This window comes from Sphaerisporangium sp. TRM90804, assembly GCF_029846175.1.
Lineage (GTDB): Bacteria > Actinomycetota > Actinomycetes > Streptosporangiales > Streptosporangiaceae > Sphaerisporangium.
The window spans coordinates 1-92,520 of record NZ_JARWAC010000033.1; the positions used below are offsets into that span (position 1 = coordinate 1).

A 92,520-nucleotide genomic window follows, 5' to 3' on the forward strand; every position below is an offset into this window, starting at 1 on the left:
GCGACCGCCGTGTTCACGATCGAACCCGCGTCCACATCGGCCTGCGTCGTCACATACGTGCCCGTACACGTCGTCGACGCCTGCGGCACCAACGTCGTCACCGGACACGAGATCACCGGAGCGGGCCCCGAACCCGAGAACACCGTGTCCACCACACCGACCCCGGTGAGGGTCGTCTGGCCGGTGTTCGTGATCCGGTACGAATAGCTGATCGAGCGCCCCGCCGCCGTGGTCGTGGTCGGCGATGCCGTCTTCAGCAACGCCAGCGACGAGACCTGTACGGGAACCACCGTCGACACGGCCCCGGTGCCGGTTCCCTGCTGGGCCGGCGTGTCGGCGCTGGCGTACCTGACGCTCGCGGTGTTGGTCACCGTCGTGCCCGGCGAGGTCGGCCCGAGCGTGACGCGGAACTTCACGGAGGAGGATTGGCCCACGCCCAGCGTGCCCCCGGCGAACGGTCCGGCTCCGGTTCCCAACTGCGCGACGACCTGGTTGTTGACGAACTCGGCCTGGTCGTCGCCGACGGCGTCCGTCTTAGGGCCGGCGTTGGGCCCCGAGGCCACGGAGATGCTTCCCGGGACGTAGATGGCGCCGGCGGGGATGGGGTCGGTGAGCACCACCCCGATGGCGTTGTCGTCGCCCACGTTGGTCGCGGTGACGGTGTACTCGATCACCGATCCGGGCGCGAGGTCCGTGCCGCTCACCACCGTGGCCGACTTGGTCAACTGGACGTTCGCCTGGTGGAGGTCGATCTGCGTGTAGACGGATTGAGGCCAGTAGGCGTCCCCCACGGTGCTGAAGGTGATCGCCGCGGAGGTGTCGTTGTTCCGGAAGGCCGAGGACGCGTCGAGGATGTTGGAGTCGTACCCCAAGGTGTTCGTGTAGGCGGGATTCCGGTTGGTGACCTGGGCACCGAGGGTGGCGATGGTGGAGTTGAAGAAGTTGTTGGCCGGGTGGAGGCTGTCGCTGAGCACCGTCAGCGGCCCGTTGGGGGTTTTGATGCTCATGGAGTCCCCGACGATGGCGTTGTCGCCGTCGTAGGCGATCTCGCCCAGTTGGGCTCGCACGGTTCCGGTGACCGGGGTCTGGAAGCCCGAGACGGTGATCGTGGTGCTCGGCGCGCCGTTCTCCTGCTGCAGGAAGCCGTCGAACAGGGTGATGTTCCGCAACGGCAGCGACGCGTCCCGGTAGGCCACCACGAGCGACCAGCCACCGAACGCGCCGAGGGCGTCGAAGCCCCGGCCCGCTTGCAGGTTCGCCGCCGTGTAGGTGCCGGCGCCCGCCGAGGCCACCAGGGAGGTGACGTCCGCGGAAGCCCCGTAGACGATTCCACCCGTGGTGACCTCGTCCGGGGTGTCACCGATGTCACCGGCCGAAGCGGTAACCGTCACGTAGCCGGCCGCTCCCGGCGCCCTGATGAGTATCCGCCCGCGCAGCCCGATATTAGGAGAAAGCCGGTTACCGGCCGGCAGGCCCGGCGTGTCGGTGGTGGTCTGGCTCCGCGCCCCCCAGTACAGCCGCGCGTAGGCCACCTGCGCTCCGGTCGTCATCACGAGGTTGGCGGTACTGGAGTTGAACGTCGTGGCATCGGCGTCCACGTCGACGAACGTGGCGGCGACGTTGTTGTTCCCCGAGCCGTTCCGACGCGTCGCGCAATCCGGCACGGCCGGCGGGTAACACGTCAGCAGCGTGTTCCCCGCCCGGGTCACCGCCCCCCGGAAATTGTTCACGTACCTCTGGGAGAACGTGATGGGCGCCCTGGCCCCCACCCGTCTCGCACCCGAGATCTCCCCCGCCCGAGGCACGACCGCCTCGGCCTGCCCCCCACCGGAGAACCGCCGACCACGCCCCACCCCGGGACCCGGACTCGCCCGGCCGGAGGCGTCACGACTCAAGCTCGGTCCCGTCGCCTCCGAGGCCGGAGGACTCGGACCTGGACTCGTCCCATCCGAAACCGCAGGACTCGAACCCGGCCTCGTCGCATCCGAAGCCTCATGACCAGGACGCGGACCGTCCGCCGGCGCCGCCTGGTCCCCCGCCACCTCGTCTCCCGCGGCCTGGTCCCCCGCTACCTCGCCTCCCGCCGCCTGGTCCCCCGCCACCTCGTCTCCCGCCGCCGCACCCTCCTCAGCGGCCGGCGCGCCATCACCCTCCGGACGTGCCGCGATATCCCGGCAGGTCTCCCCCGCCGTCGCCTTGATCGTCGAGGTGGACGTCCGCTCGGTGGGGGTCCGAACGGCGTAACGGACGGTGGCGCGTCCACCGGCCGCCAGGTCGCCCGTCCACGTGAGCAGGGGCGCGCGGTAGCTCACCGCGCCGACGGTCGCCCGGCCGTCCACGGTCCCGTCAGCCGGAGCGACGACGTCCTCGGCGAAGCTGGCCGCCTTCGCCGCGAAGCGACTCTTGTTGGCGACGAGGACGGTGACGATCGCACGATCGCCGTCAGGCCACACCGTCCGGGTCAGGCGCAACGAGGGGCCGGTTCGCCCTGGCCCACAGGTGACGACAAACGACTCACCACGACTTCCACCGCGCACCTCAGCGGAAGAGCTGTGCCCCATCGCCCCCACGGCAACCGCACAAGCGACGAATCCCGACAACACGCTTCTGCCGAGGCTTGCACGCTCGAACGCTATGGCCGACAAAACCTACCCCCCGCCAGAGTTCGACAAAGAACGTCGAATCCATCAACGGGGGGTTTACTCCTCTATCCCGCCATGATCTTGACGGACGTCTATGGAGTTACCACTTCCCATGAACGCGAAACATCGTCCCAACACCATCCCCGAACCTATTACCGCCCTCACCGCAACGACTGAATTCTAAGGCTATATCCCCCGTGGTATATGAATCCCGACTTGCACTCGGGGGTTACCACGTCCGGCACTTGGAGCTAGCGAATTCAATAACGCCCTGGCAGTCCACCCCAGCGTCAGACCGGCACACGAGAGTCGCGACGTCGCGGTCGCACGGTGGACGGGACCGGAGCAGGCTCTCACCTCCAGGGCATCGGTCTTCTTCGCGAGTCTCCCCCTGGGTCCCGCGGGAGGATCGCCACGAAGCGCCTGGATGCTGGACGTTCCCGACATCGCTGCGAACAGGTGCTCGATTTTGTGCCGCAGGAGGTGTTTACTGTCTCCCGAGTGACCTGCGCGGTCACAGGTCGCTCGCCGCACCGTCGCATCACCGGGAAGCCAGGGAACAAGCGCCCCTATAGTGACAGGGCTGTAGTTCTCGGGGAGGATGTGTCGATGACTGGGACGATCCGCACGATCGATCTGTTCGCAGGTGCGGGCGGGCTAGCCCAGGGATTCAGACAGTCCGGGCTTGGTTACGAGACCGTGTTCGCAGTCGAGATCGACCCGGCTGCGGCACGCACCTTCAAGCAGAACTTCGGGTGTCCGGTCTACGACGGCCCCATCGAGGAGGTCCTCGACGAGGACTACCCGCAGGCAGAGGTGATCATCGGAGGACCCCCGTGTCAGGGGTTCAGTCCCCTCGGACGCGATCGCGACGACGCCAGTCGAGCCGAGATCAACGAACTCTGGCAGCAGTACCTCAGAGCCGTGCGCCTGGTGCGGCCGAAGGCGTTCGTGATCGAGAACGTGCCGGAGTTCCAGAAGTCGGCCCAGTTCGCACGCCTCCTCGAGCTCATGGAGACCGACGAGGAGCTCAGGGCCTACAGGTTCGGCTATGGCGTGCTCAACGCCGCCGACTACGGGGTTCCGCAGAACAGAAAGCGGGGGATCTTCGTCGCGGTGCGGGGCGTCGACGAGGTTCCCTGGCCGCCCAAGCCGACTCACGGCCCCGACTCGCCTGACGGCAGGCCGTATGTCACCCTGCATGACACCATTGCGGATCTTCCCGAGTTTCCCAAGCACACGGAGATAGCGGTCGACGACGCCGGCAGGCAGGACCTGCACATCCGGCGAACGCCCACACAGCAATCCCTGGATCGTTACCGAGCGATCCCTCCGGGTGGGAATCGCTTCGACCTCCGACGCAATCGCCCAGACCTCGAACCGCGGTGCTGGGCGAACAAGCCCACCGGCACGACGGACGTGATGGGCCGGCTGTGGTGGGATCGACCCAGCGTGACGATCCGCACGGAGTTCTACAAGCCGGAGAAGGGGCGCTACCTACACCCCGTTCACGATCGCCCGATCACCCACCGGGAAGCGGCCAGAATTCAGAGTTTTCCTGACGAGTTCGTCTTCGTAGGCTCGAAGATCGAGGTTGCGCGCCAGATCGGCAACGCGGTGCCACCCCTACTCGGCGAAAAACTCGCTCGCTTCATATACGATCTGGCCTTCGCCTCCGAACACTCCGAGGTGGACTCCGACTCCCTGAGCAGCACGCCTGCGCGTGAAGTGCCAGAATAGGTCAAAAAGCAGAGACCTGTGGCGCGATCATCTCTGATTGACCTCACGAAGCATCTCGACGAAGCCCGCGGCATCACCTCGTCGAGAATTCTCCTTGTAACCCTCGATGATCGAGCGCTTCAGCAGGAAATCCGCGGTCCTGTCCACGACTGCCGGAACCGCACAGATCACACAGACGGCTAGAAGCAACCACACGGATGGCGCGTGCCCATTTAGCAATGCAGTGACAGAGTATCCGGCTCCGGCTCCGACTCCCACTGGAACGGAAGCCGTCCTTTTAGCCACCCGGGCGGCCCCACGCCGCACTCTGGACTGACGGCTTACGTCCGACACAAGATTCTCACGGTCTTTGACACCAGCACTTTCATTGGCCGAGACCTGCAGCGTCTCCCACATCGCCGACCGGGCACGACGAAATGACGACCCTGCGCACGAACTGACGCTTTCGGCTGACGCCATACCAAACATCGTCGTGCGCCCTGTCGGCTCATTCGCCCACTGGTCGAGGTGGAGTGGCATGAGCCTCACCTATAGCGGCATCCCAGCGCAAGGGGGGATCACCAATCTACCCCCGACTCTAGACATGAACGCATAAGATACGGTCTGCGTCATTTGCTGGTTTATGCCTGATTCGTCGGAGTCGTTCTCGAGTTCGGGGAAGAATTTGGCCTCTCTTGACATGTCCACCGATAACGGCCTACCCTCCGGCTAGGTGATCGCTCCTGGGTCGCCTAGCCATTCCCTGCCCGGATGAGCTCTCCAGCCTGAAGGCGGGTCTTACAGCAGAACAGTTACGCCTAACGCGACGACGGGCCTTACCGAGGGATGAAAGCCCAGGTACATGGCTCGGCGTGAGCGTGCCGCGAGCTGTTTTCCGCAGAGCTGTTTCGGCGGTTTCTGCAGTCGTCCTTCAAGCAAGACTTCATCCCGGACGAAGGGTTTGGGTGGGTCAGTGACAACGTCTTCAAGTGGCTATGGTCGGCACGACGTGGAGTTGGCAAAGCTGGAGCAGTCGCTCAAGGATGCTCTCGCAGTTGTGCAGGCCACTCCGCGCGGGAACCTGAAGCCCCAGGACTGGCTGGAGACGGCGGCCCGAGTCGGCACCCACCTCGCCGAATCGCGTGACGCCCTGGCCGAAGTGCGCCAAGACGTCCTCGGAGGCGCCCGAACGGCACTCCTTCTGTACTTCCGCAGCCACCCCGGGGAATCGCTGTCTCCGCATCAGTTGGAGGGGGTCGCCGCCATCCGTGCATGGGCTCGGCGAATCAGGGAGCTGCGTGAGGTCGGTTGGGACATCGACACGCTCGGCGCAGGCGCCGGGTCTCCATACCGCCTCGCGGTGGATCACCTGGATGAGGCCGTCGCCTCGAGCGAGGAGACCCTCGAGTCCATCGGCGGCTCGAGCCCTGTCGAAAGACTGATCGAGTACCTCCTCCACATCAGTCCCTGGCCGGCAAGTCCGCAGCAGCTCGAACGCGTAGCCAAGTCACCCACGTGGCGACAGGACATTCGAGAGCTGATCGACCAGGGGTGGCTGATCCAGTCGCACGACGACGATCCCGAGATTCCGCCCGGCCACTATCGGCTGGCGAACCTCGAAGCCTGACCGCAGCGCCGCATTCCGTTTCTGCGTAATTGTCATACCGCCGACGTAGCCTTCCATCTCGATGAGGGCGCGTAGTCCGTGAGGGAGATCAGGTCTCAGTGGTTGATTCAAGCGGGGCCGGGCACGCCGGCCTCTCCGGATGGGCGGGAGCAGAGAGTGCGGTCTCGCAGGTCGTGCTCGAGCAGTCACAGCGCTGCATCCAGTCCTATCAGGCCAACCCCTCCCTGATCGAAGAGCACGCCAACATCGAGCGTTCGGTCACGGAGGGCGGATACGGCCACCGGCAGTTGTTCGAGCTGATCCAGAACGGCGCCGACGAGATGCAGGGAGCGTCCGACGGACGCATCCACGTGGTTCTGACACCGAACACCCTGTACTGCGCGAACCGTGGAAGGCCCGTCACCCCTCAGGGAGCGGAGACCATCCTGGCCTCACATCTGTCGCGTAAGAGGGGCGCAGAGATCGGCCGCTTCGGCCTCGGCTTCAAGTCCGTTCTGAGCATCTCCGACCGGCCGCAGTTCTTCAGCCACAGCGGTTCTTTCGGATGGTCTGCCGAAGAATCTCGAGTACGCATCCGGGAACGCGTCCCCGGGGAGGGCCCTACTCCTGTGCTGCGTCTCGCCCACCTGCTCGACGCGCAGCGCGAACGGGACTCAGATGAGACGCTCGACGAACTGATGTCGTGGGCCACCACCGTGGTGAAGCTTCCTCTGACCGGCGAAGAGCACAGCATCCGTCTCGCAACGGACCTCCGAAAATTTCCTGCGGTGTTCGTCGTCTTCTCTCCTCACGCGGCTCACGTGACCCTGGAGGAGCGTCGGGAGGAGGTATGGTACAAAGAGATCACCATTCGTGGTAACAGCAACCGGCGATGGCTCCACGTCGTAGAGAACGGCCGCGATGGAACCCCAGAAGAATGGGCGATCTTCGAGACCAGATATCATCCGAGCGACGACGCCTGGAAGGACGCCGGAGAATATCGAAACCGGCTGGAAGTTCCACTCGCGTGGGCGGTCCCGGTCACCGGCAAGCAGGAGATCGGCGAGTTCTGGGCATTCTTCCCGACCACGTACAAGACGACGCTTCGGGGAGTCTTGAACGCTCCATGGAAGACGAATGAGGATCGTCAGCATCTCCTACAGAACAACGCCTTCAACACTGCGTTGATAGAGCAGGCTGCTCGTCTGATCGTGTCAGCCCTTCCAGCCCTGTCCACACCGGACGACCCTGCACATCCCCTTTCCTTGATCACTGCTCGAGGGCGAGAGCCGAGGAACTGGGCGGACGACATGCTCACCGAGCGTGTATACGACGAAGCCGCCCGCAGCCCCTCCCTGCCAGACCAAACCGGGTGTTATCGGAATCCCGACGAACTCAAGATCCACCCCCGGGCGCCTCGGGCGACTGACGACAGGTGGAAGGCGTGGGTAGAGAGGTGGGCCGGATATCCGGGCCGACCGATCGACTGGTGTCATCACTCCGTAGAGGAGACGACTCCTCGATCTCGGGCCGACAGGATCATGGAACTCGCGGGCAGTAGGCCGAGCAGCTTGCGTGAGTGGCTGGAGGCACTGGTATCGGATGGAACGGCCGAGGCCTCTGCGATCGCCCTGTCGATCGTGGCCGAGATGGTCGACGAGGCACATCCGTTCGCATCGGAGGCTGTAGAGGCTGCCGTGCTGCGAACAAGCAACGGACGACTCGTGCCACCGCAAGGGAAGAGCGTCTTCCGGCGGACCTCGATGGACCTGTCGACCGAGGAAACGGTCTATGTCGACCCTGAACTGGAGAACGACCCGGCCACCTCCAGATTCCTCGACATCCTGGGTATCAGGGAGGCCGACGCCTTCGGCCGCCTCGCCGCGGCCGTCGAGGAGGGTTTCGCCTCCTACAGCGACAGGGATTGGGAGCGATTCTGGCTGCTGGCCCGACAGACCGGAGCCACGCGGGCCGTCGAACATCTGACCCGGAGAGGGGTGAAGCCCAACCTCAGGGTGCGTACCCGCAAAGGCTGTTACAAGCCCCTGGAGGAATGTCTGCTCCCCGGCGCCGTCATCCCCTCAGGTAGTCCGGATGACGAGGACTTCGTGGTGGATGACGACTTCCATCTCGGTGATGTGGAGATGCTCCACTCGCTGGGCATGTCGGACGGCCCCCGTCTCGACATGGATCCTCGGTCCGCCCCTTGGTTCGAGGACTACCGGTCGAGGATGATCGACAGGTACTACGCGGTGCTACCGCCGGGTGCCCGACGACCACAGCAGGGCAAGATCGTCGTGGACGGTGCCGAGCCGGCCGGGCCCCTCGGGCTCCTGCGCGACCTGACGCCCTCCGCCCGGTCGCGCTTCATTCAGAACATCCCGGTCGAGGGCTTGGTGACGGAGTGGACCGTACACGCACAGACCCGCCCCGATGATCTGCCACTCTCCGTTCCCTCGCCTTTGGTGTGGGTGCTGGAGCAGACAGGCCGGCTCGCGACCTCGATGGGACTTCGCCCCGTGCGGGAATGCGTCGGGCCGGGCCTCGCGGAGTACTCACGAGTCCTTCCCGTCGCCGACCTCGACCCGAAGCTCACACGCGCTCTGAGGCTTCCCGACACCCTGGAAGCGATCAAGGGGTCCCTGTGGCTCTCGCTCCTCAAGGAGGCCGATGAGAGCGAGAGCCATGTGGAACTGGGCATGCTCTACGCGGTCGCGGCCACGCAGTTGAGTGCTCCGTCGACGATCCGCTGCAGGCGGGGGGAGGACTGGGTCTCCTGCCCGCCGTCGGACGCGGTAGCAACGTCATATCCCGATCAGTACAGACGCCTGCAGGTCAACGATGTTCCCGTGATCCTCGTTCCTGACACCGACGACGCCGCACGTCTCATCTCCGAATGGGGGATGAAGGCGTTCGACGAGGTCTACGTCACCGAGCTCCGAGCGACGTCCCAGGGCCGGCCGACCCCCTTGGAAGACGTGTTTCCTCAGCTCAAATTCGAACCCAGACGCCCCCTGCGTGGTTTGTTCCTCGCGCGATGCGACGCGTTGGAACAACTCGTGCGCACCCCCGCGGGGCAGACCTCGGAACCGATCGACATCGCCCGACGCGACGAGACGGTCTACTGGCACGATCGCGGCGATGACCTGGCTCTGCTGCGGGAGCTGAATCCTCTGCTGAAGCTCGGTCTCTCGGAGGAGCGCTGTCGTGAGGTGCTCCGACACCGGGAGGACGTCCAGCGAGACCGGCAGATCGTGCGGGTTCGCGAGCTGCCGGACGTCTGTGACAAGTTGGTGGCCATGCTCGGGGGCGACGCCCTCCGCGAGAGGCTCCCCTTCGGTCTGGTCGACGCCGTCGAGGCGGAGGAAGGCCCGGTCGACGATCAGACCATCGCGGGACTGGCACTGGCCGTGTACGGCCCCGGTGTCCTGCGGGAGTTCCGGCAAGAGCTGGAGGACCGGGGCTTTCCCGTGCCGACCCAGCTGGCCGGCAGCCATCAGGCGAAGGCATTCGTATCCGATCTCGGTTTCCCGGCCGAATACGCGGGCTTTCGGCAGCCCGGTCTCGAGCCGGTGCTGACGGTCCATGGGCCGGTGGACTTCCCGCCCCTGCACGAGTACCAGGAGCTCATGGTCGGACGGATCTTGGAGGTCCTCCAGAGCCGACCTGCTCAGCGTGGGATGCTCAGCCTGCCCACCGGCGCGGGCAAGACGCGAGTCGCCGTGGACGCGGTCATCCGCCGGCTGAGATCGCTCCCGCCTGATGCGACGTCCACTCCGATTCTCTGGGTGGCGCAGACGGAGGAGCTCTGCGAACAGGCCGTACAGACCTGGCAGCTGGTGTGGCGAAACACCGGCCCGGCTCGACGGCTCACGATCAGCAGGCTGTGGAACGTGAACGAGGCCGACCCGGTGGAGGACGGGTACCACCTCGTCATCACCACCGACGCGAAACTGGAGAGGGTCATCGAGGCCGAGAGCTATGCGTGGCTTCGCGAAGCGCAGGCGGTCGTCATCGACGAAGCGCACGCGTCGATCAGTCCCCGGTACACCCGGGTCCTGGCCGCCCTGGGCCTGACACCTCATCGCTCACGATGCCCGCTCATCGGACTGAGTGCGACGCCCTTTCGAGGGACGAGCACAGAGGAGACGGACCGCCTCGCCGCTCGCTACGGAAGAAACCGGCTCGACCATCACCGCGACGGCAGAGGGATCCTCGGTGAGAACCCATACCGCCACCTGCAGGAACTCGGCGTACTGGCCGAGGTCAGGCATGAGGAGCTTCCCGGCGTCACGCTGGACCTGAACCGCCGGGAGCGGGATGCCCTCGAACAGATGCGCCGCCTGCCCGCGTCAGCCGAGGAGCGTCTGGGCCACGACACCGTCCGTAACCGCATCTTGGTCGACAAGATCCAGGCGTTGCCGGACGACTGGCCGGTGCTGCTCTTCGCCGCCTCGGTCAATCACGCCCAGACCATGGCTGCGCTCCTCACCCGCCGGGGAATCTCCGCAGCCGCGGTGTCGAGCGATTCTGACCTGGGTCAGCGCCGACACGCGATCGAGCAGTTCAGGCAAGGTAAGACTCGCGTTCTGGCAAATTACGGCGTCCTGTCGCAGGGGTTCGACGCGCCCGCCACCCGGGCCGTGATCGTCGCCCGCCCCACGTACAGCCCCAACGTCTACCAGCAGATGATCGGCCGAGGCCTTCGGGGGCCCAGGAACGGCGGCAAAGAGGAGTGCCTCATCGTCAATGTGGCCGACAACATCGCTCAGTACGGCGAGGAGCTCGCGTTCCGTCAGTTCGAGTACCTGTGGAAGAACCGATGACGAACCTGGTCCAGTTGACGGAGGAACAGGAACGGCTCGTCGAAGAGCCGGCGACGGCCCGCCTGTTGGTGACGGCGGCGGCCGGTACCGGAAAGACGCTCTCGTTGATCCGGCGCCTCGTCCATCTCATCGAGGAGGAGGGGCTCGATCCCGCTGACCTACTGGTACTGAGCTTCTCTCGCGCGGCGGTGCGCGAGGTGCGGAACCGACTCCTCGAGCACGGAACCGCCGCCGCACAGGTCGAAGTACGGACGTTCGACTCGTACGCCACGTGGGTCCTGTCCGAGGTCGCACCCGACGGTCCATGGCGACGTCAGAGCTTCGACGGACGGATCCGCGAGGCTACCAGAGCGATCAAGGAGAATCCGGACGCCCAGGAGCTTCTCGGCGAGACACGACATCTCGTCGTGGACGAGGTGCAGGATCTGGTGGGCGACCGCGCCGAACTCGTGAAGGCTCTCCTGGAGACCGACCTCGAGGGGTTCACACTCCTGGGTGATCCCGCTCAAGGCATCTACGGCTTCCAACTGGACGACCCTCGGGAGCGCCTGGCAGGCGCGGCACGACTCTATGAATGGGTGCGTGACCGATTCCGCGACGATCTCGTCGAGGCTTCGTTGTCGGACAACTTCCGTGCCCGCGAGCCCGAAGCGATGGTCGCCCTCTCCTTCGGCACCGCCCTCGGCGCGGTGGACGCCGCCTTCGGCGACATTCAGCGTGACCTGCGCACCACGCTCCTGGCCGGCGACTCCCTCGGCACACTCGACCAGGCCGTACCCGTCTTGTCTCGTCTGGCCGTACCGACCGCGTTGCTGTGCCGAGCGAACGACGAGGCGCTTCTGATCTCTCGGCGGCTTCACGCGCTCGGCGTACGACATCGCCTGCAGCGAGCCGCCCAGGATCGAGTGATTCCCGTATGGGTGGCCGCGCTCTTTCGCGAACTCGACTCCAAACAGCCGACGAAAGCCGCCGTCATGGACGTCCTTTATAGGGCCGGCGCCGACGCCGAGGAAGCCTGGAACCTCCTGCGGCGCATGGACCGGAACCGACGCGGTGAGGTGCTCGACCTCACGGCCGTTCGCAGACGGCTGGTCCGCGCAGACCTCCCCGACGAACTCACGCAGCCGTCTCCGGAGTTGCTGGTCGTCTCGACGATCCACCGCGTCAAGGGGTTGGAGTTCGATCAAGTCGTCGTCGTCGACCCCGGTGACGCGCCGGACGACGATCCCATCGAACGGGCCGAGCGGGCCCGGCTGATGTATGTGGCGATGACCCGACCCCGAGACCTGCTGATCCACGTGAAGTCGGTGGACAGGCTCTCCTCGGGTCATCTCAGGAAGCAGAGTGACGGACGCTGGGCCGAGCTGGGTTTCCAGGCGGGACGTCGATTCGGCGTGGAGGTCCGTGCCGAAGACGTGAACCGGGAAGAACCTGCGGGCACAGCCGGATTTCGGGAGGATCCAGAAAAGGTCCAGCGGTACCTGGCGAGCAAGGTGAGAAGCGGTGATGCGGTCACCCTCACCCGACTTCCGCAATCCTCATCGGCAGAGCCCCTCATGTACGTCGTGCGGCATGAGGGCAACGGCATCGGCGTGACGACCGATTCCTTCGCCGGAGCACTGCGGACGCTTCTGCCCGGTCGCGACCGAAGGTTCCCCCCCGGCATCGGAGACCTTCGGGTCGACTGTGTGGAGACCGTCGTCGGCCGCGAGGCCGCCGGCGTCAACGCCGGTCTCGGCTGGTCGGGCGTGTGGTTGCGACCTCGGGTCATGGGATTAGGCCGTTTCACCTGGGATGGGGAGCTAGCGTGAGTTTCGGTAAGCACTACGCGTTCCGCGACGAACTGGTCGCTCAGCTGGAACGCGACCTGGTCGGTCCCGCGGGCTCGTCCGAAGAGACGATCACCGACCCGCCGATCACGAAGTACGCGGCGGGCATCCTCTTCCCACAGTCCCATGATCGCGTGGCCGACGCCAACGCCCCGGACGAGGAGCCGGAGGACAGACACCCTGGTGATATCCCGGACCCCGCCGTGACCATGGCCAACGTCCGTTATCCCTCCTCCATGGGGATGACCTTCTCCGTCGACCTCACCATTGCAGACGCGATCGTCGTCGAGGTGGAGGCCGCACAGTATCTGCCTGAGGCCGTCACCGAAGGGCGGCGCAGCCGGACCAGCGCGGTCGCCGTCGAGACCTGGCGACGCCAGGCCATCGCGATGGTCCCCATCACCGTCGAGGTCGCAGTACCCGATCAGGATCGGATAGCGCTCACTGACGGCCTGCAGCTGTTCTATCGAGTACGTGCAGCCGACGCCGACGGGATATCGGCCGTCACCCTGGCCCTTCTGAACGAATTCCAGTCATCAGAGGACACCGACCGTGACGCGATGGCGTTCTTCCAGCCACGCATCACGGTCAAGGGTGTGGATGGATCGGCCCCCTTCGTGGAGCGTCCGTCAGTCGGTTCCGCCGATACAGACGAGGAGCTCAACTCCTACCGGCTGCTCTATCGGCACGCGCCCGCCTTCGCCACAGGTCACGGCTGCGCGGTCGAGTGGGAGCCGATCGAGGTAGAGATCAACGACGTGGAGGCGACGCCGTCCGTCAGCTGGATCCGAACGACGTTCGTCCCTACTCATGATCTTCGATTGGCCGACTCCAATCCGGCGATCGACGTAGGCCGACTCGGGATGCATCATCTGGCCACGGCATCCGACGGCGAGATCGTATCGGCGCTCAGGGCACTCACCTCGGGCTACCGGGAGTGGATCGCACTGAGAAGGGAGCAGATTCAGCGCATCATCGTCCCCAGCGCGCGAAGAACCGCAGTCGAACATCTCGCCAGGTGTGATACGGCCTGCGATCGTATGGAGGCGGGAATCGACCTGCTGGCAGACCCCGCCGACCCGGCGCCCATGGAGGCGTTCCGGCTCGCGAATCGAGCCATGGCCATGCAGCGCGCCCGAACCGAGTGGTTGAGATCACCTGATCGAGAATCCACGGTTCCGGATGAGACCGCGGGCGTCTGGCGACCGTTTCAGATCGCCTTCGTGCTCATCTCTCTACGCGGCCTATCCGATCGAGAATCCGACGATCGCGCCGTCGCGGATGTGCTGTGGTTCCCGACCGGCGGCGGCAAGACCGAGGCATATCTCGGCCTGATCGCCTTCTCCACCTTCCTGAGGCGGCTCCGCGACCCGCGCGACGGCGGCGGGGTGACCGTACTCATGCGCTACACGCTCCGCCTGCTGACGGTTCAGCAGTTCGAACGCGCCGCTCTCCTGGTGTGTTGCATGGAGAGACTGCGCCAAGCTCAGGCCGGCGCGCTCGGCCGGACCGAGATCTCCATCGGCATGTGGGTAGGACGTGGATCCACGCCGAACACCCTGGACGAGGCCAAGCGCTCACTACGCAAGCTGGCCAAGGGGGAAGAGGTCCAGGAGGAGAATCCGGTCCAGATCCGGGCCTGCTGCTGGTGCGGAACGGCTCTCGACCACTACAACTACAAGATCCACGGTGACCGACTGGTCATAGCCTGCGAGGCGGCGGCCTGCGACTTCGCAAGCGGGCTTCCCGTCCACGTGGTCGACGAGACCATCTATTCCGTCCGCCCCACCTTGGTCATCGCCACCTCCGACAAGCTCGCCGGGCTTCCCTGGAAACCCGACGTCGGCAAACTCTTCAACTACTTCAGCCCCGAGCCCCCGCCCGAGCTGATCATTCAGGACGAGCTTCACCTCATCTCCGGCCCGTTGGGGACCTTGGCCGGACTCTACGAGACGGCCGTCGATCTGATCGGCGAGCGGCCCAAAGTGGTGGCGTCGACGGCCACCATCCGCAGAGCCGTACACCAGGGACGCGCCCTGTTCGACCGGCGGGTGGAACAGTTCCCACCGCCGGGGTTGGATGCCCGCGACTCCTACTTCTCCATCGAGACGCCGCCGTCCAGGAAGGCCAGCAGACGTTATGTGGGCCTGATGGCACCTGCGATCAGCCAGACGAGCCTCATGGTGCGAACGTACGCGGCACTCCTCCACCATGCCCAGGCGATCGAAGGAGACGACGCGGTCCGCGATGCGTACTGGACTCTGCTGGGGTACTTCAACAGCCTGCGACTCCTCGGCGGCGCCAAACTGCAGGTCCAGGACGACGTCAACGACCGTCTCGACCTCCTGAGCGAGAGCCTGAGGCAGAAGAGACGCGACATCGGCCGCGAGATCGAACTCACCAGCCGCGAACCGTCCAGCGCCATCCCCGGGCACCTTCAGGACATGGCCATCCCTCTCCCGGATGCGCTGGGCGTGATCCTCGCCACGAACATGGTCTCCGTCGGCGTCGACGTGGACCGACTAGGTCTCATGGTCGTGATGGGGCAGCCCCAGTCCACCTCCGAGTACATCCAGGCGACCAGCCGTGTAGGTCGGAAATGGCCGGGGCTCGTGGTCACGTTGTTCAACGCGGCCCGATCCAGAGACCGCTCGCATTACGAGAACTTCACCACCTACCACTCAGCTCTGTACCGGCAGGTGGAGGCCACCAGCGTGACGCCCTTCTCTGCGAGGGCGCGAGATCGCGGGCTGCATGCCGCCATCGTCGGACTTGCTCGGGTGATGATCGACGTGGCTCGTCCGAAAGAGGGCGCCGCGTCAATCGCGGAGTTCGAGAACGAACTCCGTGCCATCTGCGACCAGGTGTTGGCCCGCGTGGAGAGAGTGGCCGGACGGGCTGAACGGGACATGACCGGCAAACAGATCGACGAGATCATCCAACAGTGGCGAGATGCCGCTGAGGCGAATCCGGCACTCGTATACGGCACCTACCGACAGACGGGTCTCCTGGTCGATGCGGGCCGCTACGACGAGTCGGATGATGAGATGAGTAATTCTTTCGCAACTCTATGGAGTCTGCGCGACGTCGACGTGGAGTCCACCATCTACCTGGACAGGGGAGCCCGGTGAAGGGGAAGCCCATCGGTGGCGTAAGGCGCGCCCAGCTCATCACCACATACGGAGTGGGCTCGCTGATCGCCGTCGGCAGCGAATCGTTCATGGTCGCGGGACTTGATCGTTGGTCTGAACTGGGTCCTTACGATCACACCATCCACGAGCGCCGGCTCGAGAAGGAACTCGGCGTTCAGTGCTTCCGCCTCCCGCCCGCTTCCGACAGCGACAAGTACGGAGACATTCCCGTCATCCGCTTCCCGGACGTCCAGTCGTGTCCAGGATGCAACCGCCTCGCGAAAACACGGTTCTTCGGGGCTGCCAGGAGCCCGGCCAAGTGCAGGGAATGCGACCGTGAGCTGGTGCCATCCAGGTTCGTCGTCTGCTGCGCCGCAGGTCACATAGACGACTTCCCTTATTTTCGTTGGCTCCACAAAGGCGGCGACTCCCCCGGATCCGACAAGCACGACTTGAAGCTCAAGGCGACGGGTCGCAGCGCGTCGTTGGGAGACATCGAGATCTCGTGCTCCTGCGGTGTACGACCCGTCACCATGGAGGGTGCCCTTCGCAAGGGGGCTCTGAAGGGCATCAGCTCCTGTACGGGAAGACGTCCCTGGTTGGGCGATGCGTCTGAAGAGTGCGAAGAACCTCCACGAGCGATGCAGCGCGGCGCATCGGGCGTCTGGTTCTCCGACGTGCGTTCCGCCCTCTCCATCCCCCCGTGGTCCGAAGGCGTCCAGAAGCTGGTGGAGCGAGACTGGAGGTCGCTGCGAAAGGCACACGACCTTCGAGGTCGTATCGAGGAGATGGGTCTGGCGAACCGCCAGTTCAGCATCGACGAGATCATCCAAGCCGTCGAGAGACGCCGCCAAGACGAGGCCGGCCATACGGACACCTCAGAGGCGGCGTTGAAGTTCGACGAGTATCAGGCGTTGACCAGACCGACCGAAGAGAGATCACGAGACCAGGACTTCGTCTGTGTTCCCTGGGAGGACGACGCGATCACCTCGGAGCTCGCCATCGATCAGGTGATGCGGGTCAAGCGGCTACGTGAGGTCCGGGTTCTCAAGAGCTTCACCCGCCTTGCGGCGCCCAGCTCGATCAACCCGAACCAGCGGGCCCCGCTATACGCCGCGGAGAAGCCCGACTGGCTCCCCGCGATCGAGGTCATCGGCGAAGGAGTGTTCCTCCGGCTGGATGGTTCTCGGCTGACGGAATGGGAATCAAGGGCAGACGTCCAGGCCCGCGTCGTCCCGATCGACGCCGCCTACCGAGAACGCTTCGCCCGATTCGGTCTGACCCCGGACAGGGATGTCACACCGCGCCTGGTCATGATCCACACCCTGGCTCACGCGATCATCAATGAGTGGAGCCTCGACTCCGGATACCCGGCGGCGTCTTTGCGCGAACGGCTCTACGTGTCGGATGGGATGGCCGGCTTCCTGATCTACACGGCCACCAGCGACTCCGCCGGCAGCCTCGGCGGAATCATCGCCCAAGTGGAATCCGGCAACCTCCTCACATCCATCCATGTGGCCATGGATCGCGTGTCCTGGTGTTCGGCGGACCCTCTGTGTGTCGAGTCGGACATGAGCGGGACCGAGAACCTCAACCGCGCCGCGTGTCACGCCTGTGTCCTGCTGCCCGAGACAAGCTGCGAGGAGTTCAACACCCTCCTCGACAGGGCCCTCCTGATCGGCACACCGGATCAACCTGATCTGGGCTTCTTCGCGCACTTGGCCGGTGGAGTCCGCCCACACGAATCCGTGTCCTAGTACGCGGCCACTCTGGACGGGTGTGGCGAGCTTCGCGCAAGAATGCGCAGATGACGGGCCCATCAGACCTGACCGCCGCGCCCCCTACGCCACCCCTACCGGGTTGAAAACCAGTTGGACCGAAGGGGATCATTCATAGAAGGTGAAACCCTGCTTGATGACTCGGTCATCGCGGAACATGAGCACGACATTCTCTGTCAGCGACCAGCGGCAGGCCACCACACCGCCGCGAAGGAGTTTCCTTATGCCCGTGAATGTCTCGCCCGACACGCTTTCGCGCCTCCGGACTGCGCTCAGTGGCAAGGTGATCGAGCCGCACGACGACGGGTACGACGAGGTTCGCCAGGTCATCTCCGGTGGGTTCGACCTCCGGCCGGCGGCCGTCATCCAGGTCGCCGACGCCGACGACGTGGCGAAGGTCATCGCGTTCGCCCGTGACAACGGAATCGAACTGGCCGTCCGCGGCGGTGGCCACAGCAACGCCGGCCACAGCATCACCGAGGGCGGCATTGTCCTGGACGTCAGGAACCTGTCCGAGATCGAGATCGACGTCGAGGGACGCACCGCGTGGGCCGGCGGCGGCACCACCGCCGGCGCGTACACCGCAGCGGTCGGCGAGCACGGCCTCGCCACCGGCTTCGGCGACACCGGTTCCGTGGGCCTCGGCGGGATCACGCTCGGAGGCGGCATCGGCTTCCTCGTGCGCAAGCACGGCCTCACCATCGACAACCTGCTGGCCGCCGAGATCGTGACCGCGGACGGCGAGCTGCGGCGCGTCGACGCCGACACCTACCCCGACCTGTTCTGGGCCATCCGCGGCGGTGGCGGCAACTTCGGCGTCGTCACCCGGCTGAAGTACAAGCTGCACCCGCTGGAGCAGATCATCGGCGGGCTGCTGGTCCTCCCCGGCACGCCAGAGGTCATCGCCGGCTTCGTCGCCGCGGCCGACGCGGCCCCGGAGGAGCTCTCCACGATCATCAACATCATGCCGGCCCCCCCGATGCCGTTCCTCCCGGAGGAGCAGCACGGCAAGGTCGTCGTCCTGGCCCTCGTCGCCTGGTCGGGCGACATCGAGGCCGGCGAGGAGGCCCTGGCGCCGTTCCGCGCGCTGGCGACGCCCTACGCCGACTTCGTCCAGCCCATGCCCTACTCGGGGATGTTCCCCGAGGAGGACGCCGGCCAGCCGACCGCCGCGGCGGAGACCATGTTCATCGACCACGTCGACCTTGACGTGGCCGCCACGATCGTCCAGCACCTCGAGAACTCCGACGCGTCCCTGCGCGCCGTCCAACTCCGCGTCCTCGGCGGTGCCATGGCCCGCGTCCCCGCCGACGCCACCGCGTTCGCCCACCGCAACAGCAAGATCATGACGAACGTCGCCTGCTTCTGGGACGGCCCGGACGATCGCCCCATCCGCGAAGCGTGGGTGGCCGACCTCGCCGGCGCCCTCCTCCAGAGCGACCAGGGCGCCTACGTCAACTTCCTCGGCAACGAAAGCGAGGAGCGCGTCCGCGCCGCCTACCCCGGCGACACCTGGACCCGCCTGCGCGAGATCAAGTCCGAGTACGACCCGAGCAACCTCTTCCGCCTGAACCAGAACATCCCCCCGGCGGAGTGACCTCCAACGACGAGAACCACCCGAGCTGAGTAGCCGCCATGGGCCCGTGTCGAGCACCTTCCACTGTGGGTGCTGGACACGGGCCCTGCGCTTGGGTGTGACACCGTGCCGGGCGCGGCCCGGTGGTCGGAGCTAGTCGACCCCAGGCGAGTCGTCCCCGCCGTGGAGACACCGGCGATACGCCTCCCGCACTCGCGTCGCGGCTTCGACCGGATCCTCATGTTCCCAGACACGCACGACCTGCCAACCGGCCTCCTGCAGCACGCGGTCGGTCGTTCGATCACGCTCTCGATTCGTCTGGACCTTGGTGGCCCAGTAGTCGGCGTTCCTCTTGGCCACCGTGTGATGTTTCGGGCAGCCGTGCCAGAAGCATCCGTCCATGAACACCGCGAGTCGAGCTCTCGTGAAGACGATGTCCGCGGTCCGCCTCACGGCGGGAAGCGGACGGGTGGAGACCCTGAATCGCAGGCCCAGTGCATGAACCGCCCGCCGAAGAGCCAACTCGGGTCGCGTGTCGCGTCCCTTGTTGGACTGCATGCTGCGTCGCACGCCTTCGTTGGCCGCCCACGAGAGTGGCTCACTCTGAGCTTCCACCACATCGGTCACCTGCGCCCTCGCTTCCAATGGTCCACGGACGGATGGAAGTGGCTCGGATGCCAGACGTCCGCGACGAGACCCGACGATTCTTCCCCATGCATCCACCAAGATCCGTCCGAACTGTATATCGGACGCCCGCCGACACCATTCAAGCCCAAGGGCGCCCGCGCCCTCGCAGCCACCTCGAGACCGGTGACGGCGGCTCAGGTGCATGCGAGCCCCGATAATCCGTCGGGACGTCTTTTCGGGCGGCTCCGAGTGGTCGGTCGCTCCTTTCCAGCCATCGCAGGGTGATCTTTTCTCTGATCGGCGATGGCGTTTGACCGATGAAAGTGATGGTTTTCTACAGACCTGACATGGCTAATGAGTTTCCCCTCGGGCGGAGTTCCGCAAGTATGGAGCGGTGAGCGACGGACGGACTGGAATTTCGGTGCGTGAGGCGTTACGGGCTTCTCGGGTGGTGCGGAGGGCGCCTGGGGGGAAGAAGGCCTATTCCACTGTGCGGCCGCGGGGGCTGAATGGGGTCTGTCGGGCTCGGGCTCCCCTGTGGGTGATTCTCTGGGTTGCCGGGAAGGAAAGCCGGCTGGTCTGGCAGGACGTTGATGGGTTCGCTCTGTTAGAACGGCCGCTCGTGGACAGGGCGCGTGGGGGCGGGGTTCTGATCTCGACGCTGCGTCTGATCGACCGCCGGTGGGAGCTGCTTATGTTGGCGGTGCCGCCCGGGTGCATGTCGCTGGCGGCGCTGACGCTGGCGCTTTCACCTCTCAGGGCGTATCCAGCGGCGATCAGCCTGGGCGTCCTCGCGATGGTCTATGTGACCACCGTGATGGCCGGCGTGGTGCTGCGGCAGGGGTTCAGCCTGGTCAGAAGCTTTCTCGGACGTCAGAGCGCCGAGGAGAACGCAGTGGGGAACCTGCCGTTCGAGCACTGGTGGATGCCGCTCTGCCATCAAGCTCGTCCGGCTCGGGTCGACGGGTTTCCCCAGCAGATCCGGCTCAGGCTGAGCCGGCTCATCCGCCGCGAGGTCGAGGACGCGGCTGCCCTGCGGGGAGGGAGGGCGGATAGGGCGCCGGTCACCGAGGTGCTCGTCTGTCTGCTCGACGGGGCGACCAGCGCGGAGGTGCGCGAGGCCATCGCGAGGTCGACGGAGGTGCCCGCGAGCGAGCGCATCGCCCTGATAGCCAGCTCACCGACGCCGGAGAAGCCGCGGCGGAGGTTCACCGAGTCGGGGGGATTCCTACTGGTCTACGTAGCGGGCATGGTGGCCGTGGTTCTCGCCGAGGCGGCTCTGGTGCCGGGGTGGGAGCGGGCGGCCTGTGGCGCGGTGGCCTGCGCGGGAAGACCCGACGACTACATGTCAGCCGTGCGGTGGCTGCTGCAACGGCTGTTGCTGAGCGATCCGGAGGGACTGAGCCCACAGAGCTACCAGGCCTGGACGCTCGGGTGGCTGACGAGCCTCGTGGGGCTCCTGTTGGTACCGGTGACCGCCTTGTCGATCAGGCAATTGGTCACAGCTCAGAGAAGAGAGAAACTGGAGCGCGACCGGAGGCATGGAGTGACGTCACACACGAGAGTCCTGATCATGGTGGCCACGAGACGCGAGGTCACGGCGGTCATCGCCGCCGCCGCCAAGGACGGCGAAGAGCTGCAGGACTGGCACATGGAACATCACACGGTGCACAAGCTCGGAATCCTCAGCTCGGCAGAGGTCTATGTTCACCGATGTGAGCAGGGTGCCCTGGGTCCCAGCGCCGCCATGCTCACCGCCCAGTCGCTCATCGAACAGATACGGCCCGCCTATGTCATTCTCACCGGCATCGCATACGGCCTCAAGAAGGGTGAGCAGAGTCCCTGCGACATCATGGTCGCCACGCAGGTGCGGATCATGGACCAGAAGAGAGTGCGGGACGGCGAGGAGTTTGTGACGGGGGATCGGGGGGCAACCTCGGTCACCCTGCGGAGCAGGGCGGATGCGACGGCGACGAGCTGGACGGGGCCGCCCGTTCATTTCGGCCCGATGCTCGCGATGAACACCCTGGTTAATGACGAGGAGCTCATCGCCCACCTGCAGCGCACCAACCCGGACGCGATCGGCGGGGATATGGAGGCCGGTGGCGTCTACGCGGCGGCCACCAAGGCCGGCGTCGACTGGATCGCGATCAAGGCGATCTGCGACTGGGGGATGAAGAAGACCGACAAGTACCAGAAGGACGCGGCCAAGTCTTCGGCCGAGTTCGTCATCCGCATGATCAGCAGGGGCGGCTTGGACGAGCCTCCTCGTTGAGCGGCACCGACGCGGCGGGATGAACGACGAACCGGTTCAGCGGAGGATGGCCGGGGTCAGGGTGGTGGCGGGGCCGCGGCGGTAGAGGGCGGCGGGGCGGCCTAGGTCGGGGAGGCGGTGGTCGCCTGTGGGTACGAGGAAGTCCTGGGCGCGGGTGACCTTGCGGTGGAAGTTGCTGGGGTCGAGCTTCGCGCCCCACACGACCTCGTAGATGTGGCGCAGGTCGGCGACGGTGAACGGCTCGGGGCAGAACGCCGCCGCCACCGTCGTGTACTCGAGTTTCGCGCGGGCGCGTTCGACGCCGTCGGCGAGGATGCGCCCGTGGTCGAATGCCAGGTCGGACTCCAGCGCCTCGTCCACGGGGCACCAGCGGGCTTCGGCCGCGTCGGTGCCCGCGACGGGGAGCGGGAGGTTCGGCCCCAGTGCGAGGTAGGCGACGGTGAAGACCCTCCCCCGGGGGTCGCGGTCGGGGTCGCCGTACGTGCGGAGCTGTTCGAGATGGAGGTGGGCGGCGTCGATGGTGGTCTCCTCGAACAGCTCGCGGGCCGCCGCCGCGTCGAGTCCCTCGCCGTCGCGCACGTAGCCCCCGGGGAGCGCCAGGTCCCCCTTGAACGGGATCTTGCCGCGCTGGATGAGCAGCGCCTGCAGCCGGCCGGCCCGGACGGTCAGTATCACCAGGTCAACGGTCACCGAAACAGGTGAAACCCCCGCAGGCCGCCCATCAGACATGTTCACCCAACCATCCTAGTTAATCGTCCTATTGACCAGAAGTTGGCCGATGACTTATAGTCACGGCTACCCGAACTGTCGGACGGTGCCACAGGGGCGGGTCGGCGGTCTCGAACCGCCGACTCCACCGGCGGCACCGTATCTGGAGTCGCCCACGGAAGGGCCGTCTCCCATAAGCGTGCTCAAGCTCGAATGTGAGCGGCTTGAAGAAGAGCAATGTGGTTCGTCATGGACACGCCCGTCTTCTGTGGACCGACGCGATAGCCATTGGAGTCATGTTCATCCACTTAGGTCCGGATATCTTGCACCGTTGGATCCCCGTCACGGAAAGTCATGGGAGTCGGAATTCTCCGCTTTCGTATGACATCCCTGCGAGGCGTGCCGCGCACCGAATCGCGTGCAATCCGAGGTTAAGCGTTTAAGGAAGATCCTCTTCCGCAGCATGCACACCATTTCGGGTGGCAATACGTCTCATTGCTATATGTCGCAGCAAAAGGGCACGAGATGAATGCTGTCATGTTGAGTTCGATCGCCGCTGCCGCAATCGCGGCGGCCGGAACGGCCTTCGCGGTGGTTCTTCGGCTGCGTACCCGCCGGCACCGGCGCACGATCCTCTCCGCCGCCTCCGGCATGAGCGACCGGCTGCGGGCGGAGGCCCTGCCCCAGCGGGTGTTGCTCAGTCAGGTCGCCGCGATGCTGGTCGCCCAGGACGAGGCCGCGGCCGGCCTCGAATCGGACATCCGCCGGCTGCCGCCCGGGCGGGCGGCGGAGATCGAGGGCCTGTTCTCCCGGTTCAACGCGTCCGAGGAGCCCACCGAGCCGCTCGCGCGCTTCCTCGGTGGGCACGCCTGCCATTCCGACCCCGCGGCCCTCGTCGCCTTCACCGGCGACGCCGTACGCCGGGCCGCTCGCGAGGTGATCGGCGACGAGCGGCTGCACGACCTCGCCGCCGAAGGCTCGGCACGGCCGGTCGCGACGGCGATCGTCGTCCACGGCCTCGGCACAGGCGGCGAGGCCGTGGCCGCGAGGCCCGCGCCACGCCTGAACGGGGGTGACATGCAGACGGCGGCCAAGGCCCTGGACGAGCTCACCCGCCGCCAGATCCACCTGGCGACCCTGCTGCACGACCAGGCCGAAGCCCTCCTGAAGGTCCGCCCAGGCATCCTGGCGAAGATCGCCTCCACGCTGCCGATCCCCCGCACCCCTCGCCACGCGATCGACCTGGGGGGCATCCAGGTGGCCCTGGACGCGGCGGGCGAAGTATTGGACATCGCGGGCGACCTGGTCTCGGCGGACGAACCCGTGCGGGCGGTCCGCATCCTGGCCGGGCTTCACCTGCCCGTTCCCGAGGGCTTCCCGGGACGGGTCTTCCACCGGGAACTCCTCGCCCAGGTCCGCCCCCTGACCGAAGCCGGGATCCGCCACCGCCTGTCGGTGGCCCACTGGACGGTCCACATCGGCCGTCACCTCGCCGGGGGAGCCGCGCCGTGACCGTGCCTTGGACCGCTCCACCGCCTGACCCCACCCCGTACCTCCTTCGCGAGCGGATCGGCGACATGTACGCGGGCTGGGTCGACGGTCGCAACGGCGTGCCCATGCTCCCTCCCCCCGCCCCTTCTCCCAAAGGCGCGACCACCGTCGCCTCCGGCGGCGGGAAGGGGGCGGCGCTCCCCGAGCCCTGGGAGCTTCTTCCGGCCGACAGAGCCGACGCCGTCCTCGCCGGTCCTCCCGAGCCGAGCCGCAAGCCTCGGTGGTGGCACCGGAGGCCGTCGGCCCCCGGCCCGCGGGAGGAGGCCGGCGAGTACGAGCGGTACGCGGCCGTCTGGGAGGCGACGTCCGAAGAGACGCTCTCCACACCGCGGATCGAGGCGATCAAGAGCCAGACGCTGGCGGAGATCGCGGACGAGGAGCGGCGGTTGGAGGAGTCGGTGGCCGTCCTGCGCAAGATGGTGGCCAGGGCGAGGGAAGACCGGGACGTCATGCCCCGCGCGATCGACCTGGCCGAGCGGGAGGTCGACGCCGCCTGGACGCCGCCCACCCCGCAGTCGCTCACCTGCCGGCGCACCGCCGAGCAGAACACCGCCCGGCGACCGGACGAGCTCATCCGGCTCCGCCGGACGGGCGACCACCGCAGGCGGGTGAGGAAGGCGGAGAACGCCTACCTGGAGCGGAGCCGGGAGCTGGCGCACGCCATCCGGTCCGAGGAAATGCTGAACGAGATCATCGCGCACCGGACCGCGGTCGCGCGTGCGGCGGCCCACCGGCTCCACCAGCACGGAAACCGGCGGATCGCGACCTATCTGCAGCAGCTCGTCCGCAAGCACAAGCGGGGACCGGAACTCAACCTGGTACTGCTGCGCCATCCCGTCGGGCCCTCGCTGCCCGCATGGGTGACCGAGAGCGAGTGAAGAGTGAGAAAGCTGGTCCTACCGATCCGGGACAAGATGACGCGGCTCCGGGGGTTACGCACACGGCGGCGCGACCGGCGGGTCGCCGCCCTGGGTGGTCTGCCGTACTCGAGCGAGCCGGTGAAGGTCACCGGCTACGTTCCCTCCCTTCGCGAGGAGGAGCGGGTGGCGATGATCGAGCAGTACGTCGCCCGTCTCATGCCCGAGGCGGTGGACGAGGCGACCGGGTACCCGCTCGACAACCTCATCAACGCCATGGCCGACCTCTGGCTGCTGGACGTCGACGAGCAGTACTCCCGGTTCCGGTCCGAGGCGACCCTCCGGCTCGGGGAGGCGCAGGCCGTCTCCGAGCAGTACTCGGTCCTCCACTCCTACGACCGGCGGCGTCTGGACGAGGTGGAGAGGGCGCTGGAGACCGTGCTGAGTCAGGTCACCGAAACGCACGGGGAGCGGGGACGATGAGCGAGGACCGGATGCGTCCGGTGAACCTGGCCCGGATCCTGTCCACCGGGGGCGGCAGGGCGCCCGACTGGAACCACCCCTCCCACGGCGACCCGGCGATGCTCGTGGGCTCCTCCAGGGCGCTCTTCCTGCACTGGCTGGCGCTGCTCGTCGCCGCGGGCGCCGACGTCGGGGCCTTCACGCAGGTGATCGGGCTCGTGATGCGCGACCAGGACGACTGGCTGATCTGGCTGGTGGTCTTCGGCTTCACCGCCGTGGTGCTCTACCTGGCGCACAACACCGGTGTCCTGCTGCGCAACGCCCGGGTGCGGCGCGGTTCCGACGGGGTCCTCAGGCGGGCCGGCGGGTGGGTCTCCCGGCGGGTGGGCGCGTACCTGTGCATGGCCGTGTGGGTGGGGCTGGGCCTGGTCGCGTACTGGGTGCGGCTGACGGTGCCTCCGGTCCAGGAGGTGACGCTCGGCGGCTCGGGCCCGCTGGGCGGCGGATCGGTCTCTCTGGGCGGCGGCGTGCCGCCGTCGCGGGGGACGGGGCGCGACCTGTACGAAGAGCAGGCCGCGGCCCTGTTCCTCGCGCTCTACGCGGCGACCGGGGTCGTGGCCGCGGTCGGCGCCTACCTCACCCACCATCCGCTGCGCCTGCGGTACATGGCGGCCGTCCGAGCGCACCGGAAGGCCGTCGAGCGGGCCGCGGCCTCGGCGTACCAGCTCACCCGCGCCGAGGCGGTGCGCAACAGCCAGGCCGTCGAGATCGGATCGGCCGACCGGCTCCGTGACCAGACCGAACGTGAGCTCTGCGCCCTCGCCGAGCGGCTGAAGCAGACCGCGCGGGTGGCCATGGCCGGCGCGGCCCAGGACCCGGCCGTGACCGACGCGATCTTCCGTGAGGACGACCGGCCCTACGCCGGCGGCGGGCCCTGCGTGGGCCCCCGCCGATCTTCCGGCGCGTCCGGCGACGGTGACGGCGTGGACGGCCGTCCCTCCAACGGCCACGGGCCCGCCACGGGCCCCGGCCGCCCCCCTTTCACCGACACCGATCCTGGAGTCCCCCAGCCATGAGGCGAAACACCTCGGTCTTCCTGGCCGCGTTGACGTTGTTCCCGCTCACCGCCTGCGGCGATGAACGACCACCGCCCGGCATGCCCTGCCTCGTCGCCGGCGAGGCGACGGCCGTCGCCGCCGCCGTCCGGGCCAACGCCCCCGCGGCCGACCTCCCCGAGGACGTCTGGAATGTGATCGGCGCCGCCATCCCCGCGCGGAAGCAGATCACCGTGGTACGCGTGGACGGCGACCCGGTAAAGATCTTCGACCAGCGGTTCAGCCCACCGAGCGGCAGCAGCCAGGCCGAGAAGGAGGCGCGCAACGCCTTCACCAACGCCCTCAACGCCGTGTTCAGCGGCGGCGACGAGGCCACCGGTATCAGCGCGCAGGCTGACGAGGTGAACCTCCTGGAGGCCCTGACGATCGCGGGAAACGCCGCGGGCCCGGGCGGCAACGTGGTGCTCATCGACTCCGGGCTGCAGACCACCAGCCCGCTCGACTTCCGGGACGGCAACCTGCTCACGGTCCCGCCGGACACGATCGTCGAGTACCTGCGGGACAACGACCTCCTGCCGGACCTCAAGGACCGGCACGTCTACCTGGGCGGCCTCGGCTCGACCGCCGCGCCGCAGCAGGACCTGGACAACCGGCTCGACCGGCGGATCATCGACCTCTGGACCAAGATCGTGCAGGTCTCCGGTTCGAGCTGCGTCCACGTCGACACCTCCACCCCCACCAGCCCGGCCCCGGCCGTCCGGGCCACGGTGAGCACGGTGCCGATCCCGCCCCCGCCTCCCCCGCCCGGCGCGTGCGCCGAGACCTCCCTCGGGGAGCGTGACGACGTCGGCTTCCTGGTGAACTCCGCGGAGTTCCGGAACCCGGACGGCGCCAGAGCCACGATCAAGAAGATCGCCGACGTGATGAAGGCGGAGGACCAGACCGCCCGGTTGACCGGCGCGACCTCCTCGGAGGGCCCGACGGGACGCAACCAGGAGCTGTCGGAGCGGCGAGCCGAAGCGGTGAGGGACGTCCTGATCGAGTCGGGGGTTCCGAGGGGGCGCATCACCACGAGCGGAGCCGGGGAGTTCCTGCCCGGGCGCGTCGACGACACCGGGCCGGGCGGCAGGCTGAACCTGGCCAAGGCGGTGCTGAACCGGAAGGTCGTCGTCGAGCTGAGCGGCAAGCGATGTCCGAGGTAGCGCGGGAGGCGATCCCCTACCCCAGGAAGACCAGGTACTACGACTGGTTGCAGGGACGCAGGGACGCGCGTGCCGCGATCCCCGGCAGGACGCGACGCGGCGACCGCAGGCCGGTGACCACTCCGCACCGTGAGGCGCTGATCCGCAAGGCCGAGGACGTCTTCGACGCCGAATTCCTCCACTACCTGGAGGCGGTCGCGGAGCCGCATCGGCGGATCGTCTCCGCGCGCGCGGAGCTCGCCGCGTGCAAGGCGAGCCTGGCCTGGGCCGAGGCGGAGGTCGCGGTGGTGTCGGAGCGGCCCTCCACCGCCGAGTTGCGACGCCGCCGTCTCGGCGAGGAGGGCCACCCGGAGGAGGTGATCGCCGAGCGGCGGCTCCGCGAGCACACCCGCGACCTGTGGAAGGCGCGGGGCGCGGTGACCAGGGCGCAGGTGGCCGTCGAGTCCGCCGAGGCGCGCCTGGCCGCCGCGCTGCTCGAAGCCGAGCAGCACCACATGGCGGCGGCGGCGCGCGTGCGGCGTTTCCACGCCCACACGCACCGCAGGCTCGCGGCCTACCGGCGAAGCCTGGTGCGGTCGCACCCCCAGGGGGCCTGGGTCAACGCGGCGCTCAGCCCCGCGCACCCCGGCCTGCCCTCGTGGGCGCAGGCCGGCGCGTTCGATCCGGAGGAGGCGGTGCCGGTGACGGCGGCGCCGCCGCCTCCGCCCTCCCGGCCGCCGCGTGACGGGAGGGAGATCCCGCTCACCCTCACGACCACGATCTTCGGGTCCAAGGATCACGGGAAGGGGCACGTCGTCCTGGACGCGCCCGTCGCGGCCGTTCACCACTTCGACCTCACCAAGAGCGGCGACGTGCTGGTCCTGCGTTCGAGCCGCCCCGGCCGCGGCCCGTACGTCAACGGCCGGGAGGTGGTGACCGCGCACCTCGGCGCCGGTGACTTCTTCGACTTCGCCGACCGCCGTTACACGGTGATCGGCACCGGCCTTCTGCGGGACAACCCGCTCGGCCGATGCGACCTCGTCGTCGCGGACGCCTACGCCGTCACCGGTGACAAGGCGCGCATGACGGCGATGTCGTTCGTGCAGCGGGAGAAGACGCTGCTCGCGGTGCTCGGCCCGTCCGGGGCGGGCAAGAGCTCCCTGTTCGAGGCGCTGCTCGGGGAGTTGCCGTTGCAGAGCGGGCGGCTGTTCTTCCAGGAGATGCCGCTCGAAGGGCAGGCGTCGCAGATCAGGGAGCTGCTCGGGTTCGTTCCGCAGGAGGTGCTGCTCCACCAGTCGCTCACCGTGCGGAAGGTGCTCGAATACGCCTTCCGGCTGCGCAGCCCGGGAACCGTCGCGACCTTCGAGCGCCAGATCGCGGCGATCTGCGACCGCCTCCAGCTCACCGACCAGTTGCCGCAGATCGTCAGCACGCTGTCGGGCGGGCAGAAACGGCGGGTGTCGCTCGCCATCGAGCTTCTGACCGACCCCAAGCTCCTCATGCTGGACGAGCCGACGACCGGCCTGGACACCGGTCTCGACCGCGAGGTGATGGAGTTCCTGAGGGAGTACGCCCTCGACGGCAACACGGCGATCATCGTCACCCACTCGCTGGAACACCTGCACAACGCCCAGCAGGTGCTCGTCGTGGTGGAGGACGGCAGACCGGTCTACTCCGGCGAGCCGGAGTTCCTGCTCGGCACCCTGGGCCGGCCTGATCACGCGTCCATGATGCTCGCCTTGGCCGAGGACGCCAGCTCCGACGCCGACCGCTACCAGCGCAGCCGCGCCGGAGAGGCGATAGAGCAGGCCGACGAGCTGGAGCGGCGGCGGGGGCGGTCGCCGCGCGGCGGCGGCGCGGTGGCCGGGTGGACGCGCCTGCCGCCCGTCAAGCCGTTCAGACGGCAGCTCACCACGCTCGTCCTGCGACAGTGGTCGCTGCTCATGGCACGCGGCCGGACCCGGAACAGACGCCACCCGAACCCGCTCGACCGGCTCAGGGTGTGGCTGGTCGCCGCGATGCCGCTGCTCATCGCGGCCGTCTCGGCGCTCGTCGCGGCCGCCGTGCCCGAGGCTCCCGGGCTGGGAGAGCCGGGGCCGAACTCCGGGCTCGTCGCGCTGAACCTGCTGACCACGCTCTGCATCCTCAGCGGCCAGGCCCTGACCTACAGTGACCTGATCAGCGAAGGCCCCATCGTTCGCCGCGAGCACCGGACCGGCGTGTCGCCGCTGGCGGTCACGCTGGCCAAGTGGCTGGTGTACGCGGTGGTCGCGGTGGCGCAGGCCGTCGTCATCACCTGGCTGTTCTGCGCCGTCCCCGATCGGGCGCCGAGCCGGGGGCTGCTGTTCACGCCCGTGGTCGACCTCATGATCTCGCTGAGCGCGCTCACCGTCGCCGCGATGAGCCTGGGACTGGTCATCTCCACGCTGGTCAGGAGTCTGGAGCAGGCCGTCCCGATCGTGACGATCGTGACGATCACCCAGATCGCCTTCAACGGCGCCAGCTCCGACCTCTCGCAGAACAACCTGGTCGGCCTGCCGTCCCTCCTCCTGCCGGACCGGTGGGGGCTCGCGGCGGCCGCCGCGGCGACGGACCTGCGCGGCGTCAACGGGCCTCGGATGAACCAGGACGCGCTCTGGCGGCACACCCAGGCCCAGTGGTTCCAGGACCTGGTCTGGCTGGGCGTGCTGTCGCTGGTCTTCTTCGTGCTGGCGACCTACCTGCTCCACCGGCGCCTGCGCCCGCCGCGGCCGTCCCGGCCCACGAGGCTCCGGCTCCCGGGGGTGCGCGGCCGGCGTGGCCGGGCGAGCGTGGGGCCGGGGAGGCGCCGGCGGGTGATCGCGCCTCCGAGGTCTTGAGGGCTCCTGCGGCCCTCCTCGCTCACCTGCTCCAGTGGACCGGGAGGGTCCAGGGGCCGCGGAGGAACATGTCGTCCCGCCAGGTGATCTCGGTCTCCGGGACGGCCAGGTGGAGGCGGGGGTGGCGGGTGGTGATGGCGGTCAGGGCTGTCTGGAGCTCTATGCGCGCCAGGGGGGCGCCCAGGCACATGTGGCGGCCGTGGCCGAAGCCCGTGTGGGGGTTGGGCGTGCGGGCCGGGTCGAAGTGGTCGGGGTCGGGGAAGGCCTTGGGGTCGCGGTTGGCGGCTTCGGGGAGGGGGATGACGGTCTGGCCCTCCTTGATGAGGCCGGCGGTCAGGAGGACGTCCGTGAGGGCTACGTGGGGCTGGCCGCCTGTGTGGCCCAGCCAGGCCCAGCGCAGCAGTTCCTCCACGGCGGGGACGACCTGGGTGGGGTCGGCGTGGAGCCGGTCCGCCAGATCCTGGTCGGTGACCAGGTGGTACAGGCAGAGGGCCAGGTGGACGGCGGTGGTGTCGCCGCCGGCGAGCAGGGTTCCGGCGGCCAGCGTGACGATCTCGTCGGGGGCCAGGGGGTGGCCGTCCAGGGTCAGCAGGTGGGTGAGGACGTCCTCTCCCGGGTTGCCGGCGTCGATGGCCTCCTGGCGTAGCCGCAGGTGGCGGACGAAGTAGTCCTTGATCCTGGCTTGGGCTTCGTCGATCTTCGGGCGGGGGTGGCGACCGGCCGAGTTGAGCACCTCCGCGTACGAGTGCAGGGTCGGCAGGTCGCTCTCCGGCAGGCCGAGCATGTCCAGCACGATGGCGTAGGCGTAAGGGACGCAGAACTCCGCCACCAGGTCCACCGGCGATCCCGCCGCCTCGGCCCGGTCCAGGACGCGTTCAGCGGTCTTCTCCACCATCGCGCGGTCGCGTTCGGCGCGGCGGGAGGTGAAGGGGGCGGTGACCGCTCGGCGGCGGCGGGTGTGGGTCGGGGGGTCGCTGGTCGCCAACGACAGGTTCTTGCTGGAGCGGGCGAACAGGGGGTGCTGGGCGTAGGCCTCGCGGCTGAAGCGCGGGTCGGCGAGCACGGTCCGCACGTCGTCGTACTCGGTGACCAGCAGCGCCTCCCGGCCGTTGGGCAGGGTCACCGGCATGAGGGGCCGGTCGCGGTACTCGCGCAGGCGCTCCTCTGGCACGGCGACGCCGGGCAGGTCGGGGAAGGGGAACGGGGTCGGCTCGCTGTTCGGGGTCACTGTGGCGGTCCTTCCAGGAGGCGGACGGTGCCGGCGCCGCCGTCGATCTCGATCCACGAGCCGTCGGGGATGCGGGTGGCGGCTCCGTCCACCGCGACGACGGTGGGGATGCCCAGCAGCCGGCCGGTGATCGCCGTGTGCGAGAGCATCGTGCCCCGCTCCACCACCAGGCCCTTCGCGATCATCATCAGGTACAGCCAGCCGGGGTCGGTCTCCCGGGCGATGAGAATGGCGTCCCGGCAGGAGGCGGGGTCCACGCCCGGGTCCGCCACGACCCTGGCCCGGCCGCGCACCACTCCACTGGACGACCCGAGCCCGCGCAGCGTGGTGGCCGGGCCCGAGGGGCCGGGGTCCGGGCCGGTGGAGGACGTGGTGAGGCGATCGGGGGCCGGGGCGGTCGGGTGGGCGGCGTTCTGGCCGGTGGCGGGCGACGGCGAGGGGATGGGGGACGGCGAGGGGGTGGGGCCGCCCGGGTCGGGCGTGGTGAGCTGCGGGGGCGTGCCGGTGGGGCCGTCCGGGACGGCGGTCGCCCTGGGGAGCGCGGTGGCGAGGGGGGTGCCGGTCGGGGTGGTCAGGAGGTAGTGGGGGGGTGGGGTGGCGGCGTAGCGGGCGCGTTCGGCGCGGCGGTGGGTGGCCAGGGCGCGCAGGTCGGTGCCGGGGAGCGTGCCGTCGAAGGCGCCGAGCACCTCTTCGACGGTGAGGTCCTGGACGTCGGCGGCGTCGTCCAGCAGGCCCGAGGCGGCGAGCTCGGCGCCGAGCCGCCACATGACCTGGCGGGACAGACCGTAGAGCTGGGTGCGGCAGAAGCGCGTGTCCTCCCTGGCCCGCACCGACGCGCGGGCTCCGGCGGCCAGCAGCCGCAGCACGGCACGGCGCACGGGGTTCGGGCACGTCTCCTTCAGCAGGGCGGCGGCGCGCTTCGCGGCCCGGCGTTCGGCGGCACGGTTCCGCTCGACCGTGAGCCCCTGCTCGACGAACGGCCGGACCACGTCGAGCACCAGCTCAGGGCGCTGGCGAGGGGTGGGCTCCTCCAGCTTGAGGTCGTGCGGGGCGCGGTCGCCGTAGCGGCGCAGGTGCTCGGTCGCGGCGCGGGCCACCGAGCGACCGTACGCGCCGCCCGTGATGTCGTCCCACAGGCGTCCGGTGTCGGCCCCCCTCGCCCGCAGGACGGCCTGCTCCAGGCGGGGCGTCTTCGAGACGCTCTCGGCCAGGGCGACGGCCGAGCGCACCGCCTTGAGGGAGCGGTTCTCCGGGCCGCCGATCAGCAGGCCGGCGAGCAGGCCGTCGCCCGCGCCGGTCCAGCGGCGGGCGAGGGAGGTGGTCAGGCCGCTGAACAGCAGGACGTACACCGTGTTGACCAGCGTGACGCCCCAGCGTTCGCCGACCTGGCTCCACATCATCCGGTAGAAGGTGACCAGTTCCTCGGGGGTGCGGTCGGACAGGTCGCCGGCGTCGTCGTACAGGTCGTCCCACCAGCGCAGGAAACGCCGGACGTCGAGCGGGTGCGGCACCATGCGGGCGAGCAGGCCGGGCAGGGCGAGCGCCGCGCGGGCCCGGCTCCAGACGCGGGGATGCCGCGCCTCGCCGCTGACGCCCATCGACCGTTCCCACTGCGTGCGGACCAGCTCGAACGCCGGGAGCATCCCGTGCAGCGCCTGCCAGGCTTCCAGCCGGTAGTAGACGCGTCCGTCCAGGTACGCCACCATCTGCTCAAGGTGGTGACGGTTGCGGGCCAGGCGCTTCCGGGGGACGCCCATGCGGTGGTACAGGTCGCCGAAGGCGCGCCGGTAGAACTCGCGGGCCTGCGAGAAGGTGAGCGCCGCCGAGACCCCCGGGTAGCTCTCGGTGATGTTGTGGTTGCTCCAGTACCTGCGCTCGCCGGGCGGTTCCGCCACCTCGGGACGAGCTTGGAGCACAAGAGTCTTCCCGGCCGCCGCGGAGCCATGACCGCTCTCGCGGGCCGGCTCGGCGGTCGGGCGGGGGGTGGAGGGGTCCCGCGCGAAGCGGGGCGGGTCGTCGGGGGCTCGGCCGGCGGGTGCGGGGGGCGCGATGACGGCGGGGCGGGCCTGGACGAGGTGGAGGGCGCCGTCGGTGGTGATCACGCCCTCGACGTCCTGGGGGCCGCCGAAGAGGCGCTCCACGCGAGCGGTGAGGCGGGTGATCTCCAGGGCCTCGGGGTCGAGCAGCACCGGGGGCCGGGCCAGCCCGCGTGGGACGGGGACGACGGCGGGGCCGCCGCCGCCGGGTGAGAGGGCGACCATGTGCCGCTTGAACACGGTCTCGGCGCGCACCGTGCCGTCCTGGACGAAGAAGTGGTCCACGTCCGCCTTCTCGGCGACCACCCCCTCGCCGATGCCGTGCGCGGCTGCGATGACCGTGCGGTCGGCGCCGTCCTGCGGGTCGCGGGTGAAGGCGACGAACGACCGCGCGCCCGGCACCATGCGCTGGACGCCGACGGCGATCCGGGCGCGGGTGGGGTCCATGCCGCGCCACAGCCGGTAGCGCACGGCGCGCTCGGTGAACGCCGACGCCCAGCACTCGACGACCCGCCGTAGCACCTGGCCGCGCGGCACGTAGAGGAAGCTGTCGCTCATCCCGGCGAACGGGTCGCCGGCGCCGTCCTCGCCGGTGCCGTCCTCGGCCGGGACGGCGCACGCGCGCACGGCGGCGAGCTGGTTGGCGCCGATCCGTTCGTCGTACGCCGCGAGGATGCGCACCGCGAGCGGCGGCGGTACGGCGGTCCGCCGCAGGGCCTCCTCCGCCCGCTTGCACCAGCGCGCGAGCGCCTCGTCGCCGGTCGGAACGGGCGGCATGTCCCGCCTGATGACGTCCATCGCGGCGTCGAAGCCGGCCACGGTCAGGCAGAAGAAGCTGGGAACGGGCAGGGCGGCCCGGCGCATCGTCTCCAGGCGGGCGAACTTGTTACCCACCTGGGCGGGGTCCGCCAGAGCGGGGCCTTCGACGGACAGGGTGGGCGGGGTGGCGTGCAGCGCGGTTCGCATGGGTATGTCCGCCCCGCGCCTCAGCCGAGCCAGTCCGGCGCCGGTTCCAGCGCCGCGCCGTCGGGCCGGAGGGAGAAGTACTCGTGCCACCGCGCGCACCGGCCGTCGGGCGCGAACCGCAGCACGAGGCTGCCCGCGGTCGTCCGGGGAGTGCCGGTGGCCGGGTCGCGCACCACGCACCAGAACTCGACCGAGGCACGCTCCCCCTGGACCAGCGGCGCGCCGAGCCGGACCTCCGGGGCGGGCCACTTGGACACCACCTCGGTCCAGTGGTCGACGATCTCTCGCGTACCGCGACGGCGGGGTTCGAAGGGGCCCCGGTAGTAGGTGGCGTCGGGGGTGAACAGCGCCCCGATGGCCCGCGGGTCGCCGGCCCGCCAGCCGTCGACGAACCGGGCGAGCCAGTCGCCGACGGCGGTGGTGCCCGGCCCGGGCGCGGCCGCGGGCGGGTGAGCTGACATGGTCGGCATCGCGGGATTCCTCTTCTCGGCGGGGGGCTTGTCGTGCCAGCCGTTCAGGTGCAGGACGGTGTCCAGTTCGTGCCGGGGGGCGGGGGCGAAGGTGTCGCCGAGGGTGTGGGCGGTGGGGATGAGGGCGCCCTGGTGGACGGTGGCGGGCAGGCCGAGCAGCCGGGCCACGTCGGCTTCGGCGTCCAGGTGGACGGTCGTCCACACGGTGCCCAGCCCGCGCGCCCGCGCGGCGAGCATGTAGCTCCAGACGGCGGGCAGCAGGGAGCCCCACACCCCCGCCTGGTTGCCGTCCGGAAGCCGAGGGCCGCTGAGCTCCAGGCAGGGGATGACCAGGACCGGCACTCGGGCCAGGTTCTCGGCGAGATACCGGGCGCCGGCGAGCTGCCGGGCGGTGGCGCCGTTCGCCTGTACGGCCGGCGGGTAGCGGTTCTCGAACGCCCGCCGGTACACCTGGCCGATGTCCCGCCGCAGGCCGGGCTCGGTGACCACCAGCCATCTCCAGCGCTGGCCGTTGGCCCCGTTCGGCGCCTGGAGCGCCACCCGCAGGCACTCGCGCACCAGCTCGACGTCGACCGGGCGCGTCAGGTCGAGCCGGCGGCGGACGGCGCGCGTGGTGACGAGCAGCTCGTCGAGGCCGGTCACCTGGTCGGCGCCCGCGAGGCCGGTCACCAGAGCCCCGTGCACAGCCGGGCCCTGCCTCGGGCGTAGTCGGCGTAGCCGGGCAGTCCGTACAGGACGCCCTCCTCGATCAGGATCCGCCGGACCACGGCCGCGACCAGGGCGATCAGGCAGATCGCGCTCAGCGGGCTCAGGAAGAACGCGGTGAAGCCGATGTGAGCGGTGACCATGCCCGCGTACGCGGGGTGGCGGAGGAAGCGGTAGACGCCGTGGGAGACCACGGAGTGGTCCCGCTGCCTGACCACGTGGTGGGAGTAGAACCGGCCCAGCGTCCAGATCGCCACCTGCCGCAGCGCGATGCCGCCGGCGAACACCGCCATCGGCAGCGCCAGCCAGGGTGACCACTCCGTCCAGACGGGCGGCCACACGGCCGCCGTGGTGACCAGCGCCAGCCGGGCGATCGCGTACATCAGCAGGGTCGCGGACTCGGCGGGCGCGGCGCCGGTGCGGCGGAACGTGACGGGGACCTCCGCCAGCCCCCATGCCAGGTAGCCCCCGAACATGACCGTGGCGGCGAGGTCCAGCGGCCGTTGCAGGTGGGGGGCGTGCCGCCACAGCCCGACCGCCAGGACGACGAGCCAGAGCGCGAACAGCAGCCGGGGGGCCGCCAGGAGCAGCCCCGTGCGCCACGACGTGGTGCGCGGCACGGGAGGCGTGGACGACCGTTGCCGGGCGGACTGCATGTCGGGACCCTCTCTGGTCACGGCCCGAAGGCCACACTCGGCGCCCGGCGCGGACGGCCGTCCGGCCGGGGCCCGCGGGGCCCGCCGTCGCCGGCTGAGGCTCCGGTGGGCGGCGGCGTGCTCGGTCTCCGCGGACGGGCGCTTGGAGGCGGGACTTCCGGGCACCCGGTGTGGGGCGGCGCGCTTGGGACGGCCCGGGTGGGGGTCAGATGCGGCCGGAGTCGCGGAGCTGGGCGTACACCTTCTTCGGCAGGCCGTTGGCGGCCATGGTGACCACGCCGAGGGTCTCGGTGTCGGTGCGGATCTCGGCGGAGAACGAGTACTTGCGCCCGCCGCGCGGCCGGTACCCGCTCCACAGGTGGATCGGCCGCCCAGGCGGCACCGGGGCGCGCATGTCCACGTCGATCGTGGTGAGCAGCAGCAGCCCGTCGAAGGGGAGTCCTTCGAAGACGTGCATGGAGGAGGTGGCGAACTGCCGGCACATCTCCAGCAGGAGTGTGTCGGGGTGCACGGCCAGGTCGTCGTCGTTCGTCGGCGGCAGCACCTCGGCCCGGTAGCCGGGCGGGTCCACGTGGAAGGCGCCGATCAGCACGGCCTCCCGGTCGCGCTTGTGCACCAGGGCCGGGTCGATCGGACGGCCGCCGCCCGGCGGGGAGCAGCCGTGCTCGCCGTCGGTGGCGGGCGTGAGCGAGAGGGTGCCGGCGCAGGGGGTGGCGTCACCCTGCCGCACCACGACCTCGCAGTGCTGGACGCCGCCGTGGACGGGGGCGGGCGCGAGGATCTCCACGTCGACGGGCTGGTCCTTCTCGCACATCTTGGTCATGCGCAGGCGCGCCGAGGAGAGCCGGAAGCCCGGTGGCGACCCGTGACCGGCTACGGCCACGTGCTCGGCGGCCCGCAGGAGCCCTTCGAACAGGAGCATTCCCGGGATGTGGTCGAGGGTGTGGTCGAAGAAGAACGTGTTGCGCTCGTCGACGCGCAGGCGGCCCGCCCAGGCGCCCGACGGCTGGGGGTCGAGCGTGGTCAGGACGTTCTCGCGCGTCAGTATCGGCGCCATGGCCCTAACACTCCGCGCCGCGTGTCGCGCGACTCACCGTCTCGCCGGGTGAATCGGCGCCGTCGTACCGTCTCGTTGCCATGGGGGGTCCTCGCAAACCGTAGGAGTTACCTGTTTCCGTGGCAGAAGCCGTCGGAATTGATATCCATCAATCGGTTTTACGGTGCTATTTCAGTATGGCAGCGGGTGATGACGGTTAACTGACATGGATCTGACGGCCGCCGCGGCGGCCGTCGGCCCGGTGCCCGAGAAGGCCCGCTGGGTACAGCGGCGATCGGGCCGGACGGCTGGGTGCAGCGGTCGGCCGGCCCGGGCACCGGGCACGTTCTACGGGGGCTGTTCCCGGTCAGGCGGCGCGCAGGGTGGCGAGCGCGGTGCTCCAGGACAGGACCTGGTCGAGCACGGTGCCGACGATCTCGGCCTGGTGCGGGCCCGGGGTGAACTCGCTGTAGTTCTTGAAGTCGGTGTGCAGCGACAGCGCGACCTGGGCGCGGACGTCGGCGACCTGCAGCTCGCCCATCACCAGGCGGAGGTGCTCGACGGCGCGGGTGCCGCCGGCGCTGCCGTAGCTGACGAAACCGGCCGCCTTGTTGTTCCACTCGGCGTAGAGGAAGTCGATGGCGTTCTTCAGTGCACCGGAGGTGGAGTGGTTGTACTCCGGAGTCACGAACACGAAGCCGTCGAACGAGCGGATCTTCTCGGCCCATGCCAGCGTGTGCGCGTGGGCGTACTGGCCCAGGCTCGGGGGGATCGCCTCGTCCAGGTGGGGCAGGTTGTAGTCGGCGATGTCGACCAGCTCGTACTCGGCGTCGCCGCGCTGCTTGGCGATGTCGAGGACCCAGTTGGCGACGGCCTCGCCGTTACGGCCCGGGCGGGTGCTGCCGAGGATGATGGCGATCTTGGCCATGGGGTGACTCCTTGTCGTGCGGGGTTCGGCGCCGGCACACCGGCCGGCCTGGTCGGGCCACAGCCGGTGGGCATCCGTCCGCTCCGGCGCGGCTTCCGGCGCCGGGCGGCCAAATGGTTGGCGGTGCAACAACTTACGCGTGGAATGTTGTTGCGTCAAATATTCTGCCACCGAGAACCCCACGGACGTGGTGACTATTCCCGCCCCGCCCACCTGCCCCCACCTGGGCCGTTGCCGCTCGGTGCCCCATGCGCCCCCGCTCGGCCGCGAGAGCGCGCAGCGGGGCGAGCTCCCCGCGCCCTCCGGGCGGCGGCGCCGCGCGGCGTCAGGCGAGGCCCTGGCCGTACAGGACGAGGGACCAGGTGACGCAGGCGCTGGCGGCGATCACCACGAGGGAGCGGACGTCGTTCCAGCGGACCCACTTCCGCTCGAAGTCGCGGCGGGTGGCGGCGTCGTCTCCGGGCTGGGCGGCGTCCAGGCGGTTGTTCAGGGGGACGTTCACCGCGAAGGTGATGATCAACACGGCCACGTACAGGACGAGGGCGGCGCCCGCCCACAGCAGGACGCCGGGGGCTCCCAGGTGGAGCAGCACGGCGAGGGCCGTCCACACCAGGGCTCCGGCGAAGACGGCGGCGAAGCGGCCGTTGAGCATCGCCCTGTTGATGTTGCTCATCGCGGCGACGAAGGCGCGGTCGTCGGTGCGGCGCAGGCCCGGCATGACGGCGTAGGAGAAGGTGGTGAACAACCCGGCCGACAGGCCCATGGTGATCACGGCCAGGACGAGGGAGACGCCTCTCAGCAGGTCCATCAGGGTCGCCTTTCCGGTGGCGGGGGTGGTCGGGTCGTCGCTTCCGTCCAGTGAACCGCCGCGGGCCGGCACCCGCCATGGCCGAGAAGCGCGCGGGCATGCGCCGGCGTCCACCAGAGGCCCCACGGGCGCGGGGGGCGGGGCTTAGGGTGTTGGGCGTGGACGCATTGGCGGGCCTGCTCGACGGTCCGAGGGCTCGGGGCGCGTTCCTGATGCGCTCGATTCTCACCCCGCCGTGGTCGCTGCGCATTCAGGACGAGGCGCCGCTCACCGTGGTCGCCATGCTGCGCGGGGACGCCTGGGTGATACCCGACGGCCGCGAGCCGGCGCGGCTGCGCGTGGGGGACGTCGCGGTGGTCACCGACCCCAACCCGTACACCGTCGCCGACGATCCGGGCACGCCGCCGCAGGTGATCATCCACCCCGGGGGGCGGTGCGCGTCCCCGGAGGGGGAGTCGCTGAAGCAGTCGATGAGCCTGGGAGTGCGCACCTGGGGTGACAGCCTCGACGGGCCGGTGATCGTGCTCACCGGCACCTACCAGATGCGCGGCGAGGTGAGCAGGCGGTTGCTCGCGGCGCTGCCGCCGCTGCTGACGCTCCCGGACGGCGCCCTGGACTCCCCGCTCGTCACGCTGCTCGCGCAGGAGATCGTCAAGGACGACCCCGGCCAGGAGGCCGTGCTCGACCGGCTGCTCGACCTGCTGCTCATCGCCGTGCTGCGCGTCTGGTTCTCCCGGCCCGAGGCCCGGGCGCCCACCTGGTACCGCGCCTACGGCGACCCGGTGGTGGGCAAGGCCCTGCGGTTGATCCACAACAACCCGGCCCACCCCTGGACGGTGGCCGAGCTGGCCGCCGGCACCGGCGTCTCCCGCGCCGCCCTGGCGCGCCGCTTCACCGAGCTGGTCGGCGAGCCGCCCATGGCGTACCTCACCGGCTGGCGGCTGGCCCTGGCCGCCGACCTGCTCCGCGAGACCGACGCCACCGTCGGCGCCGTGGCGCACCAGGCCGGTTACGGCAGCTCGTTCGCCCTCAGCACCGCCTTCAAGCGGGTCTACGGCGTCAGCCCCCAGGAACACCGGACCGGCCGCGCCCCGGCCCGCTGACACCGACCGGCGCGGACGCGGTCTCGGCGGCGTCTGGCGTTCGAGGGCGGCCGGTTCAGGAAGGCGAGTCACCCCGGGCTTCGCCGATGGGGCCGTACCTCATCAGGACGACTCCCGACGCGAACGGCTCGGCCGAGAGCAGGCCCAGCCGGACGGGCCGGCGGTCCCCGGTGAACAGGGCCTTGCCCTGGCGGAGGAACACCGGATGCACCAGGAGGTGGAGCTCGTCGACGAGGTCGAGGTCGACCAGGGACCGGACCACTCCGAGGCTGCCGTAGACCAGGACGTCCCCGCCGGGCCCCTGCTTCAGGTCGTTGATCTCGTCCCGGTCGACGCGTGCCAGACGCCGCGTGTTCGGCCATGGCGCGGTGTCCCCGGAGGCGGAGACGACGATCTTCTCCATGACGTCGACCCGGTGAGCGTAACCGCGTACCACCTCTGGTTCGTCCGGGTTCCGGGCGGTCTTCGGCCAGTAGCCGGCGAAGTCGGCGTGGGTGATGCGACCCAGCAGCAGGCTGCCGGCGCTTTCCACCAGTTCCCGTTCGTAGCGCTGCAGCCGGTCGTCGGCCAGCAGCCAGTCCATCTCGTCCCCCGGGCCGGCGACGAACCCGTCGAGGGTGATCCACATCGAGACGACGATCTTCCGCATGGCAGGCTCCTTCGGTCCAGTGGCTCTACAGGTGGTGCTACCGGCCGCCGCCGAGGGCCGCCAGGACCGGTTGGGGGGTCCGGCTCGGGAAACGCCGCTGGAAGTCCAGCACGCCGACCCAGGCGGGGCGCAGGCCGATGCGGACCATTCGCAGGCCGGGGCGGTCGATGGCCTCCAGGTAGGCGGTCGCGGCCCGCTCGCCCATGCCCCGGCGCTGCATGGCCGCGTATTCGGGCAGGACGCCGTCCGCCTCGGCGAGCGTGACCCTGCCGCGCAGCATGAGCACCTGGGGCGGCCCGTCGGCGGTGTCGATGGTGACCGCGACGTCGGGGCGGGCGCGCAGGTCGCGGATCTTGTACGTGCCGGCGAACGCGCCGACGACCAGTTCGTCGCCGGTCCACAGGAAGTCGACCGGGATCAGCCGCGGCGTGCCGTCCTTGCCGGTGTAGGCCAGCCGCGCCACCAGCGGCGCGGCGAGCAGGCGCCGGGCCACGGGGGTGTCCAGCAGTCTCACGTCGCCCTGCGGCGGGCTCTCCGGTTCACCGTTCGAGAGGCTCATGGCCCAGAACCTAGAGGATCAAACTCCTAGAAAACAAGTGGCACTCCTAAACAAGGATCGAATTGGTAACCTGAGTCCATGAGCGACAGGCGAAGCTATGGGGACGCGTGCGGCGTGGCCCGTGGGCTGGACATCGTCGGCGAGCGGTGGGCGTTGCTGGTGGTGCGCGACCTGCTGCTCGGCCCCAAGCGTTTCAACGACCTGCTGGGCGGCCTGCGCGGCGTGAGCCCGAACGTGCTGAGCCAGCGGTTGCGCGACCTGGTCGAGCACGGCGTCGTCCGCCGCCGCGACCTGGGCGCCCCGGCGCGGGTCCACCTCTACGAGCTGACCGAATGGGGCCGCGAGCTGGAGCCGTTGCTGCTCCGGTTCGGGCGCTGGGGAAGCCGGGCCCCGATGCCGCCCGACGCCGAGATCGGCATCGACTCGCTGCTCCTGAGCGTCAAGACGGCATTCGACCCCGCGCGGTCCGGCGAGCCGCCCGCCGCGTACGAGCTCCGCGTCGACGCCGACACCTACCTCGTGGAGGTCACCGGCGGCTCGGTCCAGATCAGCCGCGGGACGGCCGCGGCGCGCCCCTGCGCCACGCTCACCACCGACCTGGGCACCCTGCGCGCCGTGTGCGGCAACCTGGTCAGCGTGGCGGACGCCACCCGGGACGGCCTTCTGCGCCTCGACGGCGGCGAAGAAGCGACACGCCGCCTCACCGAGCTTCTCCTGGCCCCGTTCTCGCCTCCGCCGCGAGAAGGGCCCTGAGCCCCGTTCGAGCACGTTGGAGGATCCCGGGGCGTGGGTCCGCCCGCCGGCACCGGCGTCTGCCGCGCCGCCTTGGCGCGCCCGCCGTCCGCGCCCCCGCCCGCTGACCGTTGTGCGGCTAAGAGCCGTCGCCGTACGGTTTCTGCCAGACCGAGATGTGCGTCGTGCTCTCGTGGGTGAACGGCCGGCGGTGCCAGTCGGCCCAGCGCTCACGCAAGGTCATTCCGGCGAGCCTGGCCATGAGGTCCAGCTCCGACGGCCATACGTAGCGGTGCGGGGACGTGCGGGTCTCCAGGCGACCGTCCACCACCCAGTAGTGGTGGGAGTACGCGATCTGCGACGCGACGTCGTACTCCTCGAAACCGAGGTGCGCCGGGGTCACGGTGAACGGGTGGATGGTCTGGCCTGGCGGCAGCCGCCGAAGCTCCGGGACGTACACCTCGATGACGAAGCTGCCGCCGGGCTCGAGATGCGCCGCCACGTTGCGGAAGCACGCGACCTGCTCGTCCTGCGTGGTCAGGTTCGTGATCGTGTTGCGTACCAGGTAGGCGAGGCCGAAGGTGCCGCCCGGCCCGGTGTCCGCGAAGTCGCCGATGGTCACGCCGATCTCCTCGGCTCCCGGCTTCGTCCTGAGCTGGGCCACCATGGCCGGCGACAGCTCGATGCCGTGCAGGCGGACGCCTCGCCGGCTGAGCGGCAGGGCGATGCGGCCGGTGCCGATGCCGAGTTCCAGAGCGGCGCCGGATCCGGCCAGTTCGGCGAGGAAGCCGACGGCGGGGTCGACGACGGCGGGGTCGAACAGTTCGGGCCACTTGGCCTCGTACGTCGCCGCGATCCATTCGTCGAAGTAGTTCTCCACCACAGACCCACTGTGTCCACAGCCCGTGCGCGGCCGCCACTCATTAACTCCCCGGCTCATCAACTCCCCGGCCGCCGGCGCGGTCGTCGCGAGCGGTGGAGCACGTTGGAGGATGCCAGGGCGGGGGGCGCGGTGGGAGTTTTGTGGTGGCGGATCCGACGCCGGTGTCGTGGTGCGGCGGGGGAGGCACGCGCCCGGCCGTTCACCCGATAGGGGTCACATGCTTAACAGACGGCGATTACTGGCTCTTGGCGCGACGGTGGGCGGTGCAGCGCTGCTGCCCTTCACCCGGACCAGTTCCGAAGCGGCCAGCGACCCAGGCGCGCGCCGCAAGGAGTTCCTCACCACCACCCGCAAGGGCACCGTGCACGGGGGCTTCACCCCGTTCACGACGAAGATGCCGATACCTTCGGTGCTCCGGCCGAGCCTGACGTCGTCGGGCGTGGACGTGTACAAGGTGCCGGTGCAGGCCGCGAAGCTGGAGATCATCCCCGGCCTGGTCACCCCGGCGCTGACCTACGCCGGCCAGTTCGTCGGGCCGACGATCCGCGCGAAGACCGGCCGCCCGGTCAAGGTCACGTACGTGAACGAGCTCGACCGGCCGGTCAACGTCCACCTGCACGGCGGGCACGTGCCGGCCGTCAGCGACGGCCACCCGATGGACCTCATCAACCCCGCGGGCATGCGGGTGTACGACTACCCGAACACCCAGCAGGGCGCGACGCTGTGGTACCACGACCACAGCCACGGCAGCGAGGCCGAGCACGTCTACCGCGGCCTGCACGGCTTCTACATCGTCGAGGACCCGTCCGAGCAGTACCTCGGGCTGCCGTCCGGCCAGTTCGACGTGCCGATCATGCTGCGCAACTCCCAGTTCGACGAGGTGGGCAACCTGATCTGGGGCCACCCGGACGAGCGCACCACCATCCTGGCCAACGGCAGGCCGCAGCCGTACTTCCCCGTGCAGGCCCGCAGGTACCGGTTCCGGCTGCTCAACGCCTCCAACGAGCGCGTGTTCCGGCTCAACATGGGCGGCCGGCCGATCACGAAGATCGGCTCGGACGGCGGGCTGCTGCCCGCGCCGGTGCAGTACACGGAGCTGGTGGTGGCCTCCGCCGAGCGGGTCGAGATCGTGGTCGACTTCGCCCAGCTGCAGAGGACGCGCACCCCGATCTACCTGTACGACGGGGACACGCCGATCCTGCGCTTCGACGTCACCCCGGCCACCTCGCGCGACACCAGCCGCGTGCCGTCCGTGCTGCGCCCGCTGCCGGTGCTGCCCGCTCCGGTGGTCGAGCGGAAGGTGGCGATGAGCTTCGACATCTCCGGTGAGATACCGGTCGGCCTGATGGACGGCAAGCCGTTCGACCCGAACCGCGTCGACATGACGATCAAGCGCGGCACCACGGAGATCTGGGAGATCCACAACGCCGAGGCGTTCCCGCTCGACCACACCTTCCACATGCACCTGGTGCAGTTCCAGGTGCTGAGCCGCAACGGCGGCGCGCCGCTGCCGCAGGACCTGGGCCTCAAGGACACCATCCACCTGGCGCAGGACGAGCGCGTGCGGGTCAAGGCCCACTTCACCACCCACCTCGGGCGGTACATGTACCACTGCCACTACCTGGAGCACTCGTCCATCGGGATGATGGCCCAGATGGAGGTCGTCCGCTAGGCACCGGTCTCCGTCACCTGGCCGCCGCCGCGACGGTCAGGTGACGGGCACGATGCGCGCCGCCACCAGGCGTCCGCGCTCGATCTCCAGCACACCGAGCGTGCCGTGCGGCTGGCGGCGGCGGTCGGTCGGCGAGCCGGGGTTGAAGATCCTCAACCCCGGCTCCTCGTGGTCCAGCGGGATGTGCGAGTGGCCGAAGACGACCAGGCCGGCGTCGGGGAAGCGGCGGCGCATGCGCGCCCACCGGCCCGCCGACGCGCCGCTGTCATGGATCATCGCCACCCTGAGGCCGTCGAGGTCCAGCTCCAGCGTCTCCGGCGCGGTCACGTCCGGGCCGTCGTTGTTGCCCTTCACGGCGTGCACCGGAGCGAAGGCCGCCAGCTCCTCCAGGACGCCGGCGGTGCAGACGTCGCCCGCGTGCAGGATGGCGTCGGCCCCGCGCAGCTGCTCGGCCACCCGCGGCGGGCAGGACTTCCAGTACCGCGGGGCGTGCGTGTCCGACAGCGCCACGACTCTCATGCCCGCCCCCTCCCCCGTGCGGCCCGGCCTAGGCGTCGCAGGTGACGGCGACCCGGTCCCAGGAGGTGTTGGCGTAGCCCTTGGGGTTCCACACCTGGGCGGGCGACTCCGGCTGGGTCTCGGCGGCGTCGTCCCAGGCCCGGACGGCGATCACGCTGTCGCCCTCGGGCAGGTCGACCGTCAGCCGCCAGTGCTGCCAGGCCCACGGCCCGTCGTCCTGCGGGTCGAGGGCGGCCTGCGCCCAGGTGGCGCCGTCGTCGAGCGAGACGTCCACGCGGGCCACCGCGCGGCCGTCGCCCGCGTAGGCGTAGCCGGTGACCTCGGCGGGGCCGGGGGCCAGGCGTGCGCCGTCCGCCGGGCTGAGGATGGCGGAGCTGAGCGCGACCGGCCCCAGGGAGATGCCCTCCCCCGGCCCGGCGTGGTCGGGATCGACGCCGGGCGGCAGGATGCGGTAGGCGACGGCCTGGTAGTAGTTGCCGGACGGGCCGCTCTGCGCGGTCACCCGCCGCAGCCACTTGACGCTGCGGGCGCCGATCCAGCCCGGGACGACCACCCGCAGCGGGGCGCCGTGCGCGGGCGGCAGCGGCTCGCCGTTCATCGCCCACGCGAGCAGCACCTCGCCGGCCATCGCCTTGGCGACCGGGATGGAGCCGCCGTACGCCTGGGGCGGGGACGGCTCCTGGGAGACGTCGGGCGCCTCGAACGCGATGTGCGCCGCCTCGGGCCGCAGGCCGGCGTGTTCCAGGACGCCGGCCAGGCCGACGCCGGTCCACGACGCCGTCGAGGTGGCCCCCCGGCCCCACGGCTCGCCGGGGATGTCGCGCACGCCGGCGAGCCCGGCGCGGCGGTTGCCCGCGCACTGGAGCGTCGCCACGACGGTCTGCTCGGGGAACAGGGCGCGGAGGTGGGCCACCGACAGCGTCAGCGGGCGCTCGACCAGGCCGTCCACCACCAGGCACCAGCCCTCGGGGTCGGACTCGGGCACGGGGCCGTGGTTGCGGGCGTAGAAGGTGTCGACCGGCGTGATCGGCCGGCCCGCCAGCGCGGCCGGCGGCGGCTCGGCGTTGAAAGGATGATCGTTGTGGACGACCATGTCGTCCCTCTTGCCCCATGCGTTCACGTAGCTCGCGTTCCCCGGGCCTGCCCGTATGACACCTGGGCGCTCAGGCGTGGGCGTGGACGAGCTGGCGCTCGGCGTCGGTGAGGTAGGCCTCCAGCAGCCGCTCGGCGCCCTCGGTGTCCTTCGCCTCGATGAGCTGGAGGATGTCGCGGTTGCGGTTGAGGTAGGGCTCGTGGAAGGCGCGCGGGTTCTTCATCGCGTGGAAGCTCAGCCGCAGCTCGGCGAGCACCTGGCGCATCATCTCGTCCAGCCTGGAGCTGCCGGCCAGCTCGACGACGGCCTGGTGGAAGCGCATGTTGGCCGTGCCGACGTCGCCCCAGCGCTGCTCGGCGGCGGCCTGTTCGGCGCCGCGGACGGCGTCGCGCAGATGGGCGAGGGCCTGCTCGGGCGCGTCGAGCGCGCGGCGCAGCGCGGCGCACTCGACGAGGCGGCGCACCCGGTAGAGGTCGGCGACGTCGGCGGCGGTGAGCCTGCGGACGAAGACGCCGCGGTTGAGCTCGTGCACGAGCAGCCGCTCGTGGGACAGCAGCCGGAAGGCCTCGCGCAGGGTGTTGCGGGACACGCGCAGGATCGTGCCGATGGACTCCTCCGACAGCCGGGTGCCGGGCTCGAACAGCCCCTCGATGATGTGGTCGCGCAGGATGGCCGCCACGAGCTCGGCGGTGCTGGCGCGCCCGAGCAGCGACCGGTCGGCCGCGAGACGTTCGGCAGCCTGCCCCGTACCGTCCATCACGTTCCCATGGCCTTTCTCCCGCTCCCGCCGGACCCCCGTCGCACCAGGACGAGCCCGGTCGCGCACCGCCGCGAGCACGGCCGTCCGGTCGTGTGGACGGGCGCCCGGCAGCGGAGTGACGAAATGTTAACACAAAACTATTGTCATATCGTTGAACGATTCTTATGTTGAATGCGTTGGCTCGGTCGAGAGCCAAGGGACGCGAAAGCAGGGGCGCCGCCGGCACCGCCGGAGGCCGCGTCCCCAGCCGGTAGCCATGGCAACGAGGTGCGCGAATGACCACATCGTCCACGCCGCAACCAGCCGTCGACACGCTTGAGGACCGCGAGGGCACCGCCTTCGCCTGGTACACCACGCTCAGCCTCAAGGGCCGGCGGGCCTTCAAGGGAGCGTTCCTCGGCTACAGCCTCGACTCCTACGACTTCTGGGTCCTGCCGCTGAGCCTGGTCGCGATCGCCGCGACCTTCAACCTCGGCACCGCGCAGACCGGCCTGCTGGCCACCGCCACGCTCGTCTTCTCCGCGCTCGGCGGCATCGCGGCGGGCATCCTGGCCGACCGCATCGGCCGGGCCAGGACGCTGATGGTCACCGTCGTCACCTACGCGGTGTTCACCGCCCTGTGCGGGCTGGCGCCCAACTACGAGACCCTGCTGGTCTTCCGGGCGCTCCAGGGGCTCGGCTTCGGCGGCGAGTGGGCGGCCGGGGCGATCCTGGTCGCCGAGTACGCCAAGGCGCGCCACCGCGGCCGGGCGGTCGCGATGATCCAGAGCTCGTGGGCCATCGGCTGGGGGCTGGCGGTCGTCGTCTACACGCTGCTGTTCCAGTTCGTCGACCAGGACCTGGCGTGGCGCGTGCTGTTCTGGACCGGCGCGCTGCCCGCGCTGCTGGTCATCTACGTCCGGCGCAACGTCACCGACGCGCCGATCTTCACGCAGATGCGCGAGGAGACCGGGCGCGCCTCCACCACGGCCATCTTCCGCGGCGGCCTGGCGCGCACGACGTTCTTCGCGACGGTGCTCGCCACGGGCGTGCAGGGCGGGTACTACACGCTCGCCACCTGGGTGCCGACCTACCTGAAGACCGAGCGCGGCCTGTCGGTGATCGGCACGGGCGGGTACCTGACGTTCCTCATCGCCGGCGCGTTCTCCGGCTACCTCACCGGCGGGTACTTCACCGACAAGATCGGCCGTAAGAAGACGTTCGCGATCTTCTCGCTGCTCAGCGGGGTGCTCATCCTGCTGTACACGCAGCTGCCCGCGAGCGCCGACGGGTACGTGATGTTCCTCGGCTTCCCGCTCGGCTTCACCTCCTCGGCGATCTTCTCCGGGTTCGGCGCGTTCCTGTCGGAGCTGTACCCGAGCGGTGTGCGCGGCACCGGGCAGGGGTTCACGTACAACGTGGGCCGCGGCGTCGGCGCGTTCTTCCCGACCGTCATCGGGTACCTGGCGACGACGTACAGCGTCGGCGGCGCGATGGCCTTCGGCGCCCTGGCGTACGGGCTGGCCATCGTGGCCCTGCTGGGGCTGCCGGAGACCCGCGCCAGGGAACTGTCCTAGGAGGGGACTTCGGCTTGGACGACGAGGAGCGCACCGTGCCCGACCGACTCGTGAGCATCGACCTCAACTCCGATCTCGGGGAGGGGCTCGGCCGCTGGGAGCTCGGCGACGACGAGGCCCTGCTGGCGGTGGTCACCAGCGCCAACGTGGCGTGCGGCTTCCACGCCGGCGACCCGTCGATCATGCGGCGCACGTGCCGCACGGCGGCCGAGCGCGGCGTGGCGGTCGGCGCGCAGGTCGGCTACCGCGACCTGGCGGGCTTCGGGCGGCGCTTCATCGAGGTTCCGCCCGCCGACCTGGCCGACGACGTCGTCTACCAGATCGGCGCCCTGGACGCGTTCGCGCGGCTGGCGGGCACCCGCGTGACCTACGTCAAGCCGCACGGCGCGCTCTACAATGCGATCGTGCACCACCAGGTCCAGGCGGACGCCGTCGTGGCGGCCGTCCGGGCCTACGATCCCAGGCTGCCCGTGCTGGGCCTGCCGGGCTCGGTGTTCCTGCGCCGGGCCGAGGCGGCCGGGCTGCCCGTCGTCACCGAGTGCTTCGCCGACCGCGCCTACACGCCCGAGGGCACGCTGGTGCCGCGCGGCCGTCCGGGCGCCGTGCTGCACGACGCGGCCGAGGTGGCGGCGCGCGCGCTGCGCATGGCCCTCGGCGAGCCGATCACCTCCATCGACGGCACGCCGCTGACCGTCCGGGCCCGCTCGATCTGTGTCCACGGCGACAGCCCGGACGCCGTGGCGATGGCCCGCGAGGTCCGGGCGGCGCTCACCGGGCACGGCATCAGCCTGGCCCCGTTCGCGGGCGGGTCGCGGTGAGGCCGCGGCTGCGGCGGTGCGGCGACGGCGCGCTGCTGGTGGAGCTGGAAGGCGTGGACGAGGTCGTCGCGCTGTACGACGCGCTCGTGGCCGACCCGCCGCCGGGGGTGACCGAACTGCTGCCGGCGGCGCGCACGCTGCTGGTCCGGTTCGAGCCGTCGTCGCGCAAGGGCGCGGTGGAGTCGGCCGTCCTGGGGGCGCGGCCCGCCGGCGGGCGTCCGGGCGCCGGGGGCGAGGTGACGGTGCCCGTGGTGTACGACGGCGCCGACCTCGCGGCCGTGGCCGAGCTGACCGGGCTGACCGAGCGTGAGGTGGTGCAGGCGCACACCGGGTCGCCGTGGACCGTCGCGTTCTGCGGCTTCGCGCCTGGTTTCGGGTACCTCGTCGGCGGCGATCCCCGGTTGGCCGTCCCGCGCCGCACCGAGTCCCGGGTCCGCGTCCCCGCCGGTTCGGTGGCGCTGGCGGCCGAGTTCAGCGCGGTCTACCCGCGCGAGTCCCCCGGCGGCTGGCAGCTCATCGGCCGCACCGGCCTGCGGGTGTGGGACGTCGCCGCCGAACCGCCGGCGCTGCTGCGTCCGGGCACCCGGGTCCGCTTCACCGAGGCCCCGCGTGGCTGACGCGCTCCACGACGGCTGCCCGGCCCTGGAGGTGCTGGCCACCGGGCCGATGACCACCGTGCAGGACCTCGGCCGGCCGGGCCGGGGACATCTCGGCGTGGGGCGTTCGGGCGCCGCCGACCGCGGCGCGCTGCGCCTGGCCAACCGGCTGCTGGCCAACCCCGAGGGCGCGGCGGCGCTGGAGGTGACGCTGGGCGGGCTCGCGGCGCGGGCCCGCGGCGACCTGCTGATCACGCTGACCGGCGCGGCGTGCCCGGCCTCGGTCGTCGACGCCGCCGGGCGGGCGCGGCCGATCGGCCACCAGTCGGTCGAGCGCCTGCCCGACGGGGCCACGCTGCGGCTCGGCATGCCGCGGCGGGGCCTGCGCACGTACGTCGCGGTGCGCGGCGGGCTGGCGGTGGAGGAGGTTCTGGGGTCGCGGGCGACGGACGTGCTCGCCGGCCTCGGCCCCGACCGGCCAGAGGCGGGCTCGCTGCTGCCGGTGGGGCCGCCGCCGGCGGCGTTCCCCATGGTCGAGCTGGCGCCGGCGGCCGAGGCGCCGCCCGGCGAGCCCGTGCTGCGCGTGGTGCCCGGGCCGCGTGACGACTGGTTCCGCCCCGGCGCCCTGGAGGCGCTGTGCGCGGAGCCGTACGAGGTGACGATGGAGAGCAACCGGGTGGGCATGCGGCTGCGCGGCCGTCCGCTCGAACGCTCGCGCGAGGGCGAGCTGCCGCCGGAGGGCATGGTGCCGGGCGCCCTGCAGGTGCCCCCGTCGGGTCAGCCCACGCTGTTCCTCGCCGACCACCCGGTGACGGGCGGCTACCCGGTGATCGCGGTCGTCCGCGAGCGCGACGTCGACCAGGCCGCCCAGATCCGCCCCGGCCAGCGAGTCCGCTTCCGCCTGTCGAGAGGAGAACCCTCATGAACCGGTCCGCGACCGACGTGGCACGGCTGACCCCCGAGGAGGCGCGGGCGAGGTTCCGCGAAGGGCTGGTGACGCCGACGGCCGGATGGGCGGCCGGGTGGGCGCAGGCGAACCTGCTCGCGCTGCCCCGCGACCGCGCGTACGACTTCCTGCTGTTCGCGCAGCGCAACCCCCGCTCGTGCCCGGTGCTCGACGTGACCGAGCCCGGCGAGACGTCCGCGTCGATCTTCGGCGGCGACCTGCGCACCGACCTGCCCGCGTACCGGGTGTACGAGGACGGCGAGCAGGTCGCCGAGGTCACCGACGTCGTCTCGTACTGGCGTGACGACCTGGTGTGCTTCCTGATCGGGTGCAGCTTCACCTTTGAGGGCGCGTTGCTGGAGGCCGGGGTCCCGGTGCGCCACATCGCCGCCGGCAAGAACGTCCCCATGTACCGCACCGACCGCGCCTGCCGCCCGGCCGGCGGCCTGTCGGGCCCGCTGGTGGTCTCCATGCGCCCGATCCCCGCCGGCCTGGTCGCCGAGGCCGTCCGCGTGACGGCCAGATACCCCGCCGTCCACGGCGCCCCCGTGCACGTGGGCGACCCCGCCGCCCTCGGCATCGCCGACCTGGCGAAGCCCGACTTCGGCGACCCGGTGGAGATCCTCCCCGGCGAGACCCCGGTCTTCTGGGCCTGCGGCGTCACCCCCCAGGCAGCCGTGATGACCTCCCGCCCACCCTTCGCCATCGGCCACGCCCCCGGCCACATGGCCCTGACCGACGCCCGCGACAGCGCCTACCTCATCCCCTGATCTGTCGATGACCACCGCCCCTCGTGCGACATCGCCAATCCGCTGCGAAAGGCCACGGGCCCCGCCTTGGGGGCGGGGCCCGTGGGAGGGGTGGAGCCGGCTACCAGCCGTAGCCGGTGGGGTAGGTGATCTCCGCGAGGAGGCGCTGGCCGGTGGTGTTGGGGTGGAAGTAGTCCCAGGTGCTCAGGTGGCTGAGCTGGAAGGGGTAGGAGAAGACGGCGCCGCCGTCGTAGCGGCACTGGGGCTGCTCGGCGCAGACGCGGGACATGATGGCGTTGTAGTCGGCCACGCGCTGGCGGACGCGGTCGCGGCGGTCCACGTCGGCCTGGTCGGTGGAGCGGGGGCGGGCGAGCATCGACTGGCAGATGCTGAGAGCCGCCCAGGCGGTGCGGGCTGAGCTGCTGTTCCGGCCGACGTCCCAGAGGCGCTTGATGTCGGGGATGCTGGAAACGAAGATCGCCACGTCGGGGATCCCGGCGCTCAGGGTCTGCAGAGCGGTACGGAAGCGGGCCTCGAAGTCGGCGGTCGACGTCATCGAGGACTCCGACGAGGTGCAGGCGTCGTTGGCGCCGATGAGGACGGTGACGTAGTCGGCGCCCTGGGAGACGGCCTGCTGGGCCTGGCCCGGCATGTCCGCGACCTTGGCGCCGGAGCGGGCGTCGTTGTAGGCCACGAGGGACGGGTTGACGGCGCGGATGCGCAGGTAGTGGCTGTTGACGCTGGAGCTGGAACCGGTGGACCACGATCGGGACGTGCAGTCGATGTAGAACCCGCAGGCGTTGAAGCCGCGGGTGATCGAGTCGCCCATGGACGCGATCGAGCCGGGGACCGGCGGGGCTTGCGCGGCCGCCGGGACGAACGCGGCGGGCACGAACGCGAGGGCGACTGCGGCGAGGATGACGAGGGTGCGGCGGCGGATGTCCAAGCGGGTCTCCAGAGACTCTTCCCCGATCGGCTGATGCTCAGAATGTGGGTCCGCTTTGCCGCTTTGACAAGCTCACATTACGATTTACTTACCTGTGAGTAACATACGGCCCGAGCCGCAACGTGCGCCGCAGAAGCCTCGTGAGCAGCGGGTATAGCACGCGTCAATGGTGGTCGCAGAGGGAAATGGAATGGCACGCCACGCGGCGGGCGATCCGCTGCCCGGAGATCGGCGATCCGTCCGAATAAGATCATCGAGCTAGGAACCGCCGGGACGGGAGAGATCGATGATCCGTCGCTGGAGCCCCGCCGTCGTGGCCCCGCCGATCGCCCAGTACAGCCACCTGGTGCGCGTGCCGCACGACCACGACCTGGTGTGGATCGCCGGGCAGTTCGGAATCCTGCCCGACGGCACGCTCGCGGGCGTCGACGCCGGAGCGCAGACCCGGCAGATCTACGTGAACCTGGAACAGCTGCTCGGCACCCTGGGCGCGGGCCCCCAGCACCTGGTGAAGCTCTTCACGATGATCACCGGCCTGGAGCACCTGGAGGGCCAGCGGTTGGCGCGGCGGGAGGTCTTCGACCGCTGGTACCCGGACGGCGACTACCCGGCCAACTCGCTGGCGATCATCGCCGCCCTGGGCACGCCCGAACTGCACGTCGAGATCGAGGCCATCGCCGCCGTCCCCACCGGCCTGCTCCCCGAGGACCCCGACGACCCCCACCCGGCCACCGGCGCACCGGCCTGACCCCGGCCGGCCGGCGTTCGAAAGCCTGGCGGCGTGCGAAGGGCCGGGCAGCGCGCCGAGGGCCGGACGGCCCGGGAAGGCCGTGGCCCGCGAAGGGGCGGGCCCGGTGCTGGTGTGGCAGGCTGGCGGGTGCGGCGGCGGACGGGTGCGCCGTTCGGACCGGACCCCGGAGGCTGCGCGCGGCGTGGACATCGTCAACGCTCTGGCACACGTGTCGGCCATCGGGCCGTACTTCGCGATCTCCACGGACGCGTCCGAGCAGGACGATCCGTCCTGGCGCCCGCTGGGCGACCTGCACGCCGACACCGCCGCGCTCCGAGCCAAGATCACCGACTACGGGCGGCGGCTGGGGACGTCCGAGACGCGGGTCGCCGCGTCGATCCTGTTCCAGGGCCTGGCCGCGCGCCTCTGGTCGCCGATGGTCGGCGCCGCCGTGGCGCACGGGCTCGTCGCCGTGGCCCCCGCCACGCACGTCCACTGGCTGCCCGCCGCCACCGGCCCGCTCCCCCTGTGGACGGCCGGTACGGCGGCGGGCTGGGCCAGGGTCGACGGCGACGCCGAGCAGGCCGGCGCGGTGTACCGCGCGGTGGCGACCGAGCTGCTCGGCCCACTCGTGGCGGCGTTCCACGAGGTCTCGAAGGCGGCGCCCGCGATGCTGTGGGGCAACGCCGCCTCGGCCCTGGCCGCGACGCTGCGCACCCTTCCCCCCGCCCGGCCCGACCTCGCGCCCCGGGCGGCGCGGCTGATCACCGAGCTGCTCGCCCTCGGGGTGCTCGCCGACACGGGGCACCCCGCCGAACCGGCCCCGGGCGTGCACTTCTTCGTCAGGAGGAGCTGCTGCCTGTACTACCGCGTCCCCGGCGGCGGCCTGTGCGACGACTGCGCGCTGCTGCCCCCGCATGAGCGCTCCGCCCAGTGGGAGCGGGCCGTACAGTTCTCGCGAGAGTGACCCCGATCCCGGAGGAGCGCGGCCGGATGCCGATCGTGCACGACGACCTGGGGCTGCCCGTCCCGATCCCGGGAGCCGTGCGCCGGGTGGTCTCGCTGGTCCCCTCGCTGACCGAGTCGGTGGCGGCCACCGCCCCCGGGCTGCTCGCCGGAGCCACCGACTGGTGCTCCCACCCGGCCGGTCTCGACGTGGCGCGCGTGCGGGGCACGAAGAACCCCGACGTCGAGGCGATCATCGCGCTCGCCCCCGACCTGGTGCTCGCCAACGAGGAGGAGAACCGCGTCCCCGACCTGGACGCGCTGCGCGCCGCCGGGATCCCCGTCTGGGTGACGGTCGTCCGCACCCTGGACGACGCGTTCGCGTCGCTGCGCCGCATGCTCGGCACCGCCATGGGCCTGCCCGAGCCCGGCTGGCTGCGGGACGCCGAGCGGGCGTGGGGCGACGACCTCGCGCGGTACGACCGCCGGGCGGTCATCCCGGTGTGGCGCAAGCCGTGGATGGTGGTGGGGCGTGACACCTTCGCCGGCGACCTGCTGCTGCGCCTGGGCGTCCGCAACCTCTACGGGAGCCATGCGGAGCGCTACCCCCGCGTCCCGCTGCCCGAGCTGCTGGCCGCCGGCCCCGACCTGGTGGTGCTGCCCGACGAGCCCTACCGCTTCACCGCCGACGACGGCCCCGGCTTCTTCCCGGGCGTCCAGGCCGCGCTGGTCAGCGGGCGTCACCTCACCTGGTACGGCCCGTCGCTGGCCGAGGCCCCCCGGGTGCTCACGGCCGCCATCGGGTAAGCGCGGGCCGCCACCTGATCATGCCGCTGACCTGGTCTAATCTGGATCGATGACGCTGGCGGGCCTCGGAGACCTCGCCGGGCAGGGGTGGCCTCAGCTCGGCTGCCTCGGCCTGGCGTTCGTGCTCTCGGCCGCGATCGGCCTGGAGCGGGAGATCCGCGCCAAGAGCGCGGGCCTGCGCACCCACACCCTGGTCGGCTTCGCCTCCGCGCTGATGATGCTGGTGTCGAAGTACGGCTTCGGCGACGTGCTCTCCCAGCACGTGCTCCTGGACCCCTCCCGGGTGGCCGCCCAGGTCGTCTCGGGCATCGGCTTCATCGGCGCCGGCCTGATCTTCGTGCGCCGCGACAGCGTCCGGGGCCTGACCACCGCGGCGTCGATCTGGCTGACGTGCGCCGTCGGGCTGACCGCCGGGGCGGGGCTGTGGCTGCTGGCCCTGGTCGCCACCGCCGGCCACTTCGCGACGATCTTCCTGCTGACCCCGGTGGCCGGTTGGCTCCCGCACTCCAAGCACGCGCCCTCGCGGCTGCACCTGCGCTACCTCGGCCACCACGGCGTGCTGCGGAACGTGCTGGCGAGGTGCACCGAGGTCGGGTTCGGCGTGGACGAGATGACCGTCGACAAGCGCGCCCCGCACGACAACCCGCGGGCCGTCTCGGTGTGGCTCACCGTGCACGGGCCGCACCGGGTCACCGAGCTGGCCGGGGAGCTGATGCGGATCGAGGGCGTCGAGGCGGTGTCCGCCCAGGACGCCGACTCAGCGGTCCCCTGACGACCGGCGTGGTTTCCACGTCAAAGTATGGAATGGCCGCCGGTTTCCCCGTATCGAGGCCAGGGGACGTAGCCCGCATGATCCGTGATCTCAAGCGGGGCGCCGCCGGCGGCGTGGTCGCGACCGCCTGCATGAGCGCGCTGATGATCGCCGGCGACCGTGCCGGGCTGATGCGCGACCAGCCGCCGAAACGCATCATGCGGGCCTTCCTGCCCGGTCACAAGCGGCGGCCCAAGCCGGGCGAGGGCATGCTCGGCGCGATCGCCCACTTCGCGTTCGGCGCCGCCGCCGGCGCCCTGTTCGCGGTCGTCGTGGACGGCCGCAGGGCGCGGCCGCAGCTGGGCGCCGTCTACGGCATGGCCATCTGGGCCGCCAGCTACCAGGGCTGGGTGCCCGCCATGGGCATTCTGCCGCCCGCCCACCGCGACCGGCCCGGACGCCAGGCCGTCATGGCCGCCGCGCACGTGGTGTACGGGACGACCCTGGTGATGACGCTGAACGGCATGCCGTCCGAGCTGCCGGGCACGGCGGCGGGTGGGCCGTCGGCGCGTGCGCGGCACCGGCGGCCGGCGTACGCGCGAGCCTAGGACCGCCGCCCGTCAGCCGGTGGTGGCCGCCAGGTACCGCGAGAACTCCTCCAGGGAGATGCGGCCGTCGCCGTCCAGGTCGAGCTTCTTGATCGCCGCGTCGGCGGCCTCGGTCGAGACCGGCTGGCCCAGCACCTCCATGAGGTGCAGCAGCTCCCCGGCCGAAATGAGCCCGTCCTTGTCGGCGTCGACCAGATCGAAGGTCACCGCGTACTCGCTCATCGCTCTCCTCGCGTGCTCGGTCGCCCAGCACCTTAGTAGGTTCTTGTCGGCATTCGCGGCATTCCGTGTTAGCCGCGCCCGGGGCTTCTACCCGGCGGGAGGAAGTGATGCGTCGCGAGACCGGGGAAGATGCCAGGGACGCCCGGGGCGCCTGAGCCCCGGGGGAGGACGGCCCGCCTTCGGAAGGCGGGCCCGTTGCGAGAGGGGCGAGTGCCGATGGCCGAGGACGAGGCCGCCATCCGTGAGGAGCTCCGCGTCGTGGAGGAGGATCTGGCCCGGCTGCGCGAGACCGCCGCGGAGCTGCGGCGCAGCGTCGGGGAGAACGCCGACTCCCCCACCGACGCCGCGGAGACCGCCACGCTGATCACCATGGCCGAGGAGCAGGAGGCGCTGGCGGACGCCCTTGAGGCGAGGCGCGAGACGCTGGCCCGCAAATTGGAGTCCTAGCTTTTCGCGGGAAGTGGGAACCGGGGTGCCGGGTGCGGCCAAGTACGGGGTGACCGCACCGGAATCCCGAGAGGACAGCGCGTGGTGAGTGCGCAGGCACTGCTCGACGGCTCACACCTGGACGACGCGACCGTGATCGGGCGATCGGTCGACCAGCCCGAGCTGTTCGCGACGGTGTTCGACCGGCACGCCGGCGAGATCTTCCAGTACGTGGCGAGGCGGCTCGGGCCCGGGCCCGCCGAGGACGTCGTGGCGGAGGTCTTCCTGGTCGCGTTCCGCTCCCGGGCGCGGTACGACCGCGCCCGGCCGGACGCCCGGCCCTGGCTGTACGGCATGGCGACGAACCTCACGTCGCAGCACCGCAGGGCCGAGCGGCGGCGCATCAGGGCGATGTCCCGGGTCGCGGCCGACCGGCCCGGCTCTTTCGACGACCGCAGCGCCGAGCGGGTCACCGCCGAGCAGCTGCAGCCGCGGCTCGCCCGCGTGCTGTCGCGGCTCTCGCCGGGCGAGCGCGACCTGCTGTTGCTGGTGGCGTGGACCGACCTGAGCTACGAGGACGTCGCCCAGGCGCTGGGCGTCCCCATCGGCACGGTGCGATCGCGCCTGCACCGCGTGCGCGCGAAGGTGCGCAGGTCCCTCGGCGGCGCCGACCCCCTTTCCCTGGAGAACCGCGATGGATGACGAGATCAGACTGTTCGCCGAAGGCCGGCCGGCCGCGCCCCCGTACCCGGCCGAGGCCCGCGAGGCGGCGCGCCGCCTCCTGCTGGACGAGGCGGCCAGGCCGCGCCGGTTCCGCGTGCCGTGGATGGGGTGGCAAGCCGTGGGGGCCTTCGGGCTGACGGTGGCGCTGGTGGGCGGGGTGGGCGTGGCGCTGTCGTCGCCGCCCGCGCCGGGGCCGGCGTCCGGGGGGAACGGCCCCCAGTCGGTGTCGGTGGCGCCACCGGCCGACGTCGCCGAGCTGGACCCGAAGCCGGGCCAGTTCATCATGGTGGAGTCGGAGACGATGTACCCGTCGGAGAGGTACACCAAGGAGGGCGAGCCGCCGATCCGGCACCTGTACCGCACCAAGCGGCAGATCTGGAAGTCGGTCGACGGGAGCCAGGCCGGCCTGCTGCGCATCGACCACCTTGAGCCGAAGGCCTTCCCCGGCCAGCCCCTCCCGCAGGAAGGGCTGGAGAACGAGGGCTCCGCCCTACACGAGATCGACGGGCACTGTCCGAGCACGCCCGACAGCCTGCGGACCGACTTCGCCTACCTCAGCACGCTGCCGGCGGACGCGGCCGGGATGCGCGAGCATCTCTACGCCCAAGAGGACCACGGCAAGAACACCCCCGACGACGCCGCCTGGACCAGGATCGGCGACCTGCTGCGCGAGAACTACCTGCCGCGCGCCCAGCGGGAGGCGCTGTTCGAGGCGGGCAAGACGATCCCAGGCGTGGAGGTCGCCGAGGGCGTCGAGGACGCGGCCGGACGCGAGGGCGTCGCGCTCGGGCGGGTGGAGCACGGCCTGCTGACGCAGCTCGTCTTCGCCCCCGAGACCCGCGACTTCCTCGGCGAGCGCGGCACGGTGGTCGACGCGGCCGTCACGGGCGCGCCCGCGGGCAGCGTGCTGGCCCTGACGGCGCAGACCCGGGTGGCGGTGGCCGGCGAGCTCCCCTCGGCCCAGGGCGCCGGCAGCGACGGCTCGTGCGAGGACCTCTCGCGCCAGCAGCCGGCGGCGACGCCGAGCGGCTGACCGGAGGGACCCGGAGAACGGTCCGCCGCGCGGCCCTCGGGGGGCGGCGCGGCGGACCGTCTTCGTGTGCGGCTGGTGACGTCAGCCGGTGACGTAGATCTGGCTGAAGACCTCCGACAGCTTCTTCACGTCCTGGGCGATGCCGACCTCGGGGCTCGCCGGGTCGAAGATGGTCGACAGGCGCCGCTGGAGCGGCTCCAGCTTGTCGAGCTGCTCCCAGGTGGGCGTGGCGGCCAGGCCCGACTTCATGACCCGGTAGGTGGCGCCCTGGCCGTCCTGCCAGCGGGTCCAGAGGTTGACGGTGGCGGCGCCGTCCTTCAGCGGGCTCGCGATGCGCTGCTGGGTCACCGTGGCGGCCTGCGCGGCGGTCAGCGGGGAGGCGTCCTTGCCGGCCAGGCCGGCGTCCTCGGCGCCGATCTGCACGAGCGTGTCCCACGCCAGCGCCTTGACCTTGCTCCACTGGTTGCGCTGCGCCTGCTGGAGCGTGATCTTCCAGGGCGAGTACGCGGTCTGCAGCAGGCCGCTGTCGAGCACGAGCTGGTCGACGGCGCCGGTGGTGAGCAGCGGCTCGATGTGCTGCGGGGTGAGCAGCGGGTACTTCTTGTCCATCTCGGCGGTGCAGGCGTCGCTCGCCCCGCAGCCGAAGGCCGGGACGACGGTGTGCACGCCGAGCTTCTTGCCGGGGGCGGCCTGGCGCAGCGCGGAGGCGGCGGCCGTGGCGAACGCCGTCATCTCCTCGGGCGTCTTGACGGCGCCGTTGTAGCCGAGCTGGGAGGTGTAGCGGACGCCGACGACGCCCGGCTGCGCGGCCAGCGCGGCGACCTGCTTGACGGCGGCGGCGAACGCGGCGGCGCCGCCCTTGTAGTCGTCGAGCAGCTCGGTGTCGATCCACACCCGCATGCCGCTCGCGGCCGCGGCGGCGACGGCCTGGCCGGCGGCGGTCCGCGCGGCGGCGGCGATCTCCTCCGGCGACACCGAGCACTGCTCGCCCGCCGTCGGGCAGGTGGGCGGGGCGGTGTCCTCGACGAAGCCCTCGGGGGCGGGGTCGCCCTCGCCGCGGGCCTCGCCGTCGCCCTCGCCCTCGGTGCTGCACTGCTCGACGGTGCAGTCGATCCAGCCGATCGGGTACTCTTCCGCGCCCCTGAGGTTGGCGCTGTCGTCCTTGGCCCAGAAACGCACGATGTCCAGCGCGTCCTGGGGCGTCGGGGCCATCCAGAAGCACTGCGGGCCCGACTGCGGGCCGCCGTTGCTGTAGTTCTTGCAGTCGTCCGCGCCGTCCTCGGAGAACGCCGAGGCGGCAGGAAGGCTCACCGCGAGGCCGGTCAGGACCGCGCTGAGGGCGATGGCTCTCCTGATGCGCATCAAGCGTCTCCTTGGGCGGGGGGCATCCTAGTGATCACCTAAAACGATCGAAACGACTGTATCGGGGACAGATCTACTCGACCAGTGCATCGCACGGAATTCACCTAGCTAACAGGAATCACACGGGCACGCCCGGCGCCGCGCCGTTCCCTCCCTTCGCGCCCCGCAGATGCGGCCCGACCTCGCATAATCGACAGGTGCGCGAAGGCAAGGCCGGCCCCGAGTCGGCGCAGACCCTGGAGCGAGGGCTCCGGCTGCTGCGCCTGCTCGCCGACGGCCATCGCGGGCGCACGCCGACCGAGCTGGCGCAGGAGCTGGGCCTGAGCCGCCCCATCGTCTACCGGCTGCTCACCACGCTGCAGAACGAGGGCTTCGCCCGCAGGGACGCCGAGGGCCGCGCCCACCTGGGCTTCGGCGTGCTGGCCCTGGCGCGCGCCGTCCAGCCGTTGTTGCGCGCCGCCGCGCTGCCCGCGCTGCGGCGCCTCGCCGAGGACACCGGGGCCACCGCCCACCTGACGGCCGCCGAGGGCGACGAGGGTCTGGCCATCGCCGTCGTCGAGCCGACCTGGACCGACCTGCACGTGGCCTACCGGGAGGGCTCGCGCCACCCGCTTGCGCGCGGCGCGGCCGGCCTGGCGATCCTGGCGCACCGCGCCGGGCGCACCGGGTTCCAGGTCACCGAGGGCCAGCTCCAGGAGGGCGCGCGCGGCGTCGCCGCTCCGCTGCCGAGCGTGCCCTGGCTGGAGGCGTCCGTCGGCATCGTGACCTTCGGCGCCCTCGACACCGCCACCCTCGGCCCCCGCGTCGTCCAGGCGGCGGCCGAACTGGGCGAGGCCCTGGCGTGACCCTCCTCCAGCCGTTGGCGTGATTCCCCGGGCCTTGCGTGATCCCGTGTCGGCGCCCTTCGGCCGGATCACGGCGGGCAGGCACGCGCGGCGATGGCGGTGGCGGCCGATGACGGGTCGTCGGCGCTGTGGGCCTCCACGGGCAGGCCGTCGGGCTGTTTGACGAGGTGCCAGGCTCCGCCGTTCGGCACGTCGACCACGGTGACGGTGACGATCAGCCGGGCGTCGGCGTAGACGTCCATCTCCGGGGGGCGCAGGACGGGCGGGTAGTAGCCCCGCCGCATGGAGAGGTGGATGCGCTCGACGGGACGGCAGCGCAGGCCGTGCGACTCCAATTCCTTCCGCAGATCGCCGAGCGCCCGGCGGTGCTCCTCGGCGGCCTCCTCCGGCATCCCGAACATCACCAGGTCGCTCACGGCCGCGACCCCGGCCGGACGAGGCCGTCTCCGGCCGGGCGCCCCGTCCGCGACCGGCGCGCGGGGGCGAGGCCAGCGAGTTCGGACCCGCGCATGAGGGTGCGGAGCTCTTCCGGGGTGGCCGCTTGGAGGAGCGGTTCGCAGACCTCGGAGATGCGGGCGATGGCGTAGAAGCGGCGGGAGTAGGCCCCGTACATCACCAGCCAGCCGGGCTCAAGCAGGCCGAGTTGCTCGGCCCGAGCCCGCTGTCTCGCGTCCCAGACCTTCCGCCGCCCCTCCGGCCCCCGGTGTTCGGGCTGGGCGGCCGTCCCCCGGCGGTGGCGGCCGGCGGCCGGTCGGCGCGTGAACGGGAAGCGGGACGGCCGGGAGCAGGGCCGGGGAGGCGGCCTCTCGTGCGTCGTGCCGTCCGTCCAGGGGGATCCACGGTCGAACATCTGTCGTACTCCTGGTCGACTTCGGGGCAAGTTTGGGAACTGGCGTTCTGTATCCGACTCGTCATTTAGAGTTACCAGGAGATTCGTACGCCGCCCCGAGGCCGGGCAAGAGCTGATCGACAGCAGCGATCAACTGTCGTTTCCGGCCACCCCGGAGGGAGAAAGAGCATGCCCGCACTTCGCAAGAGCAGTGACCGATACCGGTCGATGGCCACCTATTTCGGGGCCCTTATTCGCGACCTTCGCGATTCCCACGAACTGCGGGTCGGCGAGCCGCTGACGGTGTCCCTGCTGGCGTCCCGCACGGGCTACTCACCCTCGATGATCGGCCAGATCGAACGCGGCGAGAGCCTTCCCGAGACGGGCGCCCGTGTGGCGGCACTGGACGACGCCCTCCAGGCACAGGGCCAACTGAAAACGCTGTGGCCACTGGTGCAACGTCTTGGTCACCGTCCAATGGACGAACTCAGCGCCGCGACAAACACGCTTAATCCGGGCTACCGTGAAAAAGTACCCTGCGCCCTCACCGGAGGAGACGACATGGAACGTCGCCATTTGTTCCAATTGGCCGCATGGGGACTTCTCGCCCAATCTCCGATCTTCAGCAACGGCGAGCACATCAGGCAGATGCTCGAACAAGCCCTTGGTACGGCTGAGGAGTTCACTGCGGACGACTGGGAGGCCAGGTGCGCCAACCACATGTACGCCATCCTCAACCAGCAGCCGACGATCGTGCGCGAGGCCCTCTACGTCGATCTCCTGAGCGTCCGGCAGAAGCTCATTGGAACCAGCCCCGACAAGGCCGCCGACCTACAACGGATCACCGCGTGGATGTCCGTGATGTATGCGAACGTGCTCATGCGGCTCGGTGAGTACGGGCCTTCCCACCGATGGTTGGCCACAGCGAGACGCGCGGCGGACCTCTCAAGAGACCTCGACATGCAGGTGTGGGTTCGCGGAACGGCGGCCGTGTTCGCGCTCTACTCTCCGCTTCCACTCACAACCACGCTGACTCTCGCCGAACAGGCGCAGTCCCTGGCGGGCGACCGGGTGACTCCCGGGCTCCTGCGCGCCGTGGCGGCCGAGGCTCAGGTACTGGCCGTCATGGGCCGACAGCGAGAAGCCGAGAACCGCCTCAACCACCTGCTCGACCTGGCTGGTCAAGCCGTCGCCGCAGAGGAGTTCAGCTGGACGGACGACGCGGTCTGGTTCACGGCGTCCTGGGTCTACTCGTACGGCGCCGAGGCCGAGAAGGCACGGGAGGCTCGCGACAACGTGCTCGCCTGCGCCCCTCGCTACCAGAGCCAGGTGAACGTACAACTGCACGAGGCCCTGTGCGTCGGCGCCGGCGGCGGCTACAACGAGGCACTGAACATCGCGACAGAGGTGATGTCCGACCTCGGCTCGGCCTATCGCACGTATCCCATGCTGTACACCGCCCGTCTGGTGCTCAACGCGGTGCCCCTAGAAGAACGACGCGCCCTGCCCGCCCTCGGCGACTACCGCAAGGCCGTGAGCACCGATATCCGAACCTGACGACTGATGGCGCTGACCAGCCCCTCGGGCAGGCGCTCGCGTTGACATCGTCGCCAGGATGGCGGATCGTCGTACGTATAGAGGACAAGGTCGTCCGATATACGTACACCGGGAGGCCCGATGCCGTACTACCGCAGAGTCGGCGATGTGCCCCGCAAGCGGCACATCCAGTTCCGGCGGCCCGACGGTGGGCTGTACGCCGAGGAGTTGATGGGCGAGGAGGGCTTCTCGTCCGACTCGTCACTGCTGTACCACCGGTACCTGCCGACGGCCATCGTCAAGGCCGAGGCGGTCACCGAGGGCACCGGCGTCGCGCTGTCGCCAAACCTCCCGCTGTCCCCGCGTCACTTCCGCACCCAGGATCTCCCCACCGGCGGCGACCTGATCACCGGCCGCAAGCCGCTGGCCGGGAACGGCGACGTCCGCATGTCGTACGCCGCCGCCGACCGGCCCAGCGAGCTGTACCGCGACTCCAAGGGCGACGAGTGCGTCTACGTCGCCAGTGGCAGGGTGCGCTTCGAGTCGACCTACGGCGTGATCGAGGCGGGCGAGGGTGACTACGTGGTCGTCCCGACCGGGACGATCCACCGCTGGGTGCCGCTCGGCGGCACGACGGTCACCGCGCTGGTCATCGAGGCGTCCGGGCACATCCGGCCGCCCAAGCGCTACCTGTCGCAGCACGGCCAGTTCCTGGAGCACGCCCCGTACTGCGAGCGCGACCTGCGGGCGCCCGAGGAGCCGCTGATCGTCGAGGGCACCGACACGCCGGTGCTGGTTCGCACTCGCGGCGGCCTGACCCGGCTGACCTACGCCCACCACCCGTTCGACGTCGTCGGCTGGGACGGCCACCTCTATCCCTACGCGTTCAACATCAACGACTTCGAGCCGATCGTGAAACGCACGCACGCGCCGCCGCCCGTCCACCAGACGTTCGAGGGGCCCGGCTTCGTGATCTGCTCGTTCTGCCCGCGTCCGCTGGACTTCCACCCCGACGCCGTGCCGATCCCGTACAACCACCACAACGTCGACTCCGACGAGTTCATGTTCTACGCCGGAGGCGACTACACCGCGCGCAAGGGCTCGGGCATCGACGTCGGCTCGATCTCGCTGCACCCGGCCGGGTTCACCCACGGGCCGCAGCCGGGCGCGGTCGAGGCCGCGGTGGACGCCGTCGGCCGGGGCGTCACGGTGACCAGCGAGCTGGCGGTCATGGTCGACACCTTCCGCCCGCTCGACCTCGGTGAGGCCGCGCTGGCCTGCGAGGACCCCGGATACGCGTGGACGTGGGCGCGATGATCGCTCCGGGTGCCACGACCGCCCTCGGCACGCTGCTCGCCGCGCTGGTCGACGACGCCGGCATGTTCCCACCCACCAGGCTGCCGATGTCGGCGGCCCTGTCGCGCCACTACGCCGACGAGGACACCGGCGACCCCGTGCTGTCGCACCGCTTCCTCTGCCAGGCGAGCCGCCTGGAGGAGCTTCGCGCGTCGGTCACCCGGCCGATCAGGGTCGGGCTCATCGTCGATACGGCCGACCTGCCCGGCCCGTCCGCGCTGGAGGGCACACCCGAGATCACGATCGACCTGGCCGAGGTGCGGCTGCCGCCCGGCTCCACGATCGGGGAACTGCTCGCCCGCCTCGACCGGTCGGCCGCGCCGCGGCTGTTCGTCGAGGTGCCGCCCACCGGCCTGCACCAGGTGCCCGAGGGCGTCGGGCTGAAGGTGCGCTGCGGCGGGGAGACGCCCGAGCTGACGCCGAGCACGCACGAGCTGGCGGCGTTCGTCGCCACCTGCGTGGAGCGTGGCATCCCGTTCAAGGCCACCGCGGGCCTGCACCACGCCGTCCGCCACCCCGACCCGTGCCTGGGCGCCTACCGGCACGGCTTCCTCAACCTCCTGCTGGCCGTGTGCGCCGCCGTGGAGGGCCGTGATCCGCTGCGCATGCTGGAGCTCATGGACCGGCACGAGCTGGTCGAGCGTGCCCGCGCCGTCCCGCACGACGTCGCGCGCCGGGCCAGGGAGCTGCTGGTCTCCTACGGCTCGTGCAACACCCACACCCCCGTGGACGACCTGCGCTCCCTCGGCCTCGTGGAACCCCCCGCCCAGCCCGGCGCCCCGCGAGGCGAGCGCGGCGCGACGGGCACTACTGAAGACCGGCACGGCGCGACAGGTGTGCAAGGCGGCGCCGCACGAGGCCGTCCCGGCGCGACAGCCGCCCAAGGTGAGCGCGGCGGGGACGGCGCCGCCCGTGGCGACGGCCGCCAGGGCGTGCGAAGCGCCTCGAACGGGGCGGCCGGCGGCGAGCAGGGCTCCGGCGGCGGGTTCACCGTGCGCGACAGGGAGGAGCCCGCCACGTCGAGCTGGGTGCCCGGCGCCGACGCCTCCGGCTTCGGGCTGGCGAACCTGCCCTACGGGGTGTTCTCCCGCGAGGGCGAGCCCGCCCGCGTCGGGGTGCGCATCGGCGACCACGTCCTCGACCTGGCGCCCGTCCTGCACGACGAGGTCTTCGCCGCCGCCAGCCTGAACGCCTTCATGGCGCGCGGCCGCCGGGCCTGGGCCGACACCAGGCGCCTCATCCAGCGGCTGCTCTCGGCGAGCGCCTCTGAGGCGCCCGCCAACCGCTCGGTCACCGAGCCGCACCTGCTTCCCCTCAACCGCGTGGCGCTGCACCGCCCGATCGAGGTCGCCGACTACGTCGACTTCTACTGCTCCCTGGAGCACGCGACCAACCTCGGGCGCATGTTCCGCCCCGACGAGCCGCCGCTCAAGCCCAACTGGCGGCACCTGCCGGTCGGCTACCACGGCCGGTCGGGCACGATCGTGGTCTCCGGCACCCCGATCACCCGCCCCCGGGGCCAGCGCCCGCCAGCCCCGGGCGAGACGTCCACGGCCGTGCCGGTCCCGGCGTTCGGGGCGTCCCGCAAGCTCGACATCGAGGCCGAGCTGGGGTTCGTCGTCGGCGTGCCCACCGGCATGGGCGACCGCGCCGGCGACTTCGCCGACCACGTCTTCGGGGTCGCGCTGGTCAACGACTGGAGCGCCCGCGACATCCAGGCGTGGGAGTACGTGCCGCTCGGTCCCTTCCTCGGCAAGTCGTTCGCCACGTCGATGTCCGCGTGGGTCACGCCCCTGGAGGCCCTCGAACACGCCCGCCTGCCCGGGCGCGCCCAGGACCCCGAGCCGCTGCCGTACCTGCGCAGGCGCGAGCCGTGGGGCCTGGACATCACCATGGAGGTCGAGCTGGACGGCGAACGCGTCTCCAGCCCGCCGTACCGGGAGATGTACTGGACGCCCGACCAGATGCTCGCGCACATGACCGTCAACGGCGCCTCGCTGCGCACGGGCGACCTGTTCGCCAGCGGCACCGTCTCGGGCGCCGAGCCCGCGCAGCGCGGGTCGCTGATCGAGATGAGCTGGAACGGCACCGACCCGCTCAAGCTCTCCGACGGCCGCACCCGCGCGTTCCTGGAGGACGGCGACACCGTGCGCATCACCGCCACCGCTCCCGGCCCCGGCGGCACCCGCGTCACGCTCGGCGAGGTCGCCGGCACCGTCCTGCCCACCCGCGAGACGCTGGACTCACCGAACGCCGGCGCCCCCTGACACACCGGGGCCCTCACACCCTGCCGGTCGTCCATATTTCGGTCTAGCTTGGGAAACAAGGAACCATCGGCACCTGATTCGCGTTTTACAGAGCAGGAGGGCCGGGGCATATGGACTCATGGATCTTCTGGCTGATACTGGCGGCGGTGCTCGGCGCGGCCGAGATCGTCACGCTGACCGCCGCGCTCGGGCTGCTCGGGGTCGCCGCCCTGCTCACGGTGGGCGTCGCGGCGATCGGCCTGCCCGTGGGAATCCAGATCGCCACCTTCATCCTGGCCTCCGGGGCCGGCCTCGTGCTCCTTCGGCCCGTGGCCCGGCGTCACCTGACCCAGCCTCCCGTTCACCGCTTCGGCATCTCGGCCATCGTGGGCAAGCCCGCCTACGTCACCAGTGAGATCACCGGCCTCGACGGCCGGGTGCGTATAGGCGGGGAGGAATGGTCGGCCCGCGCCTACGACGAGACGCTCGTGATCCCGGCCGGCGCGACCGTGGACGTGATCGAGATCGAAGGGGCCACCGCAGTCGTCTATCCACGGGAGTAAGCATGGACGCCGCACTCATCGCCGGAATAATCATCGTGCTGCTGGCGGTGTTCACCGTTCTGCGCGCCGTCCGCATCGTTCCACAGGCCCGGGCGGGCAACGTGGAGCGCCTTGGGCGCTTCTCCAGGACGCTCGGGCCCGGCCTCAACTTCGTCATCCCCTACATCGACCGCGTCCGCCCGCTGATCGACCTGCGTGAGCAGGTGGTGTCCTTCAAGCCGCAGCCGGTGATCACCGAGGACAACCTCGTCGTCGACATCGACACCGTGCTGTACTTCCAGGTCACCGACCCGCGCGCGGCGTCGTACGAGATCGCCAACTTCATCCAGGGCGTCGAGCAGCTCACCGTGACGACCCTGCGTAACGTCGTCGGCGGCATGGACCTGGAGAAGACGCTCACCTCGCGTGACACCATCAACAGCCAGCTACGCGGCGTGCTCGACGAGGCGACCGGCAAGTGGGGCATCCGGGTCAACCGGGTGGAGATCAAGGCCATCGACCCGCCGAGGAGCATCAAGGAGGCGATGGAGAAGCAGATGCGCGCCGAGCGTGACAAGCGCGCCGCGATCCTCACCGCCGAGGGCTTCCGGCAGTCGCAGATCCTCACGGCCGAGGGCGAGAAGCAGAGCGCGATCCTGCGCGCCGAAGGCGACCGCACGGCGGCGATCCTCAAGGCCGAGGGCCAGTCGCAGGCGATCGACGAGGTGTTCCAGGCCGTCCACCGCAACGACCCCGACCCCAAGCTGCTCGCCTACCAGTACCTGCAGATGCTGCCGCAGCTCGCCCAGGGCCCCGGCAACACGTTCTGGGTCATCCCCAGCGAGGTCACCTCGGCCCTGCAGGGCGTGTCCAAGGCGTTCACCGAGGCGCTGCCCAAGTCGGACGCGATCCGCGAGGTCACCGCGCCCAGCACCTCAGCCCGCTCGGAGGCGGCCGACGCCCAGAAGGCCGCCGAGGAGGCGATCGCCGACGCCGAGAAGAACGCCGGCCCCCGCCAGCTCGGCTCCGCCTCCCCGGTGGCCGACCCGCTGGCGGGCCTGCAGTCCAACCCGGCCAACGCCCACGACCCGGCCCGCCCCGCCAGCCCCTGAGGCGCGCCGCCGGGGCTCGTCCCGGTGAGGGAACGGCCGATGTGACGGAACGGCCATGAGGAAGGGGCCGGGCTTCCAAGCCCGGCCCCTTCCATGTGCCGCGTGCCCGGCCGGCAGGGAGGCCGCACGCGGCGCGGATCAGGACGTCGTGCCGGTGACCGAGCTTCCCGTCCTGGTGACGTAGTAGGTGACGGTCGTTCCGCTCCAGAAGTGGAAGGTGAGCGTCACCCGCGCGCCGTCGTTGACCTCGGCGAAGAACTCCGGCTTCAGGGTGATGACGTTGCCGGTGTAGTTCGGGGCGAAGGTGACGTCGAACTCCTTGAAGGTGGTCCAGTTGTGCGGGCCTGCGCCTGAGCCGTCGGCGTACTTGGCCTCCATCGTGGCGAGCTGGTCACCGCGGAACTGGGTGGGAACGGTGAACGAGGCGGTCGTCCCCGTCGCGTTCGACAGCACCGGCCTGTCGTAGGTGATCACGTCGATCCGCCACGGGACGCCCTGGGAGAACCGCGCGTGCAGGGTCGCGTTGACGCCGTACGCCCGTGACCCGGTGAGCCGGGTGAGGGCGGCGGCGGTGAGCGTGAGCGTGCTGCCCGAGACGGTGTAGTCGGTACCGTTCACCAGGTTCGTGCTGCCCTGGCGCAGCCCCTGGAACGTGGTGCCGTTCAGGTTCAGCGTGAGCGTCTTTCCGGTGATCGCGCTCGACTTCGCGACGTACACCTGGTCGGAGGACGCGGTGCCCGAGCGGGTCGTCCAGCTCGACTTGATCTGCGCCCACAGCTCGGGATCACTCCACTGGTACGTGGTGCGGCCGAAGTGCTGGCCGTTGTCCCACAGCATGGTGGTGATCCGCTTCGTGCGCGCGTAGTAGCCGAAGAACTCGAAGAACTTCAGCTTCTCGCCCTGCTCGATCGTGCCGGTGTGCCGGTCGAAGCCGAGCAGGCCGTACTCGCCGAGGATGACCGGGATGCCGCGCGCGATGAAGGCGTTGTACACGCGGTCGAACGCGGAGACCAGGTCCTGCTGGACGGTCGCGTCGAACCGGGTGCCGCCCGCGACGTTCACGCTGAACGGCCAGTAGCCGTAGTAGTGCACCGTCGCCGCGAGGTTGGGGTCGTTGAGCTGGGTGAACGTGGTCGTCAGCTCGTCCAGGCGGGGCTGGTCGGACGAGGTGTGCAACGTGGGCAGCACCAGCAGGCGGGTCGCGTTGCCGCCGCCCGACTGGCGCACGATGCGGTGGAACGAGGTGTTCAGCTCGTGCAGCAGCTGCGCGTTCTGGGCGTCGCCGGAGCCGCCGGTGAACTGCGGCTCGTTGACGCTCTCCAGGACGAGCTTGGCCGGGGCGTCCCGGAAGGCCGTCGCCAGTTGCGTCCACAGGGCGTTGTAGCGGTTGAGCACGTTGGTGCGGTCACCGGGCATGTTGGCGATCCACTGCCAGGAGTCGTGATGGATGTTGATCATCACGTAGAACCCGTCGGCCAGCGCCCAGTCGACCACCTCGCGGACGCGGCTCAGCCACGCCGGGTCGATCGTGTAGGTCGGGGCGGCGCCGTGGTGCTGGCCCCAGGTGACCGGGATGCGGATGCTGTTGAAGCCCTGCGCCCGCAGGTTGTCCAGGAGCGCCTGCGTGACGCGCGGGTTGCCCCAGGAGGTCTCGTCGCTGCCGGTGGCGTCGAAGGTGTTCCCCAGGTTCCAGCCGGGCTGCATGGCGGCGACCTGCGCCATCGCGTCCCCCGGCCTGGGGCTCGTGGTCGGCGTCGGGGTCACCGTGGGGGTCGGGGTCACCGTGGGCGTCGGCGTGCCGACGCCGCCGTCGCAGGTTGTCCCGTTGAGCGCGAACGACGACGGGGAGGTGTTGGTCCCCGACCACGACCCGTTGAAGCCGAACGAGACCTTGCCGTTGGTCGCGATCGCGGCGTTGTAGCCCACGTTGGCGGCGGTGACCTGGCTCCCCGAGGAGGTGATCGTGGCGTTCCACGCGTCCGTCGCCCGCTGCCCGGACGGGAACGTCCACACCAGCCGCCAGCCGTTGACCGCGTCGCCGAGGTTGGTCACCTCGACGTTCGCCGTGAAGCCCCCCTGCCACTGGTTCGCGACCGTGTACGACACCCGGCAGCCCGCCGCCGCGCTGGCGCCGGGCGCGGACACCAGCCCGGTGGCCACCAGAACGGCGGACACGATGCCGGTGATCAGCCCCACCCACCATCGGCGCCGCGACATGCCTTGCCTGTCCGCCATGACACTCCTCGAAAGCAGCTCGCTCAGAGGACCGCCCCCGGCGCTGTGCGCGACGAAGCCCGACCTCGATGTGCTCGGGAGGGTAAGTTTGGAGGTCAAACTATGTCAACAATGGTCACCGCCGGGAGCACCCCGACCTCGGCGCGGACTGAAACTTTCAGCCCCCACGAACGATCGACCGCACCCGGGGTGAGCCGGGGGCGGGTCAGCCTCGGGCGGTGGTGACCTTCTCGGCGAAGGCGCGGGCCTGGGCCAGTTCGTCGCGGACCGGGTCGAGCACCAGCTCGCGGCCGACGACGTCGACGCTCGCGTACAGGGCCTTGCGCGCCTTGCGCGCCCGGCGCCTGCCGCCCAGGGCGGCGGCGACGCGGGACAGCAGGGCCAGCAGCAGGCCCGCCAGCGCACCGCCGATCAGCAGGACGGTGGGCCAGGGGACGGTACCGACCGTGGGCATGGGCGGCTCGGGCAGGCGGAGGTAGTCGAGGGCGAACATGCCGGTCAGCCACAGGGCGCCGGACAGCATGGCGGCGAACAGCAGCCACTGGAGCAGGCCCACGGCCCGCCACCACCGGGGACGCCGACCGGCGCCGGTGGACGTCACCGCGACCGCCTGGTCGAGACGGTCGACCAGGTCGTCGGTGTGCGAGCGCGCCGCCCGGCGTACGGACGCCGCCCACGGCTCCGGCAGGCCGGAGGCCGCCGCCGAGCCGACGTCGCGGACGGCCGTCCCCATGCGCGACCGCTGCACGGCCCCGGCCGACGGGATCGACGTGCGCCCCACCGGGGCCGACACCAGATCGCCGCCGGTCGCCCCGGACTTCGCCTTGTCTCGCCGTCCGGTCGCCTTGTCCTGCCGCCCGGCGCTCGCCTTGTCCAGCCCGGCGCGATCGCCGTCCCGCGTGTGGCCGTCGGCGGACGCGGCGTCGTCGACCGCTGCACTGGCCGAGCCGGCGACACGGGGGACCGCGACCGAGGTGGTGACCAGGTGGCGCCGCCCGGCCGGGACGCCCAGGTGCAGGCGCCGCAGCGGGTCGGGGCGGAACCGGCGCACCCAGCGGGTGACCGGCCAGCCGGTGGCGGTGATCGAACGGTGCCGGTGCGCCTTGGCGACCGCCGCCACGACCAAAGGCACTCCGGCCGCCTCGGCCAGCGCCGCCGTCAGCGGCCGGGCCAGCTCGCCCGACAGCGCCGACTCGGCGGCCTTCGCCCGCTCGCGCAGCTCCTCGATCGAGGACGTTCCGGTGCCCGCGCTGGAGGACGCCTCGCCCGGATGGCCGCAGGACGCCGCCGCCAGGGCGTCGGCCGCCGTGGCCACGTCCGCCTCCAGGCGGGCCGCCCAGGCACGGCGGTCGGCCACGCGCTTGGCCAGCGTCGAACGGAGGTCGGGGACGCCCACACCCTTGGGCACCGACGTGGGGATGATCGGCACGCCGGAGAGGCCGTCCTCGTCCAGCAGGCGGCGAAGGTCGGCGACACAGCGGTCGGCCGCCGCCGGAGTGAGGCGGTCGATCTGGTTCAGCACGACCACCATGACGTCCTGGTAGCGGCTCAGCCTGCGGAGATAGCGCTCATGGACGGCGGCGTCCGCGTACTTCTGCGGGTCGAGCACCCACACCAGCAGATCGACGACCGCGACCAGGCGGTCGACCTCCAGGCGGTGGGCCTGCTCGATGGAGTCGTGGTCGGGCAGGTCGAGCAGGATCAGCCCGGACAGCGTGCCGTCCCCGCCGTCCACCGTGTGGCGGCGCGGGATCTCCAGCCAGTCGAGCAGCCCGCCCGAGCCCTCGGCCTCCCACATCGCGGCCTGGGCGGCGGACGTCGTGGGCCGGGTCACGCCCACCTGCGCCAGCGAGGTGCCGGACAGCGCGTTGAACAGCGAGGACTTCCCGCTGCCGGTGGCCCCGGCGAGCGCCGCCACCGTGTGCTCGACCGAAAGCCTGCGCCGCGCCCCCGCCCGGTCGACCACGGCCCGCACCTCGGCGATCGCACCGGGATCAAGCCGCCCGCCGGCCAACTCGGCCGCCCGGGCCAGCGCGTCGAGCCTGTCGTCCAGCGACACGGCCTTGCTCCGCCGCAACACCTTCACCGCCGCTCCACCCCGGCCTCACCCACCGGATCACGAGGCCCCTGCGGGGCGGCCGGGGCGTCACGGGCACCCGGCGGGGCCTCCAGGGGGCGCGTGCGCGAGCCCTGGGCGCCGGCCGGGGCGTCGCCATGAGGCGCCTCGGCGACGGGCGCAGTGGCCTGTGGGGCGTCCTGTGGGGCGTCCTGGACAGGGGTGGGGGCGGTGACGGGGCCGGCGAGCTGGGTGCCCAGGGCGCCGATCTCGCGGCTGTGGTCGCGTACGCCCTGCGCGGCCTGGCGCAGGGCGGCCGACGTCTCCTCCGAGGGGCCGACGGTCTCCACCAGCGCGGTGAAGCGGGCCGACTCCTCGTCGAGCACCTCGCGCACCCGCCTGAGCAGGTCCTCGCGGGCCGCCTGGGTGAGGGTGCGCACGGCCTGGTCGCCGAACACGGCTTCGAGGATCTTCTGGCTGAGCACGCTGGTGCCTCCGGCGATGCCCACCTCCAGCCCGGTGAGGCCGCCGGTCGAGGCGAACACCATCAGCATGAGCAGCAGCCCCGCCCCGTTGACGCTGAAGGACGCCACACGGGCGGTGGTGCGCTTCTCGGCGCCCTCCTTGGCCACGAGCTGGAGCACGTACCCCTGCCACGCCCGCACCGCCGCGGCGGCCCGGTCGTTGAGGGTGGCCGACGCGCGGCCCAGGCGGCCCGCCGTGACCACGCCCGCCCGCTCCAGCACGTCGCGGCCCGCGGGCGTGCCCGTCCACGCCTCCAGCGCCCGCTCCGCGGCGGCGTCGGCCGCCGAGCGGATCAGCGACTCCACCCCGGTCTCCAGCGCCACCCTGAGCTGGGCGTCCGGCGCCGGACGGCCGGTGAACGCCGAGACGATGCGCTCGCGCAGCCAGCCGATGCGCGACTCCAGCGAACGCATGAAGTCGCCTGTGCCGATGAAGTCCTGCCAGCGGGTCAGCACCTCGCCGCGCAGCAGCGAGCCGTCGCGGATGCCGTCGTCGAACGTCGCCATCGCCGCGCCGTATGCCCCGTCGACGGACCTGCGCAGGTCGGCGATGCCGGCCCGCTGCCGGTCGACCTCCTCGGCCAGCGCGGGCACCCGCAGCGTCAGGCTCTCCAGGGCACCGGACAGCGTCCGGCGCACCACGTCGGCGCGCGCCTGCGCGTCGTCGGCGAGATCGGCCAGCCACGCGCGGATCGCGCGCACGACGTCGTCGGGCAGGCGGCCGTTCTCCTGCGGGAGCAGCACCTCCGGGACGCTGAACACCGGCGTGCCCGCCAGACCGTTGGCGTCCAGCAGGCGGTGCAGGTGGGCGGAGACGGCGTCCCGCGCCTCGACCGGCACCCGGTCGAGCACCACGGCCAGGGCCATGCTGCGCTCGCGGGCGTTCCGCAGGAACCCCCACGGGACCTCGTCGGCGTAGCGGGAGGCGGTGGTGACGAACAGCCACAGGTCGGCGGCGGCCAGGAGCTGGGCCGCCATCTCACGGTTCGCGGTCACCACGGAGTCGATGTCGGGGGCGTCGAGCAGCGCGAGCCCCTCGGGCAGGGTGCCGGCCGTGACGATGCGCAGCGTGCCCGGCTCGCCCCGCCCGCCGCCGGTCGTCCTGGCCAGCCCCGGCAGCACGTGCTGCTCGGTGAACCAGGCCTCGTCGGCGGGGTTGGCCACGAGCGTCGGCGCCAGCGTCGTCGGCCGCAGCACCCCCGGCTCGGTGACGTCGGCGCGGGCCAGGGAGTTGACGAGCGTCGACTTGCCCGCCCCCGTGGACCCGCCGACGACCGCGAGCAGCGGCGCGTCCATGGCCGCGACGCGCGGCAGCAGATAGTCGTCGAGCTGGCCGATCAGCTCCTTGAGATCGCGACGGTGCGCTGCGACGTCGCCGATCACGAGGGGGAACAGATCGTGGCCGAGCTCACGCCGCAGGGTCTGGAGGGCCGTCAGCAGCCCGTTGTTCCCCGCCATACGGACGGTCATGCCCCAGAAGAGGCAAGGTATCCGCCGCCCGCCCCGATCCAGCGGAAACCCGCTCCGGACGGCGGCCCCCGGACCCCTCCGACGCGCCGGCCCGAGCCCCGACTCGCCGCCGGCCCGAGATGTCCTCACCTGCGGGACCCCGCGAAGTGAGGACATCTCTCACCTGCTACGACGACCCCCGGGAGGTCAGGGCGCCTTCCTCGGGAGATACAGGCCGACGGCACTGTGCATGATCAGATGGTCGGAGCAGAGGTGGTCGTCGCAGGTGCCGGCGTTGACGATGTCGACGCCGCCGGGCGTTATGGCGAAGTGGTCACGGCTGATGAAGGTGTAGTCGATCTTACGGTTGCCGCCGACCCGTGTAGGCCGGCCGCCCTGCACGGGTTCGCACATCCCGTCCTCGCCGATGCAGCTGTCCCAGAAGGTGTCGGTCTCCCAGAAATACCCGTTTCCGCTCGGGTAGTAGAGCGCGCCGACCACGGGGTCGTCAGGGGTGAGGTTGAGGTCGCCCATCAAGATGAACGGCCTGGAGTTCGCGTGCGGCCCGAACACCCGGAACAGCTCGCGGGTCTCGGCCTGCGCACCGGCGGAATCACCGTCGGACAGATGGGTCGAGCATGCCTTCACCGGCTGACTGGTGGTCGGGAAGACCGCGGTGACGCAGGCGACGCTGCGTTCCTCCAGCAACGTCGGCACGTCGCGCTCCTCCAGCCGGTGATCGGTGGTGAACATGTATCCCTTCTCCTCGGTCACGTCGGCGCGCACGAGGATGGCGTTACCGGCCCTGGCGCGGGTGTCCCCGAGGTGGACGCAGTCCGGGACGACCAGGCGCGACTCCTGGAAATAGCCCTCCATCGCATAGTCGGCCGCCTCCAGCTGTTCCACCAGGTGGTCGTACTGGCGCTCGCAGACCTCGTTGAGGGAGATCACGTCGGGTCGGCGCGTCTGCACCTCCGTCAGGATCCGGTGGACGATCGGATAGTCTCCCCCGTTCAGCGCGCCGCCCGCCATGTTGAAGTGCATCAGATTCAACGGCGTGACGGGGTTGTAACGCACGCCGCCATCGGCGACGCCGCTGGTGTTGCTGTTACGCAGATGCCACTGGAAGGGCCCGTCGGTGAGAGGCAGCGCGACCCCCGGGGTGTCAGCGCCGTCGCCGTCCCAGTCACCCGTGGCGAAGAACACCGACGACGCGCTGCCGCTGCCGTAGGTGAACGTCACGTCGGCCACTCCCTGGGAGTTGCTGTTACGCAGGTACCAGGTGAAAGGGTTGCTGCCGGTGCTGATGAACCCGATGGTGTCGCGGCCGTCGTCGTTCCAGTCGCCCGCGATGGGCTTGCCCGCCCCGCTGCTGTAGGTGAAGGTGAGGTCGGCGCTTCCCTGGGTGTTGCTGTTGCGCAGCAGGTAGGAGTTGGGGCTGCCGGGCCGGAACAGGCCGGGGGTGTCGTCGCCGTCCTTGTCCCAGTCGCCGACCAGGGGCTGGGTGTCCGAGGGCGCGCCATAGCCGAAGGTCACGTTGGCGGATCCCGACGAGTTGCTGTTGCGCAGTTGCCACGACGGCGTTCCGCCGGTGCGTACGAAGACCCCCGGCGTGTCGTAGTCGTCGTCGTTCCAGTCGCCCACGATCGGTTGCGCGCCACGGGCGCCGTAGGTGAAGACGGTGTGGGGTTCGAGGTTGGCGATCCAGTAGTTGAAGGACCCGTCTGTCAGGTACCACGTCATCGGGTTCGTGGAGGTGTCCACGATGCCGTACGTGTCCAGGCCGTCGCCGTTCCAGTCGCCTGAGATGATGACTCTGTCCTGGGACTGCGCCCAAGCGGACTGGACCTGCGGTGCGCTCAGCAGCGACCCCGTCAGGACCAGGGCCGAGGCGATCGTTGTGACAATCCTGCGCAACACGTGCGTACCTCCTCATCGCTGAGCGGACCCATCGGTTGAGAGCGGGGCGTGTTCCCGGGAGGTCGGCCGGGCCAGGTGCCCCCGCCGGCTCCCGCGGTCATCGCCGGCGATCGACGATCCGGCGTGACGGCCGCTCAACGCGATGGCGGGCGCCGACGACGGCCGTGACGCGAGCATCTCCTCATGCGGTCACGTGAACGACATGAAGATCACATCGGCGTTGTTCTCGTCCGGCGATACGTCGATCTGCCGCTCGGCAGACTCGGCGGTGAGCGCTCACCCGCGTGAAGTGCCGTCTACCGGTGCCGATGCCCCTCATCGGCCCGCGGCGAGAAGACCGCCCCGGCCGAACTCCGGCGATGCCCCCACGTGCTCAACCCTGTTTCCCCTCAATCGCTCGCATGCGATCTCCTCCATGAGGATCACAGACGTCCGGGCGGGTGTCGTTTCATCGGAGCGCCAACCCGTTGACTATGCGTGCCAATCGAGGACGTGATCGGGCTGGTGCCGGCGCCGGTACTCCTGGGGGGTGACTCCGTAGGCGGCGCTGAAGGCGCGGGTGAAGTGCGCGGGGACGGGGAAACTCCAGCGAGTCGCGATGGCATGGATCGGCCGGTCGCCGAGAGCGGGGTCGGAGAGGTCTCGTCGGCAGCGCTCCAGTCGTTGCGCGCGGATCCATTCGGCGACGGTGGCGTCCTCGGTCTGGAAGAGCCGGTGCAGGGTGCGGAGGGAGATGCCCTGGGCTGCGGCGATCATGGCCGGAGACAGGCGTGGGTCGGTCAGGTGCTGCTGGATGAAGGTCTGCACCTGCAGCAGGAGGACACGCCGGCGGGTGGTGGGCCGCAGAGCCGTATCGGCGTCGAGGCGGTGGGCGAGCAGTGCGGTGAGCAGGTCGGTCAGGACGACCCCGAGGCGTGAGCGATCAGATGCCCCGTACTGGTCGGCGCCGTTGACCAGACGGATGAGGAAGTCGGAGACCAACGCGCCGATCCCCTCCCGGCCTGACAGCGGCGTGGCGGTCAGCCGTTCCACTTTGTGCGAGGGCAGCGGTAGCAGCTTGACGGGAAACACCACCATCACTCCATAGGTGGTGTCCTCGCTGAACCCGGACTGTGCCTGGTGGGGGCGCGAGGTGTGGTAGAGCACCAGGTTCGACGGCTGCGACAGGGCGCATCTGCGGTCCTGCGTTATCGCGATCTCTCCGCGCAGGCTGAACGCGATCTGCACCAGTTCGGGATCGGACTGACGGATCATGTGAGAGGTCCTGTATCCCGCGCAGGGAGAAGCCTCCACCGCGGACACATGGACGGCACCCAGATCCATCGACTCGATGCTTCCCCGGAAGCTCGCGGGATCGTCACAAGTGATCACCATGGGAGCCATCACGTGCCTAGACATGTGATCACGCCAGGTGTCGAACCGCTCGTCCACCGACAGATCCTCGGTGCGAATCACTCTCCTCACCGGACACTCCCCCGCTGCGAATCGGTTGATGGCGTGCTTCGCCGCAATCCGTGCTCGTCACTCCATTCCCTCTATTAGCAACAAACCACATCAAAGCGGCAGGTTGCTTGCCCTCGTCGGGAGCAGCGGCGGTCCCGGGACGTCGCCGGCTGCACGGAGGCCGAAGCACGTGTCGCTGACGGGAGGCCGTCGCCGGGATCCTGTGGCGTTCCGCACCGTATCCGGGCGTGACGCCACATGATCCGAATGTTGATCCACTCCTAGCTCGCCGACGGGGACGGGCTGTCAGTGGGGTGTGGGGGGCGGGTCGGCAGGAGGGGGCGGCAGACCTTGAGGGCCTTGGCCACGACCGGGTCGTCGGGCTTCAGGCGGCGCCCGTCACCTGTGGGCGACAGGTCGACGCCGTTGTCCTTCATGCACGAGCGGAACGCCTCCGCCGCAGACGGGTCCGGCCGTCCCGGGGAGTCGGGTCCGGCGGCACCGCCGGGCATCAGCGAACGGCACGCCTCCAGCGCCTCGCGCATCTCCGGTGCCATGGCGCCGAAGCCCCAGGGCCCGCCGCCACGCTTCTCACCCCAGTGCTCGGACGGGGGTCCGCCGGGCCGGTCCCCGCGCCGCCCCCACGGCCCGGCCGTCGGCGCACCACTCGGAACGGCCTCGGGGGCATCGGGCGGGACAACCTTCGGGGCATCAGGCGAAACGGCCTTCGGGGTATCGCCCGGCGAAGGCGTCGGGGCGCTGGGAGGGAGGGCCGGAGTGGCACCGGGCGGGACGGCCTTCGGGGCTTCGGGTGGGCGGGCCGCTGGGGCATCGCTTGGGGGCGCGCCCGGCGGGTGGCCGGGGCGGCCGGGGCGGGCGGGGTGGGCGGTGGGGACCTGGACGCCGTGTTCGCGCATGCAGGCGGCGAACGCCGCCATCCCGTCAGGGGGTGATCCGGGCGTGGCACCGGACGGCAGCGGGGTCGCGCCAGGTGACTGTGGAGTCGCGCCGGACGCGGTCGGGATGGCGCCGATCGCGGCCGCGGAGGCCTGAACCCCGGCACCGCAGCCGGACGTCAGCACCACGACGGACGCGGAGGCGAGGGCGAGTAGACGGGGCAGCGAGGACATGAGGCGACTCCATCGGAGACTGAGGATTACGGCCCTCCCATTCCAGGCCACCAACCTCAGGGGGACATCCGGCGAAGCTGAGACTCCGCTGGCAACCCGCTCAGGAGCGAGGGGGGCGCAGGACGTAGCCCACCCCGCGCAACGTGTGGATGAGGCGGGGCTCCACGGTGTCGACCTTGCGGCGGAGGTAGGAGACGTAGGACTCCACCACGCCCCGGTCGCCGCCGAAGTCGTAGTTCCACACGTGGTCGAGGATCTGGGCCTTCGAGACGACCCGGCCCGCGTTGACCATGAAGTAGTGCAGCAGCTTGTACTCGGTGGGCGACAGGCTGACCTGACGTCCCGCCCGCCACACCTCGTGACCCTCCTCGTCCATCTCCAGATCGGCCACCTTGAGCCGGGACGGCAGGTCCAAATCCATCCGGGTGCGGCGCAGCACGGCCCGGATGCGCGCGACCACCTCGTTCAGGCTGAACGGCTTGGTGACGTAGTCGTCCCCCACCTCCAGGCCCCGCAGCTTCTGCTCGGCCTCGTCCCGCGCCGTGAGGAACAGGACGGGCGTACGCCTCCCGGAGGCGCGCAGCCGCCCGGCCACCGCGAACCCGTCCATGTCGGGCAGCATCACGTCCAACACCACAAGATCGGGTCTAATCCGCTCGGCGATCTGCACCGCCTCCCCGCCGTCCGCCGCCGTCAGCACGTCGAACCCGGCGTACCGCAGCGTGGCGGACAGCAGCTCCCGGATATCAGGCTCGTCATCCACCACCAGCAACGTCGCGTCACCCACGCCGGCCTCCCCTCCTCACACCGCGCGGCGGGCGCATCAGCCGCCGGTCCGGGTGGTGCCGCCCTGGGTGATCGTGGTGGCGGTGAGCGAGCCGTCCTCGGCGCGCTCGCCTCGGATGACCAGCGTGCCGCCGGGTTTCAGGTCCTTGACCCGGCCCTCTCTGCTGACCTGCACCGAGGTGTCGTCCGACGTGGTGACGGTGACGACGGCGCCTCCGGCCGTCTCCAGGTAGATCTTCCGGCCGTCCACGAGCTTCACCGTCCCGACCGTCACGCCACCGAAGGCACCGCCGCCCTGCCCGGCTCCCGCGCCCTGCCCCGGTCCTGCGCCCTGTCCACGGCCCTGTCCCGCGCCGGGCATGCCGGTTCCGGCTCCCGGCGCCCCGGCGGCGCCGCCGGCTCGCAGGCCGCCGCCCGCGAGCACGGACTGGCCGAGACCCTGACGGCCGCCGTCCTCGCCCCACAGCTTCTGCGCCTGGATACCGGCGATCATGCCCGCCACGAGCAGCACGCCCGCGCCGAGCGCCATGGTCAGCCTGGACGTCCGGCGCTCCTGGGGCCGGGGCGCGAGCTCGGCCTCCAGGTCGCCGTCGAACGGCGAGACGGCCAGCGGCTCATCGCCCACCGGCGCCCCCTTCCCCGCCGGTGACTCCCCGCCCGCCGGCGGATGCCCGGCCTCCGGCAGGGGCGCCGCCGGGTGCGACCTGCGCCTGCTCGTACTCATGTCTCTCCTCGGTGCGGTTCGCCGTACGTCGCCGTGTCGCTCATGGCGCGGCCTCGGTGGGGCGCGGTCTCTCGGCCCGGTTCGCCGTACGTCGCCGTGTCACTCATGGCGCAGCGCCTCGATGGGGCGCAGCTTCGCGGCGCGGTTCGCCGGGTAGCTGCCGAAGAACAGGCCGATCGCCACCGACACCCCGAGCGCCAGCGCGATCGAGGCGGGCACGACGACCGGCCGCACGCCCGCGATCGTGAACTGGGCGCCGAGCACCCCGACGGCGGCTCCCAGCAGGCCGCCGACGAGGCTGAGCATCGTGGCCTCGGCAAGGAACTGCCCGAGGATCGCGCCGCGCGGCGCCCCTATCGCCTTGCGGATGCCGATCTCCCGGGTGCGCTCGGTGACGGTGACCAGCATGATGTTGGTGATGCCGATGCCGCCGACCAGCAGGCTGATCGCGGCGACCGCGCCGAGCAGCACCGTGAACGTCGCGGTGGCCGCGCTGACCGTCTCCTGCAGCGCCGCCTGGTTGAGGATCCGGTAGTCGGCCGTGGCGGTGCCGGTGATGCCGTGGCGCTGGTCGAGGATCTGGCTGATCTCCGTCTGCGCCGCGTCCACCGACGCCGCGCTCCTGGCCTGCACCACGATCTGCCCGAGGGACCCGAACCCGGTGAGGCTCTGCTGGACGGCGGGCAACGGCGCCACCGCGATGTCGTCCGCGTCCTGGAACCCCGACGACCCCGACTCCTTGAGCACGCCGACCACGGTGAACGGCACTCCGGCGACCGTGATGCGCTTGCCGAGCGGGTCCACCGAGCCGAACAGGTTCTCCGCGACGGTCCGGCCGATCACGATGATCTTCCTGGCGGCGAGCACGTCGTCGTTGAAGAAGTACGAGCCCTCGGCGACCGGCTTGTTCGACGCCTCGAAGTAGCTGGGGTAGGTGCCGACGAGCTGCGAGATGGTGTGGCTGGTCCCCTCGTACGTCGCCGCCTGGGACGCCGCGGTGACCACCGGGGAGACGCTCTTCACCGACGGCGCGGCCGCGGCGTCGGCCAGCGCGCGGGCGTCGTCGAGGGTCAGCTCGCGGGCCTGGGTGCGCGGCCCCGTGGCGGCCTGCGGCGCCCGGGCCACGGCTCCGCCGCCCCCGCCGGCCGGGACCGCCTGGCCTCCCATGCCCCCTCCCCGGCCGCCGCCGGCGAACGACTGCGACACGGTGAGCGTGTTGGACCCGAGGCGCTGGATGTTCTGCTGGATCGACTGCGAGGTGCCCTCGCCCACCGCGACCAGCAGGATCACCGCCGCCACGCCGATCAGGATGCCGAGCGTGGTGAGCGCGCTGCGCATCTTGTTGGCCGCCAGCCCGCGTACGGCGAAGCGCACGACCTCCAGCGCGTTCATCGCGGCACCGCCGGGGCGAGCCTGGGCGGGGGGCCGTCCAGGGCGGCCTGGCGGCGGTCCTCGACGATGCGGCCGTCGACCAGGCGGACGATCCGCTTGGCGTGCGTCGCCACGTCGTCCTCGTGGGTGATCATCACGATCGTGCGGCCGGCGTCGTTCAGCCCGTCCAGGATGCTCAGCACGTCGGCGGTCGAGGCGGTGTCGAGGTTGCCGGTCGGCTCGTCGGCGAGCAGCAGCGACGGCGCGGTGACCAGCGCGCGGGCGACCGCCACCCGCTGCTGCTGGCCGCCGGACAGCTCGTTGGGGTCGTGGCGCACGCGGTCGGCCAGCCCGACCCGCTCCAGCGCCGCGAGCGCCCGGGCGCGCCGGACGCCCGCCGCCACGCCGCCGTAGGCCAGGGGAAGCTCCACGTTGGCCAGGGCCGACATGCGCGGGACGAGGTTGAACGACTGGAACACGAAACCGATCTTCCGGTTGCGCAGGACGGCGAGCCGCCGCTCGTCGAGCCGGCCGACGTCGGTGCCGTCGACCAGGTACCGCCCGCTGGTGGGCACGTCGAGGCAGCCGAGGATGTTCATCAGCGTCGACTTCCCGGACCCCGACGCCCCCATGATCGCCACGAAGTCCCCGTGCTCGACCGAGAGCGACACCTCCCGCAACGCCCGCACCTGAGCGTCCCCGGCCCCGTAGACCTTGCCGACCGCCCGCACATCGAGCACCGGCGCCGCGGTCATCGGCCGCCACCGCCCCCGCCGCCGATGCGCACGCCGCCGCCGGGGAAGCCGCCGCCCGGGAAGCCGCCCTGCAACTGGCCTCCGGTGCCGGGCGTGCCGCGCACGACCTGGTCGCCCTCGGCGAGGCCTGACCTGATCTCGGTGGTGGAGTCGCCCTTGACGCCGACCTCCACGCGGGTGGTCACCTGGCGGCCGTCGCGCAGGACGGTCACGGTGCTCTGGCCGCCGGCGGTCCGCACCGCCGCCGTCGGGACGGTGAGCGCGTCGTCCGCCTTCGCGACCACCACCTGGGCGGTCGCGGTCTGGCCCAGCCTGACCTCGTCGGGCACGTCGCTCAGCGAGATCGTGACGGAGTACTGCACCACGTTGTCGCTGGTCTTCGCCACCGGGTTTATCAGCGTGACCTTGCCGCTCGCCGTCACACCGGGCAACGCGTCGAACGTGACGGTGGCGGGCTGGCCGATCTTCAGCTTGGTCACGTCGGACTCGGTGAAGTCTCCGGCGATCTCCAGGCGCCGGGTGTCGGCGAGCTCGACGAAGCCTCCGGACGAGTCGCCGGACGAGCCCGACCCGGACGCCCCGGCGCCCGAGCCCGTCCCGTCCAAACCGCTCGACCCCGTGCCCGAGCCCGACGACCCGGTGCCCGACGACCCGGTGCCCGAGGAGGCGCCGCCGACCGTGCCGTTCACGGCGGTGACGGTGCCGCCGAACGGCGCCTTGATCACCGTGCCGTCGAGGGTGCGTCCGGCCTCGCGGTAGGCGTTCCTGGCCTGCACGTACTGCGAGTAGCCCGAGGCGGTGGAGGTGTCGGCGTCCTCGGCGGCGTCCAGGGCGGCGCGCGCGGCGTCGACGGCCTCCCGCGCGGAGGTGTCGTCGAGCCGGGCGAGGGTCTGGCCCTTGGTGACCTCGTCACCGGCCTCCACGTAGATCTTCTCCACCGTGCCGGTGGCGCCGAAGTCCAGCGAGCGGGAGCGGGCGCTCGTCACCGAGCCGGACGCGGACACCGAGGACAGGACGGTCCCCCGGGTGACCCGCGCGGTCAGCGGCGCGGCGTCGGCCGGCGGGCCGGAGTTCAGGGAGGCGTAGGCGACGCCCGCACCGCCCAGCAACAACACCCCCAGGGCGCCGTTAAGGATCAGCGCTCTGCGCTTGGTCGACAGCTTCACGCCTCCTGAGCCTGGGCCACGCCGCTTGGACGAACCTGCGCCGTCCCTGAAGGTTTGCTGACAACATCCCCGCCGGGCGGGTCCGCGGGAGCCCGAGGGCCGGGGGTGGTGACGTCGCGGGAGAAGACCTCGGCGGTTGAGTGGTGGTGCCGGCCGCCGGGGCGGCCGACGCGTTCCAGTCTGACGACCGTCCGCCGGATGTGGCCGCTTAGGCGCGGATTATCAGGAAACTCTCAGGCAGGGCTGAGCTGCGGGTGACGTGCGGGCAACAGGATGGCTCGCATGAGATCGAGCACTCCGCCCACCGCCATGCGCGCCGGCGGTCTGGCCCTCGCGGCCGTCGTCCTGGCCGGCGCCGGGATGATGTACGCGGCGGGCGGAGGCGCCTCGCCCCCCGAGCCCGTCACGCTCGCCGCAGGGCGCGGCACGGTGGTGAGCGCGGTCTCAGCGGCGGGGACTACGGTGGACGCCGCCACCCGCGACCTGGCCTTCGGCGCCTCGGGCACCGTGGAGGAGGTCGCCGTCGCGGTGGGCCGGAAGGTCAGGGAGGGCCAGTTGCTGGCCCGAATCGACGACACCGCGGCCCGGGAGGACCTCGCCGCCGCCAAGGCCGCCTTCGCCGCCGCCGAGGAGACCCGCGACCACCTCCAGACCACCCCCGCCACCACCCTCACCTCCCGCCAGGCCCCCCTCGCGGCCCCCCGAGCCCAACCCTCCCGCCCCCCGTCCCCGCAGAAGCCCCCCACCTCGTCCACGCCCAAGCCGCCCGGTCAGCCGACCACCTCGCCCACAGCCGAGCCGCCCGGTCAGCCGACCGCCTCGCCGCCGGACGGCCGTCCCTCCGGCGGGCCGATCGACCCCCGGACCTGCCCTCCCACGGCGCCGCCGGAAGGCTCGCCGTCACCCACCGCGCCCGCGCCGGAGGACGGCACCCCTCCCTCCGTCGTCTTCACCATCCATCCCGGCTCAGCCCTGCTGGCGGCCGCGCAGGTCCCGCTGTCCGCCCCCACATCACCGTCCCCCACATCGGATTCCCCCACCCCGTCCCCGTCCCCGAAGCCCACCACGGCGTCCCCCACCCCCAGCCCGACGCCCTCCCGCACCCCCACTCCCAAGGAGGCGCGGACCCGCACCGCGGACCCGACGCCCTCCCGCACACAGAACCGCGAGAAGGCGCCGCCCCGCGCCCCGGACCCGACCCCATCCCACACACCGACCCCGAAGAGAGCGCCGGCCCGCGCCACGGACCCGACCCCCTCCCGCACACCGGACGAGGCACCGAGCAGAACCCGCGGCTCCGGCCCGGCGCCGTCGGGTACCCGCGGTTCCGGTGACGCGCCGTCCCGTGACCGGAAACCCGCTCCGAGTCGCATCCCCGCCCCGAAGGTGACGCCGACCGCCACCCCCACCAGCCCGACGGCGGCTCCGACCGCCACCGCCACCGCGACCACCGGCCCGACCGCCACCGCCACCGCGACCACCGGCCCGACCGGGACGCCCACCGGGCCTCCCGGCGTTCCCCGCCCCACGGTCACGCCGAAGCCGACCGTCACACCGAAGCCCGGTGGCACCCCCGAACCCAGCGTGACGTGGGGTCCCAGCACCTCTCCGGAGCCCTCCGCGCGGCCGAGCACGCCGGGCCCCGGCTGTGAAGGGCCGGACGGCGGTGACGGGATCCCCTCGGGCGCGCCGACCGCCAAGCCCGAGGGCGGGCCGCGGGGAGGTGCGCCGTCCGGGCAGGTTCCGCCGGGTGCGCGAGGCGGCGGGTTCGGGCAGGGCGGCGGCGGAGGGCGGGCCGGTGGAGCCGGGCAGGGCGCCCGGGGCGGCCAGGCGATCACGACGGTGGCGCAGGCCGAGGCGGAGGTCGCCAAGGCGCGGACGGCCCTGAGCGAGGCGGAGGAGGCGCTGGACGGCGTCACGATCGAGGCTCCGGTGGCGGGCACGATCCTGAGCGTGTCCGGCACGACCGGCTCGCGAGCCACCGCCGGATCAGCGTTCCTCACCCTCGGGAACCTGGACGAACTCCAGGTCAAGGCGATGTTCTCCGAGACCGACGTGGGCCGCCTGAAGGTGGGCCAGACGGCCGCCGTCACCCTGGCCACCCGCCCCGGCGAGCAGTACGCCGCCGAGGTCGCCCACATCGACGTCACCGCGACGACCACCGGCCGCCTGGTCCAGTACGGCGTCATGATCGCGTTCGACCGAAGCCCCCCGAACCTCCTCCTCGGCCAGACGGCGACCGTCCAGGTGACGATCGACGAGGCCGAGAACGCCGTCTACGTCCCCGCCGAGGCCCTGCTCGACAGGGCGGACGGCGTGGCGACCGTCCTGGTCGGCGGCGTCCGCCGCCCCGTGGAGACCGGCGTCCACGGCGACCGATACGTCGAGATCCGCTCCGGCCTCTCCGAGGGAGACCGCATCCAGCTACCGACCGACCCCACCGCGGACGACTTCCCCGACGCCACCTTCCCCACCCTCACCCCCGCCCCTCAACCCTCCTGACCACGTCCGGCGAGCCCCGAGGAGTGAGTGTCACGGGGCCGAGGGGGGAAGGGCGTCGGGGGAGAGGGGGAGGACGATGCGGAAGGTGGCGCCCTCGCCCGGGGTGGTGTCGACCGTGACGGTGCCGCCGTGGGCGGCGACCAGGCCCGCGACGATGGCCAGGCCCAGCCCGCTTCCGCCCGCGGGCGGCACCGTGCCGGAGGCGGACTCCCCCGGCGTCGGGGCGCGGGACCTGGACGGGTCGGCGCGGTAGAAGCGCTCGAAGACCCGTTCGGCCTGGTCGGGCGTGAGCCCCGGGCCCTTGTCGATCACTTCGAGGAACGCGGTGACCCCGCCTGCGCCGGCCCGGACGGTGACCGGCGTGCTCGGAGGGGTGTGGCGCAGCGCGTTGCTCATCAGGTTGCCGACGATCTGGCGGAGCCGCACCTCGTCGCCGGAGACGATCGGAGCCGCGTCGCCGGTCACCTCCAGCGTGATGTCCCGGCCGGGGGCAAGGATGCGCGCGTCGTGCACGGCGTCGGCGGCCAGGGCGAGCAGGTCGACGGGCCCGTGGTCCAGGGGCCGTTGCTGGTCGAGGCGGGCGAGCAGCAGCATGTCCTCCACGAGGACGCCCATGCGGGCGGCGGCGTCCTCCACCCGCCGCATGAGCCAGGCCGGGTCGCCCGCCGGGTTCTGCCGGTAGAACTCGGCGAACCCGCGGATCGAGGTGAGCGGCGTGCGCAGCTCGTGCGAGGCGTCGGCGACGAAACGCCGCATGCGCTCCTCGGACGTGCGGGCCGCCGCCTCGGAGACCTCGCGAGCGCGGAAGGCGGCCTCGATCTGGGCGAGCATGCCGTTCAGGGACGCGGCGAGGCTGCCCACCTCGGTGCCGGGGTCCAGGTCGGGCACCCGGCGGCCGAGGTCTCCGGCGGCGATGGCGGCGGCGGTGTGCTCCATCTCCTCCAGCGGCCGCAGGCTCCTGCGGATGATCACCACGCCCAGCACGGCGAGGATCACCATGACGACGCCGCCGCCGAGCAACTCGGTCACCGCGAGCCGGGTGGTGATCTGCTCGACCGAGGACAGGTCGATCGCGATGACGACGCTGCCCTCCCCCGCGACGGTCAGCACGCGGACACGCCACTCCCCGCCGCCGGACTCGGCGGGCACCGTCATCGGCTCCCACCCGGGCGCCGTCCCCGTCCCGGGCGCCCTGGGCGGACCAGGCGGGCCGGACGGCGCCGCCGGCGTCGGCATCGGAGCCGCCCCGGCGACGACGGCCGGCAGGACGGGCCCGGGCCGGGCCTCGGCGTCCGGCCCGGCGCGTCTGGCCACGACCTTCCCGTCGCGGTCACGCACCTGCAGCAGCCCGGTGGTCGGCACGCGGGCCCCGATGGCCGGGCCGCCGATCAGCGTGCGCCCCACGTCCCGGGTGAACTGGCCCAGCTGCTGGTCCACCCGGTCGACCAGGTAGCCGCGCAGGACCGACACACTGCTCACGCCGATGCCCGCCAGCGCGATCGCCACCAGCCCCAGCATCGTCGCTATCAGCTTGATCCGCAGCGGCGTCCGCGCGAACAACGACGCCCGCCGACCCGTGCCACGAGAGCCGAACCACTGGTCAGGGCGCGACCCAGGCCCCGAGGCCGGATTCGGGGCCGAACCCGAGGCGGGATGCGGGGCGGATCCCGGGGCGGGCCCCGATGAGGATGCCGGTCCCGGCGCAGGTTGCGAGGCGAGGTGCGGCGCGGATCCCGGCACGGATCCCGGCACGGATCCCGGCGCGGGGTGTGGGGCAGGTCCCGGGGCGGATACGGGGACGGGGCGCGGGGAAGGTCCAGGGGCGGGCCCCGGGATGGGGGGCGGGTTCAAGAGGGCGGTACGCGTAGGACGTAGCCGACGCCGCGCAGCGTGTGGATCAGCCGGGGAGTCGTGTGGTCGATCTTCCGGCGCAGGACGGACACGTACGACTCGACGATGCCCGCGTCGCCGCGGAAGTCGTAGTCCCACACGTGGTCCAGGATCTGAGCCTTGGAAAGCACCCGCCCGGCGTTGGCCATGAAGTAGCGCAGCAGCTTGAACTCGGTGGGCGACAGCGGGATGACGGCCCCGCCCCGCCACACCTCGTGGCTCTCCTCGTCCAGCTCGATGTCGGCGAAGATCATCCGCGGCGGGGGGACGGCGGGCCCGCCCGCGGTGCGGCGCAGCACGGCCCGGATGCGGGCGACGACCTCCTCCAGGCTGAACGGCTTGGTCACGTAGTCGTCGCCGCCGAGCGTCAGCCCGCGGATCTTGTCCTCGGTGGCGTCCCTGGCGGTGAGGAACACGACCGGCGTGTGCGCGCCGCCGCCGCGCAGGCGCCGCACGACGTCGAAGCCGTCCATGTCGGGCAGCATGACGTCCAGGACGATGAGGTCGGGCCGACGGCGCTGCGCCGCCGCCACGGCGTCGGCGCCCCTCCCGGCCACGGCGACCTCGAACCCGGCGAACCGCAGACTGGCAGCCAGCAGCTCCAGAATGTTCGGGTCGTCCTCGACCACCAGCAGCCGCGCTTCCGGCACATCACTCACGCCCCCCATAGTGACCCTGATCAGCTCAGGAGGAGATAAAAGCTGCGATATGCCGGGCGACGGACACTCCGCAGCCCCGCCCGGAACCACAGTGCGTCGCTCCCCATACCGTGCGACGGACACCTTGGAGCCCCGCCCGGAAACCACAGTGCGTCGCTCCCCCTGCCGGACGACGGACACCTTGGAGCCCATCCGAGACGGCAGTGCGTCGCTCCTCAGGAGGAGATGAACGCCATGATGTGCCGCGCGATGGCCAGGCTGGACGTCGCCCCCGGCGACGGCGCGTTGCGCACCAGGACGATCCTGCCGTGCACGTCCAGCACGAAGTCGTCGACGAGGCCGCCGTCGCGCGCGACGGCCTGCGCCCGCACGCCGCCGCCCGCGCGCACCAGGTCGGCGGCGGTGATCGCGGGCACGTAGCGGCGCACGCCGCGGGCGAAGACCTCCTTGGCCAGCGAGCCGTACACCTCGGCGGCGCCCGTGCGCCAGTGGCGGGCGGCCATGCGGCGGGTTCCCGGCCAGGCGGCGATCTCCCACAGGTCGCGCGGCGACACCCGCGTCCAGGTGTACCCCTCGCGGGCCAGGGCCAGGACGGCGTTCGGCCCCGCCAGCACCTCGCCGTCGACCCGCCGGGTCAGGTGGACGCCGAGGAACGGGTACCGAGGGTCGGGCACCGGGTAGACGAGCCCGCGCACCAGGTCTCTGGCCGTACCGGCCAGCTTGTAGTACTCCCCGCGGAACGGGACGATGCGCACGTCCCCCGGCCGCCCCGCCATCGCCGCGACGGCGTCGGAACCGAGGCCCGCGCAGCAGACCAGCCGGTCGAAGACGAACCGGGCCGTGCCCGCCCGCACCTCGACCCCGTCCGGCGTCTGCCGCACCCCGTGTACCGGGTGCCCCAGGCAGACCGACCCGCCGAGCGTCTCGACGTCGAGGGCCAGGCGGCGGGCGACGGCGGCGAAGTCGACGACCGCCGTGTGCGGGGAGTGGACGGCCCCGACGCCGACGGCGTTCGGCTCGACGTCACGCAGGGCCAGCCCGTCGAGCTCGGCGATCCCGGGAACGCCGTTCTCACGAGCCCGCTCGGCGATGCGCCGCAGCCCGGGCCGTTCGGCCAGCGTGGCGGCGACGACCAGCTTGCCGACCTCCTCGTACGGGATGTGGTGCTCGGCGCAGTACTCGCGCAGCAACGCGACGCCGTCCCGGCACAGCCGCGCCTTGAGCGAGCCCGGCGCGTAGTAGACCCCGGCGTGCACGACCCCGCTGTTGCGCCCGGTCTGGTGGGCGGCGACACGGTCCTCCTTGTCGAGCACGGTCACCGAGGCACCCCGCAGAGCGAGCTCCCGGGCCACCGCCAGCCCCAGGATGCCCGCCCCGACCACCCCGATCCGCCCACTCACAAAGCGCCATCTTCCTCGGTTACCCATGGCCGCGCCAGCCCGCGCCCGGACACACCCTGACCAACCAGCCCTGACGAGCCCCCTCCCGGTTGCCTTCCTTCAGGCGATCCGCCCCCACGTGGTGCCTTCGTCGCGCCTTCCGAGAGGGCGCCCTCGCCCAGCCCGCCCTCCAACACCGCCCGGGCAACCCCCCTGCCCCAGAGACGGTGACCACCCACACCACGCCGGCCCCACCCCCCACCAGTCAGCCACCCTCACGCGGCCCACCACCCCGCCCCAGGAAAGGTGACCACCAACACCACCCCAGCCCCACCACCCCCCACCAGTCAGCCACCGCCACACGGCCCACCACCCCGCCCCAGGAAAGGTGACCACCAACACCACGCCAGCCCACCACCCGCACGCCCGTGAGTTCTGACCCCCGCCGATCGCCCTGCCCCGCTGGGGCAGGTCACCTTCCGCCGGCGACTGCCTACTTCCGGCGCCGCGTCGGCGAGGGGTGGGACGGCGAAGTCGGCGCCCCGTACGGCGGGTCACCCGGTGACTCAACAGAGATCAGCCATGGTGGAAGGGAAGCTGCCCGGTCGAGATCACCCAGGCCTCACCTGGACGGGCGCTTCTGCCCGAAGGTGTTCATCCGAGGGACGAACGTCTGACCGCGCAGGGCTTGTTCGACGACCTCGACGGCGCCCGCCAGCCGTACAAGGCGAGGGCCCTCGCGGCGGTAGGTCTCCAGCACCGCCTCGATGGCGTGGGGCGGCAGGTGGTCCTTGAGGTCGACGGCCGCGCCCCGGTAGCCGGTGCGTGCGGCCTCCACCATGGCGTTGACGTGGTGGCGCGCCATACGGGCGAGCGCGACGGGGTGCCGCCGCAGCACGCCGTAGGCGCGGTAGTCCGGCGGCACCGCGTCGAGCAGCCAGGTGACCGCCGAGGACTCCCACTCGGGGTCCCCGGGTGGAAGCACCTCTTCCGGCCACGCCGGCGGAACGTACATGCCAGAAAGTGTATCGAATGAGTGTTCGATGCCCGTGTGTGCCCCAGTGCGGCTTGTACGAACATTTACCGGGTTCCCCACCGTAAGCGGCGCCGACATCGCCGCACCGCTTCTCACCGACGCGGCGCCGGAAGTAGGCAGGTCACAGGCGGAAGGGGGAGCCGCCCCCGGGGCGTGCTGCGCCGACTCCAACCAGGGAGTCGAGGCGACCGGAGAGCGAGCGCCTACCGAGAAACGGCCGAGGCCGACCGGACAGCGACCGGGCCGACCAAGCCACGGCCGAAGCCGACCACAGCGACCGAGCCGACCAAACCACGGCCGAAGCCGACCACAGCGACCGAGCCGACC

The 92,520-nt window shown here is 71.1% G+C and carries 73 protein-coding genes and 1 pseudogene; 37 read left to right on the plus strand and 37 right to left on the minus strand.

Features of this window, described 5'->3' with window-relative positions; translation table 11 throughout:
• Positions 1-1,730 (minus strand): annotated as a pseudogene (locus PYR91_RS33230) (hypothetical protein); the annotation flags it as partial.
• A 1,521-nt stretch (positions 1,731-3,251) separates the two neighbouring features.
• On the opposite strand from PYR91_RS33230, the gene PYR91_RS33235 reads away from it, so the two are divergent.
• The 6 genes from PYR91_RS33235 (at position 3,252) to PYR91_RS33260 (ending at position 17,510) form a co-directional block, all read left to right on the plus strand.
• Entirely contained in the window at positions 3,252-4,382 is a 1,131-nt protein-coding gene (locus PYR91_RS33235; RefSeq protein ID WP_279786436.1) for a DNA cytosine methyltransferase, read from the plus strand.
• A 988-nt stretch (positions 4,383-5,370) separates the two neighbouring features.
• The gene (locus PYR91_RS33240; RefSeq protein ID WP_279786438.1) at positions 5,371-5,988 is read left to right on the plus strand and encodes a hypothetical protein; all 618 of its coding nucleotides are present in this window, start codon (positions 5,371-5,373) and stop codon (positions 5,986-5,988) included.
• 98 nt (positions 5,989-6,086) lie between these two features.
• Positions 6,087-10,793: a DEAD/DEAH box helicase family protein gene (locus PYR91_RS33245; RefSeq protein WP_279786440.1), complete on the plus strand. Its 4,707-nt coding sequence runs from the start codon at positions 6,087-6,089 to the stop codon at positions 10,791-10,793.
• Positions 10,790-12,604: a UvrD-helicase domain-containing protein gene (locus PYR91_RS33250; RefSeq protein ID WP_279786442.1), complete on the plus strand. Its 1,815-nt coding sequence runs from the start codon at positions 10,790-10,792 to the stop codon at positions 12,602-12,604. Before PYR91_RS33245 ends, PYR91_RS33250 begins: the two co-directional genes overlap by 4 nt.
• Positions 12,601-15,753, plus strand: coding sequence for a helicase-related protein (locus PYR91_RS33255; protein ID WP_279786444.1), 3,153 nt, complete (start codon positions 12,601-12,603; stop codon positions 15,751-15,753). Before PYR91_RS33250 ends, PYR91_RS33255 begins: the two co-directional genes overlap by 4 nt.
• Complete coding sequence (locus PYR91_RS33260) at positions 15,693-17,510, plus strand: DUF1998 domain-containing protein (protein WP_279786446.1); 1,818 nt, start codon at positions 15,693-15,695, stop codon at positions 17,508-17,510. The genes PYR91_RS33255 and PYR91_RS33260 overlap by 61 nt, the downstream gene beginning before the upstream one ends.
• A 129-nt stretch (positions 17,511-17,639) precedes the next feature.
• On the opposite strand, the gene PYR91_RS33265 is transcribed toward PYR91_RS33260, so the two are convergent.
• On the minus strand, positions 17,640-17,780 hold the full coding sequence (locus tag PYR91_RS33265) for a hypothetical protein (RefSeq protein ID WP_279786447.1): 141 nt from the start codon (positions 17,778-17,780) through the stop codon (positions 17,640-17,642).
• 34 nt (positions 17,781-17,814) lie between these two features.
• Between PYR91_RS33265 and PYR91_RS33270 the strand changes: the two genes are divergently transcribed.
• Positions 17,815-19,128, plus strand: coding sequence for an FAD-binding oxidoreductase (locus PYR91_RS33270; protein WP_279786449.1), 1,314 nt, complete (start codon positions 17,815-17,817; stop codon positions 19,126-19,128).
• A gap of 132 nt (positions 19,129-19,260) precedes the next feature.
• Here PYR91_RS33270 and PYR91_RS36440 read toward each other — a convergent pair whose 3' ends face one another.
• On the minus strand, positions 19,261-19,938 hold the full coding sequence (locus tag PYR91_RS36440; RefSeq protein WP_347943896.1) for a very short patch repair endonuclease: 678 nt from the start codon (positions 19,936-19,938) through the stop codon (positions 19,261-19,263).
• A gap of 418 nt (positions 19,939-20,356) precedes the next feature.
• Here PYR91_RS36440 and PYR91_RS33280 point away from each other — a divergent pair, with 418 nt between their 5' ends.
• A complete protein-coding gene (locus PYR91_RS33280; RefSeq protein ID WP_279786451.1) occupies positions 20,357-22,009 on the plus strand; it encodes a hypothetical protein in 1,653 nt (550 codons plus the stop codon).
• 36 nt (positions 22,010-22,045) lie between these two features.
• Here PYR91_RS33280 and PYR91_RS33285 read toward each other — a convergent pair whose 3' ends face one another.
• Positions 22,046-22,699: an NUDIX domain-containing protein gene (locus PYR91_RS33285; protein ID WP_279786453.1), complete on the minus strand. Its 654-nt coding sequence runs from the start codon at positions 22,697-22,699 to the stop codon at positions 22,046-22,048.
• Positions 22,700-23,254: 555 nt separating this feature from the next.
• Between PYR91_RS33285 and PYR91_RS33290 the strand changes: the two genes are divergently transcribed.
• The 6 genes from PYR91_RS33290 to PYR91_RS33315 are packed head-to-tail and all read left to right on the plus strand — an operon-like array spanning position 23,255 to position 30,681.
• Complete coding sequence (locus tag PYR91_RS33290; RefSeq protein WP_279786455.1) at positions 23,255-24,229, plus strand: hypothetical protein; 975 nt, start codon at positions 23,255-23,257, stop codon at positions 24,227-24,229.
• The gene (locus PYR91_RS33295; protein ID WP_279786457.1) at positions 24,226-25,146 is read left to right on the plus strand and encodes a hypothetical protein; all 921 of its coding nucleotides are present in this window, start codon (positions 24,226-24,228) and stop codon (positions 25,144-25,146) included. The genes PYR91_RS33290 and PYR91_RS33295 overlap by 4 nt, the downstream gene beginning before the upstream one ends.
• 3 nt (positions 25,147-25,149) lie before the next feature.
• Positions 25,150-25,608 carry a hypothetical protein gene (locus tag PYR91_RS33300; RefSeq protein WP_279786458.1) on the plus strand — a complete coding sequence of 153 codons (459 nt, stop codon included), beginning with the start codon at positions 25,150-25,152 and terminating at the stop codon, positions 25,606-25,608.
• Positions 25,605-26,663 carry a hypothetical protein gene (locus tag PYR91_RS33305; protein ID WP_279786460.1) on the plus strand — a complete coding sequence of 353 codons (1,059 nt, stop codon included), beginning with the start codon at positions 25,605-25,607 and terminating at the stop codon, positions 26,661-26,663. The genes PYR91_RS33300 and PYR91_RS33305 overlap by 4 nt, the downstream gene beginning before the upstream one ends.
• Positions 26,660-27,844: an OmpA family protein gene (locus tag PYR91_RS33310; protein ID WP_279786462.1), complete on the plus strand. Its 1,185-nt coding sequence runs from the start codon at positions 26,660-26,662 to the stop codon at positions 27,842-27,844. Before PYR91_RS33305 ends, PYR91_RS33310 begins: the two co-directional genes overlap by 4 nt.
• Positions 27,832-30,681, plus strand: coding sequence for an ATP-binding cassette domain-containing protein (locus PYR91_RS33315; protein ID WP_279786464.1), 2,850 nt, complete (start codon positions 27,832-27,834; stop codon positions 30,679-30,681). The genes PYR91_RS33310 and PYR91_RS33315 overlap by 13 nt, the downstream gene beginning before the upstream one ends.
• A 22-nt stretch (positions 30,682-30,703) precedes the next feature.
• On the opposite strand, the gene PYR91_RS33320 is transcribed toward PYR91_RS33315, so the two are convergent.
• The 7 genes from PYR91_RS33320 to PYR91_RS33350 form a co-directional block, all read right to left on the minus strand.
• Positions 30,704-31,909, minus strand: a complete 1,206-nt coding sequence (locus tag PYR91_RS33320) for a cytochrome P450 (protein ID WP_279786466.1) — start codon at positions 31,907-31,909, stop codon at positions 30,704-30,706.
• On the minus strand, positions 31,906-34,911 hold the full coding sequence (locus PYR91_RS33325; RefSeq protein WP_279786468.1) for a PEP/pyruvate-binding domain-containing protein: 3,006 nt from the start codon (positions 34,909-34,911) through the stop codon (positions 31,906-31,908). Before PYR91_RS33325 ends, PYR91_RS33320 begins: the two co-directional genes overlap by 4 nt.
• A 20-nt stretch (positions 34,912-34,931) precedes the next feature.
• Positions 34,932-36,050 (minus strand): nitroreductase family protein, encoded by a 1,119-nt coding sequence (locus PYR91_RS33330; protein ID WP_279786470.1) that lies wholly within the window; start codon positions 36,048-36,050, stop codon positions 34,932-34,934.
• Positions 36,047-36,763, minus strand: a complete 717-nt coding sequence (locus PYR91_RS33335) for an isoprenylcysteine carboxylmethyltransferase family protein (protein WP_279786471.1) — start codon at positions 36,761-36,763, stop codon at positions 36,047-36,049. The genes PYR91_RS33330 and PYR91_RS33335 overlap by 4 nt, the downstream gene beginning before the upstream one ends.
• Before the next feature lie 184 nt (positions 36,764-36,947).
• The gene (locus PYR91_RS33340) at positions 36,948-37,799 is read right to left on the minus strand and encodes an AfsA-related hotdog domain-containing protein (RefSeq protein WP_279786473.1); all 852 of its coding nucleotides are present in this window, start codon (positions 37,797-37,799) and stop codon (positions 36,948-36,950) included.
• Positions 37,800-38,145: 346 nt separating this feature from the next.
• A complete protein-coding gene (locus PYR91_RS33345) occupies positions 38,146-38,706 on the minus strand; it encodes an NAD(P)H-dependent oxidoreductase (RefSeq protein ID WP_279786475.1) in 561 nt (186 codons plus the stop codon).
• Positions 38,707-39,031: 325 nt separating this feature from the next.
• Complete coding sequence (locus tag PYR91_RS33350) at positions 39,032-39,514, minus strand: anthrone oxygenase family protein (protein WP_347943903.1); 483 nt, start codon at positions 39,512-39,514, stop codon at positions 39,032-39,034.
• 158 nt (positions 39,515-39,672) lie between these two features.
• Between PYR91_RS33350 and PYR91_RS33355 the strand changes: the two genes are divergently transcribed.
• Entirely contained in the window at positions 39,673-40,617 is a 945-nt protein-coding gene (locus PYR91_RS33355) for an AraC family transcriptional regulator (protein WP_279786477.1), read from the plus strand.
• 55 nt (positions 40,618-40,672) lie between these two features.
• Here the strand turns inward: PYR91_RS33355 and PYR91_RS33360 are convergent, their stop codons facing one another.
• Together PYR91_RS33360 and PYR91_RS33365 are read right to left on the minus strand one after the other, a co-directional pair.
• A complete protein-coding gene (locus tag PYR91_RS33360) occupies positions 40,673-41,266 on the minus strand; it encodes a dihydrofolate reductase family protein (RefSeq protein WP_279786479.1) in 594 nt (197 codons plus the stop codon).
• A 37-nt stretch (positions 41,267-41,303) separates the two neighbouring features.
• Complete coding sequence (locus tag PYR91_RS33365; RefSeq protein WP_279786481.1) at positions 41,304-41,825, minus strand: pyridoxamine 5'-phosphate oxidase family protein; 522 nt, start codon at positions 41,823-41,825, stop codon at positions 41,304-41,306.
• Positions 41,826-41,903: 78 nt separating this feature from the next.
• Between PYR91_RS33365 and PYR91_RS33370 the strand changes: the two genes are divergently transcribed.
• The gene (locus PYR91_RS33370) at positions 41,904-42,578 is read left to right on the plus strand and encodes a helix-turn-helix domain-containing protein (RefSeq protein ID WP_279786483.1); all 675 of its coding nucleotides are present in this window, start codon (positions 41,904-41,906) and stop codon (positions 42,576-42,578) included.
• Between the two features lie 118 nt (positions 42,579-42,696).
• Here the strand turns inward: PYR91_RS33370 and PYR91_RS33375 are convergent, their stop codons facing one another.
• A complete protein-coding gene (locus PYR91_RS33375) occupies positions 42,697-43,440 on the minus strand; it encodes a class I SAM-dependent methyltransferase (RefSeq protein WP_279786485.1) in 744 nt (247 codons plus the stop codon).
• Positions 43,441-43,696: 256 nt separating this feature from the next.
• On the opposite strand from PYR91_RS33375, the gene PYR91_RS33380 reads away from it, so the two are divergent.
• Positions 43,697-45,112, plus strand: a complete 1,416-nt coding sequence (locus tag PYR91_RS33380; RefSeq protein ID WP_279786487.1) for a multicopper oxidase family protein — start codon at positions 43,697-43,699, stop codon at positions 45,110-45,112.
• A 36-nt stretch (positions 45,113-45,148) separates the two neighbouring features.
• Here the strand turns inward: PYR91_RS33380 and PYR91_RS33385 are convergent, their stop codons facing one another.
• Genes PYR91_RS33385 through PYR91_RS33395 form a run of 3 tightly spaced genes read right to left on the minus strand, consistent with a single transcriptional unit; the run spans position 45,149 to position 47,481 of the window.
• Positions 45,149-45,631 carry a metallophosphoesterase family protein gene (locus PYR91_RS33385; RefSeq protein ID WP_279786489.1) on the minus strand — a complete coding sequence of 161 codons (483 nt, stop codon included), beginning with the start codon at positions 45,629-45,631 and terminating at the stop codon, positions 45,149-45,151.
• A 28-nt stretch (positions 45,632-45,659) separates the two neighbouring features.
• The gene (locus tag PYR91_RS33390) at positions 45,660-46,751 is read right to left on the minus strand and encodes a sulfite oxidase (protein WP_279786491.1); all 1,092 of its coding nucleotides are present in this window, start codon (positions 46,749-46,751) and stop codon (positions 45,660-45,662) included.
• Between the two features lie 43 nt (positions 46,752-46,794).
• Positions 46,795-47,481 (minus strand): GntR family transcriptional regulator, encoded by a 687-nt coding sequence (locus PYR91_RS33395; protein WP_279786493.1) that lies wholly within the window; start codon positions 47,479-47,481, stop codon positions 46,795-46,797.
• 278 nt (positions 47,482-47,759) lie between these two features.
• Here PYR91_RS33395 and PYR91_RS33400 point away from each other — a divergent pair, with 278 nt between their 5' ends.
• From PYR91_RS33400 to PYR91_RS33420, 5 genes are read left to right on the plus strand one after another with little or no spacing between them, the layout of a single operon-like run.
• The gene (locus PYR91_RS33400; RefSeq protein WP_279786495.1) at positions 47,760-49,040 is read left to right on the plus strand and encodes an MFS transporter; all 1,281 of its coding nucleotides are present in this window, start codon (positions 47,760-47,762) and stop codon (positions 49,038-49,040) included.
• A gap of 50 nt (positions 49,041-49,090) precedes the next feature.
• On the plus strand, positions 49,091-49,858 hold the full coding sequence (locus tag PYR91_RS33405) for a LamB/YcsF family protein (protein ID WP_279786567.1): 768 nt from the start codon (positions 49,091-49,093) through the stop codon (positions 49,856-49,858).
• On the plus strand, positions 49,855-50,475 hold the full coding sequence (locus tag PYR91_RS33410) for an allophanate hydrolase subunit 1 (RefSeq protein ID WP_279786497.1): 621 nt from the start codon (positions 49,855-49,857) through the stop codon (positions 50,473-50,475). The genes PYR91_RS33405 and PYR91_RS33410 overlap by 4 nt, the downstream gene beginning before the upstream one ends.
• Positions 50,468-51,379, plus strand: a complete 912-nt coding sequence (locus PYR91_RS33415) for a biotin-dependent carboxyltransferase family protein (protein ID WP_279786499.1) — start codon at positions 50,468-50,470, stop codon at positions 51,377-51,379. Before PYR91_RS33410 ends, PYR91_RS33415 begins: the two co-directional genes overlap by 8 nt.
• A complete protein-coding gene (locus PYR91_RS33420; RefSeq protein ID WP_279786501.1) occupies positions 51,376-52,170 on the plus strand; it encodes a putative hydro-lyase in 795 nt (264 codons plus the stop codon). Before PYR91_RS33415 ends, PYR91_RS33420 begins: the two co-directional genes overlap by 4 nt.
• 100 nt (positions 52,171-52,270) lie before the next feature.
• Here the strand turns inward: PYR91_RS33420 and PYR91_RS33425 are convergent, their stop codons facing one another.
• Complete coding sequence (locus PYR91_RS33425; protein ID WP_279786503.1) at positions 52,271-53,095, minus strand: SGNH/GDSL hydrolase family protein; 825 nt, start codon at positions 53,093-53,095, stop codon at positions 52,271-52,273.
• 286 nt (positions 53,096-53,381) lie between these two features.
• On the opposite strand from PYR91_RS33425, the gene PYR91_RS33430 reads away from it, so the two are divergent.
• The 5 genes from PYR91_RS33430 to PYR91_RS33450 all read left to right on the plus strand — a co-directional run bounded on the left by PYR91_RS33430 (position 53,382) and on the right by PYR91_RS33450 (position 56,936).
• A complete protein-coding gene (locus PYR91_RS33430; RefSeq protein ID WP_279786505.1) occupies positions 53,382-53,843 on the plus strand; it encodes a RidA family protein in 462 nt (153 codons plus the stop codon).
• Between the two features lie 184 nt (positions 53,844-54,027).
• Positions 54,028-54,792 (plus strand): (2Fe-2S)-binding protein, encoded by a 765-nt coding sequence (locus PYR91_RS33435; RefSeq protein ID WP_279786507.1) that lies wholly within the window; start codon positions 54,028-54,030, stop codon positions 54,790-54,792.
• A gap of 26 nt (positions 54,793-54,818) precedes the next feature.
• A complete protein-coding gene (locus tag PYR91_RS33440; protein WP_279786509.1) occupies positions 54,819-55,577 on the plus strand; it encodes a helical backbone metal receptor in 759 nt (252 codons plus the stop codon).
• Between the two features lie 49 nt (positions 55,578-55,626).
• Positions 55,627-56,349: an MgtC/SapB family protein gene (locus tag PYR91_RS33445; protein ID WP_279786511.1), complete on the plus strand. Its 723-nt coding sequence runs from the start codon at positions 55,627-55,629 to the stop codon at positions 56,347-56,349.
• Positions 56,350-56,426: 77 nt separating this feature from the next.
• Positions 56,427-56,936 (plus strand): DUF6789 family protein, encoded by a 510-nt coding sequence (locus tag PYR91_RS33450; RefSeq protein WP_279786512.1) that lies wholly within the window; start codon positions 56,427-56,429, stop codon positions 56,934-56,936.
• Positions 56,937-56,948: 12 nt separating this feature from the next.
• Here PYR91_RS33450 and PYR91_RS33455 read toward each other — a convergent pair whose 3' ends face one another.
• Entirely contained in the window at positions 56,949-57,158 is a 210-nt protein-coding gene (locus PYR91_RS33455; protein ID WP_279786513.1) for an EF-hand domain-containing protein, read from the minus strand.
• 195 nt (positions 57,159-57,353) lie between these two features.
• On the opposite strand from PYR91_RS33455, the gene PYR91_RS33460 reads away from it, so the two are divergent.
• The 3 genes from PYR91_RS33460 (at position 57,354) to PYR91_RS33470 (ending at position 59,340) form a co-directional block, all read left to right on the plus strand.
• On the plus strand, positions 57,354-57,605 hold the full coding sequence (locus PYR91_RS33460; protein WP_279786515.1) for a hypothetical protein: 252 nt from the start codon (positions 57,354-57,356) through the stop codon (positions 57,603-57,605).
• A gap of 84 nt (positions 57,606-57,689) precedes the next feature.
• Positions 57,690-58,286, plus strand: coding sequence for an RNA polymerase sigma factor (locus PYR91_RS33465; protein ID WP_279786517.1), 597 nt, complete (start codon positions 57,690-57,692; stop codon positions 58,284-58,286).
• Positions 58,279-59,340, plus strand: coding sequence for a CU044_5270 family protein (locus PYR91_RS33470; protein ID WP_279786519.1), 1,062 nt, complete (start codon positions 58,279-58,281; stop codon positions 59,338-59,340). Before PYR91_RS33465 ends, PYR91_RS33470 begins: the two co-directional genes overlap by 8 nt.
• Positions 59,341-59,421: 81 nt before the next feature.
• Here the strand turns inward: PYR91_RS33470 and PYR91_RS33475 are convergent, their stop codons facing one another.
• Positions 59,422-60,702 carry a hypothetical protein gene (locus PYR91_RS33475; RefSeq protein ID WP_279786521.1) on the minus strand — a complete coding sequence of 427 codons (1,281 nt, stop codon included), beginning with the start codon at positions 60,700-60,702 and terminating at the stop codon, positions 59,422-59,424.
• Between the two features lie 197 nt (positions 60,703-60,899).
• On the opposite strand from PYR91_RS33475, the gene PYR91_RS33480 reads away from it, so the two are divergent.
• Positions 60,900-61,547 (plus strand): helix-turn-helix domain-containing protein, encoded by a 648-nt coding sequence (locus PYR91_RS33480; RefSeq protein WP_279786522.1) that lies wholly within the window; start codon positions 60,900-60,902, stop codon positions 61,545-61,547.
• A gap of 68 nt (positions 61,548-61,615) precedes the next feature.
• Here the strand turns inward: PYR91_RS33480 and PYR91_RS33485 are convergent, their stop codons facing one another.
• Together PYR91_RS33485 and PYR91_RS33490 are read right to left on the minus strand one after the other, a co-directional pair.
• Positions 61,616-61,963 carry a hypothetical protein gene (locus PYR91_RS33485; RefSeq protein WP_279786524.1) on the minus strand — a complete coding sequence of 116 codons (348 nt, stop codon included), beginning with the start codon at positions 61,961-61,963 and terminating at the stop codon, positions 61,616-61,618.
• A complete protein-coding gene (locus tag PYR91_RS33490) occupies positions 61,960-62,397 on the minus strand; it encodes a hypothetical protein (RefSeq protein WP_279786526.1) in 438 nt (145 codons plus the stop codon). The genes PYR91_RS33485 and PYR91_RS33490 overlap by 4 nt, the downstream gene beginning before the upstream one ends.
• 168 nt (positions 62,398-62,565) lie before the next feature.
• Here PYR91_RS33490 and PYR91_RS33495 point away from each other — a divergent pair, with 168 nt between their 5' ends.
• The 5 genes from PYR91_RS33495 (at position 62,566) to PYR91_RS33515 (ending at position 69,168) form a co-directional block, all read left to right on the plus strand.
• Positions 62,566-63,933: a helix-turn-helix transcriptional regulator gene (locus tag PYR91_RS33495; protein ID WP_279786528.1), complete on the plus strand. Its 1,368-nt coding sequence runs from the start codon at positions 62,566-62,568 to the stop codon at positions 63,931-63,933.
• 120 nt (positions 63,934-64,053) lie between these two features.
• Positions 64,054-65,229: a homogentisate 1,2-dioxygenase domain-containing protein gene (locus tag PYR91_RS33500; RefSeq protein WP_279786530.1), complete on the plus strand. Its 1,176-nt coding sequence runs from the start codon at positions 64,054-64,056 to the stop codon at positions 65,227-65,229.
• Positions 65,230-66,260: 1,031 nt separating this feature from the next.
• A complete protein-coding gene (gene fahA / locus PYR91_RS33505; protein ID WP_279786569.1) occupies positions 66,261-67,535 on the plus strand; it encodes a fumarylacetoacetase in 1,275 nt (424 codons plus the stop codon).
• Between the two features lie 110 nt (positions 67,536-67,645).
• Positions 67,646-68,077, plus strand: coding sequence for an NfeD family protein (locus PYR91_RS33510; protein WP_279786532.1), 432 nt, complete (start codon positions 67,646-67,648; stop codon positions 68,075-68,077).
• Positions 68,078-68,079: 2 nt separating this feature from the next.
• Entirely contained in the window at positions 68,080-69,168 is a 1,089-nt protein-coding gene (locus PYR91_RS33515; protein ID WP_279786534.1) for an SPFH/Band 7/PHB domain protein, read from the plus strand.
• 138 nt (positions 69,169-69,306) lie between these two features.
• Here the strand turns inward: PYR91_RS33515 and PYR91_RS33520 are convergent, their stop codons facing one another.
• The 11 genes from PYR91_RS33520 to PYR91_RS33570 form a co-directional block, all read right to left on the minus strand.
• Entirely contained in the window at positions 69,307-71,403 is a 2,097-nt protein-coding gene (locus tag PYR91_RS33520; protein WP_279786536.1) for a cellulase family glycosylhydrolase, read from the minus strand.
• 205 nt (positions 71,404-71,608) lie between these two features.
• Entirely contained in the window at positions 71,609-73,489 is a 1,881-nt protein-coding gene (locus tag PYR91_RS33525; protein WP_279786538.1) for a GTPase, read from the minus strand.
• Positions 73,486-75,453 (minus strand): ABC transporter, encoded by a 1,968-nt coding sequence (locus tag PYR91_RS33530; RefSeq protein ID WP_279786540.1) that lies wholly within the window; start codon positions 75,451-75,453, stop codon positions 73,486-73,488. The genes PYR91_RS33525 and PYR91_RS33530 overlap by 4 nt, the downstream gene beginning before the upstream one ends.
• 186 nt (positions 75,454-75,639) lie before the next feature.
• Entirely contained in the window at positions 75,640-77,352 is a 1,713-nt protein-coding gene (locus tag PYR91_RS33535; protein WP_279786542.1) for an endonuclease/exonuclease/phosphatase family protein, read from the minus strand.
• 471 nt (positions 77,353-77,823) lie between these two features.
• Positions 77,824-78,807, minus strand: a complete 984-nt coding sequence (locus PYR91_RS33540) for a helix-turn-helix domain-containing protein (RefSeq protein WP_279786544.1) — start codon at positions 78,805-78,807, stop codon at positions 77,824-77,826.
• 269 nt (positions 78,808-79,076) lie between these two features.
• Positions 79,077-79,352, minus strand: a complete 276-nt coding sequence (locus PYR91_RS33545) for a hypothetical protein (protein WP_279786546.1) — start codon at positions 79,350-79,352, stop codon at positions 79,077-79,079.
• Between the two features lie 673 nt (positions 79,353-80,025).
• Positions 80,026-80,712, minus strand: a complete 687-nt coding sequence (locus tag PYR91_RS33550; RefSeq protein ID WP_279786548.1) for a response regulator transcription factor — start codon at positions 80,710-80,712, stop codon at positions 80,026-80,028.
• Positions 80,713-80,748: 36 nt separating this feature from the next.
• Positions 80,749-81,435: a hypothetical protein gene (locus tag PYR91_RS33555; RefSeq protein ID WP_279786550.1), complete on the minus strand. Its 687-nt coding sequence runs from the start codon at positions 81,433-81,435 to the stop codon at positions 80,749-80,751.
• Between the two features lie 99 nt (positions 81,436-81,534).
• Complete coding sequence (locus PYR91_RS33560; RefSeq protein WP_279786552.1) at positions 81,535-82,827, minus strand: ABC transporter permease; 1,293 nt, start codon at positions 82,825-82,827, stop codon at positions 81,535-81,537.
• Entirely contained in the window at positions 82,824-83,561 is a 738-nt protein-coding gene (locus PYR91_RS33565; protein ID WP_279786554.1) for an ABC transporter ATP-binding protein, read from the minus strand. The genes PYR91_RS33560 and PYR91_RS33565 overlap by 4 nt, the downstream gene beginning before the upstream one ends.
• Positions 83,558-84,727 (minus strand): HlyD family efflux transporter periplasmic adaptor subunit, encoded by a 1,170-nt coding sequence (locus PYR91_RS33570; protein ID WP_279786555.1) that lies wholly within the window; start codon positions 84,725-84,727, stop codon positions 83,558-83,560. The genes PYR91_RS33565 and PYR91_RS33570 overlap by 4 nt, the downstream gene beginning before the upstream one ends.
• A gap of 282 nt (positions 84,728-85,009) precedes the next feature.
• Between PYR91_RS33570 and PYR91_RS33575 the strand changes: the two genes are divergently transcribed.
• Positions 85,010-87,229: an efflux RND transporter periplasmic adaptor subunit gene (locus PYR91_RS33575; protein ID WP_279786557.1), complete on the plus strand. Its 2,220-nt coding sequence runs from the start codon at positions 85,010-85,012 to the stop codon at positions 87,227-87,229.
• Between the two features lie 30 nt (positions 87,230-87,259).
• Here PYR91_RS33575 and PYR91_RS33580 read toward each other — a convergent pair whose 3' ends face one another.
• The 4 genes from PYR91_RS33580 to PYR91_RS33595 form a co-directional block, all read right to left on the minus strand.
• Positions 87,260-88,789: a HAMP domain-containing sensor histidine kinase gene (locus PYR91_RS33580; RefSeq protein ID WP_279786559.1), complete on the minus strand. Its 1,530-nt coding sequence runs from the start codon at positions 88,787-88,789 to the stop codon at positions 87,260-87,262.
• A 287-nt stretch (positions 88,790-89,076) separates the two neighbouring features.
• The gene (locus tag PYR91_RS33585) at positions 89,077-89,778 is read right to left on the minus strand and encodes a response regulator transcription factor (RefSeq protein ID WP_279786560.1); all 702 of its coding nucleotides are present in this window, start codon (positions 89,776-89,778) and stop codon (positions 89,077-89,079) included.
• A gap of 215 nt (positions 89,779-89,993) precedes the next feature.
• Positions 89,994-91,178 carry an L-2-hydroxyglutarate oxidase gene (gene lhgO / locus PYR91_RS33590; RefSeq protein ID WP_279786561.1) on the minus strand — a complete coding sequence of 395 codons (1,185 nt, stop codon included), beginning with the start codon at positions 91,176-91,178 and terminating at the stop codon, positions 89,994-89,996.
• A gap of 601 nt (positions 91,179-91,779) precedes the next feature.
• Complete coding sequence (locus tag PYR91_RS33595) at positions 91,780-92,172, minus strand: hypothetical protein (protein WP_279786563.1); 393 nt, start codon at positions 92,170-92,172, stop codon at positions 91,780-91,782.
• Between the last annotated feature and the right edge of the window lie 348 nt (positions 92,173-92,520).

Coding starts and splice junctions, on each gene's coding strand:
- PYR91_RS33235 (WP_279786436.1), top strand. CDS start 3,252: ATGACTGGGACGATCCGCACGATCGATCTGTTCGCAGGTGCGGGCGGG.
- PYR91_RS33250 (WP_279786442.1), top strand. CDS start 10,790: ATGACGAACCTGGTCCAGTTGACGGAGGAACAGGAACGGCTCGTCGAA.
- PYR91_RS33260 (WP_279786446.1), top strand. CDS start 15,693: ATGGAGTCTGCGCGACGTCGACGTGGAGTCCACCATCTACCTGGACAG.
- PYR91_RS36440 (WP_347943896.1), bottom strand. CDS start 19,938: ATGCACCTGAGCCGCCGTCACCGGTCTCGAGGTGGCTGCGAGGGCGCG.
- PYR91_RS33290 (WP_279786455.1), top strand. CDS start 23,255: ATGTTGAGTTCGATCGCCGCTGCCGCAATCGCGGCGGCCGGAACGGCC.
- PYR91_RS33305 (WP_279786460.1), top strand. CDS start 25,605: ATGAGCGAGGACCGGATGCGTCCGGTGAACCTGGCCCGGATCCTGTCC.
- PYR91_RS33310 (WP_279786462.1), top strand. CDS start 26,660: ATGAGGCGAAACACCTCGGTCTTCCTGGCCGCGTTGACGTTGTTCCCG.
- PYR91_RS33315 (WP_279786464.1), top strand. CDS start 27,832: ATGTCCGAGGTAGCGCGGGAGGCGATCCCCTACCCCAGGAAGACCAGG.
- PYR91_RS33325 (WP_279786468.1), bottom strand. CDS start 34,911: ATGCGAACCGCGCTGCACGCCACCCCGCCCACCCTGTCCGTCGAAGGC.
- PYR91_RS33340 (WP_279786473.1), bottom strand. CDS start 37,799: ATGGCGCCGATACTGACGCGCGAGAACGTCCTGACCACGCTCGACCCC.
- PYR91_RS33345 (WP_279786475.1), bottom strand. CDS start 38,706: ATGGCCAAGATCGCCATCATCCTCGGCAGCACCCGCCCGGGCCGTAAC.
- PYR91_RS33350 (WP_347943903.1), bottom strand. CDS start 39,514: ATGGACCTGCTGAGAGGCGTCTCCCTCGTCCTGGCCGTGATCACCATG.
- PYR91_RS33360 (WP_279786479.1), bottom strand. CDS start 41,266: ATGCGGAAGATCGTCGTCTCGATGTGGATCACCCTCGACGGGTTCGTC.
- PYR91_RS33365 (WP_279786481.1), bottom strand. CDS start 41,825: ATGAGCCTCTCGAACGGTGAACCGGAGAGCCCGCCGCAGGGCGACGTG.
- PYR91_RS33370 (WP_279786483.1), top strand. CDS start 41,904: ATGAGCGACAGGCGAAGCTATGGGGACGCGTGCGGCGTGGCCCGTGGG.
- PYR91_RS33385 (WP_279786489.1), bottom strand. CDS start 45,631: ATGAGAGTCGTGGCGCTGTCGGACACGCACGCCCCGCGGTACTGGAAG.
- PYR91_RS33395 (WP_279786493.1), bottom strand. CDS start 47,481: ATGGACGGTACGGGGCAGGCTGCCGAACGTCTCGCGGCCGACCGGTCG.
- PYR91_RS33400 (WP_279786495.1), top strand. CDS start 47,760: ATGACCACATCGTCCACGCCGCAACCAGCCGTCGACACGCTTGAGGAC.
- PYR91_RS33420 (WP_279786501.1), top strand. CDS start 51,376: ATGAACCGGTCCGCGACCGACGTGGCACGGCTGACCCCCGAGGAGGCG.
- PYR91_RS33430 (WP_279786505.1), top strand. CDS start 53,382: ATGATCCGTCGCTGGAGCCCCGCCGTCGTGGCCCCGCCGATCGCCCAG.
- PYR91_RS33440 (WP_279786509.1), top strand. CDS start 54,819: ATGCCGATCGTGCACGACGACCTGGGGCTGCCCGTCCCGATCCCGGGA.
- PYR91_RS33445 (WP_279786511.1), top strand. CDS start 55,627: ATGACGCTGGCGGGCCTCGGAGACCTCGCCGGGCAGGGGTGGCCTCAG.
- PYR91_RS33450 (WP_279786512.1), top strand. CDS start 56,427: ATGATCCGTGATCTCAAGCGGGGCGCCGCCGGCGGCGTGGTCGCGACC.
- PYR91_RS33455 (WP_279786513.1), bottom strand. CDS start 57,158: ATGAGCGAGTACGCGGTGACCTTCGATCTGGTCGACGCCGACAAGGAC.
- PYR91_RS33470 (WP_279786519.1), top strand. CDS start 58,279: ATGGATGACGAGATCAGACTGTTCGCCGAAGGCCGGCCGGCCGCGCCC.
- PYR91_RS33475 (WP_279786521.1), bottom strand. CDS start 60,702: ATGCGCATCAGGAGAGCCATCGCCCTCAGCGCGGTCCTGACCGGCCTC.
- PYR91_RS33490 (WP_279786526.1), bottom strand. CDS start 62,397: ATGTTCGACCGTGGATCCCCCTGGACGGACGGCACGACGCACGAGAGG.
- PYR91_RS33495 (WP_279786528.1), top strand. CDS start 62,566: ATGCCCGCACTTCGCAAGAGCAGTGACCGATACCGGTCGATGGCCACC.
- PYR91_RS33500 (WP_279786530.1), top strand. CDS start 64,054: ATGCCGTACTACCGCAGAGTCGGCGATGTGCCCCGCAAGCGGCACATC.
- PYR91_RS33510 (WP_279786532.1), top strand. CDS start 67,646: ATGGACTCATGGATCTTCTGGCTGATACTGGCGGCGGTGCTCGGCGCG.
- PYR91_RS33515 (WP_279786534.1), top strand. CDS start 68,080: ATGGACGCCGCACTCATCGCCGGAATAATCATCGTGCTGCTGGCGGTG.
- PYR91_RS33520 (WP_279786536.1), bottom strand. CDS start 71,403: ATGGCGGACAGGCAAGGCATGTCGCGGCGCCGATGGTGGGTGGGGCTG.
- PYR91_RS33530 (WP_279786540.1), bottom strand. CDS start 75,453: ATGACCGTCCGTATGGCGGGGAACAACGGGCTGCTGACGGCCCTCCAG.
- PYR91_RS33545 (WP_279786546.1), bottom strand. CDS start 79,352: ATGGCACCGGAGATGCGCGAGGCGCTGGAGGCGTGCCGTTCGCTGATG.
- PYR91_RS33555 (WP_279786550.1), bottom strand. CDS start 81,435: ATGAGTACGAGCAGGCGCAGGTCGCACCCGGCGGCGCCCCTGCCGGAG.
- PYR91_RS33560 (WP_279786552.1), bottom strand. CDS start 82,827: ATGAACGCGCTGGAGGTCGTGCGCTTCGCCGTACGCGGGCTGGCGGCC.
- PYR91_RS33565 (WP_279786554.1), bottom strand. CDS start 83,561: ATGACCGCGGCGCCGGTGCTCGATGTGCGGGCGGTCGGCAAGGTCTAC.
- PYR91_RS33575 (WP_279786557.1), top strand. CDS start 85,010: ATGAGATCGAGCACTCCGCCCACCGCCATGCGCGCCGGCGGTCTGGCC.
- PYR91_RS33595 (WP_279786563.1), bottom strand. CDS start 92,172: ATGTACGTTCCGCCGGCGTGGCCGGAAGAGGTGCTTCCACCCGGGGAC.